General features: G+C 72.3%; 99 protein-coding genes, 1 tRNA gene and 1 pseudogene (1 of these 101 only partly in view). 56 read left to right on the top strand and 45 right to left on the bottom strand.

Annotated elements, in window-relative coordinates:
* The 3 genes from GA0070622_RS31665 to paaE all read left to right on the top strand — a co-directional run.
* Window positions 1-317 (top strand): 1,2-phenylacetyl-CoA epoxidase subunit PaaC (locus tag GA0070622_RS31665; RefSeq protein WP_176710598.1); only part of this gene is annotated, 317 nt, incomplete at its 5' end.
* Window positions 314-790, top strand: a complete 477-nt coding sequence (gene paaD, locus GA0070622_RS31660; protein WP_091565162.1) for a 1,2-phenylacetyl-CoA epoxidase subunit PaaD — start codon at window positions 314-316, stop codon at window positions 788-790. The genes GA0070622_RS31665 and paaD, both read left to right, overlap by 4 nt.
* On the top strand, window positions 787-1,908 hold the full coding sequence (gene paaE / locus GA0070622_RS31655; protein WP_091565151.1) for a 1,2-phenylacetyl-CoA epoxidase subunit PaaE: 1,122 nt from the start codon (window positions 787-789) through the stop codon (window positions 1,906-1,908). The genes paaD and paaE overlap by 4 nt, the downstream gene beginning before the upstream one ends.
* A 186-nt stretch (window positions 1,909-2,094) precedes the next feature.
* Here paaE and GA0070622_RS31650 read toward each other — a convergent pair whose 3' ends face one another.
* Both GA0070622_RS31650 and GA0070622_RS31645 read right to left on the bottom strand, forming a co-directional pair.
* Window positions 2,095-2,622, bottom strand: coding sequence for a hypothetical protein (locus GA0070622_RS31650; protein WP_091565150.1), 528 nt, complete (start codon window positions 2,620-2,622; stop codon window positions 2,095-2,097).
* A 37-nt stretch (window positions 2,623-2,659) separates the two neighbouring features.
* A complete protein-coding gene (locus tag GA0070622_RS31645) occupies window positions 2,660-3,055 on the bottom strand; it encodes a hypothetical protein (RefSeq protein ID WP_091565149.1) in 396 nt (131 codons plus the stop codon).
* Between the two features lie 176 nt (window positions 3,056-3,231).
* Between GA0070622_RS31645 and mqnC the strand changes: the two genes are divergently transcribed.
* From mqnC to GA0070622_RS31545, 20 genes and pseudogenes are all read left to right on the top strand, one after another.
* On the top strand, window positions 3,232-4,422 hold the full coding sequence (gene mqnC / locus GA0070622_RS31640) for a cyclic dehypoxanthinyl futalosine synthase (protein ID WP_091565148.1): 1,191 nt from the start codon (window positions 3,232-3,234) through the stop codon (window positions 4,420-4,422).
* A 403-nt stretch (window positions 4,423-4,825) separates the two neighbouring features.
* Window positions 4,826-6,085, top strand: a complete 1,260-nt coding sequence (locus tag GA0070622_RS31635; RefSeq protein ID WP_091565147.1) for a COG1361 family protein — start codon at window positions 4,826-4,828, stop codon at window positions 6,083-6,085.
* A gap of 99 nt (window positions 6,086-6,184) precedes the next feature.
* Complete coding sequence (locus GA0070622_RS31630) at window positions 6,185-6,895, top strand: demethylmenaquinone methyltransferase (protein ID WP_091565145.1); 711 nt, start codon at window positions 6,185-6,187, stop codon at window positions 6,893-6,895.
* 74 nt (window positions 6,896-6,969) lie between these two features.
* Entirely contained in the window at window positions 6,970-7,188 is a 219-nt protein-coding gene (locus GA0070622_RS31625; protein ID WP_091565146.1) for a hypothetical protein, read from the top strand.
* Between the two features lie 134 nt (window positions 7,189-7,322).
* Complete coding sequence (locus GA0070622_RS31620; protein ID WP_091584347.1) at window positions 7,323-8,597, top strand: geranylgeranyl reductase family protein; 1,275 nt, start codon at window positions 7,323-7,325, stop codon at window positions 8,595-8,597.
* A 132-nt stretch (window positions 8,598-8,729) separates the two neighbouring features.
* The gene (locus tag GA0070622_RS31615; protein ID WP_073834101.1) at window positions 8,730-9,095 is read left to right on the top strand and encodes an NADH-quinone oxidoreductase subunit A; all 366 of its coding nucleotides are present in this window, start codon (window positions 8,730-8,732) and stop codon (window positions 9,093-9,095) included.
* Between the two features lie 11 nt (window positions 9,096-9,106).
* Entirely contained in the window at window positions 9,107-9,784 is a 678-nt protein-coding gene (locus GA0070622_RS31610; protein WP_091062855.1) for a NuoB/complex I 20 kDa subunit family protein, read from the top strand.
* A 55-nt stretch (window positions 9,785-9,839) separates the two neighbouring features.
* Window positions 9,840-10,577 (top strand): NADH-quinone oxidoreductase subunit C, encoded by a 738-nt coding sequence (locus GA0070622_RS31605; protein WP_091583704.1) that lies wholly within the window; start codon window positions 9,840-9,842, stop codon window positions 10,575-10,577.
* A 55-nt stretch (window positions 10,578-10,632) separates the two neighbouring features.
* Window positions 10,633-11,958, top strand: a complete 1,326-nt coding sequence (locus GA0070622_RS31600) for an NADH-quinone oxidoreductase subunit D (protein ID WP_091583700.1) — start codon at window positions 10,633-10,635, stop codon at window positions 11,956-11,958.
* Window positions 11,955-12,818: pseudogene (gene nuoE, locus GA0070622_RS31595) on the top strand (NADH-quinone oxidoreductase subunit NuoE); the annotation flags it as partial. The gene GA0070622_RS31600 and the pseudogene nuoE, both read left to right, overlap by 4 nt.
* 344 nt (window positions 12,819-13,162) lie before the next feature.
* A complete protein-coding gene (gene nuoF, locus GA0070622_RS31590) occupies window positions 13,163-14,479 on the top strand; it encodes an NADH-quinone oxidoreductase subunit NuoF (RefSeq protein WP_091583693.1) in 1,317 nt (438 codons plus the stop codon).
* Complete coding sequence (locus tag GA0070622_RS31585; protein WP_091583689.1) at window positions 14,479-16,962, top strand: NADH-quinone oxidoreductase subunit G; 2,484 nt, start codon at window positions 14,479-14,481, stop codon at window positions 16,960-16,962. The genes nuoF and GA0070622_RS31585 overlap by 1 nt, the downstream gene beginning before the upstream one ends.
* The gene (nuoH, locus tag GA0070622_RS31580) at window positions 16,959-18,314 is read left to right on the top strand and encodes an NADH-quinone oxidoreductase subunit NuoH (RefSeq protein ID WP_091583686.1); all 1,356 of its coding nucleotides are present in this window, start codon (window positions 16,959-16,961) and stop codon (window positions 18,312-18,314) included. The genes GA0070622_RS31585 and nuoH overlap by 4 nt, the downstream gene beginning before the upstream one ends.
* A gap of 1 nt (window position 18,315) precedes the next feature.
* Window positions 18,316-18,957 carry an NADH-quinone oxidoreductase subunit NuoI gene (nuoI, locus tag GA0070622_RS31575; protein ID WP_091583682.1) on the top strand — a complete coding sequence of 214 codons (642 nt, stop codon included), beginning with the start codon at window positions 18,316-18,318 and terminating at the stop codon, window positions 18,955-18,957.
* On the top strand, window positions 18,954-19,724 hold the full coding sequence (locus GA0070622_RS31570; RefSeq protein ID WP_091583679.1) for an NADH-quinone oxidoreductase subunit J: 771 nt from the start codon (window positions 18,954-18,956) through the stop codon (window positions 19,722-19,724). Before nuoI ends, GA0070622_RS31570 begins: the two co-directional genes overlap by 4 nt.
* Window positions 19,721-20,020, top strand: a complete 300-nt coding sequence (nuoK, locus tag GA0070622_RS31565) for an NADH-quinone oxidoreductase subunit NuoK (RefSeq protein WP_089154544.1) — start codon at window positions 19,721-19,723, stop codon at window positions 20,018-20,020. The genes GA0070622_RS31570 and nuoK overlap by 4 nt, the downstream gene beginning before the upstream one ends.
* 10 nt (window positions 20,021-20,030) lie before the next feature.
* Entirely contained in the window at window positions 20,031-21,959 is a 1,929-nt protein-coding gene (gene nuoL, locus GA0070622_RS31560; protein WP_091583674.1) for an NADH-quinone oxidoreductase subunit L, read from the top strand.
* Between the two features lie 64 nt (window positions 21,960-22,023).
* The gene (locus tag GA0070622_RS31555; RefSeq protein WP_091583670.1) at window positions 22,024-23,556 is read left to right on the top strand and encodes an NADH-quinone oxidoreductase subunit M; all 1,533 of its coding nucleotides are present in this window, start codon (window positions 22,024-22,026) and stop codon (window positions 23,554-23,556) included.
* A gap of 61 nt (window positions 23,557-23,617) precedes the next feature.
* Entirely contained in the window at window positions 23,618-25,171 is a 1,554-nt protein-coding gene (gene nuoN / locus GA0070622_RS31550; RefSeq protein ID WP_091583667.1) for an NADH-quinone oxidoreductase subunit NuoN, read from the top strand.
* An 88-nt stretch (window positions 25,172-25,259) separates the two neighbouring features.
* Complete coding sequence (locus tag GA0070622_RS31545) at window positions 25,260-26,300, top strand: polyprenyl synthetase family protein (RefSeq protein WP_091583663.1); 1,041 nt, start codon at window positions 25,260-25,262, stop codon at window positions 26,298-26,300.
* A gap of 675 nt (window positions 26,301-26,975) precedes the next feature.
* Here the strand turns inward: GA0070622_RS31545 and GA0070622_RS31540 are convergent.
* On the bottom strand, window positions 26,976-28,157 hold the full coding sequence (locus tag GA0070622_RS31540) for an MFS transporter (protein WP_091583660.1): 1,182 nt from the start codon (window positions 28,155-28,157) through the stop codon (window positions 26,976-26,978).
* 152 nt (window positions 28,158-28,309) lie between these two features.
* Here GA0070622_RS31540 and GA0070622_RS31535 point away from each other — a divergent pair, with 152 nt between their 5' ends.
* Window positions 28,310-29,092, top strand: a complete 783-nt coding sequence (locus tag GA0070622_RS31535; protein WP_091583655.1) for an IclR family transcriptional regulator — start codon at window positions 28,310-28,312, stop codon at window positions 29,090-29,092.
* 75 nt (window positions 29,093-29,167) lie between these two features.
* Here GA0070622_RS31535 and GA0070622_RS31530 read toward each other — a convergent pair whose 3' ends face one another.
* Window positions 29,168-31,288 (bottom strand): PhoX family protein, encoded by a 2,121-nt coding sequence (locus GA0070622_RS31530; protein WP_091583652.1) that lies wholly within the window; start codon window positions 31,286-31,288, stop codon window positions 29,168-29,170.
* Between the two features lie 246 nt (window positions 31,289-31,534).
* Here GA0070622_RS31530 and GA0070622_RS31525 point away from each other — a divergent pair, with 246 nt between their 5' ends.
* Window positions 31,535-32,050 carry a sigma-70 family RNA polymerase sigma factor gene (locus tag GA0070622_RS31525; RefSeq protein ID WP_091583649.1) on the top strand — a complete coding sequence of 172 codons (516 nt, stop codon included), beginning with the start codon at window positions 31,535-31,537 and terminating at the stop codon, window positions 32,048-32,050.
* Window positions 32,047-32,736: an anti-sigma factor family protein gene (locus GA0070622_RS31520; RefSeq protein ID WP_091583646.1), complete on the top strand. Its 690-nt coding sequence runs from the start codon at window positions 32,047-32,049 to the stop codon at window positions 32,734-32,736. Before GA0070622_RS31525 ends, GA0070622_RS31520 begins: the two co-directional genes overlap by 4 nt.
* A 91-nt stretch (window positions 32,737-32,827) precedes the next feature.
* On the opposite strand, the gene rarD is transcribed toward GA0070622_RS31520, so the two are convergent.
* From rarD to eccE, 4 genes are all read right to left on the bottom strand, one after another.
* Window positions 32,828-33,748, bottom strand: coding sequence for an EamA family transporter RarD (gene rarD, locus GA0070622_RS31515; protein WP_091583642.1), 921 nt, complete (start codon window positions 33,746-33,748; stop codon window positions 32,828-32,830).
* Complete coding sequence (locus GA0070622_RS31510) at window positions 33,745-34,233, bottom strand: GNAT family N-acetyltransferase (protein WP_091583638.1); 489 nt, start codon at window positions 34,231-34,233, stop codon at window positions 33,745-33,747. The genes rarD and GA0070622_RS31510 overlap by 4 nt, the downstream gene beginning before the upstream one ends.
* A 97-nt stretch (window positions 34,234-34,330) precedes the next feature.
* On the bottom strand, window positions 34,331-34,717 hold the full coding sequence (locus tag GA0070622_RS31505; protein ID WP_091583634.1) for a phage holin family protein: 387 nt from the start codon (window positions 34,715-34,717) through the stop codon (window positions 34,331-34,333).
* A gap of 50 nt (window positions 34,718-34,767) precedes the next feature.
* A complete protein-coding gene (gene eccE / locus GA0070622_RS31500) occupies window positions 34,768-36,567 on the bottom strand; it encodes a type VII secretion protein EccE (RefSeq protein ID WP_091583631.1) in 1,800 nt (599 codons plus the stop codon).
* 243 nt (window positions 36,568-36,810) lie between these two features.
* Between eccE and GA0070622_RS31495 the strand changes: the two genes are divergently transcribed.
* Together GA0070622_RS31495 and GA0070622_RS31490 are read left to right on the top strand one after the other, a co-directional pair.
* Window positions 36,811-37,128 (top strand): WXG100 family type VII secretion target, encoded by a 318-nt coding sequence (locus GA0070622_RS31495; RefSeq protein ID WP_091584343.1) that lies wholly within the window; start codon window positions 36,811-36,813, stop codon window positions 37,126-37,128.
* 20 nt (window positions 37,129-37,148) lie between these two features.
* A complete protein-coding gene (locus GA0070622_RS31490; RefSeq protein WP_091583628.1) occupies window positions 37,149-37,442 on the top strand; it encodes a WXG100 family type VII secretion target in 294 nt (97 codons plus the stop codon).
* A 44-nt stretch (window positions 37,443-37,486) separates the two neighbouring features.
* Here the strand turns inward: GA0070622_RS31490 and mycP are convergent, their stop codons facing one another.
* On the bottom strand, window positions 37,487-38,692 hold the full coding sequence (mycP, locus tag GA0070622_RS31485; protein ID WP_091583624.1) for a type VII secretion-associated serine protease mycosin: 1,206 nt from the start codon (window positions 38,690-38,692) through the stop codon (window positions 37,487-37,489).
* A 152-nt stretch (window positions 38,693-38,844) separates the two neighbouring features.
* Here mycP and GA0070622_RS31480 point away from each other — a divergent pair, with 152 nt between their 5' ends.
* Window positions 38,845-42,135, top strand: coding sequence for an SseB family protein (locus tag GA0070622_RS31480; protein WP_425412788.1), 3,291 nt, complete (start codon window positions 38,845-38,847; stop codon window positions 42,133-42,135).
* Window positions 42,132-42,497 (top strand): hypothetical protein, encoded by a 366-nt coding sequence (locus tag GA0070622_RS31475; protein WP_091583621.1) that lies wholly within the window; start codon window positions 42,132-42,134, stop codon window positions 42,495-42,497. The genes GA0070622_RS31480 and GA0070622_RS31475 overlap by 4 nt, the downstream gene beginning before the upstream one ends.
* 1 nt (window position 42,498) lies before the next feature.
* Here GA0070622_RS31475 and GA0070622_RS31470 read toward each other — a convergent pair whose 3' ends face one another.
* The 7 genes from GA0070622_RS31470 to acs form a co-directional block, all read right to left on the bottom strand.
* Entirely contained in the window at window positions 42,499-43,431 is a 933-nt protein-coding gene (locus GA0070622_RS31470) for an alpha/beta fold hydrolase (protein ID WP_091583618.1), read from the bottom strand.
* Between the two features lie 119 nt (window positions 43,432-43,550).
* The gene (locus GA0070622_RS31465) at window positions 43,551-44,879 is read right to left on the bottom strand and encodes a vanadium-dependent haloperoxidase (RefSeq protein ID WP_091583613.1); all 1,329 of its coding nucleotides are present in this window, start codon (window positions 44,877-44,879) and stop codon (window positions 43,551-43,553) included.
* 110 nt (window positions 44,880-44,989) lie between these two features.
* Window positions 44,990-45,826, bottom strand: a complete 837-nt coding sequence (locus GA0070622_RS31460; protein ID WP_141684653.1) for a helix-turn-helix transcriptional regulator — start codon at window positions 45,824-45,826, stop codon at window positions 44,990-44,992.
* Between the two features lie 189 nt (window positions 45,827-46,015).
* Window positions 46,016-46,498 carry a hypothetical protein gene (locus tag GA0070622_RS31455; RefSeq protein WP_245666937.1) on the bottom strand — a complete coding sequence of 161 codons (483 nt, stop codon included), beginning with the start codon at window positions 46,496-46,498 and terminating at the stop codon, window positions 46,016-46,018.
* A 101-nt stretch (window positions 46,499-46,599) separates the two neighbouring features.
* Complete coding sequence (locus GA0070622_RS31450) at window positions 46,600-49,026, bottom strand: immune inhibitor A domain-containing protein (RefSeq protein WP_091583607.1); 2,427 nt, start codon at window positions 49,024-49,026, stop codon at window positions 46,600-46,602.
* 346 nt (window positions 49,027-49,372) lie between these two features.
* A complete protein-coding gene (locus GA0070622_RS31445; RefSeq protein WP_091583605.1) occupies window positions 49,373-52,165 on the bottom strand; it encodes an immune inhibitor A domain-containing protein in 2,793 nt (930 codons plus the stop codon).
* 223 nt (window positions 52,166-52,388) lie between these two features.
* The gene (acs, locus tag GA0070622_RS31440; protein ID WP_091583601.1) at window positions 52,389-54,377 is read right to left on the bottom strand and encodes an acetate--CoA ligase; all 1,989 of its coding nucleotides are present in this window, start codon (window positions 54,375-54,377) and stop codon (window positions 52,389-52,391) included.
* A gap of 220 nt (window positions 54,378-54,597) precedes the next feature.
* On the opposite strand from acs, the gene GA0070622_RS31435 reads away from it, so the two are divergent.
* Window positions 54,598-55,344, top strand: coding sequence for a Fic family protein (locus GA0070622_RS31435; RefSeq protein WP_091583597.1), 747 nt, complete (start codon window positions 54,598-54,600; stop codon window positions 55,342-55,344).
* 18 nt (window positions 55,345-55,362) lie between these two features.
* On the opposite strand, the gene GA0070622_RS31430 is transcribed toward GA0070622_RS31435, so the two are convergent.
* Entirely contained in the window at window positions 55,363-56,169 is an 807-nt protein-coding gene (locus tag GA0070622_RS31430; RefSeq protein WP_091583594.1) for an HAD family hydrolase, read from the bottom strand.
* A gap of 406 nt (window positions 56,170-56,575) precedes the next feature.
* Window positions 56,576-56,902, bottom strand: a complete 327-nt coding sequence (locus GA0070622_RS32265) for a hypothetical protein (RefSeq protein ID WP_141561857.1) — start codon at window positions 56,900-56,902, stop codon at window positions 56,576-56,578.
* A gap of 226 nt (window positions 56,903-57,128) precedes the next feature.
* On the opposite strand from GA0070622_RS32265, the gene GA0070622_RS31425 reads away from it, so the two are divergent.
* Window positions 57,129-57,485, top strand: a complete 357-nt coding sequence (locus tag GA0070622_RS31425; RefSeq protein ID WP_091583591.1) for a DoxX family protein — start codon at window positions 57,129-57,131, stop codon at window positions 57,483-57,485.
* 56 nt (window positions 57,486-57,541) lie between these two features.
* Here GA0070622_RS31425 and GA0070622_RS31420 read toward each other — a convergent pair whose 3' ends face one another.
* Window positions 57,542-58,237: a VHL beta domain-containing protein gene (locus GA0070622_RS31420; RefSeq protein WP_091583588.1), complete on the bottom strand. Its 696-nt coding sequence runs from the start codon at window positions 58,235-58,237 to the stop codon at window positions 57,542-57,544.
* Window positions 58,238-58,557: 320 nt separating this feature from the next.
* Between GA0070622_RS31420 and ssd the strand changes: the two genes are divergently transcribed.
* The 7 genes from ssd to GA0070622_RS31385 all read left to right on the top strand — a co-directional run bounded on the left by ssd (window position 58,558) and on the right by GA0070622_RS31385 (window position 63,456).
* Window positions 58,558-59,661, top strand: a complete 1,104-nt coding sequence (gene ssd, locus GA0070622_RS31415) for a septum site-determining protein Ssd (protein WP_091584334.1) — start codon at window positions 58,558-58,560, stop codon at window positions 59,659-59,661.
* Window positions 59,658-60,869: a TadA family conjugal transfer-associated ATPase gene (locus tag GA0070622_RS31410; protein WP_091583585.1), complete on the top strand. Its 1,212-nt coding sequence runs from the start codon at window positions 59,658-59,660 to the stop codon at window positions 60,867-60,869. The genes ssd and GA0070622_RS31410 overlap by 4 nt, the downstream gene beginning before the upstream one ends.
* Entirely contained in the window at window positions 60,866-61,693 is an 828-nt protein-coding gene (locus GA0070622_RS31405; RefSeq protein WP_245666935.1) for a type II secretion system F family protein, read from the top strand. The genes GA0070622_RS31410 and GA0070622_RS31405 overlap by 4 nt, the downstream gene beginning before the upstream one ends.
* Window positions 61,693-62,421: a type II secretion system F family protein gene (locus GA0070622_RS31400; RefSeq protein WP_091583582.1), complete on the top strand. Its 729-nt coding sequence runs from the start codon at window positions 61,693-61,695 to the stop codon at window positions 62,419-62,421. Before GA0070622_RS31405 ends, GA0070622_RS31400 begins: the two co-directional genes overlap by 1 nt.
* Window positions 62,422-62,444: 23 nt before the next feature.
* Complete coding sequence (locus GA0070622_RS31395) at window positions 62,445-62,612, top strand: DUF4244 domain-containing protein (protein ID WP_076470820.1); 168 nt, start codon at window positions 62,445-62,447, stop codon at window positions 62,610-62,612.
* Between the two features lie 74 nt (window positions 62,613-62,686).
* Entirely contained in the window at window positions 62,687-63,067 is a 381-nt protein-coding gene (locus GA0070622_RS31390; RefSeq protein ID WP_091583579.1) for a TadE family type IV pilus minor pilin, read from the top strand.
* Window positions 63,064-63,456 carry an Rv3654c family TadE-like protein gene (locus GA0070622_RS31385; RefSeq protein ID WP_091583576.1) on the top strand — a complete coding sequence of 131 codons (393 nt, stop codon included), beginning with the start codon at window positions 63,064-63,066 and terminating at the stop codon, window positions 63,454-63,456. Before GA0070622_RS31390 ends, GA0070622_RS31385 begins: the two co-directional genes overlap by 4 nt.
* Before the next feature lie 56 nt (window positions 63,457-63,512).
* On the opposite strand, the gene GA0070622_RS31380 is transcribed toward GA0070622_RS31385, so the two are convergent.
* From GA0070622_RS31380 to GA0070622_RS31370, 3 genes are all read right to left on the bottom strand, one after another.
* Window positions 63,513-64,091: an LURP-one-related family protein gene (locus tag GA0070622_RS31380; protein ID WP_091583573.1), complete on the bottom strand. Its 579-nt coding sequence runs from the start codon at window positions 64,089-64,091 to the stop codon at window positions 63,513-63,515.
* A 258-nt stretch (window positions 64,092-64,349) separates the two neighbouring features.
* Window positions 64,350-64,553, bottom strand: a complete 204-nt coding sequence (locus GA0070622_RS31375; RefSeq protein WP_091583570.1) for a hypothetical protein — start codon at window positions 64,551-64,553, stop codon at window positions 64,350-64,352.
* A 233-nt stretch (window positions 64,554-64,786) separates the two neighbouring features.
* Complete coding sequence (locus GA0070622_RS31370) at window positions 64,787-67,333, bottom strand: DEAD/DEAH box helicase (RefSeq protein ID WP_245666933.1); 2,547 nt, start codon at window positions 67,331-67,333, stop codon at window positions 64,787-64,789.
* 135 nt (window positions 67,334-67,468) lie between these two features.
* Here GA0070622_RS31370 and GA0070622_RS31365 point away from each other — a divergent pair, with 135 nt between their 5' ends.
* The 7 genes from GA0070622_RS31365 (at window position 67,469) to GA0070622_RS31335 (ending at window position 76,341) form a co-directional block, all read left to right on the top strand.
* The gene (locus GA0070622_RS31365; protein WP_091583567.1) at window positions 67,469-67,819 is read left to right on the top strand and encodes an STAS domain-containing protein; all 351 of its coding nucleotides are present in this window, start codon (window positions 67,469-67,471) and stop codon (window positions 67,817-67,819) included.
* Window positions 67,819-68,256 carry an ATP-binding protein gene (locus tag GA0070622_RS31360; protein WP_091583564.1) on the top strand — a complete coding sequence of 146 codons (438 nt, stop codon included), beginning with the start codon at window positions 67,819-67,821 and terminating at the stop codon, window positions 68,254-68,256. The genes GA0070622_RS31365 and GA0070622_RS31360 overlap by 1 nt, the downstream gene beginning before the upstream one ends.
* A gap of 293 nt (window positions 68,257-68,549) precedes the next feature.
* Complete coding sequence (locus GA0070622_RS31355) at window positions 68,550-70,898, top strand: sodium-translocating pyrophosphatase (RefSeq protein WP_091583561.1); 2,349 nt, start codon at window positions 68,550-68,552, stop codon at window positions 70,896-70,898.
* Between the two features lie 114 nt (window positions 70,899-71,012).
* Window positions 71,013-71,552: a hypothetical protein gene (locus tag GA0070622_RS31350; protein WP_091583558.1), complete on the top strand. Its 540-nt coding sequence runs from the start codon at window positions 71,013-71,015 to the stop codon at window positions 71,550-71,552.
* Window positions 71,543-72,151 carry a hypothetical protein gene (locus GA0070622_RS31345; RefSeq protein WP_091583554.1) on the top strand — a complete coding sequence of 203 codons (609 nt, stop codon included), beginning with the start codon at window positions 71,543-71,545 and terminating at the stop codon, window positions 72,149-72,151. The genes GA0070622_RS31350 and GA0070622_RS31345 overlap by 10 nt, the downstream gene beginning before the upstream one ends.
* A 312-nt stretch (window positions 72,152-72,463) precedes the next feature.
* Entirely contained in the window at window positions 72,464-75,277 is a 2,814-nt protein-coding gene (gene topA, locus GA0070622_RS31340) for a type I DNA topoisomerase (RefSeq protein WP_091583550.1), read from the top strand.
* A gap of 110 nt (window positions 75,278-75,387) precedes the next feature.
* Complete coding sequence (locus tag GA0070622_RS31335; protein WP_245666932.1) at window positions 75,388-76,341, top strand: DUF559 domain-containing protein; 954 nt, start codon at window positions 75,388-75,390, stop codon at window positions 76,339-76,341.
* Between the two features lie 62 nt (window positions 76,342-76,403).
* On the opposite strand, the gene GA0070622_RS31330 is transcribed toward GA0070622_RS31335, so the two are convergent.
* On the bottom strand, window positions 76,404-77,720 hold the full coding sequence (locus tag GA0070622_RS31330) for a D-arabinono-1,4-lactone oxidase (protein ID WP_425412787.1): 1,317 nt from the start codon (window positions 77,718-77,720) through the stop codon (window positions 76,404-76,406).
* 219 nt (window positions 77,721-77,939) lie between these two features.
* On the opposite strand from GA0070622_RS31330, the gene GA0070622_RS31325 reads away from it, so the two are divergent.
* Complete coding sequence (locus GA0070622_RS31325) at window positions 77,940-78,515, top strand: TetR/AcrR family transcriptional regulator (protein ID WP_091583544.1); 576 nt, start codon at window positions 77,940-77,942, stop codon at window positions 78,513-78,515.
* A gap of 65 nt (window positions 78,516-78,580) precedes the next feature.
* Here the strand turns inward: GA0070622_RS31325 and GA0070622_RS31320 are convergent, their stop codons facing one another.
* The gene (locus GA0070622_RS31320) at window positions 78,581-79,789 is read right to left on the bottom strand and encodes an amino acid deaminase/aldolase (RefSeq protein ID WP_091583541.1); all 1,209 of its coding nucleotides are present in this window, start codon (window positions 79,787-79,789) and stop codon (window positions 78,581-78,583) included.
* 307 nt (window positions 79,790-80,096) lie between these two features.
* On the opposite strand from GA0070622_RS31320, the gene tmk reads away from it, so the two are divergent.
* The 6 genes from tmk (at window position 80,097) to GA0070622_RS31290 (ending at window position 86,030) form a co-directional block, all read left to right on the top strand.
* A complete protein-coding gene (gene tmk, locus GA0070622_RS31315) occupies window positions 80,097-82,163 on the top strand; it encodes a dTMP kinase (protein WP_245667013.1) in 2,067 nt (688 codons plus the stop codon).
* The gene (locus tag GA0070622_RS31310; protein ID WP_091583537.1) at window positions 82,160-83,476 is read left to right on the top strand and encodes a DNA polymerase III subunit delta'; all 1,317 of its coding nucleotides are present in this window, start codon (window positions 82,160-82,162) and stop codon (window positions 83,474-83,476) included. The genes tmk and GA0070622_RS31310 overlap by 4 nt, the downstream gene beginning before the upstream one ends.
* 150 nt (window positions 83,477-83,626) lie before the next feature.
* On the top strand, window positions 83,627-83,956 hold the full coding sequence (locus tag GA0070622_RS31305; protein WP_091583532.1) for a YbaB/EbfC family nucleoid-associated protein: 330 nt from the start codon (window positions 83,627-83,629) through the stop codon (window positions 83,954-83,956).
* A 1-nt stretch (window position 83,957) separates the two neighbouring features.
* The gene (locus GA0070622_RS31300; protein WP_091583528.1) at window positions 83,958-84,263 is read left to right on the top strand and encodes a hypothetical protein; all 306 of its coding nucleotides are present in this window, start codon (window positions 83,958-83,960) and stop codon (window positions 84,261-84,263) included.
* The gene (locus GA0070622_RS31295) at window positions 84,263-84,931 is read left to right on the top strand and encodes a hypothetical protein (RefSeq protein WP_091583524.1); all 669 of its coding nucleotides are present in this window, start codon (window positions 84,263-84,265) and stop codon (window positions 84,929-84,931) included. Before GA0070622_RS31300 ends, GA0070622_RS31295 begins: the two co-directional genes overlap by 1 nt.
* Window positions 84,932-85,181: 250 nt before the next feature.
* Window positions 85,182-86,030, top strand: coding sequence for a PSP1 domain-containing protein (locus GA0070622_RS31290; protein WP_091583521.1), 849 nt, complete (start codon window positions 85,182-85,184; stop codon window positions 86,028-86,030).
* A 71-nt stretch (window positions 86,031-86,101) separates the two neighbouring features.
* Here GA0070622_RS31290 and GA0070622_RS31285 read toward each other — a convergent pair whose 3' ends face one another.
* Window positions 86,102-87,835 carry a metallophosphoesterase family protein gene (locus GA0070622_RS31285; protein ID WP_091583518.1) on the bottom strand — a complete coding sequence of 578 codons (1,734 nt, stop codon included), beginning with the start codon at window positions 87,833-87,835 and terminating at the stop codon, window positions 86,102-86,104.
* A gap of 131 nt (window positions 87,836-87,966) precedes the next feature.
* Here GA0070622_RS31285 and GA0070622_RS31280 point away from each other — a divergent pair.
* Window positions 87,967-88,043: transfer RNA gene (locus GA0070622_RS31280), tRNA-Thr, on the top strand.
* 92 nt (window positions 88,044-88,135) lie between these two features.
* Here GA0070622_RS31280 and GA0070622_RS31275 read toward each other — a convergent pair.
* From GA0070622_RS31275 to GA0070622_RS31210, 14 genes are all read right to left on the bottom strand, one after another.
* The gene (locus GA0070622_RS31275; protein WP_091583515.1) at window positions 88,136-89,278 is read right to left on the bottom strand and encodes a tyrosine-type recombinase/integrase; all 1,143 of its coding nucleotides are present in this window, start codon (window positions 89,276-89,278) and stop codon (window positions 88,136-88,138) included.
* Window positions 89,275-89,454 (bottom strand): helix-turn-helix domain-containing protein, encoded by a 180-nt coding sequence (locus tag GA0070622_RS31270; RefSeq protein ID WP_091583511.1) that lies wholly within the window; start codon window positions 89,452-89,454, stop codon window positions 89,275-89,277. The genes GA0070622_RS31275 and GA0070622_RS31270 overlap by 4 nt, the downstream gene beginning before the upstream one ends.
* Window positions 89,455-89,476: 22 nt before the next feature.
* A complete protein-coding gene (locus GA0070622_RS31265; protein ID WP_091583507.1) occupies window positions 89,477-91,267 on the bottom strand; it encodes a replication initiator in 1,791 nt (596 codons plus the stop codon).
* On the bottom strand, window positions 91,267-91,563 hold the full coding sequence (locus tag GA0070622_RS31260; protein ID WP_091583504.1) for a hypothetical protein: 297 nt from the start codon (window positions 91,561-91,563) through the stop codon (window positions 91,267-91,269). The genes GA0070622_RS31265 and GA0070622_RS31260 overlap by 1 nt, the downstream gene beginning before the upstream one ends.
* Window positions 91,560-92,267, bottom strand: coding sequence for a hypothetical protein (locus tag GA0070622_RS31255; protein ID WP_091583501.1), 708 nt, complete (start codon window positions 92,265-92,267; stop codon window positions 91,560-91,562). The genes GA0070622_RS31260 and GA0070622_RS31255 overlap by 4 nt, the downstream gene beginning before the upstream one ends.
* On the bottom strand, window positions 92,257-92,550 hold the full coding sequence (locus GA0070622_RS31250; protein WP_091583498.1) for a hypothetical protein: 294 nt from the start codon (window positions 92,548-92,550) through the stop codon (window positions 92,257-92,259). The genes GA0070622_RS31255 and GA0070622_RS31250 overlap by 11 nt, the downstream gene beginning before the upstream one ends.
* Entirely contained in the window at window positions 92,550-92,897 is a 348-nt protein-coding gene (locus tag GA0070622_RS31245) for an RRQRL motif-containing zinc-binding protein (RefSeq protein ID WP_091583494.1), read from the bottom strand. Before GA0070622_RS31245 ends, GA0070622_RS31250 begins: the two co-directional genes overlap by 1 nt.
* The gene (locus GA0070622_RS31240; protein ID WP_091583491.1) at window positions 92,894-93,193 is read right to left on the bottom strand and encodes a hypothetical protein; all 300 of its coding nucleotides are present in this window, start codon (window positions 93,191-93,193) and stop codon (window positions 92,894-92,896) included. The genes GA0070622_RS31245 and GA0070622_RS31240 overlap by 4 nt, the downstream gene beginning before the upstream one ends.
* A complete protein-coding gene (locus GA0070622_RS31235; RefSeq protein ID WP_091583487.1) occupies window positions 93,190-93,627 on the bottom strand; it encodes a DUF6197 family protein in 438 nt (145 codons plus the stop codon). Before GA0070622_RS31235 ends, GA0070622_RS31240 begins: the two co-directional genes overlap by 4 nt.
* Window positions 93,628-93,710: 83 nt before the next feature.
* Complete coding sequence (locus GA0070622_RS31230; RefSeq protein WP_091583484.1) at window positions 93,711-93,920, bottom strand: hypothetical protein; 210 nt, start codon at window positions 93,918-93,920, stop codon at window positions 93,711-93,713.
* A complete protein-coding gene (locus GA0070622_RS31225; protein ID WP_091583481.1) occupies window positions 93,917-94,789 on the bottom strand; it encodes an FtsK/SpoIIIE domain-containing protein in 873 nt (290 codons plus the stop codon). Before GA0070622_RS31225 ends, GA0070622_RS31230 begins: the two co-directional genes overlap by 4 nt.
* Before the next feature lie 84 nt (window positions 94,790-94,873).
* Window positions 94,874-95,815 (bottom strand): hypothetical protein, encoded by a 942-nt coding sequence (locus tag GA0070622_RS31220; protein WP_091583478.1) that lies wholly within the window; start codon window positions 95,813-95,815, stop codon window positions 94,874-94,876.
* On the bottom strand, window positions 95,808-96,038 hold the full coding sequence (locus tag GA0070622_RS31215; RefSeq protein ID WP_091583475.1) for a hypothetical protein: 231 nt from the start codon (window positions 96,036-96,038) through the stop codon (window positions 95,808-95,810). Before GA0070622_RS31215 ends, GA0070622_RS31220 begins: the two co-directional genes overlap by 8 nt.
* A 257-nt stretch (window positions 96,039-96,295) precedes the next feature.
* Window positions 96,296-96,616, bottom strand: coding sequence for a hypothetical protein (locus tag GA0070622_RS31210; RefSeq protein ID WP_091583472.1), 321 nt, complete (start codon window positions 96,614-96,616; stop codon window positions 96,296-96,298).
* A gap of 172 nt (window positions 96,617-96,788) precedes the next feature.
* On the opposite strand from GA0070622_RS31210, the gene GA0070622_RS31205 reads away from it, so the two are divergent.
* Together GA0070622_RS31205 and GA0070622_RS31200 are read left to right on the top strand one after the other, a co-directional pair.
* Window positions 96,789-97,547, top strand: coding sequence for an XRE family transcriptional regulator (locus GA0070622_RS31205; RefSeq protein WP_091583469.1), 759 nt, complete (start codon window positions 96,789-96,791; stop codon window positions 97,545-97,547).
* A gap of 4 nt (window positions 97,548-97,551) precedes the next feature.
* Window positions 97,552-98,022 carry an NUDIX domain-containing protein gene (locus GA0070622_RS31200; protein WP_091583465.1) on the top strand — a complete coding sequence of 157 codons (471 nt, stop codon included), beginning with the start codon at window positions 97,552-97,554 and terminating at the stop codon, window positions 98,020-98,022.
* Here the strand turns inward: GA0070622_RS31200 and GA0070622_RS31195 are convergent.
* The 6 genes from GA0070622_RS31195 to GA0070622_RS31170 form a co-directional block, all read right to left on the bottom strand.
* On the bottom strand, window positions 98,010-98,576 hold the full coding sequence (locus GA0070622_RS31195; protein WP_091584320.1) for an HD domain-containing protein: 567 nt from the start codon (window positions 98,574-98,576) through the stop codon (window positions 98,010-98,012). The two genes, GA0070622_RS31200 and GA0070622_RS31195, sit on opposite strands and share 13 nt — an antisense overlap.
* A 171-nt stretch (window positions 98,577-98,747) precedes the next feature.
* Window positions 98,748-99,152: a hypothetical protein gene (locus GA0070622_RS31190; protein ID WP_091583462.1), complete on the bottom strand. Its 405-nt coding sequence runs from the start codon at window positions 99,150-99,152 to the stop codon at window positions 98,748-98,750.
* Between the two features lie 117 nt (window positions 99,153-99,269).
* Window positions 99,270-99,611, bottom strand: a complete 342-nt coding sequence (locus GA0070622_RS31185) for a hypothetical protein (RefSeq protein ID WP_091583458.1) — start codon at window positions 99,609-99,611, stop codon at window positions 99,270-99,272.
* A complete protein-coding gene (locus GA0070622_RS31180; RefSeq protein ID WP_091583454.1) occupies window positions 99,599-100,663 on the bottom strand; it encodes an IS110 family RNA-guided transposase in 1,065 nt (354 codons plus the stop codon). Before GA0070622_RS31180 ends, GA0070622_RS31185 begins: the two co-directional genes overlap by 13 nt.
* A 383-nt stretch (window positions 100,664-101,046) precedes the next feature.
* Window positions 101,047-101,508 (bottom strand): WapI family immunity protein, encoded by a 462-nt coding sequence (locus tag GA0070622_RS31175; RefSeq protein ID WP_091568513.1) that lies wholly within the window; start codon window positions 101,506-101,508, stop codon window positions 101,047-101,049.
* A protein-coding gene (locus GA0070622_RS31170) for an IS481 family transposase (RefSeq protein ID WP_245666118.1) crosses the window boundary here: on the bottom strand, window positions 101,505-102,376 show its end. It continues 949 nt past the right edge of the window; the window shows 872 of its 1,821 coding nt (coding positions 950-1,821); the start codon falls outside the window, past its right edge; its stop codon occupies window positions 101,505-101,507. Before GA0070622_RS31170 ends, GA0070622_RS31175 begins: the two co-directional genes overlap by 4 nt.

Below are 102,376 nucleotides of genomic sequence, written 5' to 3'. Positions count from 1 at the left end.
CCTCGCTCTGGGTGAAGCGCCTCGGCGACGGCACCGACGAGTCGCACCGTCGCATGCAGGACGCGGTGGACGAGGTCTGGCCGTACGTGCACGAGCTGTTCGTCCCGGACCCGGCGGCGCCGGTCGACCCGGCCACCCTGCGGGCCGACTTCGACGCCACCGTGGCCGCCGTGCTGGACGAGGCCACGCTGACCCGCCCGGAGACGAGCTGGACGCCGGGTGGCGGGCCGGGGACGGCGGTGCACACCGAACACCTCTCCTACCTGCTGGCCGAGATGCAGGTGCTGCACCGCGCCCACCCCGGAGCGCGCTGGTGAGCGATGTCAGGGCGGCCGTGGCGGCGGTGGTGGATCCGGAGATCCGGGTGATCACCATCGACGAGCTGGGCATCCTGCGCGCGGTCGAGGAGGAGCCCGGCACCGGTCGGGTCCTGGTCACCATCACCCCCACCTACACCGGCTGCCCGGCCATGGACGTGATCCGCGCGGACATCCGGCGGGCGCTCGCCGCGGCCGGGCATCCGGACGCCGAGGTCCGCACGGTCTACAGCCCGGCCTGGAGCACCGACTGGATCTCCGACACCGGCCGGGCCAAGCTCGCCGCCGCCGGCATCGCGCCGCCCGCCCCGCGCGGCGACGACACCGTGGTGCCGCTGACCCTGGCCGTCCGCTGCCCGCGGTGCGGATCGCCGGACACCACGCAGGTCAGCCGGTTCGGCTCCACCGCGTGCAAGGCGTTGTGGCGCTGCCGTTCCTGCTCCGAACCCTTCGACCACCTGAAGGCGCTGTGACTGTCACCATCACCCGGCCGGTCCGTCGCCGGCCGGTCTTCCACCCGTTGTCCGTCGCCGCCGTCGACCGGCTCACCGACGACTCGGTGTCGATCACGTTCGCGGTGCCCGAGGAGCTGCGGGAGACGTTCGCGTTCTCCGCCGGGCAGCACCTCACGGTCCGGCGTCCGGCGGGCGCCGCCGACCCGGAGGCCGGGGAGGCGCGGCGGTCGTACTCGATCTGCTCCACCCCGGACGAGCTGGCCCGGCACGGCCGGTTGCGGATCGGGGTGCGCGAGGTCCCGGGCGGGGCCTTCTCCGCGTACGCCTGCGGCGCGCTGCGCGGCGGCGACACCGTCGACGTGCTGCCCCCGCTGGGGCACTTCACCTCCGCGTTCGCCCCGGACCGGGTCCGCCGGTACGGCGCGGTGGTGGCCGGCTCCGGCATCACCCCGGTGCTCGGCCTGGCCGCGACCGCGCTGGCCGTCGAGCCGGGGAGCACCTTCACCCTGGTGTACGGCAACCGCACGGCGAACACGGTGATGTTCGCCGAGGAGCTGGCCGACCTGAAGGACCGCTACCCGACCCGGCTGCACCTGGTGCACGTGCTGTCCCGGGAGATGGGGGAGTCGGCGCTGCTGTCCGGGCGGATCGACGCCGACCGGCTGACCCGGCTGCTGGACTCGGTCGTGCCCGGCGACGAGATCGAGGAGTGGTTCCTCTGCGGCCCGTACGGGATGGTGGTGGACGCCAAGGCGGTGCTGGCCGGTCGCGGGGTGCCCGACTCGGCGGTGCACACCGAGCTGTTCCACGTGGACGCCCCGCCGGAGCCGGTCCGCCGGGAGACCGACCGGCCCGGCGCCGGCGCCGAGGTGACGATCCTGCTGGACGGCCGCTCGTCGAGCTTCACCATGGGTCGGGACGAGCGGGTGCTGGACGCGGCGCTGCGGGTGCGTGGTGAGCTGCCGTACGCCTGCAAGGGTGGGGTCTGCTCGACCTGCCGGGCCAAGGTGACCGAGGGTGAGGTGACCATGGCGCGCAACTACGCCCTGGAGCCGGACGAGGTCGCCGCCGGCTACGTGCTGACCTGCCAGTCCAGCCCGGTCACCGACAAGCTGACCGTCGACTACGACGCCTAGCGGCAACACCACAAGGTGCCGTGGCGGCGCGACCCCCGAAGCCGACGCGGCGCGCCACGTCCATTTCTTGTCCGAACGGTTCGGACAGCGGTAACCTTCAACTGCCAGGGGCACTAGCCCCGTGGAAGTGGACCCGGCAGCCTTCCGGACGGTGGGTGGGCCGGGTCTCGCGCTGTCTGCGCCTCGTCAGACCTGTCGCGACTCACTGACCATGCGACGGATGGAGTTCCTCCAGCGCCCGCCTTTGGCCCAGCACCACGCCAGCGCGTCGGGAATGGCCAGCAGGCACTCCTCGTGAGCACGCAGCTGGTCGTAACGCAGCCTCCCGTCCACCCCGCACTTCCTGACCTGCTCGAAGAGCAGGCGCTGATCGGCTTGGAAGGTCGAGTCGTCGCGTTCCAGGACGAGGCGGGCAGCCCCGATCTTTGCCGCGTGCTCCACCAGAGAGACGAGGCATGCCTCGCGAGCGACCCTGGCGTTGCGATGGTGCTTCGCGTCGAAGATGACGGCGTGCGCGGAGAGCGCGAGAAGCCCGTCGACGATCTGACGGCGCCGGTCGTCCCTCTCCTTGTGGAAGTGGATACGGCGTTGGCCGGGCAGGATGAGATCACGAATCGACCGGCGCGCAGCGGTCAGATCGGCCGGGTGCATGACCACGGCGGCGACAAGAAGCCCTCGCTCCTTGGTCTCGTCGACGAAGACGTGCGCGGTCATGGGACGAGGCCGCCTTCCTGTCGCTGCTCAGACCTGGTCAGGCGTTGACGATTTCCCTGATGCGGTCGAGCTTCTGGCGGGCGGTCAGGCCGGCGGGGTTCTTGGTGCCGATGACGTCCAGCTCTGCCCGGACGTCACAGTCGTCCGGCTGTAGGACGGCATCGATCACACGCGCTCGAGGGCCGCCGTCCCGGACGTAGATCCAGACCGTCTGCGACTGCCGTGGCTCGGCGTTGAGCGCCGCGTCGAGCCGGTGGGAGGGGAAGAAGCCGAGGCCGGTCGCCCTGAGCGTGTCGGCGATCTCGGCCAGGACCCAGCGGCCGAGCTTGCGGTAGCCCAATTCGGTCCGCAACTCGCCGAGGGTCGCTTCCGTTAGTCCTCCGTCCGCTCGGCAACGGGCGGCGATGCCTTGAGCGTTTTCCGTCTCGCTCACATCCCACTCCAGTGCGTCGATGGATCTCGACAAGATGATGCGAGATGCTAAACATCTTGTCAACAACCGCCGAACATTTTATATCGATCTTGGCGATATGATTGAGCAGGTGGGTTCGGCTCACACCGGAGGCCCGGTACGGCGGCTTCCATCGGTGGCGACGTACGCTCGGGGATGTGACGGCGAACCGGGAGATCGACGACATCCTGCAACGCGGCGCGGACGGCGGGCGGATCACGCCCGAGGAGGCCCTGCTGCTCTACACCGACGCGCCCTTCCACGCGCTGGGCGAGGCGGCCGACGCGGTCCGGCGCCGCCGCTACCCGGACAACATCGTCACGTACCTGATCGACCGCAACATCAACTACACGAACGTCTGCGTGACGGCGTGCAAGTTCTGCGCGTTCTACCGGGCGCCCAAGCACTCCGAGGGCTGGACCCACCCGACCGAGGAGATCCTGCGCCGCTGCGGCGAGGCGGTCGAGCTGGGCGCCACCCAGGTCATGCTCCAGGGCGGGCACCACCCGGACTACGGCGTGGAGTACTACGAGGAGCTGTTCTCCTCGGTCAAGAAGGCCTACCCGCAGCTCGCCATCCACTCGATCGGGCCGAGCGAGATCCTGCACATGGCGAAGGTCTCCGGCGTGAGCCTGGACGAGGCGATCGCCCGGATCAAGGCCGCGGGCCTGGACTCGATCGCCGGCGCCGGCGCCGAGATGCTGCCGGACCGGCCGCGCAAGGCGATCGCGCCGCTGAAGGAGTCCGGCGCCCGCTGGCTGGAGGTCATGGAGCTGGCCCACCGGCAGGGCCTGGAGTCGACCGCGACCATGATGATGGGCACCGGCGAGACCAACGCCGAGCGGATCGAGCACCTGCGGATGATCCGCGACGTGCAGGACCGCACCGGCGGCTTCCGGGCCTTCATCCCGTGGACCTACCAGCCGGAGAACAACCACCTGAAGGGCCGCACCCAGGCGACCGCGCTGGAATACCTGCGGCTGATCGCGGTGGCCCGGCTCTTCTTCGAGACGGTGCCGCACCTCCAGGCGTCCTGGCTCACCACCGGTAAGGACGTGGGCCAGCTCGCGCTGCACATGGGCGTGGACGATCTCGGTTCGATCATGCTGGAGGAGAACGTCATCTCCTCGGCCGGCGCCCGGCACCGGTCCAACCTGCACGAGCTGATCGGCATGATCCGCTCGGCGGACCGGATCCCCGCCCAGCGCGACACGCTCTACCGCCGGCTCGCGGTGCACCACACGCCCGCCGACGACCCGAGCGACGACCGGGTGGTGTCGCACTTCTCGTCGATCGCGCTGCCCGGCGGCGGCGCCGGGAAGTCACTGCCCCTGGTCGAGGTGAACTGACGCGGCTCCACCGTTCGGCTGGACGGCCCGTCGATTCCGGTGAAGCTTCGGCGTGGATCTCGACGGGCCCGTCGGCGGGCCGCTAACGTGCCCGCTCGGCACCGTCCATCAGGGCCGCGAGCTGCCAGGTAACAGGTCGGCGGCGACCCGGTCGAGGGCGGTACCGCGCGCCGTCGCGGCGACTACGCTGGCGGCGTCCGGCGGACCGTCGTCCTCCATCGGCCCATGAGGGCCGTTCACATAACGCACCGCGGCAAGGGCGGGATGGGTGACCATCCCGCCCTTGCTGTCGGTGGCGGTCAGTGGGAATTGCAACCGTACGGCGCTGGCGCGTCGATGCGTCGCTCCGGTACCGTCCGTTCGTTCCGTGCCCGATCGGCACGTCCCTACCCCCGGGGGAACCATGACCTTCCGATACCGCTCCACGCTGGCCCGCGCCGGCGTGGTGGCCCTGCTCTCCACCGCCGCGCCGGTCGCGTTCGGCGTGCCGGCGCAGGCGGCCGACCTGGCCGACCTCGTCCTCGCCCCGATCAGCACCGGGCTGGCCAGGGGCGTCGAGGCGGCCCAGGCAAAGCCGGTCAAGTTCACCGTCACCAACGTCGGCACCGCCACCGCCAAGGACGTCAGCGTCCGGGTCAAGGTGGACGATCTCAACCCGAAGCGGGTGGGCTACCTGCGCCCGGCCGGCTGCCGGGTGGTCTCCCCGCAGCTCTTCGACTGCCTCCTGGGCGACGTGCCGGCCGGCACCAGCGAGGACTTCGGCATCCCGCTGTTCAGCACCGGCGGCAAGGGGGACGGCGGCGTGCTGACCGTCGGCGTCTCCACCACCACCCCGCAGCCGAACACCGCCGACGACATCGTCGAGCTGCCGATCCGGGTGACCAAGCCGGGTTACGACCTCACCGCCTGGGTGCAGGACATCCAGGACAACGTCGTGGTCAACGGCGCGGTGCGGGACGAGCCGGACCTGAAGCCGGTGCGTCGGGGCAGGACGGTCCCGCTGGACTGGGCGGCCTACAACCACGGCAGCCAGTCGGCCACCGGTGTCGTCTACGGCCTCACGCTGCCCGCCGGGGTCGCCTTCGTCGACCTGCCGGAGGGCTGCGTGCGCCAGGAGGTGCTGGGCAAGCAGCAGGCCGTCTGCGAGGACGCGGGCGCGGTGATCCGGCCCGGCCAGTACTACACCGCCGGGGTCACCGTGCGCGTCGGCGACGACGTGACCGAGACCGTGCTGCACGAGGGCGACTTCTTCGCCTACGGACTGGACCGCGCCGAGGGCACGCCGGACGAGGCGCCCAAGGCGGCCAGCCAGGCGCAACGACGCACCTTCGCCGAGGTCGACGAGCTGGACAACCACACCATCTTCGAGGCCTTCGTCGACCTGTCCGCCGAGCCCACGCCCGGCCCCAGCGGCACCCCGCAGCCGACGCCGACCGCCGAGCCGACCCCGAGCGGCGGCGCGACCGCGGTCCCGACCCCGACGGCGGGTGGCGGCAACGGCGGTGGCTCCGGTGACGGCGGCCTGCCGGTGACCGGTGTGCAGGTGGGCCTGATCGGCGGTGTCGGCGCGGTCGTCCTCGCCGCCGGTGCGGCGCTGATGATGCTGTCCCGGCGCCGCAAGGTGGTCCTGGTCGCCCCGACCGAGGAGCGCACCGAGGACTGACCGGAGACGGTTATTGGACGAGGGTGGGGTGGGCGACCACCCCGCCCTCGTCGCGTACCCGGGGGGAGCCGGGGCCGGCGTGGCTGGCAGAGTGGAGGGGTGAGCCGTACCCCGCAGGGCCAGCGCGCCAGCCTGGACAAGCAGCCGCACGAGGTCGCCGCCATGTTCGACGGTGTGGCGGCCCGCTACGACCTGACCAACACCGTGCTCTCCTTCGGGCAGGACCGGTCCTGGCGGCGGGCCACCCGGGCGGCGCTCGGCCTGCGCCCCGGCGAGCGGGTGCTGGACGTGGGCGCCGGCACCGGGGTGTCGACCGAGGAACTGGCCCACTCCGGGGCGTACGCGGTCGGCGCCGACCTGTCGCTGGGCATGCTGCACGCCGGCAAGCGCACCCGCCCGGCGGTGCCGCTGCTGGCCGGGGACGCGCTGCGGCTGCCGTTCGCCGACGCCAGCTTCGACGCGGTGACCATCTCCTTCGCGCTGCGCAACGTGAGTGACACCGACGCCGCGCTGCGCGAGCTGGCCCGGGTGACCCGGCCGGGCGGACGGCTGGTGGTCTGCGAGTTCAGCACGCCGGTGAACCCGGCGTTCCGCACGGTCTACCTGTCGTACCTGATGCGGTCGCTGCCGGCGGTGGCCCGCGCGGTGTCCAGCAACCCCGACGCCTACGTCTACCTCGCGGAGTCGATCCGGGCCTGGCCGGACCAGGCCGCGCTGGCCGCGCGGATCGGTGCGGCCGGGTGGGGCCGGGTGGCCTGGCGCAACCTGACCGGCGGCGTCGTCGCGCTGCACCGCGCCGTCCGGGACTGATCCCTCGGTCGACTCAAACCGACCATTTCGTGAATATCCGGTTCTGGTCTACTTTGTCCCGTAGGCTCGCCCCCATGACGGGATCGGACCAGGTCGCCACCGACGACGACGCCGCCGAGCTGATCGCCCAGCTCAGGGAGTTGGCCGGGGCGGATCCCGCGGACGTCCGTCAGGTCGTCGCCGAGGTGCTGGCGGCGTTGGACCGCGCGGCCGGGGGCGCGCTGCGCGACCATCTGCCCGAGGCGATCCGCCTCGACGCCGGCCTGGGGCCGGCCACGCCGGCCCGCCCGTGACCGATATCCACATCCTTACCGGCGGGTTTCCGTGAAGTTAGGCACCCCTGGTCGCATACAGGTGTAACGCCGGTCATAGACTCCAACCCGATCGGCTTGTGAAGCATTTCACGAGCATGCGGGAGGAGGCGCGGATGACCGCGGTGGAGAACGACGCCGACGTCATCGTCGTGGGCGCCGGTCCCGGAGGATCGGCCACGGCGTACCACCTGGCGCGGCACGGCGTACGCGTGCTGCTGCTGGAGAAGACGGAGTTTCCCCGGGAGAAGGTCTGCGGCGACGGGCTCACGCCCCGCGCCGTGCGGCAGCTGATCCGGATGGGCGTGGACACCTCGCCCGAGGCCGGCTGGCTGCACAACAAGGGCCTGCGGGTGATCGGCGGTGGGGTACGCCTGGAGCTGGACTGGCCCGACCTGGCCAGCTTCCCCAACTACGGCCTGGTCCGGACCCGGCTCGACTTCGACGACCTGCTCGCCCAGCGTGCCGTCGCCGCCGGCGCGAAGCTGCGCACCGGGGTGAACGTCCTGACCCCGGTGCTGGACGCGGACGACCGGGTGATCGGCGTGCAGGCCGAGGTCGGCCCGGACAAGGAGCCGGCCACCTTCCACGCGCCGCTGGTGGTCGCCGCCGACGGGGTCTCCGGCCGCTTCCCGCTCGCGCTCGGGCTGACCAAGCGGGAGGACCGGCCGATCGGCGTCGCGGTCCGCCGCTACTACCGCTCGCCCGCCAAGCACGACGACGACTACCTGGAGTCCTGGCTGGAGCTGCGGGCCAAGGGCAACGACGCGCTGCTGCCCGGCTACGGCTGGATCTTCGGCCTCGGCGACGGCCGGGTGAACGTCGGCCTGGGCGTGCTCAACTCCTCCTCCGCGTTCGGCAAGACGAACTACCGGCGACTGCTCACCGACTGGCTGGCCAACACCCCGGAGGACTGGGGGATGGCCGACGAGGCCAACGCGGAGGGCCCGATCCTCGGCGCCGCGCTGCCGATGGGCTTCAACCGGGTCCCGCACTACACCCGCGGCGTGCTGCTCGTCGGCGACTCCGGCGGCATGGTCAACCCGTTCAACGGCGAGGGCATCGCGTACGCGATGGAGTCCGGCGAGCTGGCCGCGGAGGTCGCGGTGCAGGCGCTCGCCCGCCCGGCCGGCGCGGAGCGGGAGCGGGCGCTGATGGCCTACCCGCAGGAGCTGAAGGCCCGCTTCGGCGGCTACTACCGGCTCGGCGGCATCTTCGTGAAGCTGATCGGCCGGCCCGAGGTGATGCGGCTGGCCACCAAGCACGGCATGCCGCACCCGATGCTGATGCGCTTCGTGCTCAAGCTGCTGGCGAACCTGACCGACCCGCGCGGCGGGGACGCGATGGACCGGGTCATCAACGCGATGACGAAGGCGGCCCCGGCCGTGTAGGAGACCACCGGCCCGGGGGCGTGCCCACGGGACGGACGGAGATCGACCCCCGCCGACCGAGGTCGTGAGGGACGTGAATAGTGTGATTTTGGCCAACCACCGAGGTCAGGGAAGGACGAGCAGGGGACAACGATGACGCTCTCTCCTTACGCACCCATCATCGGGCTGTTCGCCCTCGCCGCGGGGTTCGCGCTGTTCTCCGTGGCCGCCGCCCGATTCGCCGGCCCCCGGCGTCTGAACAAGGCCAAGCTCGAGGCGTACGAGTGTGGCATCGAGCCGAGCCCGCAGCCGGTCGGCGGCGGCCGGTTCCCGATCAAGTTCTACCTGACGGCGATGCTCTTCATCGTCTTCGACATCGAGATCATCTTCCTCTACCCCTGGGCGGTCTCCTTCGACGCCCTGCCGATCTTCGGCTTCGTGGAGATGGTCCTGTTCATCGTCGCGGTCTTCGTCGCCTACGCCTACGTCTGGCGGCGCGGCGGCCTGGACTGGGACTGAGGAGGTAGCAGATGGGCATCGAGGAGAAGCTTCCCTCCGGCGTCCTGCTCACCAGCGTCGAGAAGCTGGTCAACTGGTCGCGGAAGTCGTCCGTCTGGGGCGCCACGTTCGGCCTGGCCTGCTGTGCCATCGAGATGATGGCGGCCGGCGGCCCGCACTACGACATGGGCCGCTGGGGCATGGAGGTCTTCCGCGCCTCGCCCCGGCAGGCCGACCTGATGATCGTCGCCGGCCGGGTGAGCCAGAAGATGGCCCCGGTGCTGCGGCAGATCTACGACCAGATGGCCGAGCCCCGCTGGGTCATCTCGATGGGCGTCTGCGCCAGCAGCGGCGGCATGTTCAACAACTACGCGATCGTGCAGGGTGTCGACCACGTCGTGCCGGTCGACATGTACCTGCCCGGCTGCCCGCCCCGGCCGGAGATGCTCATCGACGCGGTGCTCAAGCTCCGCGAGAAGATCATGTACGAGCCGCTGGGCCCGAACGGTCGCAAGATGCTGGAGGCCCGCAAGGAGCGCGGTGACGTCCCCGTCGTGCCGTACGGCTCGATGCCGTCGTCGTACCGCAACGACAAGGCCCGGCGCGCCGAGTGGACGAAGGCGGTCCGCGAGGGGCGCGAGGAGCAGTTGCGGATCGAGAACTGGATGAAGGCGCAGAACCACCTCCAGACGCAGGGGGGACCCAAGTGAGCGCGAGGAGTGCAGCGAAGCGGAGCCCCGCAGTCGCGATCGGAGGGCAGGCCCAGTGACCTCGCCGAACGACCGGAACAACGACGGCGGGGTGCCGGTACCGACCACCCCCGCCGGGGCCAGTTCCACCGCGCCGGCCGAGTACCCGCCGGCCTCTCCGGCCGGCAGGGGCATGTTCGGCAACCAGGGCACCGGAGACGTCTCCGGCTACGGCGGCCTGGTCCGCCAGCGCAAGCCCATCGAGGAGGCCGCCCGGCCGTACGGGAGCTACTTCGACGAGGTGCGGGACGCGCTGGAGGAGGCGTACCCGGCCTTCAGCGACGCGATCGAGAAGGTCGTGGTCGACCGGGGTGAGCTGACCCTGCACGTACGGCCGGAGCGGATCGCCGAGGTCTGCCAGGTGATGCGCGACGACCTGTCGCTGCGCTTCGAGCTCTGCTCCTCGGTGTCCGGTGTGGACTACCTGGGCGCCGACGAGCGCCGGCTGCACGTGGTCTACCAGCTGACCTCGATGACCTACCGCCGGCAGGTCCGGCTGGAGGCCGCGGTCTCCGCCGAGGACCCGCACCTGCCGAGCGTCACGGCCGTCTACCCGACCGCCGACTGGCAGGAGCGGGAGGCGTACGACATGTTCGGCATCGTCTTCGACGGCCACCCCAACCTGACCCGGATCCTCATGCCGGACGACTGGGAGGGGCACCCCCAGCGCAAGGACTACCCGCTCGGCGGCGTACCCGTCGAGTACAAGGGTGCGGAAATTCCCCCGCCGGACCGTAGGAGGTCCTACCAGTGAGCGCGAGGAGTGCAGCGAAGCGGAGCCCCGCAGTCGCGATCGGAGGGCTGACACTGTGACCACGTCGAACTACGCGACCGAGCGCGAGACCACCGAGGGCAAGGTCTTCACCGTCACCGGTGGCGACTGGGACCAGGTCGTCTCCGGCACCGACCCGATCAACGACGAGCGGATCGTCGTCAACATGGGTCCGCAGCACCCGTCCACCCACGGCGTGCTCCGGCTGATCCTGGAGCTGGAGGGCGAGACGGTCCGCGAGGCCCGCTCGGTCGTCGGCTACCTGCACACCGGCATCGAGAAGAACCTGGAGTACCGCAACTGGGTCCAGGGCTCGACGTTCGTGACCCGGATGGACTACCTCTCCCCGATCTTCAACGAGACGGCGTACGCGCTCGCGGTGGAGAAGCTGCTCGGCGTCACCGACGAGGTGACCGAGCGGGCCACCACGATCCGGGTGCTGATGATGGAGCTGAACCGGATCTCCTCGCACCTGGTCTGGCTGGCCACCACCGGCATGGAGCTGGGCGCGATCAACATGATGTTGTACGGCTTCCGCGAGCGGGAGTACATCCTCGACATCTTCGAGACCATCACCGGCCTGCGGATGAACCACGCGTACGTGCGGCCGGGCGGCGTGGCGCAGGACGTGCCGGACGACGCGATCCGCAAGATCCGCGACTTCCTGGCGCTGATGCCGAAGAAGCTCAAGGAGTACGAGAACCTGCTCTCCGGCCAGCCGATCTGGATCGAGCGCACCACGAACGTCGCGGTGCTCGACGTGACCGCCTGCCTGGCGCTCGGCGTGACCGGCCCGGTGCTCCGCTCCGCGGGGCTCGCCTGGGACCTGCGCAAGACCATGCCGTACTGCGGCTACGAGACGTACGAGTTCGACGTGCCGACCCACACCGACGGTGACGTGTGGGGCCGCTACCTGGTCCGACTGGCGGAGATCCGCGAGTCGCTGAAGCTGGTCGAGCAGGCGCTCGACCGGTTGAAGCCGGGCCCGGTGATGGTGTCCGACAAGAAGATCGCCTGGCCGGCGCAGCTCGCCATCGGCGTCGACGGCATGGGCAACTCGCTGGAGCACGTCGCGAAGATCATGGGCCAGTCGATGGAGTCGCTGATCCACCACTTCAAGCTCGTCACCGAGGGTTTCCGGGTTCCGCCGGGCCAGGTGTACGTCGGCATCGAGTCGCCCCGCGGCGAGCTGGGCGTGCACGCGGTGTCCGACGGCGGCACCCGGCCCTACCGGGTGCACTACCGGGAACCGAGCTTCATCAACCTCCAGGCCCTCCCGGCCATGGCCGAGGGTGGCCTGATCGCCGACGTGATCGCCGGCGGCGCCTCGCTGGACCCCGTGATGGGTGGTTGTGACCGATGAGTGTGTTCACTGAGGAGACCCGACTGCGGGCGCGGGAGATCATCGCCCGCTACCCGGCGGACCGGTCGCGCTCGGCGCTGCTGCCGCTGCTGCACCTGGTCCAGTCCGAGGAGGGTTACGTCTCCCCGGCCGGGGTCGAGTTCTGCGCCGAGGTGCTCGGGCTGAACAAGGCCCAGGTCGGCGCGGTCGCCACCTTCTACACCATGTACAAGCGCAAGCCGAGCGGTGACTACCTGGTCAGCGTCTGCACCAACACCATGTGCGACGTGCTGGGCGGCCAGGCGGTCTACGACGCGCTCGCCGAGCACCTGGGCGTCGGGCACGAGGAGACCACCGCCGACGGGAAGATCACTCTGGAGCACGCCGAGTGCCTGGCGGCGTGCGACTACGGCCCGGTGATGACCGTCAACTACGACTTCTTCGACAACGTGGAGCCGCAGGGCGCGCTCGGCGTGGTGCAGGAGTTGCAGGCCGGTGGCCGGCCGATGCCGACCCGGGGCGCGCGGCTCTGCACGCTGAAGGAGATGGCGGTCCAGCTCGCCGGCTTCGCCGACGAGCGGGACGGCGCGGTGGCCGACGGCGGGCCGGGCGCGCCGACGCTGCGCGGCCTGCGCCTGGCCGAGGAGCACGGCATCGCGGTGCCGGGCTTCGACCCGAAGACGCCGATCCGCAGCAAGGCCGAGGCCGACCGGGCCGCCGCCGAGGCCAAGGCGAAGGCCGAGGCCGAGAAGCCGGCCCCCGCGCCGGAGCCGGCCAAGGCCGCCGAGCCGGCGAAGGCCGACGGCGCGGACAAGACGGCCGAGCCGGCCAGGGCGGGCACGACGGCCACGACCGGCACCGCCGGCAACGCGGGCGCGGCCGAGCCGGCGACGCCCGCGGCGGCCAGCGGCAGCACCGCGCCGGACGTGAAGGCGCCGGACGACAAGTCGCCGCAGGTGCGTACCGCCGAGACCCGGCAGCCGGACGCGAGCACCCCGGTGCCCGACGCGCCGGGCACCAAGGTCCCGGTGGACGGCCCGGCACCGGCGCCGCGTGACGCGCGGGCGGCCGAGGCGGCCGGCGCGGCGGCGAACCCGCCGGCCGGCGACGGCAAGCCCGCCGGCGACGCGGCCGGCGCGCAGGAGCGCAACCTCAAGGAGGCGGAGGCCGGTACGGACGCCGACGGCGCCGACCCGGCGGACGCGAGCGGAACGGGGGTCCGGAAGTGACCACTCCTCGGCCGGAGACGTTGGCCAAGCTCACGCCGGTGCTCACCAAGCGCTGGCTGTCGCCGGACGCTTGGCGGCTCGGCACCTACGAGAAGCTGGACGGCTACGCCGCCCTGCGCAAGGCGCTCAAGGCGCACCCGGACGACCTGATCCAGCTGATCAAGGACTCCGGGCTGCGCGGCCGGGGCGGCGCGGGCTTCCCGACCGGTCTCAAGTGGGGGTTCATCCCGCAGGGTGACGGCAAGCCGCACTACCTGGTGGTGAACGCCGACGAGGGCGAGCCGGGCACCTGCAAGGACCTGCCGCTGATGACGCACGACCCGCACGCGCTGGTCGAGGGCGTGATCATCGCGTCGTACGCGATCCGGGCCAGCCGGGCGTACATCTACATCCGCGGCGAGGCCGTGCACGCCGCCCGGCGGCTGCGCAGCGCGGTGGCCGAGGCGTACGCCAAGGGCTACCTCGGCCGGAACATCCTCGGTTCGAAGTTCGACCTGGAGCTGGTGGTGCACTCCGGCGCCGGGGCGTACATCTGCGGCGAGGAGACCGCGCTGCTGGACTCGCTGGAGGGCTTCCGGGGCCAGCCCCGGCTGCGCCCGCCGTTCCCGGCGACCCACGGCCTGTACGCCAGCCCGACCGTGGTCAACAACGTCGGCACCATCGCCAGCGTGCCCTACATCGTGCTGGGCGGCGCGGACTGGTGGAAGACCATGGGCACGGAGAAGTCGTCCGGCCCGATGATCTACTCGCTCTCCGGCCGGATCGCCAACCCCGGTCAGTACGAGTGCTCGATGGGCATCACGTTGCGCGAGCTGATCGAGCTGGCCGGCGGGATGAAGCCCGGACACGAACTGAAGTTCTGGACCCCGGGCGGCTCCTCGACACCGCTGCTCACCGCCGAGCACCTGGACGTGCCGCTGGACTTCGAGGGGGTGGCGGCGGCCGGCTCGATCCTGGGCACCACGGCCACGCAGATCTTCTCCGACCAGGACTGCCCGGTCTACGCGACCTACCGGTGGCTGGAGTTCTACCACCACGAGTCGTGCGGCAAGTGCACCCCGTGCCGCGAGGGCAACTACTGGATGGTCCGGGTCTACCGGCGGATCCTGTCCGGCCAGGGCACCCACGAGGACCTGGACACCCTGCTCGACACCTGCGACAACATCCTCGGCCGCTCGTTCTGCGGTCTGGGTGACGGTGCGACCAGCTCGGTGACCTCGTCGCTGAAGTACTTCAAGCAGGACTACCTCGACTACATCGAGGGACGTACCGCTCCGAAGCTCTCCGACAAGCAGCTGGTTGGAGCCCACTGATGACGGACGTAGCCAAGCAGACCGAGACCGTCACGCTGACCATCGACGGCGTCGAGGTCACCGCGCCCAAGGGAGCGCTGCTGATCCGGGTCGCCGAGCAGTTGGGCACCGAGATCCCCCGCTTCTGCGACCACCCGCTGCTGGCCCCGGCCGGCGCCTGCCGGCAGTGCCTGGTGGAGGTGGAGGGCCAGCGCAAGCCGGTCGCCTCCTGCACCCAGACCGTCGCCGACGGCATGGTCGTGCGGACCCAGCTCACCTCCCCGGTCGCCAAGAAGGCCCAGGAGGGGGTGATGGAGCTGCTGCTCCTCAACCACCCGCTGGACTGCCCGATGTGCGACAAGGGCGGCGAGTGCCCGCTGCAGAACCAGGCCATGTCCACCGGCCGCACCGACTCCCGCTTCCACGAGCACAAGCGGGAGTACCCGAAGCCGCTGCCGATCAGCACGCAGGTGCTGCTCGACCGCGAGCGCTGCGTGCTCTGCCAGCGGTGCACCCGGTTCTCCGAGGAGATCGCCGGTGACAAGTTCATCGACCTGATGGGACGCTCCTCGCACGAGGAGATCAACATCTACCGGGACGAGGAGTACGGCGAGGAGGGCGACGAGGGGGATGTTCCCTTCAACTCGTACTTCTCCGGCAACACCGTGCAGATCTGCCCGGTGGGCGCGCTGACCGGCGCGCAGTACCGCTTCCGCTCCCGCCCGTTCGACCTGGTCTCCTCGCCCAGCGTCTGCGAGCACTGCTCGGCCGGGTGCGCCCAGCGCACCGACTGGCGGCGGGGCAAGGTGCTGCGCCGGCTGGCCGGCGACGACCCGGCGGTGAACGAGGAGTGGAACTGCGACAAGGGGCGCTGGGGCTTCCAGTACACCCGCGCGTTCGACCGGCTCACCACCCCGCTGGTGCGGGACGAGAAGACCGGTGAGCTGCGCGAGGCGTCCTGGAGCGAGGCGTTCGCCCGCGCCGCGGAGGGGCTGCGCGCGGCCCGCGACGGCGGCACCGGCACGGCGGTGCTGACCGGCGGCCGGCTCACCGTCGAGGACGCCTACGCGTACGCGAAGTTCGCCCGGGTGGCGCTGCACACCAACGACATCGACTTCCGGGCCCGCCCGGTCTCCCGCGAGGAGGCCGACTTCCTGGCCAGCAACGTCGCCGGGGTCACCGACGTGACCTACGCGGACGTGGAGAACGCGCCCGCGGTGGTGCTGGTCGGCCTGGAGCCGGAGGAGGAGTGCCCGATCCTCTTCCTGCGGCTGCGCAAGGCGTACCTGAAGAAGAAGCTCACCGTGTACGCGATCGCGCCGTTCGCGACCCGCGGCTTGGAGAAGCTCGGGGCGAAGCTCGCCCGGGTGGTGCCGGGCGAGGAGGCCAGCGTGCTGGCCGAGCACGCCACGGTGGCCGAGGCGCTGGGGCAGCCGGGCGCGATCCTGATCGTCGGCGAGCGGCTGGGGGCGGTGCCCGGCGGACTCTCCGCGGCGGCGGACGTGGCCCGGCGTACCGGAGCCCGTCTGGCCTGGGTGCCGCGGCGCGCGGGTGACCGCGGCGCGGTCGACGCGGGCTGCCTGCCCAACCTGCTCCCCGGCGGTCGCGTGGTCACCGAGCCGGCCGCCCGCGCGGAGCTGGGCGAGGCGTGGGACATCCCGGCCGGGGTCATCCCGAGCCAGGCCGGCCGCGACACCGACGGCATCCTGGGCGCGGCGGCCGACGGCCGCCTCGGCGCCCTGGTGGTGGCCGGGGTCGACCCCGCCGACCTGGCCGACCCGCGCCTGGCCGAGACGGCCCTGGACGCGGTGCCGTTCCTGGTCAGCCTGGAACTGCGGATGAGCGCGGTGTCCCGGCGGGCCGACGTGGTCTTCCCGGTCGCCCCGGTGGTCGAGAAGGCCGGCAGCTTCCTCGACTGGGAGGGCCGGCTGCGCACCTTCGAGAAGGTGCTGGACACCGGCGCGATGACCGACGGTCGGGTGCTCGACGCCATCGCGGCGCAGCTCGACGTGCGGCTCGGCGCCGGCGACGTGCCGAGCGTGCGCCGCGAGCTGGGCGCGCTGCCCCGGACCCGGGTCGAGCGGCCGTCCGCGCCCTCGGTCGAGCCGGCCACCGTGCCGCAGCCCGGGCCGGGCCAGGCCGTGCTGGCCACCTGGCACCAGCTCGTCGACCTGGGCAGCCTCACCGACGGCGACGAGCACCTCGCCGGCACCGCCCGCCCGCCGGTGGTCCGGCTGGGCAAGGGCACCGCCGAGGCGCTCGGCGTGGCCGACGGGGACCCGGTCACGGTCGGCACCGACCGCGGCGCGGTCACCCTGCCGGCGGCCATCACCGAGATGCCGGACGGCGTCGTCTGGCTGCCGACCAACTCACCCGGCTCGACCGTACGACGCAGCCTCGGCGCGACGTCCGGTCACGTCGTCACGGTGACTGCGGCGCCCGTCGCCGCGGACGCCGCCGCGCGCCCGGGTCCGCTCCTCAACACCGGGGGTGTATCCCAGTGAACGCCGTCATCCTCGCGGCGCAGGACCCGACGCTCGCCGACTTCGGCAAGGACCCGTGGTGGCTGGTCCTCGGGAAGATCGTCTTCGCGTTCGCCTTCGGCCTGCTGGCCACGCTGCTCGGCGTCTGGTTCGAGCGGCGGGTCGTCGGCCGGATGGCGGTGCGGCCCGGCCCCAACCAGGTCGGCCCGTTCGGCCTGCTCCAGACGCTCGCCGACGGCCTGAAGATGGCGTTCAAGGAGGACATCCTCCCGCGCGCCGCCGACAAGGTGGTCTTCTTCTTCGCCCCGACCATCTCGGTGATCTCCGCGGTCACCGCGCTGTCGGTGATCCCGTTCGGCCCGAAGGTGAGCATCTTCGGCCACTGGACGCCGCTGCAGGTCACCGACGTGTCGGTGGCGGTGCTGGTGATCCTGGCCTGCTCCTCGATGGGCGTCTACGGCATCGTGCTCGGCGGGTGGGCCTCCGGCTCGACGTACCCGCTGCTCGGCGGTCTCCGGTCCAGCGCCCAGATGATCTCCTACGAGGTCGCGATGGGGCTGAGCATCGTGGCGGTGTTCATGACCGCCGGCACGATGTCGACCAGCGGGATCGTCGCCGCGCAGGGCGACGCCACCCAACTGAGCATCGGCGGGTTCGACCTGCCCGCCCCCGGCTGGTACGCGATCCTGCTGCTGCCCAGCTTCATCATCTTCTTCATCGCCATGGTCGGTGAGACCAACCGGGCGCCGTTCGACCTGCCGGAGGCGGAGTCGGAGCTGGTCGCGGGCTTCATGACGGAGTACAGCTCGCTGAAGTTCGCGCTCTTCATGCTCTCCGAGTACGTGGCGATGGTGACCATGTCGGCGGTCACCACCACGCTGTTCCTCGGCGGCTGGCGGGCCCCCTGGCCGATCACGCTCTGGTCGGGCGCCAACGAGGGTTGGTGGCCGATGCTGTGGTTCTTCGGCAAGGTGATCCTGCTGGTCTTCGTGTTCGTCTGGCTGCGCGGCACGCTGCCCCGGCTCCGCTACGACCAGTTCATGCGGTTCGGCTGGAAGGTGCTGCTGCCGATCAACCTGGTCTGGATCCTGGTGCTCGCCGGGCTGCGCTCGATCGAGGACTGGCAGACCAACGACCGGCTGCTCGCCACCGCCATCGGCGCGGGCGTGCTGCTGCTGGCCACGCTCTTCTGGCCCGGCAAGAAGAAGCAGCCGAAGCCGTCCCCGCAGGAACAGGTGGACAGCCGGCCGTACGGCAGCTTCCCGCTGCCCCCGATGGATCTTCAGGTTCCGCCGAGCCCCCGTACCCGGCGCGTGGTCGCCGAGCGGGAGCCGGCCAACGTCGTCGCCGGCTCGGACTCCAGGGAGGTGTGACGTGGGCGCGATCACCGGAACGTTCAAGGGCTTCGGGGTCACCTTCTCGCACATGTTCAAGAAGGTCGTCACCACCGACTACCCGTTCAAGCCGCCGGTCTCGGCGCCGCGCTACCACGGGCGGCACATCCTCAACCGGCACCCGGACGGGCTGGAGAAGTGCATCGGCTGCGAGCTGTGCGCCTGGGCCTGCCCGGCCGACGCGATCTACGTGGAGGGTGGCGACAACACCGAGGAGCAGCGCTTCTCCCCGGGTGAGCGGTACGCCAGCACCTACCAGATCAACTACGCCCGGTGCATCTTCTGCGGGCTCTGCATCGAGGCCTGCCCGACCCGTTCGCTCACCATGAGCAACGAGTACGAGCTGGCCCGGGACAACCGGCAGGACCTGATCTTCACCAAGGAGCAGCTGCTCGCGCCGCTGCTCGAAGGCATGGAGCAGCCGCCGCACCCGATGCGGCTGGGCGACAGCGAGAAGGACTACTACGTCGGCGCGTTGACCAACCCGGGCACCTCGGCCGGCGCCGAGCACTCGCCGATGGGCCCGGGCCGGTACCAGGTGGAGGAGCACCCCGGCGTGACCTTCCCCGGCGCCGAGCAGGCCGCGCAGCGGTCCGAGGCGGGCAAGGGAGCAGGGGCATGACCACACAGACGGTGCTCGCCGCGGCGGGCGACGTGACCGGGGGTGAGGAGGTCACCTTCTGGATCCTCGCCCCGCTGGCCCTGATCGGGGCGCTCGGCATGGTGTGGGCCCGCAACGCGGTGCACTCCGCGCTCTGGCTGGTGTTGACCATGCTCTGCCTGGGCGTGTTCTACGTGCTCCAGGCCGGGCCGTTCATCGGCATGGTGCAGATCATCGTCTACACCGGCGCGATCATGATGCTCTTCCTGTTCGTGCTGATGCTGGTCGGCCGGGACGCGTCCGACTCGCTGATCGAGACGCTGCGTGGCCAGCGGGTCGCCGCGGTGGTGCTCGGGCTCGGCTTCGCCGGCCTGGTCGGCACCGGCCTCTACCGCGCGCTCGACGGCGTGCGGGCGGCCGGGCTCGACCAGGCCAACGCCGAGGGCAACGTGCAGGGCATCGCCCGGCTGCTCTTCACCAAGTACGTCTTCGCCTTCGAGCTGACCTCGGCTCTGCTGATCACGGCCGCGGTGGGCGCGATGGTGCTGGCGCACGTGGAGCGGCGCAAGGAGGACCGGATGGACCAGGTCGCCACCATGAAGGCGCGGTTCCGGCCCGGCAACTACCCCGGCCCGAAGCCCGGTCCGGGTGTCTTCGCCACCTCCTCCTCGGTGGCCACGCCGGCCCGCCTGCCGGACGGCCGGCTCACCGACCGCGGCATCCCGGAGATCATGCCGGTGCGCGACATGACGGCCGAGGAGACCGCACTGAAGGGGACCGACAAATGACCCCGGACTACTACCTGATCCTCGCGGCGGTGCTGTTCACCATCGGCGCCGTCGGCGTGCTGGTCCGGCGCAACGCCATCGTGCTGTTCATGTGCGTCGAGCTGATGCTCAACGCGGCCAACCTGACGCTCGTCACGTTCAGCCGGATCAACGGTGACCTGAACGGCCAGATCATGGCGTTCTTCGTGATGGTGGTGGCGGCGGCCGAGGTCGTGGTCGGGCTCGCGATCATCATGGCGATCTTCCGGACCCGGCGCTCGGCCAGCGTCGACGACGCCAACCTGCTGAAGTACTGAGGGGTCTGCGGTGGAACAGACTGTGGAATTCGCTACTGCGGATGGCCTGCTGGGCAGCGTCTGGCTGCTGGTGGCGATCCCGCTGGTCAGCGCGGCGGTCCTGCTGCTGCTCGGCCGGCGGGCGGACCGCTGGGGCCACTGGCTCGGCGTGGCGGCCATCGGCGCCGCGTTCGTGCTCGGCCTGACCTACTTCTTCCAGCTGCGCGGTCTGGAGAACAAGCAGGTCGAACAGAGCCTCTGGCAGTTCATCACGGTCGGCGACCTGAAGGTGGACTTCGGCCTGCTCTTCGACCCGCTGGCCGCGGTGTTCGTGCTGCTGATCACCGGGGTGGGTTTCCTCATCCACCTCTACGCCGTGGAGTACATGGCGCACGACGAGGGCCGGCGCCGGTTCTTCGGGTACTTCAACCTGTTCGTCGCCGCGATGCTGCTGCTGGTGCTCGGCAACAACTACGTGATGCTCTACTTCGGCTGGGAGGGCGTCGGCCTGGCGTCGTACCTGCTGATCTCCTTCTGGTACGGCCGGCCCAGCGCGGCCACCGCCGGCAAGAAGGCGTTCCTGATGAACCGGGTCGGCGACGCCGGCCTGGCCATCGGCATCTTCGTCATGTTCGCCATGCTCGGCACCACCCAGTACGACGAGGTGTTCAACGGGGTCGGCTCGCTGACCTCCACCACGGTGCTGGTGCTCGGCCTGCTGCTGCTCCTCGGCGCGGCCGGCAAGTCCGGCCAGTTCCCGCTCCAGGCCTGGCTGCCGGACGCGATGGAGGGCCCGACCCCGGTGTCCGCGCTCATCCACGCGGCCACCATGGTCACCGCGGGCGTCTACCTGATCGCCCGCTCCAACCCGATCTTCTCCGCCAACGAGACGCTCCAGCTCGTGGTGGTCAGCGTCGGCGCGCTCACCCTGCTGATGGGCTGCGTCATCGGCGCGGCGAAGGACGACATCAAGCGGGTGCTGGCCTGGTCCACGGTGAGCCAGATCGGCTACATGTTCCTCGGCGTCGGTCTCGGCGGCGGCGCGTACGCGCTGGCCATCATCCACCTGCTGGCGCACGGCTTCTTCAAGGCCAACATGTTCCTCGGCGCCGGCTCGGTCATGCACGGCATGAACGACCAGGTGGACATCCGCCGCTTCGGCGGACTGTCGAAGTACATGAAGATCACCTGGCTGACGTTCATGATGGGCTGGCTGGCCATCATCGGCATCCCGCCGCTCTCCGGCTACTTCTCCAAGGAGCCGATCATCGCGTCCGCGTTCGAGCGGGAGGGCTGGACCGCCTGGCTGTTCGGCGGGGCGGCGCTCCTCGGCGCCGGGCTCACCGCGTTCTACATGACCCGGCTGTTCGTGCTCACGTTCCACGGCCCGAAGCGGTGGACCGAGGACATCGAGCACCCGCACGAGTCGCCCAAGCTCATGACGATCCCGCTGATCCTGCTCGCCGCCGGCTCGGTGGTGGCCGGTGGTCTGATGACGCTGAACGACGGCGTGGTGTCGTGGCTGACCCCGGTGCTCGGCGAGGAGGCGGGTGGCGAGGCGCACGGCGTGCTCTCGCACACCGTGATCACCATCCTCTCGATCCTGATCACCGTGCTCGGGGCCGGGCTGGCCTGGTTCCTGTTCCGCAACGGCACGGCCACCGAGCCGCAGCCGGCCGGTGTGGTGGTCACCGCCGCCCGCCGCAACCTCTACACGGACGCCTTCAACGAGGCGGTCTTCGAGAAGCCGGGCATCTTCCTCACCCGGGCGCTGGTGTTCCTCGACAACCGGGGCGTCGACGGGCTGGTCAACGGCCTCGCCGCCGCGGTGGGTGGGGGCTCGGGCCGGCTCCGGCGGCTGCAGACCGGCTTCGTGCGGTCGTACGCGACCTCGATCCTGACCGGCGCGCTGCTCGTGGTGGCGGCGTTCCTGGCGGTGCAGGCGGGGTGGCTGGCGTGATCGACAGCAACGCGGCCGCCCCCGCCGGCGGGCCACGCAGTCACGACGGAGGTAAGGCCGAATAATGTCCAACTTCCCGTTCCTCTCGGTGCTGACCGTGGCGCCGCTGGTCGGCGCCCTGGTGGTGGCGTTGCTGCCGCGCAGCCGGCCGGACCTGGCCAAGCTGGTGGCGTTCGGCTGGTCGCTGCTGGTGCTGGTGCTCTCGGTGGTGATGTGGTTCGCCTTCTCCGCCGGCGGTGACCGGTTCCAGTTCCGCGAGTCGTACCCGTGGATCCCGAACTGGAGCGTGCGGTTCACCTTCGAGGTGGACGGCATCGCGCTGGTCATGCTGATGCTGATCGCGATCCTGGTGCCGCTGGTGATCCTGGCGTCCTGGCACGACGCCGAGTCGTCCAAGCGCTCGGTGCCGGTCTACTTCGCGCTGCTGCTCGTCCTCGAGTGCACGATGATCGGCGTCTTCGCCGCCGCCGACGTCTTCCTGTTCTACGTGTTCTTCGAGGTCATGCTGGTGCCGATGTACTTCCTGATCGGCAGCTACGGCGGCCACCAGCGGCAGTACGCGGCGGTGAAGTTCTTCCTCTACTCGCTGGTCGGCGGTCTGTTCATGCTGGCCGCGGTGATCGGACTCTGGGTGGTCGGCGGGAAGACCTTCGACTGGCAGGCGCTGAGCCAGGCGGAGTTCGCCACGAACACGGCCCGCTGGCTGTTCCTCGGCTTCTTCATCGCCTTCGCGATCAAGGCGCCGTTCTTCCCGTTCCACACCTGGCTGCCGGACGCCGGTGGCGCCGCCCCGGCCGGCGCGGCCGCGCTGCTGGTCGGCGTGCTGGACAAGGTCGGCACGTTCGGCATCCTGCGCTACTGCCTCCCGCTGTTCCCGGAGGCGTCGCGCTGGTTCGCGCCGTGGGCGCTGGCGCTGGGGGTCATCGGCATCATCTACGCCGCGCTGCTGGCGGTCGGCCAGAACGACCTGAAGCGGCTGGTGTCGTACACCTCGATCGCGCACTTCGGGTTCATCGGTGTGGGTATCTTCGCCTTCACCACCCAGGCCGGCACCGGCGCGGTGCTCTACATGCTCAACCACGGGCTCGCCACCGGCCTGCTCTTCCTGGTGGTCGGCATGCTGATCGCCCGGCGCGGCTCGGCGCTGATCAGCGACTTCGGCGGCGCGGGCAAGCTGGTGCCGGTGCTGGCCGGCGTGCTCTTCTTCGCCGGTCTGGCCTCGCTGGCGCTGCCCGGCACCGCGCCGTTCGTCTCCGAGTTCCTGGTGCTGATCGGCACGTTCACGGTCAACAAGCCGGTCGCGGTGATCGCCACGCTCGGCATCATCCTGGCCGCCGCGTACGTGCTGTGGATGGTGCAGCGCACCACCCAGGGCACGCTCAACCCGGCGCTGACCGAGGTCGAGGGCATGCGCCGGGACCTCACGCTGCGCGAGAAGGTCGTCGTCGCGCCGCTGATCGCGCTGATCGTGCTGCTCGGCTTCTATCCGAAGCCGGTCACCGATGTCATCAACCCCGCCGTCCAGGCGACCATGCAGGACGTCGGCAAGTCCGATCCCGCCCCTGAGGTCGGCAGCGTCCAGGAGGCTTCCCGGTGAGCGCGAGGAGTGAACGAGCGGAGCGAGTGAGCCCCGCAGTCGCGAACGAAAGGCCAGCACTGTGAGTGAACTGAAGCTGCCGTCGATCGACTACGCGGCGCTCGCTCCCATCCTGATCATGTTGGGCGCGGCTCTGGTCGGCGTTCTGGTCGAGGCGTTCGTGCCGCGCCGTCTGCGCAACGGGGTGCAGCTCGGTCTCGCCCTGCTGGCGGTGCTGGCCGCGATCGCCATGGTGATCCTGAACTCCGACGACCGGCTGATCACCGCCGGTGGCGCGATCGCGGTGGACGGGCCGACGCTGTTCCTCCAGGGCGCCATCCTGGTCCTGGCCGCCATGGCGCTGCTGCTCGTCGGCGAGCGCACGGTGGAGCGGGGCGGCGCCTTCGTGGCGCACGCCGCGGTCACCGCCGAGTCGCCCGAGGACCGCAAGCAGGCCGAGGGCGTCGGCGGCGCCACCGAGGTCTACCCGCTGATGACGTTCGCCATCGGCGGCATGCTGATCTTCGTGGCGGCGAACGACCTGCTGACCATGTTCATCTCGCTCGAGGTCTTCTCGCTGCCGCTCTACCTGCTCTGCGCGCTGGCCCGCCGCCGGCGACTGCTGAGCCAGGAGGCGGCGATGAAGTACTTCCTGCTCGGCGCGTACGCCTCGGCGTTCTTCCTGTTCGGTGTCGCCCTGATCTACGGCTTCACCTCCGGGATCCCGGGTCGCGGGGCCGGCGTGGACTTCGCCACCGTGCACGCGGCGGTCGGCCAGTCCTCGTCCAGCCAGGTGCTGCTCTTCGCCGGCATGGCGCTGCTCGCCATCGGTCTGCTGTTCAAGGCCGCCGCCGCGCCGTTCCACGTCTGGACGCCCGACGTCTACCAGGGCGCGCCGACGCCGGTGACCGGCTTCATGGCCGCCTGCACCAAGGTCGCCGCGTTCGGCGCGCTGCTGCGGGTCTTCCACGTCGCCTTCGCCGGCGCCGCCTGGGACTTCACCCCGGTGCTCGGCGTGGTGGCGGTGCTGACCATGCTGGTCGGCGCCGTGCTCGCGGTCACCCAGACGGACATCAAGCGCCTGCTGGCGTACTCGTCGATCGCGAACGCCGGCTACCTGCTGGTGGGTGTCCTGGCGCCGACCAAGTCGGGGCTCTCCGGCACGATGTTCTACCTGGCCGCGTACGGCTTCTCGGTGCTCGCCGCGTTCGCCGTGGTGACGCTGGTGCGGGACGCCGACGGCGAGGCCACCCACCTGTCCCGCTGGGCCGGGCTGGGTCGACGCTCGCCGTTCTTCGCGGCGGTCTTCACGTTCATCCTGCTGGCCTTCGCCGGCATCCCGCTCACCAGCGGCTTCACCAGCAAGTTCGCGGTGTTCGGGCCGGCGCTGGAGGCGAACCAGGCGTGGCTGGTGATCGCCGGCGTGCTGACCAGCATGGTGCTGGCGTTCCCGTACCTGCGGGTCGTGGTGATGATGTGGCTCTCCGAGCCGGGCGAGGCGACCCCGACGGTGGCCGTGCCGGGCGCGCTCACCTCCGCGGCCCTGGTCATCGGCGTGCTGGCCACGCTGGTCCTCGGCGTGGTCCCCGGGCCGCTGCTCGACCTGACCACCGGTGCCGCCGAATTCGTCCGATGATCGAACGCATCCTCCGGGGGCCGGTACGCCGTGGCGTGCCGGCCCTCGGCCTCCATCCCCCTCGCCGAGCAGGTCGAACGGGTGTGGCATGGTTGAAGACGTGGTGAACCCGGCTGGCGAGCATTCAGGTCAGTTCGGCGCGCTCGGCCTGCACCTCGCCGACCCGCGCGTCGAAGCGTCCGTGCTGGGCGTGCTCGACCGGGTCGAGGCGCACCTGCGGGCCAGCGTGGCCAGCGCGGACCCACTCGTCACCGAGGCGGCCCGGCACCTGCTCCAGGCCGGCGGCAAGCGGTTCCGTCCGCTGCTGGTGGCGCTGGGCGCCCAGTTCGGCGACCCGGAGGCCGCGCAGGTCGTCCCGGCCGCCGTGGTGATGGAACTCACTCACCTGGCGACGCTCTACCACGACGACGTGATGGACGAGGCGGCCGTGCGGCGGGGCGCCCCGAGCGCCAACTCCCGCTGGACCAACTCGGTGGCCATCCTGGTCGGCGACTACCTCTTCGCCCGGGCCGCGGACATCGCGGCCGACCTGGGCCCGGAGGCGGTCCGGTTGCAGGCGCGCACGTTCGCCCGGCTGGTGCACGGCCAGATCGCCGAGACGGTCGGGCCGCGGGACACCGACCCGGTCGCCCACTACCTGCACGTGATCGCCGAGAAGACCGGTTCGCTGATCGCCACCTCGGCCCGCTTCGGCGGCATGTTCGGCGGCGCGTCCCCCGAGCACATCGAGGCCCTGGCCGGATACGGCGAGATCATCGGGGTGGCGTTCCAGCTCTCCGACGACCTGCTGGACATCGCCAGCGAGTCGGTGGAGTCCGGCAAGACGCCCGGCACCGACCTGCGCGAGGGCGTGCCCACCCTGCCGGTGCTCTACGCGCTCGCCGCCGACGACTCGGACGCGGCCAGCGTGCGGCTGCGGGAGATCCTGGCCACCGGGCCGCTGGTCGACGACGCGCTGCACGCCGAGGCGCTGACCCTGCTCCGCGAGTCCCCGGCGCTCAAGCGCGCCCGGGAGACGGTGCGCAGCTACGCCGAGGACGCCCGCGCCCGCCTCGCCCCGCTCCCCGAGGGCCCGGCCCGCCGCGCGCTGGAATCTCTCTGCGACTACATCGCCGACCGCACCAGCTGACCGTTCGGGCCGCTCCGGAGCCGCCCAACCCGATCCGTCGCTCCCGAGCGGGCCGGACCGGAACAGCGAGCTGACGCCGCGGCACGCGTTCGCCACCACGGCCCGCTCCGCGGGGGATGAGGGCTGCCGGGGTCACCGGGACCAGCGCCCGCGTCGGCTCCTCCACCGTCACGGAACGTAGTCGCCGCTGAGAAGAGATCGCGTTTTGCGCGATATACCGCTGGGTCATAAATATGACCAGGCGGTATATCGCTCGAATGTGGCGTCTTCCTTGTTGCGGCGGCCGGTCACCGGCACCCCGCCCCTTGCGGCGCCAGGGCATCCCAGGGATCACGCCGCTGGCCCGGTCCGCCCGGTGCAGGCCGCCCGCCCGGGCACGCGCCCGCTCGAAACCGACGCCCACCCGCGCTACGCCGACCCCGGCACCCGCCCCCGCGCTACGCCCATCCCGGCGCTACGCCGACCCCGCGCTACGCCCACCCCGCGCCCCGCCCCCGCGGTGCCACGCCCTTCCGGCCCTCGGCCACGTTGCCGGCGCACCGCCCGAGAAGCCGGTTCCGACGACAAGCGAGCCGAGGGCGCCACGGCGGCCCCGGGCGCGGCGGGCCGCGGCGCGACACCCCGGGTGGCCCGTGGCAGGTCTCGCCGAATGCGCCGCACTCCCGGAGGGGTCGGTCAGGCGGTGCGGGACAGGCGGCGGGCGCCGAGGAGCATGAGCAGAGCGGCCAGGAGCATGGCCACGGCGGCGGTCAGCCACATCGCGGGGTAGCCGGCGGCGCCGGCCACCGTGCCGAGGCCGAGCGGGCCGAGGCTGCCGCCCGCGTACACCCCGGTCTGGGTGATCGAGGTGGCGGCGGCCGGGGCCTGCGGGTGGAGGCGGACCACCGCGAAGTTCATCAGCCCGGGCCAGGCCCAGCCGAGACCGAACCCGAGCACCACGCCGGCGACCAGCGGCACCGGGCCGGCCACCGCCAGCAGGACCAGCCCCACGGCGCCGGCCACCAGCAGGCCGGCGATCAACCCGACATGCCCGCGCGCCCGCCGGTCGGCGAACCAACCCACCCCGATCCGCGCGACCACGCACACCGCGCTGCCGAGCGTCAGGGTCAGGCCGGCCAGGGCGGGGGAGAGCCCGCGCGCGGCCGACGAGTCGACCAGGAACGTGCCCAACGCGTTCGCCGCGGCCGCCGCCAGTGTGGCGGCCAGCCCCACCACCACGAGCGGCCCCCGCCCGCCTCCGCCGCGCCCGGAGGCGGCGCGGCCGTCCCGGTTCCGCTCGGACCGGGGTACGGCCGGGAGCGCGGCCAACGCCGCCGCGGCAGCCGCGACGAAGGCCCAGCGCCACCCCGCGGTCAGCGCGACCGTGGGCACCGCCACGCCCGCGAGCAGGGTGGAGACCGGGATGGCGGCCTGCTTCACGCCGAAGGAGAGGCCCTGCCGCCGCGCCGGCACGTGCGCGGCCAGCGCGGCGTTGCTGGCGAGCTGGCCGAGGGCGTTGGCGGCGGCGCCGATCGCGAGCAGCGCCACCAGCACCGGGTACGACCGGGCCAGCGCCGCCACGGCCAGCATCGAGCCGGCGGAGAGCAGGACGCCGGCCCGGGCGACCGGGGCCGGCCCGTACCGCTCGACCAGCGCCCCGGAGGGCACCGACGCCAGGGCGCTCACGCCGAAGTAGACCGAGACCGCCAGGCCCAGCCCGGCGGGGCTGAAGCCCAGCTCGTCGCCGAGTTGCACGGCCAGGCCACCGACCAGGAAGACCGGCAGGACGCAGGCGACGGTGGTGATGGTGGCGCCGGCGCCGACCCGGACCGCTCCGCCGGCCGACGCCGGAGCGGTTCGCGAAATTGTTTCGGTCATCGTCGCCAACCTACGCCTGCCGCGTTTTGGCTGCTGATCGTGTCTGTCGGTGCACGGTGGGTGTCCGGTGATCTGGCATCCTCGATCCGAACAGGCATTTCGCACTCGGCCTGTTTTTCATATGGTGTAAGTCCCCGGCGGCGGAGGTGGTTGTGCGCGACCCCCTGGCGGAACCTTCGGACCTGATCCGCAGCGTCTCCCGCGCGCTTCGAGTGCTCGAGTCGGTCGGCCGTGCGCCGAGAGGGCTCACCGTGAAGCAGATCGCCCGCCGCTGCGAGTTGACCGTCGCCACCACCTACCACCTGGTGCGCACGCTGGCCTACGAGGGCTACGTGATCCGGCGCGAGGACGGGACGTACATCGTCGGGCTGGAGGTGGCCGACCGCTACCGCGAGCTGGTCACCGCGTTCCGGGGGCCGCCCGCGGTGGGCGAGGCGCTGCGGCGCGCCGCCGTGGACACCGGCTGGAGCCACTACCTGGGCCGCTTCGTGGGTGGGCAGGTGGCGGTGACCGCGTCCGCCGAGGGGCCGCGCTCACCGTTCATGGAGGACCTGGTCCCGGGCTTCGACGAGGGCGCACACGCCACCGCCCTCGGCAAGAGCCTGCTCGCCACGCTCACCGCCGAGCAGCGCTTCCGCTACCTGCGCGAATACGGCATGCGCCCGTTCACCACCGCCACCCTGACCACAGTCGAGGCGTTCGAGGCCGACCTGGCCGCCGGCGACCGGCGCGGCATGCAGTTGGAGCTGGGGCAGTTCCGGCAGGGCGTGGCCTGCGCCGCGGTGCTGGTCACCCCGGACAAGGACATCGAGCGGCGGGTGGTGCTGGCCTGCGCCCTGCCGGCCGGCGAGATGATGACCTCCGCCCGGGTGGTCCGCGCGAAGCTGCTCACCGCCGCGCGCTCCATCGCCGACGGGATCGCCACCGAGAACTGATCGGGCCGCCGCCGGTGGGTCCGACGACGGCCCGTCAGCGGGTGGGTCCAGCGCCGGACCCACCCCGGGGATGGCTCAGCTGCCGACCGGGCCCCCGTCGAGGCGCCAGGTGACCACCACGCCGGGCTTGGCGAAGTCGCCGTCCGGCCAGGTGGAGGCCGGGTTCTCCACCGAGGCGCCGGAGATCTCGCCCGGGTGCTGCACGGCCACGAAGACCGACCGGTTGTCCTTGGTGATGAACGGACCACAGGTCTCCGCGCCGAGCGGCACCGTGAGGAACTGCTTCAGGTGCCCCCGCTCCGGGCCCTCGACGGCGGTGGCGAAGAGCCCGTCGTTGCTGCCCAGGGCGTTGCCGTCGGTCGAGATCCAGAGGTTGCCGGTGGCGTCGAAGGCGACGTTGTCCGGGCAGGAGATCGGGGAGACCCTGGTCTTGTCGTACCCGGCGAAGTAGGTCGAGGCGTCCGCCGGGTCGCCGCAGACGATCGGCAGCGACCAGGCGAAGGTCTCGGCGGTGTTGTCGCCCCGGTCCTCGACCAGCTCCAGGATCTGCCCGTGCTTGTTGGCGTTGCGCGGGTTCGCCTCGTCGGCCGGCGCCTTGCCGGCCTTGCCCCGGTCGGTGTTGTTGGTCAGCGCCACGTAGACCTTGCCGGTGAGCAGGCTCGGCTCGACGTCCTCAGGACGGTCCATCTTGGTCGCGCCGACCTTGTCGCCGGCCAGCCGGGTGAAGGTGAGCACGTCGGCGGCGGTCATGCCGTCGACGTACGAGCGGTTGCCGCTGACCAGCTTGATCCAGCGGCCCCGGCCGCCGAAGCCGCCGTCCGCGGGGAGCGTGCCGCTGCCGTCGATCTCACCCGGGCTGTCGCCGGTCAGCGCCGCGACATAGAGCGTGCCCGACTCCAGCAGCGTCAGGTTGTGCTTGCGGGCCACCCAGGAGTTGCCCGACATGAACTTCTTGTCCGAGACGAACTTGTAGAGGTAGTCGAAACGCTCGTCGTCGCCCATGTACGCGACCACGTGCCCGCTGCGGGCCACGATGACGTTCGCGCCCTCGTGCTTCACCCGGCCCAGCGCGGTGTGCTTGCGCGGCCGGGCCTGCGGGTCGAACGGGTCGATCTCGACCACCCAGCCGAACCGGTGCGCCTCGTTCGGGTGCTTCGCCAGGTCGAACCGCTCGTCGGCCCGGTCCCACTTGCGGCTGCCGCTCGGGTAGCGCACGTCGGTGGGAATGCCGTAGCGGGCCAGCTTCGGCTTCAGCTCCTCCGGCGCGCCGTCGCCGCCGACGAAGTACTGGTTGAAGTTCTCCTCGCCGGAGAGCACGGTGCCCCACGGCGTGACGCCGCCGGCGCAGTTGTTCAACGTGCCGACCACCGTGCGGCCCTTCGGGTCGGCGGCGGTCCGCAGCCAGGCCGAGCCGGCGGCCGGGCCGGTCAGCTCGAACTTCGTGGCCAGCGCGGTGACCCGGCGGTTGTACTCCCGCCGGCCGCGCCGTGCCGGCCGCCACTGCCCGGTGTTCTCCACCCGCTCCAGCTCGACCACGGACATGCCGTGGGCGGCCATCGCCACCCGCAGCTGCTCCACGGTCAGCGCGTCCTGGCCGGTGAAGCCGGGGAACATCAGGTCCTCGTTGGTGTACTCGTGGTTGACCACGAGCAGCGCGCGCTTGCGGTCGATGGGCAGCACGCCGACGAAGTCGTTGTTGTAGCCGAACTGCTTGGCCTGCGCGGCGGCGCTCTGGTGGCGCACGTCGAACGCGGGCGCGCCGGGGACGACCTCGTCGCCCCACTTGATGACCACGGCGTGGTCGTAGCCGTTCGGCACGACCAGCGTGTCCAGCTTGTTCGGCGGGATGGGCTTGAAGGTCAGCGCGCCGCTGCCCGGGCGTGCGGTCGCGGCGAGGGCCTCGTCCGTGCCCGGTGCGGTCGGGGTGGCGGGCGCGGCGGCGGCGGGGGCGGCGCCGGCGAGTGCGCCGGCGGCGGCGCCGCCGAAGCCGAGCACCAGCGCGCCGACCGCGCCGGCCCGGACCACGCCGCGCCGGGTGACCTCGGCGTCGACCAGGTCGCCGAGGTACGGGTTGTCGGTGGGGTTGGGCACCGGGTGGTCGCAGGCGTTGCCGCACCGGTACAGACAGGTCATCGCGTCGCGGCTGCCGTGGCGGGTGCCACCCAGCAGCGGGAGCAGGCGAGGACGGTCGCTCATGAGGTGGAGCCTCCTGATCGGACGTCGGAAGGCGCACACGGGCGATCGGCCCGCGCGCGTACCTGCCGGACGGTGCCAGGGCGCGGTGAGCGGGTGTCGGCCCGAATGTGAACCGGACGTGAACAGCTCCGGCCTGACCTGCGGCTGAACCGTTCGGCGTCACGGCACGTATGGAAGAGCGGACGCACCGCCCGCCACGGGCGGACGCATCGTCGGTCTCCCCGCCGCCGGAAGCGAGGTACCGCCATCAGTGACCACGACGCCCAGCTGCTGCGCGCGCTGCACGACGAGCATGCCGACGCGCTGTTCGCGCACGCCCTGCGACTGGTCAACGGCGATCGGCCGCGCGCCGAGGACCTGGTGCAGGAGACGCTGCTGCGGGCCTGGCGGCACCCGGAGTCGCTGGATCCGCGGCGGGGTTCGGTCCGCGCCTGGCTCTTCACCACGGCGCGGAACCTGGCCATCGACGCGTGGCGTCGCCGCTCGGCCCGGGTCGGCGAGGTCTACACCGACGAGCTGCCCGAAACCGCCGAGACGGTCGACGAGACGGAGCGCGCGGTGGAGGCGTGGACGGTGGCCGAGGCGCTCAACCGGCTGAGCCCGACCCACCGCGAGGTGCTGGTCGAGTGCTTCTACCAGGGGCGGTCGGTGGCGGAGGCGGCCGCCCGGCTGGGCGTGCCGCCGGGCACGGTGAAGTCGCGCACCCACTATGCGCTGCGCTCACTACGGTTGGTGCTGGCCGAGATGGGGGTGACCGGATGACCCGCTGCGAGTTCGCGCACGACGACGGGGCGTACGTGCTGGGCGCCCTCGCCCCGGCCGAGCGCGCCGCCTACGAACGGCACCTGGCCGGCTGCGCCGCGTGCCGGGAGGCGGTCGCCGAGATCGCCGTGCTGCCCGGCCTGCTGGGCCGGCTCGACCCGGCCGGGCTGGAGCAGTTCCTGGAGGTCGGACCGGAGACCAACCGGGTGCCCGCGCTGCTCGACGCCGCGCGGGAGCGGCGGCGCCGCGAGCGGTCCCGCTCCCGCCGGCGGTACGCGGCGACCGCGCTCGCCGCCGCGGTGCTGGCGGTGCTCGCGGGTGTGGGCGTGACGCTGGTCCGGCCGCCGGCCGAGCCGGCCACCCGGCAGGTGGCGCTGACCGCCATGCGACCGGTGGCCGGGACCGCGCCGGTGCACGCCGAGGTGGGGCTGACCGAGACGCCCTGGGGCACCGAGGTCACCATGCACTGCGGCTACGACCGGCGCGCCGGGCACCGTGAGGCGTACACGTTCCGGCTGGTGGCGCACGGCCCGGACGGCGCGACGGAGCAGATCGGCTCCTGGCTGGCCGCCCCCGGTGACGACCTGCGCTTCTCCGGCGTCACCCGTTTCACCAAGGGGGAACTGGTCCGCCTGGAGCTGCAACGAGGCACCGAAACCCCCGTCCTCGCCTACGACCTCCGCTGACCCGCCCCCCCCGCCCCCACTGCGGCGATCTTGCACTTTGGGCCCTCGTTTCGGGCGCATCGCCCCTTTCGTCCGGGCCGGAAGTGCAAGATCAACGCAGGGGGGTGGGGGCGGGGGTGGGTTGGGGGGTGGGGCGGGTGCGGCGGGTGTTCCGGAGGGCGTCGGCGGTGAAGAGCAGGAGGGCCAGCCAGACCAGGGCGAAGCCGGCGAGCCGGGCCGGGGGCATCGGCTCGTGGAAGATCAGCACGCCGCAGCCGAGCTGGAGGATCGGGGCCAGGTACTGCAGCATGCCGACGGTGGACAGCGGCAGCCGGTTCGCCGCGCCGGCGAAGAGCAGCAGCGGAATCGCGGTGGCGGCGCCGGCCAGCACCAGCAGCGCGGTGTGCCCGGCCGAGACATGCCCGAACGTCGAGTCGCCCCGGCCCGACAACCACGCCAGGTACGCCAGGGCCGGCAGCGCCAGCACCGCCGACTCGACGAAGAGCCCCTCCACCGCGGGCAACCCGAGCCGCTTCTTGACCAGGCCGTAGCCGGCGAAGCTGAACGCGAGCGTGAGCGCCAGCCAGGGCAGCCGGCCGTAGTCGACGGTGAGGACCGCCACGGCGAGCGCGCCGACGCCCAACGCCGCCCACTGCCCGGGGCGCAGCCGCTCCCGCAGCGCGACCACGCCGAACAGCACCGACACCAGCGGGTTGATGAAGTAGCCGAGCGCGGTCTCCACCACCCGGTCGGAGTTCACGCCATAGATGTAGGTGCCCCAGTTGACCGCGATCAACGCGGCCGCGAGCGCGATGCCGGCCAACGCGCGCGGTCGCCGGGCCAGCGTGCGCAGGAAGCCGACGTGGCGCATCGCGGCCAGCAGCAGCGCCACGAACGCCACCGACCAGACGATCCGGTGCGCCAGGATCTCCACCGGCCCGGCCGGTCGGAGCAGCTTCAGGTAGATCGGGAAGAAACCCCAGAGCAGGTACGCGCCGACGCCGTACAGATAACCGAGGCGGAGCTGGTTCACCCGTCCACCGTAAGGTGCGGATCGGGTCCCTGATCCTTTCCGGTGACGGGCGTCACCCGCTGGTCCAGCTCCATGTAGCGGTCCGCCGCCACCGGCTGGAACCCGAGCTTCCCGTACACCCCGTGCGCGTCCAGCGTGGCCAGCAGGATCCGGCGTACGCCCAGCTCGGCCAGGTGGTCGCGGACGCCGCCGGCCAGCCACGTGCCCAGCCCGCGACCGCGTTCGGCCCGGTCCACGTAGACGTCACAGAGCCAGGCGAAGGTGGCCCGGTCGGTCACCACCCGGGCGACCGCGACCTGCTGGCCGTCACCGGGACGGTAGACGCCGAAGCCGATCGAACCGGCGAACGCGCGGGCCACCGTCTCCCGCTCCCGTCCGAGCGCCCAGTAGGCGTCCGTGGCGAGCCAGGCGTGCACCCGGTCCAGGTCGAGCCGGTCCGGGTCGGTGCTGAGCTGGTAGCCGTCGGCGCGGGTCACTGTGAACACCCGGCCGACGTTAGTACCGCCGCCCGGGTCGCTCGCCAGCCAATTCCCGCTCGCTGGCCCGGCCGGCGCCGTGGGTGCCGGCCGGGCTCGCCGGGCCTCAGTCGCGGTCGAGGACGGCGCCGAGGATCCAGGTGACGATGCCGACGAAGAGCGCGCCCAGCACCGCCGCCGGCCAGAACCCGTCCACGTGGAAGGGCAGCCCGGCCTCACCGGCGATCCAGCTCGTGAGCAGGAAGAGCAGCCCGTTCACCACCAGCGCGATCAGGCCGAGGGTGAGCAGGTAGAAACCGCAACCCACGGTCTTGATGATCGGCTGGAGCACCGCGTTGACCACCCCGAAGATCACCGCGACGAGGACCAGCGTGGTCACCGTCTCGGTGGCCGAATCGGAGTCGAGCGTGATGCCCGGGATCAGCAACGTGGCGAGCCAGAAGGCCACCGCCGTCGTCGCGACCCGGATCAGTAGACCCTTCAGGAAATCCATGGCGGGGATCGTGCCACGCCCGTTCCCCGGGCGGAACCCGTGCGACCGGCTCAGCGGCGGGTCGGACGACCGACCAGTTGCGACTCGACCGGCGTCGGTGAGAGCAGCGCCCAGCGCAGTGCCCGCCGGTTGACCACCGCCACCATGTCGTCGCGGATCCGGGTGAGCCAGTCTGCGGAGCCGCCGAGGCCGAGCGCGGTGCCGGCCAGGGCGGCCTCGGCCGGGTCGAGGGGTTGCAGGACGGCGAGGTCGGCACGGGCCAGCGTCGGGGCGTCCGCCGGGGTCAGCTCGTCGCGGACCACGAGCACGGACTGCCAGGCCGCCGCCGGGCCGACCTCCGGCGGCACCGGGCCGGCGTCGACCACCAGCAGCAGCGGGCGCAGCGGCGACCCGGGCGCGCCGCCGGCCGGCCGCCCCGGCGGGAGCAGCGGCACCCCGCCGGCCGGCGCCCCGAGCCCGCGCACGAACCCCTCCCAGGCGCGCGGCCGTGCGGTCTGCACCGCCACCCGGGCGCCGAGGGCCAGCGCCCGCAGCACCAGCAACTGTGCGGCGGGCACCCCGCCGACCAGCACCATCCGGGTCGTCGCGGGCCGGAACAGACGTACGGTGAGCGGGCCGCCGCGCCGGTTCGCGCCCACCACCAGCCCGCACCCGCCGACCGGCAGGTCCAGACCCGTCGGCGGCGAACCGGTCGCGGGCGCGCCGGCACCGCCGACCGCCAGTGGCAGGGTCGCGGCCAGCCCGGCCAGGTGCTCGCCGTCCAGTCGCCGCAACTCCGCGCCCGCGTCGCCGGCCACCCGGCGCAGCGCCCGCTCGGCCAGCGTCAACGCCGACGCGTCGTCAGTGGCGACCCGCACGGTCAACCCGACCGGCGTCGGTGCGGAGCCGGTGTGCGGGCCGACGCAGAGCGCGATGGTGGTGGCGGTGCCCGGAGTGGCCAGCAACCGGGACAGCAGGCCCCGGGCGGCCTCGCCGCGTGGATCGGGCCACCGGCGCAACCGCCAGGTGGCCTGCGGCAGCCCGCCCACGGTGAGCAGCGGCCACGTCTCCCGGACCGGTGCGCCGGCCTCGTGGTGGGCCATCTCGGCGATCACCCGCAGCGCCGCCGGCGCCCCGAGGGGATGTCCACCGAGCGGGCCGAGCCGGCGGGCCGTGCGTCGGACGGTGCCGGCGAGCGCCCGCAGCAACTCGTCGTCCGACCAACCGTCGGCCCGGAGCACCCGGATCGCCAGCACGACCCGGGTCCGCCCGGCGGTCCGGCCGTCGGTGAGCTGCCGGTAGGACGTGCCGGCCGGACCGGCCGCGACGGCGGGCGTCGGTGCGGGCGACGCCGAGAGGACCAGTTGCAGCCGGACCGGCGGACTCTCCGGACCCGTCGGGGGAAGCAGGTCGAACGGGGACGGCAGTGCCTCCGGGCGGTCGCCGAGCAGATCGTCCGGATCGCCGAGTTCCAGCAGCGCGGTCAGCCCGGCCGCGTCGTGCAGCACGGCGGCGGGCCCGCCGGCCGGTTCCGCGGCCTGCACCACCGTGCCGGGAGCGACCAGGTCGAGCAGCGCCGCCGGATCGGCGGCCGGCGGCAGCGCACGCCGACGGCTCAGGTGGGCGGCGCCGACGCGGAGCCACTCGTGCAGCCAGCGGCCCCGGACCCGGACCCAGGCGGCGGGCAGCAGCAGCGTGGCCAGGAGCAGCGCGACGGCGGTCACCACCACGCCGCGCCCGATCGCGGCCACCAGCACGGCCGCCGCGACCTGGGTCGTCACGACCTGACCGGCGCGCACCACGGGTGCGCTCACCCGGGTCCACTGAGGAGGAGCGCCCGGCGCGGGTCGCTCGGTCGTGCTCGCGGTCACCGTACCTCCCCGCCCGGTCCGCCCTGTGACGCCGCCGTGGCTCATCGTAGTGGGAGCGTTGTCCACAGGGGAGGCCCGGGGGGTAGCAGAACTGAAGTGAGACGGCTACCTTCAGCGACGAAATCGTCGTTCGCGCGCCCCGCCGTCCCTCTTCCCCCTCCGGGGACGGCGGGCGCGCACCGGCGAGTCCACGGTGGTCACACGGTGACCGACCACGACCGAGGAGACGAGGTGACGTCCGGGATGTCCCAGACCCAGGCAGAAGCCGCGGTGATGCAGCAGACCGCCGGGAGGTTCGAGCAGGTCGACCAGTCGCTGCAGACCATGTTGAGCGGCCTGATGGCCGAGCTGGAGGTGCTGCAGCAGGCCTGGCGGGGCGCCGGCGGGCGCTCGTTCGAGCAGGTCAAGCAGCAGTGGGCGCAGGACCAGGCGACCCTGCAGCGGGCCTTGCGCGAGACCGCCACGGCGATCCGCACCGCGGGCCGGCACTACGACGTCTCCGACACCGAGGCCGCCGGCCGGGTGGCGGGCACCAACCGCGGCATCCAGCTGCCGCTCTGACCACCGGAAGGATCGAACCCATGGAGCACGGTGTGCTGGTCGTCAACTTCGCCGCCCTGCAACAGGCCGGCGCGGACATCCAACGGGCGCTGACCACTCTGGAGAGCCAGCTCGGGCAGCTCGAACGGGACGCGGCGCCGTTGGTGTCGAGCTGGAACGGCGCGGCGCGGGAGGCGTACGAGCAGCGGCAGGCCCGGTGGCGGGCCGCCTCGCAGGACCTGCAGGCGATGCTGCGTGACATCAAGCTCGCCGTGGAGGACTCCGCGGCTGACTACCTCGACACCGAGAAGCGCAACGCCAACCTGTTCCAGTGAGCCCCGGGCGCGGCCCGGGTGCGGTCCCGGGCCGCGTCCGGTGATCAGGCCGGGCCGGCCGGGTTCCAACGCCGCCGCGCCCCCCGGGGCAGCACCACCGCCAGCAGCGCCACCAGCGCCGCCGCCCCGCCGGTCACGCCGGCCACCAGCAGTGCCCGGTCCCGGGCCGTGGCGCGACGGGACCGGCGGTCGAGCGCGGCCGGATCCGGCCGCTCGGCCGGCAACGCCACGCCGGCACGAGGGCGGGCGGATGCCTCGCCGGGCGACTCGGTCACCGCGCGGTACGGGTTGAGCACCCCGGCGCCGTAGCCCTCGCCCCGCCCCGGCGCCGGATCGGTGCCGGCCACGATCCGCCCTGCCACCCCGGCCGCGCTCAAGCCGGGGCGATACTGCCGCAGCAACGCCGCGGTGCCGGACACGAAGGGCGTGGCATAGCTGGTCCCCTCCGCCCGGTGGTGGCCCTGCCGGGGCGCCGCCATCAGCACCTCGCTGCCCGGGGCGACCAGGTCGACGTAGGGGCCGGTCTGGGAGAAGGCCGCGCGTGCGCCGTCCCGGCCGATCGCGCCCACGCCGAGCACCCCGTCGTACGCCGCCGGGTACGGTCGGGGGTCGCCGCTGTCGTGCAGGTTGCCGGCGGCGGCCACCACCACCACGTCCCGCCGCACCGCGTAGGCGATCGCGGCCCGGACGGCCGGGTCGTCCGCGTACAGCACGACCGACAGGTTGAGCACGTCGGCGTCGTGGTCCACCGCCCACCGGATCGCCCGGGCGAAGTCGGCCGCGTCGACCGTACGCCCCGACTCCCGCCCCTCGACCACCTGCTGCTCGCTCACCCGTACCGGGAGGACGCGCGCGTCCGGCGCGAGGCCGCGGAAGGCGACGCCGGGGCGCGGCGCGGCGGCGATGATGCTCGCCACGCCGGTGCCGTGCCCGGCGCAGTCCCGGGTGCCGTCGCCCCCCGGGTCGAGGAAGTCGGCGCCGTCGAGCACCCGGCCGGCGAGCTGCGGATGCGACCGGTCGACCCCGGAGTCGACCACCGCGACCACCACGCCGGCGCCGGTCGCGAGCGGGGCGAGCCGGTCCGGCGCGTACCGTTGCTGGGGCCACGGCTGCTCGGCCACCGGTCGGGCGGGCGCCGGCGGCGCCGCGCATCCGGACGGGGCGCGGGCCGCCGCCGGAGCGGCCGGCAGGCCGGCGACGAGGAGGGTCGCCAGGGCGGCCAGGGCCGGGCGGATGAGGGGCCGGGACATCGACGACCTCCGTAACGTGTCGACTCCGGAACGGGATGTTAGCGCCTCGCCGAGGTCACGGCCGAGCGTCGATGGCCAGGCATTGTGATCTTGTTACCACCTTGTAGGTTGTAGGCGATGCCTGTGGCCTGTTCGCGGAAGGAGAGGTGGCCGTGACCGGATGGGAGCCGGCCACCGAGGCCGAGGTGGCGATGCGGGACGCGCTGCGCGCGCAGGACCAGCAGCAGTACTTCCGCGTACTGACCCGCGTCGATCTGGTGCTGCCGGTCGCCGGCGGCTCGACCGCCGGGTGGGGCACCTGGACCTCCGGGGGCCGCACCCACGTGTTGGCCTTCACCTCCGTCGCCGCGCTACGGGCCAGTCTGGGTGAGAACGCCGGGGCGACGCGCGTCGTGGCATACCCCGACCTGGCCGCCGGCTGGCCCAATCAGGAGTGGTGGTTGGCGGTCGATCCGGGGCTGCCGATCGAGGGCTACCTGCCCGCCTGGTATGTCGCGCAGCTCGCCCGGGGAGACGTCCGGCTGCCCGGGCGGACCATGGGCGCCCGAGCCCGCCTGGACCGGGTGGAGAGCGCGGCCCGGGCCGCCCGCAACGGGGTTCCGGAGACCGCACGGGAGGCGCCGCTCCCCCGGGTGCCGGCCGCTCCCGCGCCGCCGCCCCCGGTTCCGCCGACCCGCGCTGGCCGGGTGGCGGAGGCCGAGGAGCCCTCCACCGTGCCGATGCGGACCGTGCCGGTCCTCGGTCGGCGCGTACCCACCGTGCCGCCCCGCCGGAGAACGCCGGAGGCGCCCGAGGCGGGCCGGCCCGCCTCGGGCGACGAGCCCGGCTCCGACGCCCTCGACGGTTGGCTCACGGACCTGCGTCGACGGCCGGACGAGCCGGACCCCTTCGCCGCCGGACGGGACGCGTCGGTGGACGATCCGCCCCCGGCTCCCGCGCCGCCCCCGGCCCGCTCCTTCTTCGAACCCTCCTCCGGGCGCTCCAGCCGGCGGCCCTCGCCGTTGGACGCGCCCCGCCGGTCCGCCGAACGGGCGACGCCGCCCTCCCGGTTCGCCGGTGGCCAGCCGTTTCCCCGCCGCCGCCCGCTGAACGAGCCGGTGCGGGAGGATCCGACCCGCGCCTTCCCGATCGGGGCGGACCAGCCACCCCCGGCATCGCGTCCGGACGACCCGACCCGGCCGTTCCGGCCGGCCCGCCCGGCCGAGGACGCCACCGGCACGCTGCCCCGGCGGCATGCCGGCCCCGCCACGCCCGCGCCGGACCAGTGGGCCGGGGAGAACCCGGTCGCCGACCTCGCGGAGGCGGAGGAGTTGCCGCCGTCGGTCGCCGAGCCGGTGTCCGCGCCGCCGACGCCACGGCGTGACTTCACACCGATCGTCATCGAGGGCACCGTCATCGAGGCCCGCGACCTGACTGAGCCCACGCCGGCCTGGTCCCCACCGCGCGCCGATCCCGTGGTCCCGGTTCCGGGCGGCGACGCGGCGGCGGCCTGGGCGGGCGCCACGGACCCGACCGTGCCGCTCCCCGTCGACCCGGTGGTCGACGACACCGCCGATCTCGCCGCCCACCTCGGCGCCACCGGCACGGGCGAGCCGGTCGACGGCAGGTCGCCGTTCGACCGGTCCGGCGTCGGGGACGAGCCGACGACGCCGCTCTCGCCGGCGGCCGCGCCTCCGGTGTCGCTCTTCGAGCCGTCGTCGGGAGCCTCACCGTCGTTCGCGTCGACGGCCCCGTTCGGGTCCACCGCTTCCGAGCCGACGACGGCGTTCGAGACCGCGTCGGCCTTCGAGCCCACGACGGCGCAGCCCACGACGTCCTTCGAGACTGCGTCGGCGCAGCCCACGACGTCCTTCGAGACTGCGTCGGCGCAGCCCACGACGTCCTTCGAGACTGCGTCGGCGCAGCCCACGACGTCCTTCGAGACTGCGTCGGCGCAGCCCACGACGTCCTTCGAGACTGCGTCGGCGCAGCCCGCGTCGGCGTTCGAGCCCGCGTCGGCGTTCGAGCCCGCGTCGGCGTTCGAGCCCGCGTCGGCGTTCGAGCCCGCGTCGGCGTTCGAGCCGACGACGCCGTACGGGGCCGCGTCGGCGTTCGGGCCGGAGTCGACGACGGCGTTCGAGTCGCCGGGATCGGGTGAACCGACGGTGTCGCTGTTCGAGCCGCCGTCATCGTCGGCCGAGCCGACGGTGTCGTTGTTCGAGTCCACGGCACCGCTCTCCGAGTCGTCGAACGGCGCCCCGGCCTCGCTGTTCGAGCCGCCGACCGAGCCGCTGTTCCCACCCGACCCGTCCCCCGCCGAACCGGACACCACACCGCTGCTCGGGACGCCGACACCCGGGTCGACGTCGGTGCCGGCCGAGTCTCCGGTGTCGTGGTCCGCCCGCTCCGATGTGGAGGACGGCTCGCCGCGCTCCACCGCCTCCGAGCGGCCGGTCGACGAGCCGACGTCGGCCGGTGCGACGACGCCCTCCGCCGGGCGGCCGGAGTTCGTGCCGGCGAACGAGGTGGAGGAGGAACTGCTCTCCGCCGCCGGCAGCGGAAACACGGACGGCTTCCTCACCACCCTGCTGCTGGCCCGGGTGCTGCTGCCGGTCGCGCCCGACTCGGTCCCCGGCAGTCGGCCGGGCGACCCCGGCTTCGTCTGGCACACCCGGTCGATCGACGGTGGCGCGTACGTCGTGGCCTACACCTCGCCGGAGCGGCTCGCCGAGCACGCCGACGGGCCGGTCGACACCGTACGGGTCAAGTTCGTCCAGCTCATCCGCCGGTGGCCGGACGCCGCCTGGTCGTTCCTGGTCAACCCGGGCAGTCCGGTCGGTGCGGCGTACCCGGGGGAGCAGGTTCTCGCGCTCGCCAACTGGGCCGCCGAGGTGGGCCTCGGCGACGAACCGGAGCCCTCCGCCGCCGCGCCGGCCCCGGCGGCCGAGCCCCGACCGGCGGCGCCGCCGACGGACCCGAGTTTGCCGGTGACCATGCAGAAGGCGATCGCGGCGAGCCAGCTCGCCTACTACCTGGAGCGGGGCTTCGACCGGGTGTCCGGGTTCGTGCACCGGGCCGGTGAACTGGCCCACCTGCGGACCCCGGCGGAGCTGTACGACGCGCTCGGCCTCGGCCATCCCGGCTCGCCGTTCTCCCGGGACGACGAGGAGGTCTACCTGCTGCGCTGGCCGGCCCACCGGCCCAGCCTCTACCGGATCCCGTACGGCGGGCAGAACGAGGCCGCCATGCGGGCGATGGAGGGCTGGGTGATCGAACGGCCCCCGTTCCGCGGCAACGGCTTCGCGCCGGGGGAGAGCACCGACGTGGTGGCGGAGTTCAAGGTGGACAGTGCCCGGCTGCCGCACGGGGCCGAGCTGTGGCGCATCGGCGCCGACGCCGCCGCCCGGCTGGTCGCGGTCCTCGACACGGACGCGCTGGTGTGGCGGAAGGCGGACGAGGCGTGACCCGCGACGGGTATGTGGCCCGCTGGCGGGGCCGGGAGTACCAGGCCAGCCCGGACGGGACCGACGTCCGCCTCTACCAGCCCGAACCGGAGGACGGCTTCGCCGAGGTACGCCCCGGCCGGTACGTCCGGGTGGTGCCGGCCGCCGAGGTGGAGGACCTGGCGTACGTCCGGACCACCTGCACCTGGCAGGGGCAGCCGTTCATCGTGCTGGCCGAGCACGAGGGCTGGCTGCGTGTGGAGTACACCGGTGGACGCTGGCCGGTGGCCGAGGCGATGGGGTTGGAGGCGTTCGACTTCGGCGTCTACCAGGGGTGGGCGCCCGCGACCGAGGTGGCCGACCTGGGCGAGCAGCGGGTCTGAGTCAGGACTTCGCCCAGCGCAGGATCTCGCCGAGCACCACGTCGCGGGCCTCCACGTGCGGGAAGTGGCCCACGTCGTCGAGCAGCCGCCACTCGTACGGGGCGGTGACGTAGCGGCCCGAGCCCTGCGCGGTGCGGGGCAGCGAGGCCCGGTCCAACGCGCCGTGCAGTTGCAGGGTCGGTGTGACCAGTGGCTTCTGCATCAGCTTCACGAACCGGTAGCCGTGCAGCCGCAGCACCGAGCGGAACGCCCAGCGGTAGCCCTCCATGGCGCAGAACGCGGCCTGCGGGATCTGCATGGCCACCCGGCAGCAGCGGGCGTAGTCGGCGAAGTCGGGTCCGTCGACCCAGCGCGGCCCGCCCCACCGGCGCAGCATGTCCTCCACCTCGGCGGCGCCGTCCCGGGTCAGCACGTGCTCGTAGCGGGGGAGCTGGAACTTCAGCGTGGCGGTGGCCGAGGTGAACTGGCCGCGCGGGTCGGCGAAGATGGCGGCCCGCAGCCGGAGCGGGTGCGGTGCGCCGAGCACCACGAGCCGCCGGACCAGGGTGGGGTGGAACGAGGCGGCGGTCCAGCCGATGAGCCCGCCCGCGCCGGTGCCGACCACGGTGGCCGACCGTTCGCCGAGTGCGCGGATCAGGCCGGCGACGTCGGCGGCCAGCGTGTAGCCGTCGTACCCCCGGGGTGGCTTGTCGCTCGCGCCGTAGCCGCGCAGGTCGACGGCGACCGCGCGGAAGCCGGCGTCGGCGACCGCCGGGAGCATCTCGCGCCAGGCGTACCAGTATTCCGGGAAGCCGTGCAGGAAGAGCACCATCGGGCCGGTGCCGGCCTCGACGACGTGGAACCGGCTGCCGTTGGCGCCGACGAACCGGTGCGTCCACGGCCCCTCGGGCAGGACGCAGGACTCGTCGGCGAACCCGCCGCGCTGGTCGGTCATGGGGCACAGCCTAGGGCCGGCAGTCGCCCGCCGGCCCCGCAGGTGCCCAGGATCAGGGGATTCTCCGGGAGAACCCGCCGGAGGGCGGGCCGGCGACGGTCGTCGCCGGCCCGCGACGGTCAACGGAGGTAGGTGCCGAACACCCGGTTCGCCACCGCGTCGCCGGTGGCCAGGCCGGCGTCGGCGTCCCAGCGGTAGTGCACGCCCAGCCAGAGCCGGCTCAGGGCGTTCTCGTTGGCGGCGGCGGAGAAGGAGGTGAAGGTGCGCTGCACCCCGACCGCCTTGGGGTCCTCGGTGGTCGCGGTGAAGGTCACCGCGTCGGTGCCGTAGAACCGCTTCATGATGCCCGCCCAGGCCCCGGCGAAGGTGGCGTGGCCGGAGATGTACGCCGGGAAGTTCGGCGAGAAGTGCGAGCCGTCAGCCGCCGTGGAGAGCGGCTGCCAGGCGGCGTTCGGCGTGGTCGCGGCGTTGCCGTCGCTCTGCGGCTCCTCGATCGCGGTGTCCGGGCGCCACAGGTCGATGGTGGTCTCGTACTTGGCGTCCCAGGCGGCGATGGCCGCGTCGGCCATGGCCATGGCGACCAGCGCGAAGAGCTTGATCGTCGGGGTGCCCTTCGCCTTGGCGATGATCTGGGTGTGGGCGAAGAGCTGGCCCGGGGGCTTGTAGGTGCCGTCCAGGTCGTTGGCCCAGAAGAAGGCCGCCTGGGTCTGGTCCGTGGTGCGGGTCGACCCGGTGGCCGCGCCCAGTTCGCGGACGTCCCTGACCTGTGCCGCGTACTCGCTGCTGGTCAGCATCCTGGTGATGTCGGTGAAGCCGCCGGGCAGCGAGGGCCGGAACTGCGAGCCGGAGGTCAGTGCGAACGGCGTGACCCGGCCCCAGTTCGGGCTGGCCGCGACGGTGTTCGGCTCGGTGGGACGCCACTGCCCGGCGGTGGTGCCAGGGGTGTAGCCGGTGTTGACCGTCGAGCGGTCGTTCGCCCTGGCGTTGATCATGTTCTGTGCCGCGCCCTCACCGACGCTGGTGCTCCAGCCCTCGGGTCCCGGGGAACCGACCGGGGGGTAGACCCGCGAGCCCTGGTAGTCGGCGGTGAAGTCTCGGCTGGGGAAGACCGACTGCAGCACCTTGAACGCCGCCATGTCGACGTTCATGTCCACGTCGTAGCTGAAGTTGGGGACCGGGGCGACCCGGGCCAGGTAGGTCGGTCCGCTGGACAGCGAGGCCGAGGCGTCGTACATGGCGAGGTGCATCATGGCGCCGGCCCGGGACAGGACGGTGGGCGGGCCGCCCACGGCCCGGTAGGTCTTGAGCAGGACGTTGTTCCAGTAGATCGTGTGGTCGAATCCGGCCGGTACGGCGGCGGCCGGGGCCTGGACGGCCACCAGCCCTCCGACCAGGGTGACGGCGCTGAGCGCGAGCGCGGCGAGCCGCCGCAGAGACGTCCTTCGCAAGGTGATCCTTCCCCGATGACCGATGGAACTTCCATCGATGTCTATCGATCATGCAGGGTGCTGGTGGCGCGGCGGCAGGGCAGAGTTGCCCGCGTCCGCAAGCTGCAAGATCAGATCCAGCCGCGGCGGACGGCGGCGATGCCGAGGGTCATCCGGTTGGTGGCCCCGAGCTGTTCCTCCAGCAGCTCGAAGTGGCGCCGGACCCACCGGGTGCTGCGTCCGAGGCTGCGGGCGATCGTGTCGTCCTTCGCCCCGACCGCCGCCAACCGCAGGATCTGGAGCTGAACCTCCGACGGGCGGTCGGCGCCGGTCGAGCGGCGCGCCCCCAGTGGGAGGGCGTCCGCCCAGGCCGCCTCGAAGAGCTGGGTTCCCAGCGCGACCAGCTCCGGGTGGCGCATCAGCAGTCCCGCCGGCCCGGCGGGCTGCTGGAGGGAGAACAACGCGACCCCGTCGGCGAGCTGCATGGTGGTGCCGAGGCGGGGCAGCACCCGGACCCGGTGCGCCGACCGTACCGCTTCCTCGACCGCCTGTCGGTAGGTGGGATCCTCCAGCCGGGCCTGGCCGACCACGCTGCGATGGCCGGCGTCGCCGGGGCTCGGGAGGGGGTGCGCGTGCGGTTCCCGATCGGCCGGGTCCCCGTGCAGGAGGCGGCAGCCCTCCGTGTCCCGGGCGCACAGCCGCGCGGAGAGCCGGCGGAACTCCCCGGCGTCCGGCACGCCGTCGACCAGGAGCGTGGTGCCCGCCTCCCGGGACGCGCGGTCGGTCCACCGGGCCAGCTCGGCACCGGCCTCGGTGAGCTGGCGTTGGGCCCGGTCCAGATCGTGCTGACTGGCGGCGATGGCCTGGCGCAGCTCGTTCAGGAGTGGCACGTTCCGGGCCGCCGCGGCGTCGCGACCACGGTCGCCCGATGGGTTCTCGGTGTCGTCGGACAACACTTCCGTGGACATGGCCGCCACCCCCCGTGGATGACGGGGGCCGGTGGCCGACGTCCTCGTGAGACGGCGGCGTGCCTGGCCCCCGAACCAGACATCCACGAGCATGGTTTCCTGTGCCGGCCGGGTCAATGGGCCGTTCCGCCCTTGCCCGCACCTGCCGGGTGTGCTTTCGGTGATCGTGCCCGCACCCGGGGTGAGGGGCTACGGGCCGACGACCCGCATCGGTACGCCGGGACCGCAGTCGACCGACCGGTCCCGCGAGGTGAGTCGCAGCGTGACGAAGTCGCCCTCGCGCAGCTCACCGGCCTCCGGGCCGTGCACGGCGTACTCCCGTCCGTTCTCGTCGACCAGGCCGTAGCACGGGCCGGACCCGCCGCGCGTGATCCACCCGGCGACGACGCCGGTGGGGCGGTTGTCGGTGGGCTTCTTCGGTGGCCCGGCGGGGCGCCGCAGAGTCGGCAGTTCGGTGGCGGAGAGCGGGGTGGGACGGTCGGCGGGGGCGCCGCTGGCGGCCGGCGCGTCCGCCGCCGGGGTGGTCGGCGCGGCCGGTGCGGCAGAGGTGGGCGGCGCGGTCGGGCTGGACGGCCGGGTCTCGTCGGGCACGGATCCTCCGTTCCCGGCGCAGCCGGCGGTGGCGAGCAGTGCCACCGCGAGGGCGGCCGGTAGGGCGGTGCGAGGTGTCACCCGGATGGGACGCGGGCGGGGGTCGGCCGGTTCCCCGCCGGAAAGGGCGATGCCCGGGCGGTCAACCGCCCGGGCATCGCTGTGGTGCGTCGATCCGTTGATCAGGAGATGCGGATCTTCATCGAGGTGCCGTTCTGCTCCACCACGCGGATCTTGACCCCGTTGTTCGGGACCTTGACGCCGTGGTTCGGCAGCTCCGGGAACCAGTACTGCTTGCTGTCGTCGAACACCGGAGCAGCGGCCTGACCGCGGATGTACTGCGGCTGGCTGTTGATGTGCAGGGTGAACGAGTCGGCCTTCTTCAGGCTGAACGGCGCGTCGTAGACCTGGACGCGGGCCCGCCAGGGCTGCCCGGTCAGGTTGTAGAGCGGCCGCGGACGCGAGTCGATGTACAGGTTCCGACCCTCACCGGGGTGACCACCCGGGTTGGTCGCCGACGCCGGAGCGGTGTTGTTGTCCGCCCAACGCAGGTTCCAGTACGAGATCAGCAGACCCTCCTGGTACGCGTAGTGGTCCACGTAGTCCGGGCGGGTGTTCGCGTAGCCGAAGTAGTACGGGCCGGTCTTCAGGTACTTGTCGTACGAGACGTACGACCGGTTGCCGGCGATGTAGTAGTTGTCGAACATGCGGGTGTAGCTCTCCTCGACGATGCTCCAGCCGGCGAGGGCCCAGTCGCCCGCACCCGCCTCGGCGCCGTCGCTGAGCAGCGTCTGCCCGTCGGCGGTCACGGTGATCGCGTCACCGAAGAAGCCGCCCTCGGAGACACCGCCGTCCGTCTGGTAGCGGAGCCGGAACTGCACGACCTTGCCGGCGACCGCGTCCATCGGGATGTTGATGTCGACCCACTGGTTGTCACTGGAGCCGTCCAGGGCGAAGCGCCCGGGCGAGATCTCCTTGAGCGCGTTGCCGTTGGCCGTACCGGGGAGCGTGGCCCAGGTCTGGCCACCGTCGGTGGACGCCTCGAAGAAGAGGTAGTCGTAGTCCTCTTCGATGCTGTAGCGACCCTTCATCGACAGCGCGGCACTGCTCTTCCCGGTGAGGTCGAGGGTGCGCGTCATCGTGGTGTTCAGGTCGTCCGCGTTGCCCGAGAAGAACTGCTTGGTGCCCTCGAACGGCTTGCCGTTGTCGAAGGTGTACTCGCGCTGCGGAAGCACGACCACGGCGGCCTGCGCCTTGGCCGAGTTGTACTCCTGCGGCCCCAGGTTCAGGGTCCGCTTCTGACCGGCGACGACCGTCTCGTAGTCGAGCCAGCCGAGCTGGAGCTTGTTCCAGGCGCCCAGGTCGCCACCGCGCTCGCCGATGCCACCGTCGTTCTTCGCGCCGAGCCGGCTCTGGGCCATCAGGGTCCAGTGCTCGTTGTTGTTGTCGGCGCTGGTGCCCACGTTGTAGTCGTCCGGCAGACCGAGGTCGTGGCCGTACTCGTGGTAGAAGACGCTGCGTCCACCGTTCTCCGGCTGGATCGTGTAGTCACCGATCCAGACGCCGGTGTTGCCGATCTGGGTGCCGCCGGCCGGGAAGTTCTCCGGGCCGGTGCTGCCCTGGTCGCTGGCGAACGCGTACCACCGGTGGCTCCAGATGGCGTCCTCACCCTGGTAGGGGTCACCGTCGGCCTGGTCGCCGCCGGCGTGGACGATCTGGAAGTGGTCGATGTAGCCGTCCGACTCGTTGAAGTTGCCGTCGGCGTCGTAGTCGTAACGGTCCCACTGGTCCATCGACTTGACGTCGGCCGCGATCTCCTCGTCGGAGCGACCCTGCGCCTTCTGGTCCTCGACCCACTGGTTGGCGGCGTCGCGGACCAGGGCCCAGGTGTTGGTGCAGACGTTCGAGGCGCACGGGTAGCCGTCGGAACGGCCGTAGCGAGCCTCGTTGTACTTCACCTTCACCCAGTTGGTGACCTCGCCGTCGACGCTGTACCGACCCGACGACTGGGCCTCGTAGTACTGCTTCAGCGACTCGTCACCCGGCTTGGTGCCGAAGTACAGCTGCCGGTAGTGATCGGCGCTGAAGTCCGGCTGCCAGACCGTGGAGTTGTCCACCGCCCGGTTGGGCTGGGGGATCTCGTTGACGCGCGGACCGTCGAACCGGGACGGGCCCGGGGTGTCCGGGTCGGTGTCCTGGTCCGGGTAGTTCGGGTGCCGCTCGTCGCCGAACTCCGCAAGGATGACGAAGATCTTGTCAGTCTGCTTGCGGGAGAGCTCGACGTACTGGTCCTTCACGGGACCCTTGCCGGCCTTGGTGCTCTTGGCGGACCTGCCCGCCGCGGCACCCTCGGCAGCCTGCTCGCCGACCTTGACGACCGTGCTGCCGTTGATCTTCTGGGCCTTCGCCCTGCCGGAAAGGACCTCGCTCAGGCCCTCCTGGCGCAGCGCGCGCCGCTTCTCTTCGAGCGGGTTGGGCAGGTCGTGCTCAGCCTGCGCAGGCTCGGCCACCGACGGGGCGGCGGCCGGGAGCTTCGGCGTCGGCGCGGCGCTGGCGGACGTGCCCGCCATCAGCCCCGTCGCGGTCAGCGAAAGCCCGAGCAGACCCACTGCGACTTTGCGCACGTGGTACCTCCGGTGTGAGGGAACCGGCCCAACTGGGGGTACGGGCCGGCGGAACGTCCCACAAGTGGGACCCACGGTGAACATAGACACTGCTGGGACTGGTGGGAAGATGTGTGCGTCGATTTGTAGCAACTTTTTGTTGGTGACGCCGTTGCCCGTCACACGTCGATCTGTTGCCGACGCGCTGACCAGCGCCGATGTCCGCCGAGTCGAAGGCAACGACATCGATGGATACAGAAGGGCCGGGAGCGCTTCCGCTCCCGGCCCTTCGGTCGTCCGGCCCGTTCAGCTCATTTTTCGGTCATTCCGGTTCCGGTTTGGCGTCTCCGATTCAGCCCTTCGGCGGGACCACCATCACGGTGGCGTACGCGTTGTCCTTGGCGGCCCGCACGAGCACGATCGAGGTGCCGTACGCGACACCCGCGTCACGCGGGTTGCCGGTGCCGAGCACGATCGCGCCGCCACCCAGCTCCTCGCCGTACCAGTCGGTCGCCGGGGAGCCGTCCGGGTTCACCACCCGGGTCGTGTACTGCTGGTTGCCCCGCGACGGGACGACCACCGAGGCGTCGTTGTCCCGGGCGTACGGCGAGCCGTCCCGGATCTCGATGCCCGGGTACCAGCCCTTGGCGTCGGTGAAGGCCCGCACCGGGGACTGCGCCGGGAACTTCGTGCAGTACGCGCTGTACGGCTCGTCCGCCGCCTCCAGGCACTCCTTGAACGGGTACGTCGGCTGGAGCGAGAAGGCCGCGTTGGACGACTGCGGACGGCTGGGCAGGTTGTCCAGCACCGACGGGTCCTTCTCGGCCGCGGTCCACTTGCGGCGCAGCGGGTCGTTGTGCGAGTCGACGATCAGCAGCCCGCCCTTGGCGCCGTAGCTGGGCAGCGCGGTCATCTGCCCGGTGACGTGGTTGACGTCGCCGAGCTGGGTGTCCCGGTACCAGACCAGCATGCCCGGGGCGTTGTAGGCGATCCGGTCGACCTTCCACGCCTCGTGCGAGTAGACGGTGTCGTAGGCGTACTTCAGGCCCTTGTCGAAGCCGTCGAAGTTGCGCCACTCGGCCAGGTAGTAGTGCGACTTGACCTGGGTGCCCGAGTCGACGTGCCAACCCGCGCCGCTGGTGTCGGTGAAGGTGCCACCGGTCTGGGTCCAGCCGGCGGTGCCGCCCTCGACGTCGTCGCTCCAGGTGGTGGCGCCGCCGCCGGTCACCGAGAAGTCGTCGGCGAACCAGCCGCGCTCCACGAACGCCTCGTCGGTCGCGTACCGCAGGCGCACCTGCACGGTCTGCCCGGCGTACGACGACAGGTCGACGTAGTCGTGCCGCCAGCCGTCGGTGGCGCCGGTCAGGCCGTACTTCTTGTTGCCGAAGTCGACCATCCGCCCGTTCGGGTCGGCGTAGCCGTCGTCGGTGGTGACCAGCGCGCCGGAGGCGTCGTACACCTTGCGTTCGGTCCAGGTGGCGCCGCCGTCGGTCGAGACCTCGACGAAGCCGTAGTCCCAGTCCTCCTCGATGACGTAGTTGTTCCACATCCAGAACTTCGCGTCGGCGGCGTTCGGGACGGTCACCGTCCGGCTCAGCTTGACGTCCGCCCAGTTCTGGTCGGCGCCGGAGTACCACATGTTCCCGCCGCTGTGCGGCTCGGCCAGCGTGATCACCTTGTCCGGCAGGTCGATCTTGATGCCGTCCTCGGTGCCGACCGGCGTACGCGAGGTCTGCCCGAGCTTGACCAGCTTGGCCCGGTCGCCCGGCCCGAACGTCTTCGGCTCGGCCCAGCCGAGCACCCACTTGTCCCAGAGACCCATGTGGGTGGGGAGCGCCTGGAAGATCTCGCCGGAGTGCGAGCCGGACGCCATCAGGTCCCAGAAGTCGACGTCCGAGTCGGCGTTGCCCGAGGTGTCGTAGAGGTCCGGCAGGCCGAGGTCGTGCCCGAACTCGTGGGCGAAGACGCCGACGCCGGCGTCCTCCGGCTGCACGATGTAGTTCGACACCTTCAGGTTCGTGCCGGGGATGGTGTAGCCACCGGCCACGGTGGAGGAGTGCGCCCACACCGAGTAGATGCCGACGTCGCCGCCACCCCGGGACTTGCCCTGGTTGGCGTGCACCAGCACCAGGTGGTCGATCACGCCGTCCGGCTCGTGGTAGTTGCCGTCGCCGTCGCGGTCGCTCTGGTCCTCGATGTCGTAGTCGGCCCACGGGAAGTTCGGGTCGGCGGCGGCCAGCGCGTCGATCGCGTCGGTGGCGAGGCGGCCGGCGCCCTGCGGGTTGTCCGGGTGGCCGTTCATCGACTGCTCACGCCCGGCGACCCAGTTGCCGTTCTCGTCCTGGAAGCAGCGCGAGGCCGCGTACCAGCCCTCCGAGTGCGGCACCGTGATCCACGGGCTGGCCTGCCCGTCCACGGTGTACGCGCCCTTGGACATCTCCAGGTACATGTTGTGCATGGTCCGCCCGGCGAGGCTGATGCCCGGCTTGCCGTCCGGCCCCTTGAGGTCCTTGCGGACCCGCTCGGTGATGCCCTTCTTGGTGTAGAGCATCTTGTCGTAGTGGGCCGGCGAGAAGTCCGGCACCCACATCGAGTTGTTGTCCTTGTGCGGCAGGGTGGCCGGGTTCGGGATGGTGTTGTGCCGCGGCCCGTTCTGCACCGTGCCGGGCACGCAGGTGCGGTCCTCGAAGACCGTCTTCGGGACCATCACGTCGGTGAAGTCGTCGTTGGCCTTGTCGTTGAACTCGACCAGCAGCGTCAGCAGCTTGGCGGTCTGGGTGCTCTTGGCCTGCTTGATCTTCCGCGGGCTCTGCCCGGTCCGGATCGACTTGGCCTCCAGCTTCGCCAGCTCCCGCGCGGTCATCGGGTTGCCGCCGGCGTACTTCCGGTCGTAGGCGCGGGCCTCGTCGGCCGGGGAGGAGAAGACCCCGTCCCGACCCTTGGTCTCCTTGCCGCCGGTGTCCGGCTGCACCTCGGGCTCGGCGTAGTTGATGTAGTACTCGTCCGCCCCGATGGTGGCCGGGGCGGACCGGGACGGCTGGGCCGCCGCGCTGCCCGTCACGGTCAGCGACGTGGCCGCGAGGGCGATGGCGGGCAGCGCGACGAGTAGGCGTCTGCGTGCCCTGGACTGCGAAATGAGGAGCATGCCACTCCGTTCGTAGGGAATGGTGAGGGACCGGCCGTCTCAGTGACAGATGTCGAATTGCGCCGGTGCGGCTGAACGTAGTCGACCGAGCGCGGCATAGACAGGGGTGAACAGGCCCTCTGCCCGTTCAGGTCAGTGCCTCCTCCGCCGATCGACCAACCCGGTCCCGGGTACGACGAGGGGCGGGCCGCCGTGGCGACCCGCCCCTGGTGTTCCGCGTCGATCAGTCCTCGTCGGACTTGCCCCCACCCATCCCCGAGGAGATCATCTCCATCACCGAGGAGTCCTGGAGCGTGGTCACGTCACCGAGCGACCGGTTCTCCGCCACGTCCCGCAGCAACCGGCGCATGATCTTCCCGGAGCGGGTCTTCGGCAGCTCCGGCACCAGCATGATCTGCCGCGGCTTGGCGATCGGACCCAGCGTCTTCGCCACGTGGTTGCGCAGCTCGGCGATGAGCTGCTCGCCCGCGTCACCCGAGATCTCCGCGCTGCCGCGCGGAATGGCGAACGCGACGATCGCCTGCCCGGTGGTCGGGTCGGTCGCGCCGACCACCGCCGCCTCCGCCACCGACGGGTGGCTCACCAGGGCCGACTCCACCTCCGTGGTGGAGATGTTGTGGCCGGACACCAGCATCACGTCGTCCACCCGGCCGAGCAGCCAGATGTGCCCGTCGTCGTCCTTCTTCGCGCCGTCACCGGCGAAGTAGACCCACTCGTCGCCGGTGTTGGCGCCCGCGCCGAACCGGGACCAGTACGTCTCCAGGAACCGGTTGTCGTCGCCCCAGATGGTCCGCAGCATCGACGGCCACGGCTCCTTGAGCACCAGGTAGCCGCCACCGCCGTTGGGCACCGACTGGCCCTGGTCGTCGACCACGTCGGCGACGATGCCGGGCAGCGGACTCATCGCCGAGCCGGGCTTCGCCTCGGTCACGCCGGGCAGCGGCGAGATCATGATGGCCCCGGTCTCGGTCTGCCACCAGGTGTCCACGACCGGCAGCTCACCCCGGCCGACGTGCTGCCGGTACCAGATCCACGCCTCCGGGTTGATCGGCTCACCGACGCTGCCGAGCAGACGCAGCGACGACAGGTCGTAGCCGGCCGGGATGTCCTCGCCCCACTTCATCATGGTGCGGATCAACGTCGGCGCGGTGTACAGGATGGTCACCTTGTACTTGTCGACGACCTCCCAGAACCGGCCCTTGTGCGGGGTGTCCGGCGTGCCCTCGTACATGACCTGGGTGGCGCCGTTGGAGAGCGGGCCGTACACGATGTAGGAGTGCCCGGTCACCCAGCCGATGTCGGCGGTGCACCAGTAGACGTCCGTCTCTGGCTTCAGGTCAAACACCGCGTGCGTGGTGTACGACGCCTGGGTCAGGTAGCCGCCGGTGGTGTGCAGGATGCCCTTCGGCCGGGCGGTGGTGCCGCTGGTGTAGAGGATGAACAGCGGGTGCTCGGCGTCGAACGCCTGCGCCTCGTGCTCCGGCGACGCCGTCTCCACCGTCTCGTGCCACCAGTGGTCCTTCGCCGACCAGGCGACCTCCTCGCCGGTGCGGCGGACCACCAGCACGTGCTCCACCGACGGGCAGTTCGCCACCGCCTCGTCCACCGTCGGCTTGAGCGCCGACGGCTTGCCCCGGCGGAAGCCGCCGTCCGCGGTGATCACCACCTTGGCGCTGGCGTCCTGGATCCGGTTGGTCAACGCGTCGGCCGAGAAGCCGCCGAACACCACGCTGTGGGTGGCGCCGATCCGGGCGCAGGCGAGCATCGCCACCGCGGCCTCCGGGATCATCGGCAGGTAGATCGCCACCCGGTCGCCGGCGGTCACGCCCAGCTCGGTCAGCGCGTTGGCCGCCTGACAGGTGAGCTTGTGCAGGTCGGCGTAGGTGACGGTACGGGTGTCGCCCGGCTCACCCTCCCAGTGGATCGCCACCTTGTCGCCGAGACCCGCCTCGACGTGCCGGTCCAGGCAGTTGTACGCCACGTTGAGCCGGCCACCGGTGAACCACTTCGCGAAGGGCGCGTTCGACCAGTCGAGCACCTGCTCCCACGGCTGGGCCCAGGCCAGCCGGCCGGCCTGGCGCTCCCAGAAGGCGAGCCGGTCGGCGGCCGCCTCGTCGTACGCCTCCGCGGTCACGTTGGCGTTCGCGGCGAGCTCGGCCGGTGGCGGGAACTGGCGCGTCTCGTTCAGCAAGTTGGCCAATGCCTCGCTCATGCGGTGACTCCTTCGTCGCGTGACCTGCGTCTCCTACTCCGGGGAAGGTTAGCCCCGGCCCCGCCGGGCCGCGACCGCCCGCCCCGCTCCGCGCGCTCAGCGGCGCCCCCTCCGCGCTGAGGTGTAAGGAAGGGCCCCCTATTAACGCTTCCGGTAGAGGAAGGGTCCCCTCTTAACACCCCGGGCGTACGAGGGGCCCGGCGGTCGCTAGCGTGACGATGTGACCGCCGATCCGCTCGCCCCGCTGCTCGCCCTCGCCGACGTCGCGCCCGCCGTCGAGCGGGCCCGCGACCTGGTCGACCAGGCCCACCGGCACCGGGCGCTGCGCCGCCAGGGCGGGCAGGTCGCCGCCGAGGTCAGCCTCCGTTCGGCAGTGGCCAGCGCCGCGCTGGAGGGCCGCGACCACGACCGCGAGGAGGTACGCGCCGGCACGGTCACCGACCCGGTGCTCCAGGGCGCGCTGCGGGTGGCCGGCGCGCTGCCCGGGCTGAGCGACCTCTGGACCAGGGCGCCCCGGCAGGTGCTGGCCCGGCTGCACGTGCTCGCCGCCCGGGACGTGCTGACCGAGGAGGAACTGGGCCGCCCGGTCGCCGACCCCGTGGTGGCGGCCCGGCTCGACGGCCTCTCCGGCCTGGTGGCCGGGGGCACGAAGGTGCCGCCGCTGGTGCTCGCCGCAGTGGTGCACGGCGAGCTGCTCAACCTGCGCCCGTTCCCGGGCCCGTCCGGCGTGGTGGCCCGGGCCGCCGCCCGGCTGGTGCTGATCTCCACCGGGTTCGACCCGCGTGGGCTGGTCGCGGTGGACGTCGGGCACCGCGAGCGGGAACCGGAATACGTCGGTGCGGCCGGCGCGTTCGCCACCGGCACCCCCGACGGCCTGCGCTCCTGGCTGCGCCACTACATGGCGGCGGTGGAGGTCGGGGCGGACCAGATCACGCTCATCGGCGACGAGATCCTCGCCGCGTCCTGACCGCCGGCCCGGCGACCCTCAGGCCGTGGGCGCGGCGGCGCGGGTGCGGCGGTGCCGGCCGTACCAGGCGATGCCGATGGCCACCCCGACGCCCACGCCGAGCGCCGCCGCCGCAACCGGCACCGCCGGCCGCTCGCGCAGCCGGCGCCCCAGCGGGATCGGGTGCCGGAACTCCAGCACCGGCCAGGCGTTCTCCACCGCCAGCTTGCGCAGCGCCCGGTCCGGGTTGACCACCGTCGGATGCCCCACGCACTCCAGCAAGGGCCGATCGCTGTACGAGTCGGAGTACGCGTACGAGTCGCTCAGGTCGTAGTCACGCTCCAGGGCCAGCTCGCTGACGCCCTCGACCTTGCTCGGCCCGGCCGCGTAGAACTCGACCTCGCCGCTGTAGCGGCCGTCGACCACGGCCATCCGGGTGGCGATCACGTCGGTGATCCCGAGCAGCTCGCCGATCGGCCGGACCATCTCCTCGCCCGAGGCGGAGACCAGCACCACGTCCCGCCCGGCCGCCTGGTGCTCCTCGATCAGGGCGGCGGCCTCGGCGTACACGTAGGGGTTGATCAGCTCGTGCAGCGTCTCCGCGACGATCTGGCGGACCTGTTCCACCGGCCAGCCCTTGCAGAGCGTGGCCAGGTAGTCCCGGGTCCGGGCCATGGTCTGCTCGTCGGTGCCGCCCAGCCGGAACATCAGCTGCGCGTACGCCGACTTGACCACGTCACGCCGAGTGATCAGCCCGTCCCGGTAGAACGGCCGACCGAACGCCAGGGCGCTCGACTTGGCGATGACGGTCTTGTCGAGATCGAAGAAAGCGGCACTGCGGCCCACGGCGCGAAAGTCTAGCCGGACAGGCCCGGTGGAGCCGCCCGCCCGGGGTCAGGAAGACCGAGGTGCACCCGGCGGAGTGACGGCGGTCACATCCGTTGCGGTGGGAATTAGCTTTGCGTGGAGTGAACACCACTCGACGTATAAGGGTCCGCTGCGGCATGCTTGTCCTCACGACAGGAGTTCACGTCCCGTCGCCGCAGGCCCTCGGCGGTTGCACCCCCCGTGACCGCTGAGTCGGTTCGGCTCGACCCCCCCGGAGCCGAACCACAGACGACCCCCGTCTCCCCCCGACGGGGGTCGTCCCTTTCCGGGCTGCGCGTTGCGCCGCCGAGTGGCGGACGAACTGGTCACCCGCTCAGGGAACGGCACCTGGGTGCGGCTGCCCCCCGGACGAAGCGCCCAGAACTTACGAGCGAGCGGTGCGATGGCCGCTGTCATCGGTCGACGCCGGAGCGTTGAGCCAGGTAGCGAGGCGGGCGGGCCAGTCCTCGTCACCGAAGTCGGCGCCGACCAGGAGATCACGCCAATCGTCTCGGGCCAGACGTGAAGCATGATCGAGTTTGTCGAGTCGGCCGTGGGCGAGGCGCACCACCGCTGCGAACATCCGTTCTGGATCCTGACGAGAATCGGTGATCAGCCGATCGAGGCTGTGCAGCCTGGCCACGACCACGTCGGCGTGGCGGGGGAAGTCGCTGTCGATGCGGCGTCGTAGTCGAGGCGAGATGTCCGGCATCGATGGAGCCTACGTAGCCGCCAGGTCGAGCCGGTACCGCCAGAAGGCGACCGTACGACCCGCCGCACCGGTCTGGCTGTCAGGTGAGACGTCACCGACGATCCACGACCGGCCTCCGACGCCGCGCAGTGGTGGTTCCCTGTGATCCCGGTCGGGGTCTGTCACATCGTGGCGTGCTGTCTCGACCTGTGGGTGCACGGTCCGCCGACACCAGGGAGAGGCACCCATGTTCGCCGCGTACGTCACGGTCACCGTCGTCGCCGCCGTCCTCACCGGGTCCGCGGCCGTGACCTACCTGGTCGGTCACCCGTACCCGAAGGCCCAGTTGGACATGAAGCGCCTGCCCCACTCGTGGGCGCCGGTGCTGGGCACGCTGCTCGCGGCGGGTTCGTCGGGGTTGCTGGCCGGGTTCGCCGTGCCGCTGCTGGGCACGCTCGCCGCCGTCGGCCTGGTGCTCTACTTCGTCGGCGCGTTCGTCGCCCACCTGCGGGTGGGCTCCCGCCAACTCGTCGGACCGGCCGTGTTCCTCGCCGTCTCGGTGGCTGCCCTGGCCCTGGGCCTCGGTCACCGCGGCCCGTGGTGATCCGCCGCGCCAGGTGGCAACGGTGGTGGAGCGCGACCGGATGACCCGGCCGGTCGTCAGCGGACCACGGCGCGCAGCGTCTCCCGCGCGGGTTCGAAGCAGACCAGGGCCCGCCCGCGCTCGTCGGTCACCACCCACGGATGCCCCACGTACGTCTGCTGCCGGTGGGTCTGCCCCGCCTGGAGCACCGCGTACCGGCGGCGTTGGCCGTCGTAGTCGAGCCAGTACACGACGACGGGCGCCGTCCGGGCGTTGACGAAGTCGACGAAGGTCTCCGGCCCGCCGCCGCTGGAGCGGAGGGTGGACTCGCGGGACGCCGGGAGCGGGGTGAGTTCACCGGGCCGGGGCGCGGGCGGCCGGGCGCTGGTGACCGACGGCCTCGGCGTCGGCGGGCGGCCGGTCGGGGTGGTGCGGCGGGGTGGTGCCGGCGGCCGGGTCGGCAGCGCGGCGCGGGTGGAGAGCGACACCGGCGCCGGCGAGTACGAGTCGGTCGGCAGCTCGGCCGCCGACGTGGGGTGCTCCGGGGACGCCAGGATCGCCTCGCCGCCGATCGGCGGGGGCAGGTCGGGGCGGCGGGGCATGGCGAAGAAGGTGAGCGCCCCGGCCAGCACCACGACCACGATGCCGACCGCCACGGAGGCGCGCGTGGCCGGCGACAGGTCCCGCAGCCAGGCATCCCTGTCGGCCGGCCGCGCTGCCCGGGCGTGACGCCGGGTGGGCGGGGTTCCGGTGCCGTGCGGTGGATCGGTCATGGCCTCGATTCCACGAGCCGGTGCCGTCCGTGTCGCGGCAGGGGGATCCGATTATGCGCGACGGGCGAGGGCGGACGTCAATGGCTGGCGGTGCCACCCGCCCTGTCCGGTGGGTCCGGGTGGACCGACCGCCCGGCCAGCGCTTTCGGACGATCGCCGCCGTCGGGTCGCGCGCCCGTCCTTAACAGATCCACTCGTTCGGCGCGGTCTGTCCACAACCACTTTCGTCATCCACAGGGGAGCGCCGGCGGGAGGCGCCGGCCCGTCCGGGTGGGCAGGCTCCTGCACGGCACGTCCGAGTCCGACCGATGGAGGCCGCCATGCCGCCCCGCACCCCGCTCCCGCCGTACCGTCGCCTGCCCCTGCTCGTGACGGCCGACGGTGACCTGCTCGACGAACTGCTGCGGCTCGCGGCCGCCGGCGGCACCGAGGTCGAGCTGGCGGCCGACCCGGCCGCCGCGCGGGCCCGCTGGGCGCCGGCCCCGCTGGTGCTGGTCGGCGCCGACCAGGCGGCGGCCTGCCTGCGGGCGCGCCTCCCGCGCCGCCCCCGCACGGTCCTGGTCGGTCGCGCGGGGCAGCTCGACCCGGGTACGGAGCTGGCCGAGCTGCTCGGCGCCGAACACGTGGCGACCCTGCCCGCGGCGGAGCCGTGGCTGGTCGACCGGCTCGCCGAGTGTGCGGTCGGGCCGGTCGGAGCGGCTCCGGGACGGGTGGTGGCGGTGCTGGGCGGGCGTGGCGGTGCCGGGGCGAGTGTGCTCGCCGGCGGGCTGGCCGTCAGCGCCGCCCGGGCTCGGCTGCGCACCCTCCTGGTCGACGCCGACCCGTTGGGCGGCGGGCTCGACCTGGTGCTCGGGTGGGAGCAGCTCGACGGGCTGCGTTGGCCCGAGCTGGCCGGCGCCGACGGTCGGGTCGACCCACCGTCACTGGTCCGCGCCCTACCGAGCCGGGGCGACCTGGTGGTGCTCTCGTGGGATCGGGGCGATCTGCGGCACCTGCCGGCCGAGGCGATGGCCGCCACGGTCGACGCCGGCCGGCGCGGGCGCGACATGGTGGTGCTCGACCTGCCCCGGCACCTGGACGACGCGGCCGTGATCGCCCTCCAGGCCGCCGACCGCGCGTTCCTGGTGGTCCCGGCGGAGCTGCGGGCCACCGCCGCCGCGGCCCGGGTGGCCGCCGCGGCGGCCCCGCACTGCGCCGACCTGGCGGTGATCGTGCGCGGTCCGGCGCCGGGCCGGCTACGCGCGGCCGAGGTGTCCCGCGCACTCGGTCTGCCCCTGGCCGGCACGCTGCGGCCCGAGCCCGGTCTCTGCCGGGGGCTGGAACGGGGCGAGGCCCCGGGCGCCACCGGCAAGGGCCCGCTCGCCGCGCTGTGCCAGCGGCTCGTCGACGAGCTGACCGGCCGGTCCGAGGCGGGTGCGGCGTGACCGGGCCTGCCCGCCCGGCGGAGCTGGCGGTCCGTGTCCGGCACCGGTTCGTCGCCGAGGACGCCCCGGTCACCGCCGCCGCGGTCGTCTCGGCCGTACGCGCCGAGCCGTCCGCCGGTGTGCTCGGCGACACCAGCCTGCTGCGGATCGCCGACCGGGTGCACGACGACCTCGTCGGCGCCGGCCCGCTGGCGCCGCTGCTGGCCGACCCGGAGGTCACCGACGTGCTGGTGAACGGCGTCCGGGTCTGGGTCGACCGCGGGCGAGGGCTGCACCAGGTGGCCGTGCCGCTCGGCACCGTCGACGACGTACGCCGACTGGCGCAGCGGCTGACCTCGGCCGCCGGTCGCCGGCTGGACGACGCCTCGCCCTTCGCCGACGCGCGGCTGCCCGACGGCACCCGGCTGCACGCGGTGCTGCCGCCGGTGGCGACCGACGGTCCCTACCTCTCGCTGCGGACCTTCCGTCAGCGACCGTTCACCCTGGACGAACTGGTCGCCCGGGGCACCGTGCCGCGTCCGGTCGCCCCGCTGCTCGACGCCGTGGTCGCCGCCCGGCTGGCCTACCTGGTCACCGGCGGCACCGGCTCGGGCAAGACCACGCTGCTCAACACGCTGCTCGGGCTGGTGCCCGGCACCGAACGGATCGTGCTGGTGGAGGACGCCGCCGAGCTCCGGCCGGTGCATCCGCACGTGATCGGCCTCCAGGCGCGCACCACCAACGTGGAGGGCGTCGGGGCGGTCGGGCTGGGCGACCTGGTCCGGCAGGCGCTCCGGATGCGACCGGACCGGCTGGTGGTCGGCGAGTGCCGAGGCGCCGAGGTGGTCGACCTGCTGGCCGCGTTGAACACCGGCCACGACGGCGGGGCGGGAACGCTGCACGCCAACGCCCCGGCGGACGTGCCGGCGCGGCTGGAGGCGCTGGGCATGCTCGGCGGGCTGCCCCGGGTGGCGTTGCACGCCCAGGTCGCGGCCGCCCTCCAGGTCGTCCTCCAGGTACGCCGGACCGCCGAGGGTCGGGTGCTCGACTCGATCGGCCTGCTCCTGCCCGAGGGGCCCGACCGGGTGGTCACCGTCGTACCGGCCTGGATCCGGGGGCGGGGCCTCGGTCTGGCCGCCCGGTCCCTCGGCAACCTGTTGCGCGAGCGGGGTGTGTCCGTGCCGCCGGTCCTCCGCGTCGCGTGGCCCGGCTCGGCGGGTCCGTCGTGACCGGCCAGCCCTGGCTGGTGGTCGTACTGCTGGCCGGCGCCGCGGCGACCGTCGCCTGGCCGGCCCGTACCGGCCGGATCCGGCGACGGGCGCTCCTCGGGCCGCGGGCCGGCGGCCGCACCTCACCGGTGGCCGACCGGGCTGCGGATGCGCGTGGCCGCCGCCCGGCCACCGACCCGCGCGGGTCGGGCTCCCGACCCGGCCCGAGCCCCGTCAAGTGGCCGCTCCAGCGGGCGATCCCCGCCCGACACGCGTTGCCGCTGGCGGCGCTGCTCGGCGGCGGGGCCGGGATCCTGCTCGGTGGTCCGGTGGCCGGGGTGGTGCTGGCCGCCTACGGCACGCTCGGAGCCCGGGCGGTGCTGCGCCGACGTGCCCGCCGGGCGGCCGACCTCGTGCACCGCCGCGATCTCGACCGGCTCGGCGCGGCCGCCGCCGACCTGCGGGCCGGCCTGCCCGTCGACGGGGTGCTCGACGACGGTGCCGGGCGCACCGCCCGTCTCGCCCGGGCCGCCGTGCGGCTGGCCGACCGCACCGGAGCGCCTCTGGCCGACCTGCTCGAACGCGTCGAGGCCGACGCCCGCGCGGCCGACCGGGGCCTGGCGTCGGCGGCGGCACAGGCGGCCGGCGCCCGGGCGACGGCGTGGCTGCTCGCCGCGCTGCCGCTCGGCGGGATCGGTCTCGGCTACGCGATCGGCGTCGACCCGGTGGCGGTGCTCCTGCACACCCCGGTGGGCGGTGGCAGCGCCGTGGCGGCGGTCGTGCTCCAGATCGGTGGGCTCCTCTGGGCGGAGCGGCTCGGTGCGGGGCCCGGGCGGGCGGCCTGATGGCCCGCCAGGCGGTCGCCGCTCTCTGTCTCGTGGGCGCCGCGTCGTTCCTCGTCGTGGCCGGGCCGGTCGTCCGGCCGGTCCGGCGGCTGCGCCGGCTCGCACCCGCTCCGGTGCGGGCCCGCCCGGCCTGGTGGCCGGACCGGGTCCGCTGGGCCGCGATCCTGGCCGGGGTGGCGATGTCCGTCGTCGTCGGCGGCGTGGCGGGCCTGGCCGCCGGGTCCCTGGCCGGCGTCGCCGCCGACCGCCTGCTGCACCGGATCGAGCCGCGCGCGGCGCGGGAGCGGCGCCTGCGCGAGGTCGCCGACCTGCCGCTCGCCGCCGACCTGCTGGCCGCCGCGCTTCGCGCCGGCGCACCCGTCGACCGTTCGGCGCTCGCGGTGGCGGAGGCGCTCGGCGGGCCGCTCGCCGACCGGCTGGGCCGGGTGGGCCGCACGATCGGCCTGGGCGGTACGGCGATCGAGGCCTGGGCACACCTGCGCACGGTCGTCGGCGCGGAGGGCCTGGTCCAGGCGGCGATCCGCTCCTCGAACAGCGGCGCCGCGCTGGCCGGCGCGCTCACCCGCCTCGCCGACGACCTGCGGGCCGAGCGGTCCACCGCCGCCGAGGCGGCGGCCCGCCGCGCGGGTGTGCTCATCGTGCTGCCGCTCGGGCTGTGCTTCCTGCCCGCCTTCATTCTCGCCGGTCTGGTGCCGGTGATCGTCGCCGTCCTCGGCGACGTGCTCTGAACCATCGAGAAAGGACGTACGAGATGCGCAAGCTCCTCGCCCGACTGCGGGGCGACGCCGGCATGAACACCGCGGAGTACGCCGTGGGGACGCTCGCCGCGGTCGCCTTCGCCGGGATCCTGTTGAAGGTGCTCACTTCGGGGAACGTGCAGTCCGCGTTGACCGCCGTCATCGACCGGGCCCTGAAGTGACCGGACGCCGGTGGGCCGGCCGGCGGCGCGGTCGGCGTGCGGCTGCTCCGACGTCCCCGTCGGGCGACGTCGCGGTGCCGGGCCCCGGCCCGGCCGGTCGACGACGCTCGCGCGAGCGCGGATCGTTCACCGCCGAGCTGGCGGCCGGCCTGCCGGCGTTGATGCTCCTCCTCCTCGCCGGGCTCACCGCGGTCGACGCGGTCACCACCCGGGCGGCATGTCTCGATGCGGCCCGGGAGGCGGCGCTCGCCGCCGCGCGCGGCGGGTCCGGGTCGGCCGCCGGCGCCCGGTACGCCCCCGCCGGTGCGGAGGTGGCGGTGAGCGTGGCCGACGACCGGGTGACCGCGTCCGTCCGGGTACCGGTGCGGACGTTCGGGGCGCGGCTGCCCGGGTTGACGGTGTCCGGTGTCGCGGTGGCCGCCGTGGAGCCCGGGCTTCCCGGGCCCGTGCCGTGAGATCGCGGAGGCGGTCGTCGGCGTCCCGGCGGGCGTCGGACGAGCGGGGCGGCGCGACGGTGTGCCTGCTCGCGATCGGCCTGGTGTTCGTGCTCGTCGGGCTGTTCGGGGCCGGGCTCGGCGCCGCCCGGTGCGCCCGCCACCAGGCCCGCGTCGCGGCCGACTTCGGCGCACTCGCGGGGGCCGTCCGGGTGCTCGACGGTGTCGACTCCGCCTGTGCGCGGGCTGCCGCGCTGGTCTCGGCCAACGGCGGTCGGCTGGCCGGGTGCCGGGTCGACGGCCTCGACCTTGTCGTCACGGCCCAGGTGCGGGTGGCGCCGCTGCCGGGGCTGGCCCGCGTCGCCACCGCCACGTCGCGGGCGGGCCCGGTCCAGGCCGACGGGGGGTGAGACCAGCTCGGCCGGCGGCGCGGGTGACGGCCTCGCGCCGCCGGCCGGTGGAGGGGTCAGCGGGACTGGAGCGCGTCCAGGCCGATCGCCATGGCGATGACCAGACGACGGTCGATCTGCGGGTGCTGGATGTCGACGACGTACCGGTCGCGCAGGCCCCACTTCTTGTCGACCGAGAACACCGGCTGACCGCCGGCCACGAAGTCGAAGTGGTAGGGCAGCCAGGAGAGCGAGTCGACGAAGCGGCGCAGCAGCGCCACCGGCAGGCTGCGCTCCTGACCGGTCGCGGGCGGCAGGCCGGGCTGCTCGACGTGCCAGGTGGACCGCAGCAGCGACTGGGCGAAGTCCTTGCGGAACAGGCCGATCGGGGTGCCGGCGTGATCGGTCACGTCGTAGGTGGCGCCGAGGTCGAGCCGCTGGCGGGCCTTGAAGCCGAGGAGGGGGTACTGCTTGGTGTCGTCGGTGTAGATGGTCACCTGCTCCTTGAAGGCGAGCCGCTTCTGCTGCGCGAACGCGAGCAGCCCACCCTCGGAGCCGTCCGGTGCCACAGCGTGCACCTCGTACTGGTTGACCATCATCCGGATCCGCTGACGGACGATGAACCGGTGCTGGGCCTGCAGGTTGTCGAGCGACATCTGATCTCCTTCGAGGGGTCGCCGGAGTTTCGCACAGCACGGCGACCACCGCCCGCCCGCACGTCGTCACGCCCGCCCGCACGTCGTCACGCCCGCCCGCACGTCGACGCGTCCGCCCGCCCGTACGTCGACGCGTCCGTGCGCCCGCCCGTACGTCGACGCGCCCGTCCGCGCGGTCGTCCCGGGCTGTGCGCTCCGGCGGGTCGGCGCTGCCGACCGTGCCGGGGGCCGCCGGTTCGGCGAGCGGGCGGACGCGGGTCAGCGCCCGTCGACCGTGGCCTTCATGGCCCAGCTGTTCAGCACCTGGTGGATGCCGCGCAGGCGTTCGTTGATCTGTTCCAGCCGCTCCGCCTGGGCCAGGTTCGCCAGCGCCGTGCCCAGCGCGATCTGCTGGTCCGGGGTGAGGTTCTCCTGGTCGATGGTGTAGAGCAGCTCGACGGTCTCGGCGATCGTGTCGGCCACGGCGGCACCTCCGGCGGGACGGGTCTGGTTTCTCGGCGCTACCGGAATGATGTATGGAAGCGCTCCCATGCATCAATGCCCCGACGCTGCCACGCTCATGCACGCGTCCCACCCACCAGACACGGACGAGCCCCGTCCCTCATGATCGACACCGGTACGGGGATCCGGCGGGATCAGCGGCCTGTCGATACCGCCATCTCCCCGAGATGGCGGCCGGAGGTCAGGCGAACCGGTCAGTCCGGCGAGCCGGGCCCGGTGGGAGCGGGGTGGACCGTCCGTTCGCCCTGGCGAGGCAGTGAGTCGGCCCGCCCTGGGCATGGACCGTCGGACCGCTCACCCGCACCGCCGGCGGCAGCGCCGGTCGCACCGCCGGCGGCAACCCCGGTCGCACCGCCGTCCGTCGCCGTGCCGGCCGCCTCGCCGTCTGCCGCATCGCCGGCACCGGGCCCGTCCCCGCCGGCCGTGGCGAGGTTGGCGAGCACCACGTCGAGGGCCTTGACCGCCTCCGGCTTGGCCAGCGGGTTGTTGCCGTTGCCGCACTTCGGGGACTGGACGCAGGACGGGCAGCCGGTCTCGCACCCGCACTCGACGATCGCGTCCCGGGTGGCGCGCAGCCAGGCGGCGGCCGTCCCGTAGGCCCGCTCGGCGAACCCCGCCCCGCCCGGGTGGCCGTCGTAGACGAAGACGGTCGGCGCCTCGGTGTCCGGGTGCAGCGCCGTGGAGAGGCCGCCGATGTCCCACCGGTCGCAGGTCGCCATCAGTGGCAGCAGGCCGATCGCGGCGTGCTCGGCGGCGTGCAGCGCGCCCGGTACGTCCGCCGCCTCCACACCGGCTGCCGCCAGCGACCCGGGGGAGAGCGTGAACCAGACCGCGACGGTGCGCAGCTCCCGCGCGGGCAGGTCCAGCGGGCGGGTGTCGATGACCTCGCCGGTGGTGATGCGTCGCCGCTGGTAGGACACCACCTGGCTGGTCACGTCCACCTCGCCGAGGAACAGCCCGACCGGGCCGGCGTCGACGTACGAGCGGACCGAGACCACGGACAGTGAGGTGACGTCGCGGGCGTGGGTGGACCAGTCCGGCTCCTCGGCGTGCACGAGCGCGCACCCGTCGGCCAGGTCGAGGGAGTCGACCACGTAGGAGACGCCCTGGTGCAGGTAGACGGCGCCGGTGTGCAGCAGGAAGTGCGCGGACCCGCCGTCGACGGTGCCGAGCAGCCGGCCGGTGGACTCCTCCACCACGCAGACCGGGGCGCCGCCCTCGCCGCGCAGGTCGACCTCGGGGCGCTCCCGGTGCCGCCAGTACCAGCCGGTGGGCCGCTGCCGCAGCGCCCCCGCCTCGACCAGCGAGTCCACCGCCTCCTTCGCGCCCTCGCCGAACAGGTCCAGGTCGGCCGGGGTGAGCGGGGCCTCGTGCGCGGCGCAGGCGAGCTGCGGCGCGAGCACGTACGGGTTGGCCGGGTCGAGCACGGTGGCCTCGACGGGACGCCCGAACAACGCCTCCGGGTGGTGCACCAGGTAGGTGTCCAGCGGGTCGTCCCGGGCCACCAGCACCGCCAGGGCCTCGTCCCCGGAACGCCCGGCCCGGCCGGCCTGCTGCCAGAGCGACGCCCGGGTGCCCGGCCAGCCGCAGATCAGCACCGCGTCCAGCCCGACCAGGTCGACGCCGAGTTCGAGCGCGTTGGTGGAGGCGAGGCCGAGCAGGTCGCCGTGCAGCAGCGCCCGTTCCAGCTCGCGGCGTTCCTCGCGCAGGTAGCCGGCCCGGTAGGCGGCCACCCGGCCACCCAGCCCGGGCACCGCCTCGTCGAGCGACCGCCGGGCGTTCGCGGCGACCACCTCGGCGCCCCGGCGGGACCGGACGAATGCGAGCGTGCGTACCCCCTCGACGACGCTGTCGGCGAGCAGGTCGGCGGTTTCCCGCAACGCGGAGCGGCGGACCTGGACGAGGTCGGCGTCGACGGACGGGTCGGTGGGCGGCAGCAGCGGCGGTTCCCAGAGCGCGAACGTCACCCCGCCGCGCGGCGACGTGTCCTCGGTGACAGCGGTGACGGGCAGACCGGTGAGCCGCCCGGCCGCCGTCGCCGGGTCACCCGACGTCGCCGAGGCCAGGAGAAAGACGGGGGTACGCCCGAAGCGGGCGCACTGCCGCCGCAGCCGCCGCAGCACATGGGCGACGTGGGAGCCGAAGACGCCCCGGTAGGTGTGGCACTCGTCGACCACCACGTACGCGAGGCGGCGCAGGAAGCCGGACCAGTGCGCGTGCCCGGGCAGGATGCCGTGGTGCAGCATGTCCGGGTTGGTCAGCACGAACCGGGAGTGCCGGCGGATCCACTCCCGTTCGGCGCGTGGCGTGTCCCCGTCGTAGGTGGCGGGGCGTACCCCGTCCAGCTCCAGGCCGGCGACGGCGCGCAGCTGGTCGGCGGCGAGCGCCTTGGTGGGGGCCAGGTAGAGCACGGTGGCGCGCGGGTCGGCGAGCAGGGTGCCGAGCGCCGGCAACTGGTAGGCCAGGGACTTGCCGGACGCCGTGCCGGTGGCGACCACGACGTGCTGGCCCGCGTACGCCAGCTCGGCGGCCTCGGCCTGGTGCCGCCACGGGGCGGCGACGCCGCGGCGCGCGAACGCCGCCCGCAGCTCCTCGGGCGCCCAGCCGGGCCACCCGACCGGCTCGCCCGCGCGGGCCGGCACCCGCTCGACGTGGGTGACCGGGTCGGTGGCGTGCCGCAGCCGCAACCGGTGCAGCAGCTCGGCCGGCGCGCGCCGGGGGCCGGGCCTGTCGTCGGTCACGTCCTGCACTCTCGCACTGGTGTTCGGAATTGGGAACCGCAGGGTGGGGGTATGGGGAGGGCCTCGACCGGTGACCCGAGAGGTCGCACGGCGGGGATGGTTAGATGCCCAGGAGAGTTTACCGAGGAGGGGCCGATGGAGCTGTCGCTGGCGACCCGCACCGTGGGGGAGCACACGGTGCTCGAGGTCGGCGGTGAGGTGGATGTCTACACCGCCCCCCGCCTGCGGGAACGACTCCTGGAGCTGATCGACGGCGGGGCCCACCGCGTCGTCGTGGACCTGGGTCGGGTCGACTTCCTCGACTCGACCGGGCTCGGCGTGCTGGTCGGCGCGTTGAAGCGGCTGCGCGCGGCCGGCGGCTCGTTCGCCCTGGTCTGCGACAAGGAGCCGCTGCTCAAGATTTTCCGGATCACCGCCCTGGACCAGGTCTTCCCGTTGCACCCGACGGTCGACGCGGCCATCGCCGCCGACACCACCGGCGCGTGATGGCGACCGTCAAGCTGTCCTTCTCCCCGGCCCCGGTGCACGTGCGCACCGCCCGTCTGGTCGGCGTCGCGGTGGCCCGGCGGGCCGGCGTGCGCGAGGACCTGCTCGACGAGGTGCGCCTGGCCATCGGTGAGGCGTGCACCCGGGCGGTGGCGCTGCACCGGCAGTACGGGCTGGCCGAGCCGGTCTACGTGGAGATGTCCGACGGTGGCGGCTACTCGGTGCGGGTGGTGGACCGGGCCCCGATCGAGGCGGGCCTCGGGCTGGCCGCGCTCGGCCCGGACGAGCTGGCGAAGGAGTCGCTCAGCGAGGACGCGCTCACCACCGGGGTGGGCTTCGCCCTGCTCGCCGGTTTCGTGGAGGACCTCCAGGTCCGCCCGGTCGACGACGGTGTCGGCACCGAGGTCCGGATGTCCTGGCCGGCCGGCCGCGCCTGACCCGTTCCACTCGCAGGCCGCGTTCCCCGACGGGGAGCGCGGCCTCGTCGTGTCGACCGCCCTATATATCAGATTTCCTCGCATAACACAGTTACGAAGATCATCGAGACACGGTGCCCCCTCGGTGTGACCCTCACCACGCCGGAGGGCTACAGTACCCGGGTTGTCAGCAAGTGATCGCTGCCCGCAGCCAGCGGAAACGGGTGGATGGCGCGCGCTGGCGAGTTCGCATCCAGGCGTCGGCCCGTGCGTCTCCACGAGCCGGCGCGAGTGTTCGGTACAGGAGGACATAGATGTCCGGGACCTTGGCCGCCGACGGCGGCGCCCTGTCCCTTACCGGAGCCAACGTGACGTACGTCGTCATCGCCGCGGTCATCGCGCTGGTGGCGCTCGTCTTCGCGGCCGCCCTCACCAGGGCGGTCCTGGCGGCCGGTACGGGAACCACCAACATGCAGGAGATCTCCGGGGCGGTGCAGGAGGGCGCGTCCGCGTACCTGCTGCGGCAGTTCCGCACCCTGGCGATCTTCGTGGTGATCGCCGTCGTGCTGCTCTTCCTGCTGCCGGTGCACGACACCGACGGCAACGAGACCCTGGTGAAGATCGGCCGGTCGGCGTTCTTCGTGGTGGGTGCGCTGTTCAGCGCGTTCATCGGCGGCGCCGGCATGTGGCTGGCCACCCGGGCCAACCTGCGGGTCGCCGCGGCCGCCCGGGAGCGCGAAGGCGGGCGCGAGGGCGCCATGAAGATCGCGTTCCGCACCGGCGGCGTGGTCGGCTTCCTCACCGTCGGCCTCGGCCTGTTCGGCGCGGCGCTGGTCGTCATCCTGTTCCGTGGTGACGCCCCCACCGTGCTGGAGGGCTTCGGCTTCGGCGCCGCGCTGCTGGCCATGTTCATGCGGGTCGGCGGCGGCATCTTCACCAAGGCCGCCGACGTCGGCGCCGACCTGGTCGGCAAGGTCGAGCAGGGCATCCCGGAGGACGACCCGCGCAACGCCGCCACCATCGCCGACAACGTGGGCGACAACGTCGGCGACTGCGCCGGCATGGCCGCCGACCTGTTCGAGTCGTACGCGGTCACGCTGGTCGCCGCGCTGATCCTGGGCCGCGCCGCGTTCGGCGAGGACGGCCTGGTCTTCCCGCTGATCATCTCCACCATCGGCGTGCTGGTCGCGATCGTCGGCGTCTTCATCACCCGGCTGCGCACCAGCGACCGCAACGGCCTGACCGCGATCAACCGGGCCTTCTACCTCTCCGCGGTGATCTCCGCGGTGCTGGTGGCGATCGCCGCGTTCGCGTACCTGCCGGCGACGTTCGGCGAGCTGGAGGGCGGGCTGACCGACGTCGACCGCAACCCGCGGCTGGTGGCCATCGGCGCGGTCGTGATCGGCATCGTGCTGGCCGCCGCGATCCAGGCGCTGACCGGCTACTTCACCGAGACCAACCGGCGCCCGGTGCAGGACATCGGCAAGAGCTCGCAGACCGGCGCGGCCACCGTCATCCTCGCCGGCATCAGCATCGGCCTGGAGTCGGCGGTCTACTCCGCGCTGCTCATCGGCGCCGGCGTGTTCGGCGCGTTCCTGCTCGGCGGCAGCTCCATCACGCTCTCGCTGTTCGCGGTCGCGCTGGCCGGCACCGGCCTGCTCACCACCGTCGGCGTCATCGTCGCCATGGACACGTTCGGCCCGATCTCCGACAACGCGCAGGGCGTGGCCGAGATGTCCGGCGACATCGACGAGCACGGCGCGCGGACGCTGACCGAGCTGGACGCGGTCGGCAACACCACCAAGGCGATCACCAAGGGCATCGCGATCGCCACCGCGGTGCTGGCCGCGACCGCGCTGTTCGGCTCCTACACCGACACCCTGCGGACCTCGTACGCCGACGCGGGTGTGGGCGACGTCGGCACCGAGATCCTCAACGCGCTGAACGTGGCCAACCCGCGCAACCTGGTCGGCCTCATCATCGGCGCCGCGGTGGTCTTCCTCTTCTCCGGCCTGGCCATCAACGCGGTGTCCCGCTCGGCCGGCGCCGTGGTGATGGAGGTACGGCGGCAGTTCCGCGAGCTGCCCGGCATCATGGACCGCACCCAGCGGCCCGAGTACGGCAAGGTCGTGGACATCTGCACCCGGGACGCGCAGCGCGAGCTGATGACCCCCGGCCTGCTGGCCATCCTGGCCCCGATCGCGGTCGGCTTCGGCCTCGGCCCGGGCGCGCTGGCCTCCTACCTGGCCGGCGCGATCGGCGCGGGCACGCTGATGGCGGTGTTCCTGGCCAACTCCGGTGGCGCCTGGGACAACGGCAAGAAGCTGGTCGAGGACGGCGCGTACGGCGGCAAGGGCTCCGAGGCGCACGCCGCCACGGTCATCGGCGACACCGTCGGCGACCCGTTCAAGGACACCGCCGGCCCGGCGATCAACCCGCTGATCAAGGTGATGAACCTGGTCTCGCTGCTGATCGCCCCGGCCGTGGTGGCCTGGAGCGTGGGCGAGGACAAGAACCCCGCGCTGCGCATCACGATCGCCGTGGTGGCCGCGCTGATCATCGCCGCGGCGGTGGTGTTCAGCAAGCGCAAGGGCGTCGCCATGGACAACTCCGACAGCGGTGCGGGCACCCCGGACCAGCGCCCGGAGACGGTCAACGCCTGAGTGACGCGACGGTTCCCGGTCGGCCCCGGCCGGCCGGGAACCTCGTCGTCCGGTGGTCCCGTGCACGAAACCTGACCGGTGGCGGTTCCTCCCGGAGGTCGTACGCTGCAACGCATGCGTACGCGCCGGGCGGCAACCGCCGGAAAGCTCACGGTGGTCCTGGCCACGCTGGTCCTCGTCGTCGCCGGGTGCGGTGGTCCCAGCCCGCGCGCCTGGGCGGCGTCGGTCTGCCAGGCGCTCACCCCCTGGCGGGCGGAGATCTCCAAGCTCACCAGCAGCACCCAGCAGCAGATGACCGCGCAGACCACGCCGGCGCAGGCCAGGGAGAACCTGGTCCGGCTGTTCGCCGGCGCCGAACAGGCCAGCGAGACGGCCCGGCGCAAGGTCGAGGAGGCGGGCGTGCCGGAGGTCGAGCGCGGCGACGAGGTGTCGGCCGGGTTCCGCGGCTCGCTGAGCAAGATGCGGGACGCGTACGGGCGGGCCCGGGACACCATCGACGGGCTCGACACCGCCCAGGCCGGTCCGTTCTACGACGGCGTGCGCGCCGCCGTGGACACGCTGAACAAGGAGTACGACGCGAGCGCGCTGGACACCAGCAAGCTCAACTCGCCCGAACTGAAAGAGGCCTTCGACGAGGTCCCGGAGTGTCGCTGACCCCTCCCACCCCGAACCCGGCCCGCCAGCCCTCGCTCTTCTCCACCGAGGCGGCCGACCCCGCGCTGGCGGATCTCGCCGGCCTGCTCGCCGGGCCGGGCGAGGTGGTGCGGATGGGCGGCACCGCCCGGATCTCCGTGGTGGTGGACGCCGCCTGGCGGGTGCACGTGCTGGTGGCCGAGCTGGGCGCGCGGGGCGTGCCGGCGAGCTGGGAGCCGACCGGGGACGGCCGGCACCGGGTGCGCACCGCGTACTCGACCACGCTGGCGCCGCTCGCGCGGGCCTGGCTGCGCGGTGCGGCGAAGCGGCCGCCGGCCCGGTTCCACCTGGACGGGCGGCGGCTGCGGCTCTGGGCGGCGGCGGCCGGGACGGCCGAACCGGCCGGGTTCCGGCTCCGGCTCGGCCCGGACGACGAGCCCTGCTGGCCGCCGGTGCGGGCGGCGCTGGCGGCGGTCGGGCTGCCGGCCGCGTTCGTCGAACCGGGCGAGGGCGGGCCCGCGTACCGGATCGGGGGACGCCGGGTGAACCGGCTCGCGGAGCTGGTCGGGGAGCGTCCGCCGGCCGCGCCGGCGACCGAGTGGCCGGGCCCGCACGCCTGATCCACCGGCGCAACCCCACCGGCTGTCCGATCCCGGACACGCCCGGCGGTGGTTTGGGCCGGAAAACGACCGGTGCCCCTCCGCCGAGGGTGCGCGATCGTCACAGTGACCCGCCCGGCGCCCTACCCACGGTGTACGGTGGCGCCGTCCGGCAGGGTGCGGCCGGGGCGCCGGGGGAGGCGGCCCGTTTGCCGCCCACGAAACCCGGGACGCGGACGGCGCGTTACGTTGGACATCCGGACCGCCGGCGGTCCGGAGGGGCGAAACACGGCCCGAAGCGGGCATGGCGTAGGAGTGAGGTCGGGGAGAGACGTGCCGAGCAACGCTGGAACCACCCGTCTGGTCATCGTCGAGTCACCGGCGAAGGCCAAGACGATCTCGGGCTACCTCGGCCCGGGGTACGTCGTGGAGGCCAGCTTCGGCCACGTCCGGGACCTGCCCCGCAACGCCGCCGACGTGCCGGCCAAGTACAAGGGTGAGCCCTGGGCCCGGCTCGGCGTCGACGTCGACAACGGCTTCCACGCGCTCTACGTGGTCTCCGCCGACCGGAAGCAGCAGATCAGCAAGCTGGTGAAGCTGGCCAAGGAGGTCGACGAGATCTTCCTGGCCACGGATGAGGACCGCGAGGGCGAGGCGATCGCCTGGCACCTGGTGGAGACGCTCAAGCCCAAGGTGCCGGTCAAGCGGATGGTCTTCCACGAGATCACCAAGCCGGCCATCCAGGCCGCGGTGGCGAACCCCCGGGAGATCGACCGCGACCTGGTGGACGCCCAGGAGGCGCGGCGGATCCTGGACCGGCTCTACGGCTACGAGGTCTCCCCCGTGCTGTGGAAGAAGGTCATGCCGAAGCTCTCGGCGGGCCGGGTGCAGTCCGTGGCGACCCGGATCGTGGTCGAGCGGGAACGCCAGCGGATGGCGTTCCGCACCGCCGAATACTGGGACATCCTGGCCACCCTGGCGGTGGCGAAGCCGGGCGAAGGGCCGCGTACCTTCAACGCCACCCTGGTCGCGCTGAACGGCGACCGGATCGCCACCGGCAAGGACTTCGAGCCGACCACGGGCCGCGTCCGCGCCGGCGCCGGCGTGGTGCACCTCGACGAGAGCGGGGCCCGGGGGCTGGCCGCCCGCCTCGCGGACCGGCCGTTCACGGTCACCCGGGTCGAGGAGAAGCCCTACCGTCGCCGCCCGTACGCGCCGTTCATCACCTCCACGCTCCAGCAGGAGGCGGCCCGCAAGCTGCGGTTCTCGTCGCAGCAGACGATGCGCACCGCGCAGCGGCTCTACGAGAACGGCTACATCACCTACATGCGTACCGACTCGGTGAACCTGTCGGAGACCGCCATCACGGCGGCCCGCCGGCAGATCGTCGAGCTGTACGGCGAGCGCAGCGTGCCGCCGGAGCCGCGCCGGTACACCGGCAAGGTGAAGAACGCCCAGGAGGCGCACGAGGCGATCCGCCCGGCGGGGGACAACTTCCGCACCCCGGGCGACGTGGCCAAGGAGCTGTCCGCCGAGGAGTTCAAGCTCTACGAGCTGATCTGGCGGCGCACCATCGCCTCGCAGATGACCGACGCGGTCGGCTCCAGCGTCTCGGTGCGCATCCGGGCCGTCTCCTCCGCCCAGGAGGAGGCCGACTTCGGCGCCACCGGCAAGACCATCACCGACCCGGGCTTCCTGCGCGCGTACGTCGAGTCGAGCGACGACGAGAACGCCGAGGCGGAGGACGCCGAGCGGCGGCTGCCCACGCTGGTCAAGGACCAGCCGCTGACCGCCGACGAGCTGGCCGCGCAGGGCCACCACACCCAGCCGCCCTCGCGCTACACCGAGGCGTCGCTGGTCAAGGCGCTGGAGGAGCTGGGCATCGGCCGCCCGTCCACGTACGCGTCGATCATGCAGACCATCCAGGACCGTGGATACGTGGTCAAGCGCGGTCAGGCCATGATCCCGTCGTTCCTGGCGTTCGCGGTGATCGGGCTGATGGAGCGGCACTACCCGCGCCTGATCGACTACGACTTCACCGCCAGCATGGAGAACGAGCTGGACGAGATCGCCGGCGGCGACCACGCCGCCGTCGACTTCCTCACCTCCTTCTACTTCGGCAGCGCCAACGGCACCGGCGACCAGGCCATCGCGCACGCCGGCGGGCTGAAGAAGCTGGTCACCGAGAACCTCAGCGAGATCGACGCGCGCAGCGTCAACTCCATCCCGCTGTTCACCGACGACGAGGGCCGCGAGGTCGTCGTCCGGGTCGGTCGGTACGGGCCGTACCTCCAGCGCGCGCTCCCCGGCGAACAGCAGGTTTCGACGCCGGCACCCTCGGGCGAGGGCGAGGAGGGCGGCTCGCAGGGTGACCGGGCGCCGATCCCGGAGGGCCTGGCGCCCGACGAGCTGACCCCGGAGAAGGTGCACGAGCTGTTCCTCGGCGGCGGCGGCGAGCGCAAGCTCGGCGACGACCCGTCGACCGGCGAGCCGATCCTGCTCAAGTCCGGCCGGTTCGGCCCGTACGTGGCCAGCGGCGAGCGCAAGTCGTCGCTGCTGCGCTCGCAGTCGCCGGACAGCCTCACCCTCGACCAGGCGTTGCAGCTGCTCAGCCTGCCCCGGCTGGTCGGCGTGGCCCCGGACGGCGTGGAGGTCTTCGCCAACAACGGTCGCTACGGCCCGTACGTGAAGCGGGGCGAGGAGTTCCGTTCGCTGGAGTCCGAGGACAAGATGTTCACGGTCACCCTCGACGAGGCGCTGGCCCTGCTCGCCGCCCCGAAGACGCGTGGTCGTCGCGCCGCCGCGCCGCCGCTGCGGGAGATGGGTGCCGACCCGCTGACCGAGAAGCCGCTGGTGATCAAGGACGGGCGCTTCGGGCCGTACGTGACCGACGGCGAGTTCAACGCGTCGTTGCGGCGCGGGCAGACGCCGGAGGAGCTGACGCTGGAGCAGGCGTCGGAGATGCTCGCCGAGAAGCGGGCGAAGGGTCCGGCCCCGAAGAAGAAGGCCGCGAAGAAGGCCGCCCCCGCCAAGAAGACCACAGCGGCCAAGAAGACCACAGCGGCGGCCAAGAAGACCACAGCCGCCAAGAAAACCCCAGCGAAAAAGGCCGCCCCCAAGAAGGCGACCTCCACCCCGAAGGAGTGACTTTCGAGATCTTGGAAGGAAACGGCCCCTATGAGGGCCCTTTGCTTCCAAGATCTCGTGACTGTCCACAGGGGCGGCGAGGGAGTGGCGTCGGGGGGCACCGTGGGTAGGTGGGGAACTCCTGGGCGGGGATGCGGCGGGCGCTGCCGTCGGATGACGCGGACGAATTGACCTGGCTGCTCTTCCGGCAGGAGGACGTGCTCAGCCTCCAGCAGGCACGGGCGCACTTCACCCGTAGGGCGATCCGTCACCGGGTGACGACCGGCCGGTGGCGGCAGGCGCATCGCGCGGTTCTCGTCGCGCACAACGGTCCGGTCGGTCCCGCCCAGCTCCGGTGGATCGCGGTGCTGGCGGCCGGCCCCGCAGCGCTCCTGGGCGGCATGACGGCTGCTCAGGCGGGCGGGCTGCGTGGGTTCCCGGACCGGGTGGTCCATCTGCTCCTGCCCGCCACGACCCGTCGATCCCCGCTGCCGACCGGTGTCCTGGCGCACCGGACGACCCATCTGCCCGACACCGATGTGGTGCCGGTCGCGGCGCCGCCCCGAACGGCGGCGGCCCGATCGGTGGTCGACGCGGCGCAGTGGGCGTCGACCGACACGCAGGCCCGCACGATCGTCGCGGCCGCCTTTCAACAGCGGCTGGTGGGTGGTGACGACCTGCACGAGGTGGTGGAGCGGATGCCCAGGATCCGTCGCCGGCGTCTGATCCTGTCCACCGCCACCGATGCGGCCGGCGGTGCACACTCCTTCGGCGAACTGGACCTGCTCGGTCTCGTACGCGACGCCGGCCTGCCCGAACCGACGCGCCAGGTGATCCGTCGCGACTCCTCCGGCCGCCGGCGCTACCTCGACGCATACTTCGAGCAGCGGCGGGTGCACGTCGAGGTGGACGGCGGGCAGCATCTCGATCCGGCGCACGCCTGGGCGGACATGCGGCGGCAGAACGATCTGTGGGTCGAGGGCGACCGCGTGCTCCGCTTCCCCTCGTGGGTCCTGCGCGCCGATCCGACAACAGTTGTCGCCCAACTCCGCGCCGCCCTACGGGCCGCCGGGTGGCCGGGATGACGACCGGAGCAGATCTTGGAAGATGAAGGCCCTCGGGAGGGCCCTCCGCTTCCAAGATCTGATCAGGAGCCGAGGACCTGGCGCAGGTAGGGGTTCGTGAAGAGGTTGTGGGGGTCCAGGCGGGTGCGGAGGGACTGGAACGCGGCGAACTTCGGGTAGGCGGTGGCGAGGGACTCCGCGTCCCGCCAGTGCAGCTTGCCCCAGTGCGGTCGTCCGCCCAACTCGGTCGCCACCTGCTCGAACGCGCGGAAGTACGGCTCGTACGGCATCCCCACGTACTGGTGCACGGCGATGTACGCGGAGTCCCGGCCGTAGGAGTGGGACAGCCAGATGTCGTCGGCGGCGGTGAACCGCACCTCGACCGGGAACAGCACCTTGAACGGCATCCGGTCCACGATCCGGCGCAGCTCGGTCAGCGCGGTGGGCAGCGCGTCGCGGGGTAGCCCGTACTCCATCTCCACGAAGCGGACCCGGCGCGGGGTGCAGAAGACGTGGTCGGAGCGGCCGGTGTAGATGCGTTCGGTGAGCGCGCGGGCGGAGACGGCGCTGATCCGGGGCGCGAGAGCGGGCACGGCGCGGCCGAGCCGGCAGGCGCCGGCGAAGACGGTGTTGGACAGGAACTCGTCGTCCAGCCAGCCGCGCCAGCGGGGCAGCGGCCGGTCGTCGGCGGGTACCCGGTCGTTGGCCTTGACCTGCACCCGGTCGGTGTAGGGGAACCAGTAGAACTCGGCGTGGTCGTGCCGCTCGTGCAGGCCCGGGAGGTCGGCGAGCACCTCGGCGAGCGGGGCCGGCCGCTCGTGCGCGCGCAGCACGAAGGCGTCCACGCAGCGCAGCGTGACCTCGACCAGCACGCCGACCGCGCCGAGCCCGACCCGGGCGGCGTCGAACACGTCGCGGTGCTCGTCGGCCGAGCAGCGCAGCACCTCACCGGTGCCGGTGACCAGCGTCAGCGCGGTCACGAAGGTGGAGAGGCAACCGAGCCTGCCGCCGGTGCCGTGGGTGCCGGTGGAGAGCGCGCCGGCGATGGTCTGGGCGTCGATGTCGCCGAGGTTGGGCATGGCCAGCCCGTGCCCGGCGAGCAGGTCGTTGAGGGTGTGCAGCGTCATCCCGGCCGGTACGGTGACCAGGCGGCGCGCCACGTCGACGGTGACGTCGGTCTCCAGGTCGGCGAGGTCGAGCCGGTGACCGTCGGCCACGGCGGTGGCGGTGAAGGAGTGGCCGCTGCCGATCGCCCGGACCGTCCGGCCGGCGGCGCCGGCCTGGCGGACCGCCTCGGCGACGTCGTCGACCGTCCGCGGACGCGTGGTGAGGAGCGCCGTGCTGTGCTGGTTGCCGGCCCAGTTGGACCAGGCGACGGGGGTACCGGTCATGACGGCCACTCCTCGACATGAATATGAACTGAATTCATATCAGGAACGTTGTGCCTGGTAAATACCGCAATCGAGCCCGGCTCGTTGTACCGGTAGTCACAGACTCGTGACGTGCAGATATGTTCATCCGTCGAAGGGGGGTGGCGCCGAGTGTCCACACCAGCCGCCACGACCGGGCCGCTGCGTCGGGTACCGGTGCAGGGTCGAAGTGTCGCGCGGGTCCAGCGGATGCTGGACGCCTGCGCCGAGCTCGTCGACGAGGTGGGGTACGAGGGGCTGACCACGACCCTGCTCGCCGAGCGTGCCGAGGTGGCGATCGGGTCGGTCTACCAGTTCTTTCCGGACAAGCGGGCGATCGTGCAGGCGTTGACGCTGCGCACCATGGAGTCCTACCTCCAGCGGCTCGACGAGCGGTTCGCCTCCGACGACCTGACCCACTGGTGGGACGGCGTCGACGCGGCGATCGACGAGTACATCTCGATGCACCGCACCGTCCCCGGTTTCCGTACCCTGCACTTCGGCGACGTGGTCGACCTGCACCTGCTGGACGACCAGCGGGACAACAACGGCGTCATCGCGGAGCAGCTCGCCCGCGTGCTCACCGAACGGTTCGGTCTGGCCGGCGTGCCCGACCTGCGGTTCCACCTGGAGGTCGCGGTGGAGGCCGCGGACGCCCTGATCAAGCTGGCGTTCCGCCGGCGCACCGACGGCGACGAGCGGGTGCTGGTCGAGGCGAAGGCGCTCATCCGGGAATACCTGCACCGGCAGGTCGACGCTCCGACGGGGGTCGTCCACCAGGGTTGAGCGGCACGCCGAGCGGCGGGTTCTGCGAGTGCGCCGGGACCCGCCGTCGTCACGTCCCGGCCCGGTCAGAGGAAGGCCCGCCCCTCACCCCGGTAGGTGGGCACGGTCGCGACCACCGCGTCGCCCTCGACCAGGTGCACCTCGTTGACGTGCTCGCACACCTCGCCGGCCTTCGCGTGCCGGAACCACACCCGGTCGCCGACCCGCAGGTCGCTCGCGGCGTCCCCGGCCAGCGGGGTCTGCACCTCGCCCGCACCCTCGGCGCCGAGCAGCGTCAACCCGGCCGGCAGCCAGGGCCGGGGCAGCCGGCTGTCCGCCGCCGGGCCGGAGGCGATCCAACCGCCGCCGAGCACGGTGGCGATCCCCGGCGTCGGCCGGCGGACCACCGCGCAGGCGAAGAACGCCGCGGGGGTCGGCCGCCAGGCACGGTACGCGTCGAACAGCGTCGGCCCGTACAGGCCCGAGCCGGCGGTGACCTCGGTGACCGCCGGGTCCGCGCTGGTGGCGGCCACGCTGCCGGTGCCGCCGCCGTTGACGAACTCCAGGTCGGCGTGCTCGCGGACCGCGGCGACCGCCGCCGACCGGCGGGCCAGCAGTTCCCGGTACGACCCGCGCTGGGCGACCCGGATCGCCGAGCCGAGCACCGCCTTCCCGGGCGGGGCGTCGCCGAGGCCGGCGATCTGCGCCTCGTACGACATCAGGCCGACCAGCCGGAAGCCCGGCCGGCCGGCGACGGCGGCGGCGAGCGTGCCGGCCGCCCCGGCGCTGTGCACCGGGGAGCGGCGCACGCCGACGTGGACCCGACCCCGCAGCGGTCGCCAGGAGGCGTCGAGGTCGAGGCAGATCCGCAGGGCGGGGCGGCGCCCGGGCGGGCAGACCCGGTCGATCAGGTCGAGCTGCCCGGCGTCGTCGACCATCAGCGTCACCGCGTCGGCGAGGGCCGGGTCGGCGGCCAGCTCCGCGAGCGCCGCCCGGTGGGCGGTCGGGTACGCCACCAGCACGTCGTCGCTGACGCCGGTCCGGGCGAGCCAGACCGCCTCGGGCAGGGTGAAGGCCATCACACCGTGCCAGCCGGGGCGTGCGAGCGCCCGGGTCAGCAGCTCGCGGACCCGCACGGACTTGCTTGCCACCCGCAGCGGCTTGCCGCCGGCCCGGCCGACCAGCGCGTCGGCGTTGGCATCGAACGCGGAGAGATCGACCACCGCGTACGGCGGGTCGAGGTGGGCGGTCGCCCGGTCGAGACGATCGCGAAGTTCGGCACGGTCGATGGCCACGTCTGCACGCTAACTGTCTGGACGGCAATGCGAAATACCCTCGCGTCTGTCCGGGCTGCGGGCGGTGGTCCCGGCGGCCTAGGCTCGGCGAGCAGGTGAATGTCGCGGGGGGCGACGCCCTCTGCGCGACTAGAGTGTTCCACCGGGGATGCCCACATCTGGGCCGGCACGTGGAGGTACGGCCATCGAAAGCCAGAAGAACGGCGAGTCGCCCGGCGTGTCGTCGCCCGGCACACAGGCCGACCGCTCCGGGATCGCCGCCATCCGCTCGGTGCTGCGCATCCGGCCGTTCCGCCGGCTGTGGATCGTGCTCAGCGCGGCCTCCTTCGGCGACTGGCTCGGCCTGCTCGCCACCGCGCTCTTCGCCGCCTCGCAGGTGTCCGGCAGCACCGCCCAGGGCGCGGCCTTCGGCGGCGTGACCGCCATCCGGCTGCTGCCGGCGCTGGTGCTCGGCCCGGTGGCGGGCGTCTTCGCCGACCGGTTCGACCGGCGGTGGACGATGGTCATCTGCGATCTGCTGCGCTTCGTGCTCTTCGCCTCGATCCCGCTCTACGCGCTCACCGGCGCGGCCGGCGGCCTGGTGGTCGGCTGGGCGCTGATCGCCACCTTCCTGATCGAGTCGATCACCCTGATGTGGATCCCGGCCAAGGAGGCGGCGGTCCCCAACCTGATCCCGCGTACCCGGCTGGAGGCGGCCAACCAGCTCACGCTGATCACCACGTACGGGCTGACCCCGGTGGCCGCCGCCGTCGCGCTGGCCGTGCTCGACCGGGGCGTACGCGGGGCGGTCGGTGGTGACCTGCCCGACTGGGCCGAGCCGGCCCAGCTCGCGCTCTGGTTCAACGCCTTCTCCCGGCTGGCCACCGCGCTCGTGGTGGCGTTCGGGATCAAGGAGATCAGCGAGGCCCAGCGCGGCGAGGGGGAGCGCGCCGAGCAGAGCATGTTCCGCCAGTTCGCCGAGGGCTGGAAGTTCATCGGCCAGACGCCGCTGGTGCGGGGCCTGGTGCTCGGCATCTTCGGCGCCTTCGCCGGCGGCGGCATCGTGGTCGGCACGGCCAAGTTCTTCGCCAACTCGCTCGGCGCCGGCGACGCCGCGTTCTCGCTGCTCTTCGGCGCGATCTTCGTCGGTCTGGCGCTCGGCATCGGGCTCGGCCCGATGATCGTGCGGGACATGTCCCGCCGCCGCTGGTTCGGCATGAGCATCGTGCTGGCCAGCGCGTCCGTGCTGGTGCTCGCGTTCGCCATCCACCTGTCCATGGCGATCGTCGGCGCGATCCTGGTCGGCGCCGGCGCCGGCATGGCGTTCCTGGCCGGCACGACGCTGCTCGGCGGCGAGGTCGCCGACGAGGTGCGCGGCCGGGTCTTCGCGGTGGTGCAGATCGGCACCCGGCTGGTGCTGATCCTGGCCATCGCGCTGAGCAGCCTCCTGGTGGGCGTCGGCGGCTCCCGCCAGCTCACCATCGCCGACCTGGGCATCTCCATCTCGTCGACCCGGCTGCTGCTGCTCGCCGCCGGCGCGGCCGGCATCTTCGCCGGGATCAGCGCGTTCGGGCAGATGGACGACAAGAAGGGCGTACCGGTCCTCGCCGACCTCTGGGGCTCGATCCGGGGCCGCCCGCTGATGCCGGCCGAGCCGTTCGTCTCCAGCGGCCTGTTCGTGGTCTTCGAGGGTGGCGAGGGTGCCGGCAAGTCGACCCAGCTCGCGGCGCTCGCCGAGCGGCTGCGCGGCCAGGGCCGGGACGTGGTGGTCACCCGCGAGCCGGGCGCCACCGGGGTCGGCGAACGGATCCGTTCGCTGGTGCTGGGCACCACCCACGACGACGCGCCGTCGCCGCGCGCCGAGGCGCTGCTCTACGCCGCCGACCGCGCCCACCACGTGGCCACCGTGGTCCGCCCGGCGCTGGTCCGCGGCGCGGTGGTGGTCAGCGACCGCTACGTCGACTCGTCCCTCGCCTACCAGGGCGCCGGCCGGACGCTGCCGGTCGACGAGGTCTCCTGGCTCTCCTCCTGGGCCACCGGCGGCCTCAAGCCCGACCTGGTGGTCCTGCTCGACGTCGACCCGCGCACCGGTCTGGGCCGGGTGGAGTCCCGCAACGAGGGCGCCGACCGGCTGGAGGCCGAGTCGCTGGCGTTCCACGAGCGCGTCCGCTACGCCTTCCTCGACCTGGCCGCCGGCGACCCGAAGCGCTACCTGGTGCTGGACGCCTCCCGGCCGGTCGAGGAGATCGCCGACGCGGTCGCCCGGCGGGTGGACGAGTTCCTGGTCGATCCGGCCGCGATCGTGCACCCGCGCCCGGCGCAGGGCCCGGACACCTCGGTCCAGCCCGAGTTATCCGACGCGGAGCTGGTGACGATGGAGCAGACCCGCCGATGACGGACGTCTTCGGCGACCTGGTCGGGCAGGACGAGGCGGTGGCGACGCTCCGGCGGGCCGCCGCCTCGGCCGCCGCGCTGCTGCGTGCCGCCGCGCCCGTCGCGGCCCACGCGGGCGCACCGGCCGGCGCCGGGGACCCCGAGGGGCACGACGACCTCGACGCGCTCGCCGAGGAGTTCGACGAGCCCGGCGCGGACGGCCCGGTGGCTCCCCCCGCCGCCGACCCGGGCGCCGGGATGACCCACGCCTGGATCTTCACCGGGCCGCCCGGGTCCGGCCGGTCGGTGGCCGCCCGCGCCTTCGCCGCCGCCCTCCAGTGCGTCCACGGCACCGGATGCGGTCGCTGCCCGGGCTGCCACACCACGTTGGCCGGCACGCACGCCGACGTCCGGCTGGTGGTGCCCGAGGGGCTCTCCATCGGCGTCGGCGAGATGCGCGCGCTGGTGCTGCGGGCGGCGAGCACGCCGTCCGGCGGCCGGTGGCAGGTCGTCATCATCGAGGACGCCGACCGGCTGACCGAGGCCGCCGGCAACGCGCTGCTCAAGGCGGTCGAGGAGCCGCCACCGCGTACCGTCTTCCTGCTCTGCGCCCCCTCGACCCACCCGGACGACGTCTCCGTGACCATCCGCTCCCGGTGCCGGGTCGTGCCGCTGCGCCAGCCGCACGCCGGCGCGGTGGCCGAGGTGCTGGTCCGCCGGGACGGCATCGCGCCGGACGTCGCCGAGTGGGCCGCGGCGGCGGCGCAGGGGCACGTGGGCCGGGCCCGGCGGTTGGCCCGCGACCCGGAGGCGCGGCAGCGGCGGGACGCCGTGCTCGCGGTGCCGCGCCGGCTCACCGGCGTGGGCGCCGCGTTCGACGCGGCCTCGGCGCTGATCGAGGCCGCCGAGGCGGAGGCCGCCGCCTCGGTCGCGGAGGCCGACGAGGCGGAGCGGGCGGCGTTGCAGACCGCGCTCGGCGCGGGCGGCACCGGCCGGGGCGCCGCCGGCGCCATGCGGGGGGCCGCCGGCCAGCTCAAGGACCTGGAGAAGCGGCAGAAGTCGCGGGCCACCCGGGCCCAGCGGGACGCGCTGGACCGGGCGCTCGTCGACCTCGCCGGGTTCTACCGGGACGCGCTCACCATGGCGCTGCGGGCGCCGGTCGCCCCGGTGCACACCGACACCGCGGCGCTGGCCGGGGCCGGTGCGCAGAAGTGGGAGGCCGAGGGCGCGCTGCGCCGCCTGGAGGCGGTGCTCGAGTGCCGGGCGGCGATCGAGGCGAACGTCAAGCCGCGGATCGCGGTGGAGGCGATGATGCTGTCCCTCTGGCGGGGCTGACCCCACCCCACCCCGGGCCTGTCCACAGGGCATCGACAGGCGCGATTGACGTGCGGTACGGTCCGGTGATGCCGTGGTGACGAAGGCGGCACGCTCAGTAAGGGCGACGCCGGGGGCCGGCGCCGCCGACCGGCCGGGAGGAGTCCGCCGATGCCGCGGGGGGAGATCGACGAGGCCTGGGTCGAGGAGGCGGTGCGGCGCTACCGCCGCATCGAGACCCTGCAGGCCGAGTTCGACCAGGCGGTGGCCACGGTCGAGGTCACCGTCCGCTCACCCGACGGGCTCGTCGAGGTGGTGGTGACCGCTGGGGGGCGGATCACCGACGTGCGCTTCCTCGGCCCGCTGCACCAGCGCAGCCCGCGCGACGTGGCCGGCTCGGTGCAGGCCGCGGTGACCGCCGCCGCCGACGCGGCGCAGTGGGCCCGGGAGAAGCTGCACAACGAGACCTTCGCGGCCTACCGGCCGCTGGCGGGAGCCTGACATGGAGACGCTGCGCGCGCTCGCCGCCCGCCTCGACGAGGCCGGCGCGACCCTCGCCACGCTGGCCCGCACGGTGACCGCCACCGACCCGCCACACCCCGCGTTCGGCGCCCACGCCGCCGGCCGGCCCGGTGAGGTGGGGCGCGCGCTGCACCGGCAGTGGACCGCCGCCACCGCCGACCGGGCGCGCGAGGCCCAGGCCGCCGCCAACCGGCTGGCCGCCGCCGCGGCCGCCCTGCGCAGTGCCGCCGACCGTTACGCGGCGGCCGACGACGCGGTGGCCCGCCGGCTGGCCCGGGAGGCCTGATGGACGCGCTCGACCGCCTGGCAGAGCCGGGCCTCGACCTGCTCGCCCGGGTCGACGCGCTGCTCGCCGCCGGCGCGCCCGAGGGGCACCGGCTCTGGCCGTTGCTGCGCCGGATGCAGGTCCTCCCCGGTGCGGCCGTGCGCGAGTTCCTCGACCTGCACCCCGCGCCGCTGACCGGCGCCGGCCACGCCGTGCGCCGGCTCGTCCGGGGCTACGACGACACCTGCGCCCTGCTCACCGACCAGGTCGCCTGGTCCGGGTCGGCCGCCGCGGCCTACGACGAGGCCCGTGGCGCACTGCTGCGGCACCTCGACGAGGGGCCGGAGAGCCTGGTCGGGCGGCTGGAGTCCACCGCGGGCTACGCCGACGCGCTGGCCGGCTGGGTGGAGAGCAGCCGGGCCGCCCTGGCCCGGGTGCTCGCCGAGGTGCTGGGTTCGGCCGAGGCGGTCACCGTGCACGCGGCCGGTCGGCCGGGCGGCGAGGCGGGCCGGGTCGGGGCGTCGGCGGCGGCGGAGATCGCCACCCGTGTGCTCTCGGTGCTCGGGGTGGCCTACGACGGCGCCGAGACGCTGCTGCGCCAGTGGGGGCCGAGCCTGGCCGAGACGACCTGGCGGGACCGGTCCGCCACCGCGCCGCGCTACGGCGGCACCACCCGGATCGGCTACTGACGGTCCACGGCGTCGCGCGCCGATCCGGCCGTGGCCGGGCACCGGCGGCGACGCCGTGGCCTTCCCCTGCACCCCCCGCAGGTATGCCTTCACTCAACGCGGTCGGCCGGGGTTTGTCCCGCACCCGGCCCAGGATTCAGCCGTCCGGGCGAGGCGCGGGAGGCGTTTCGGTCGGGTCGATCGGGATGGATCGCTGCGCCGGGTGACCGGACGGCGACCGGTCGGCGTACCTCCGCGTAGGGTGGGGCGCATGGGCATGCTCTGCGCGGTCAGCTTCAACCGGTACGGGCGCCTCTACTACCTGGACCCGGGCGAGCTGCGTCCGCAGGTGGGCGACCGGGTGCTGGTGCCCACCGACGAGGGGCCCGAGGTGGCCGAGTGCGTCTGGGCCGCGCAGTGGGTCACCGAGGACACCGAGGGTTTCCCCAAGCTGGCCGGGCTGGCCGGCGACGACGACATGCGCCGCGACGAGCTGCTGCGCCGGCGCAAGGCCGAGGCGAAGGTGGCCGCCAAGCGGCTGATCCGTGAGCACGGCCTGCCGATGAAGGTGGTCGCCGTCGACCACGTGCTCGCCACGCCGGAGAACGGCAGCGACCGCACCACGATCTACTTCACCGCGCCGCACCGGGTGGACTTCCGCTCGCTGGTGCGCGACCTGGGCGCGACGCTGCACTGCCGGGTCGAGCTGCGGCAGCTCTCCGCCCGCGACTCCGCGCGGGTGCAGGGCGGCATCGGCTCCTGCGGGCGCGACCTGTGCTGCGCCACCTTCCTCACCGACTTCGAGCCGGTGACGATCCGGATGGCGAAGGACCAGGACCTGCCGCTCAACCCGCTACGGATCTCCGGCGCGTGCGGGCGGCTGATGTGCTGCCTGAAGTACGAGCACCCGCTCTACCAGCGGTTCCAGGAGTCCGCCCCGGCGGTCGGCAGCCGCGTCTCCACCCCCGAGGGCGAGGGCAAGGTGGTCGGCCACAGCGTCCCGCGGGACGCGGTGACGGTCCGGCTGGACGCCGACGGCTCCCGCTGCCAGTGCAGCCGCGCCTCCGTCTGCGCCCCCCGCCAGGCCCACGACCAGCACTACAACACCCCCTCCTCCTAGGTGTTGACCATGAAGTTGGCGGCAAAGTTGATCGCTTTCCGTGCCGCCAACCTCATGATCAAGGCGCTTGGTCAGCGGAGGGTGACGGGGGGTTCGGCCAGGCGAGGGGTCAGGGGGGTCTTCGGGGTCAGCCAGGGGGCGGTGGGGGAGTCGTCCGGGTTGAGCTGCCAGGCGTGGGCCACCCGGTCCAGGGCGATCGGGTAGATGGTCAAGGTGCCGTCCGGGTCGATCCGGAACCGGAGGAACGCCTTCGAGTCCTCAATGCCCTGGGCGGCGAACAACTCGTTCAGGTTGACCCCGAACGCGCCCGCCACCAGCAGGTAGAGCGCCACGACCTGGCTGGCGACCAGCCCACTCGCCGGACCGTAGAGGACGACTGCGGCGACCGCCGGCCACGGCCACGGCCAGTCGTAGAACGGCAGGTGCAGCCAGACCCAGGTGCCACCGGCCGCCAGCGCCACCTGCGCCACCCCGTGTGTCACGCCGAGGATCCAGTGCCGGGCGTGCCGTTTCCCGCCCGCGCTGGGTGGCTTGGCGAAGAACGCCGCACCCAGCAACGTCACCACCAGCATCGCCACCAACGGCACGCTGAACAGCCGCTGCGCGGTGGAGTCGGCCCGCTGCGCGGCCACCCCGGCCATCGCCAGCATGAGCAGCGTGTGCACCGTGCCGAGCAGCGTGGTGAAGCCCGGGTTCCGGAACGGCAACCGGCCGAAGATGCCCCAGCCGTACCGCCGGGAACGGGCCCGGTCCGGGTAGCGGGCGGCCAGGTCGTACTCGCGGGTGCGGCTGGCGCGCCGGGTGAGCGTGTCGCGCGGCGGCACCTCCAACCGCTCCGGCAGGTGGTGGGTGGGGTAGAGGTAGGCGCCGCCGCCACCGCAGGTGATGAGCTGCCGCTCCGGGCCGGCGTAGCGGGCGTAGTGGTGCAGGTCGCCGGAGACCAGCACCCGTACCTGCGCCCCGGTGGGCGCGACGATGGTCCGGATGAAGTAGTCGATCGAGTCGTACGCGTTGGGGTGGTCGACGGCCTTGACCCACGTCGGCGCCGGCACCGCCAGGATCACCTTGGACCGCGGGGTGAGCTTGCGGGCGACCTGGTCGAAGTAGGTGAGCTGCGGATCGTCCAGGTACGACCCGGACTGGTCGTCCAGGCCGAGCAGCCACCAGTCCGCCGGCAGTTCGACAGCGAAGTACGAGCGGGACTGGCCGGTGCCCCAGCCGGCGAAGTGCCGGTCCCGGGAGCGCACGAACAGCCGCAGGAACGCGGTGAGTCCGTCGTACCAGTCGTGGTTGCCCGGCACCGCGAAGAGCGTCGGCCGCTCCGGTGGGGCGACCGGCAACGCGGCCTGGTAGGGACCCTTGCACCGGTCCTCGTACGCCTCGTAGCCCGCCGACGGGTAGACCTGGTCGCCGCCCATCACCAGCGTCTGCGCGCGGGGCAGCCGGTGCCCGTCCACCGTCAGCTCCGGCTGGGCCAGCAGGTACGCGATCGAGTAGGTGGCGTCGAAGCCGTCCCCCAGGTCGGCCACGTAGTCGAGCCAGAGCCCGCCGTCCGGCCCGACCTGCCGGAACGTGTCGTCGCCGAAGGCGTTCTGCAGCTCACGCTTGTCCAGGTACGCGCCGAACAGCATGGCGAGCAGCGTCCGCAGGCCGGTGCTGATCAGCAGCAGCGGCGCGAGCCAGGGGACCGGTGGGCGCGGGGTGAAGCCCAGCTCCCGGGGGTCCATGCTCAGCGGGCGGCGGGAGGCCCGCTCGCCCGGGTGCGCCGCGGGGGACGGTCGGGGTGGTTCGTGGTCCTCGCTCACCCGCCGCAGGGTAGTCCGGTCCGGACGGGAAGTCTCTCCCGTACTCGGGCAGATGTGCCCGATGTCCGGTTCTGGTGTGGGGGTATCCCGTTCGGCTTCCGGCGGGGCGTGCCGTACACTTGACGATCGTTGCCGCCTTAGCTCAGTCGGCTAGAGCGACGCACTCGTAATGCGTAGGTCGACGGTTCGATTCCGTCAGGCGGCTCCACGGAAAGGCCCAGGTCACCGGCTTGATTGCCGATCATGACCTGGGCCTTTTGCCTTCCGTCGGAAGGCTGAGCAGCCAAGCGAGCAGCCAACCTACTCACCCGACCACAGCGCCCCCTCCAACCGCGAGGCCGCTTCTCGGGCGATCTCCGGGGCCACGTGGGCGTAGATGTTGAGGGTGACGCTGATCTGCGAATGGCCGAGGATCTCCATGACCACGCGGGCGGGTACGCCCTGGGCGAGTAGGACGCTTGCCGCTGTGTGCCGCAGGTCGTGAAGACGGACCTGCCGTAAGCCCGCCCGCCGGATGATCTCTCGGAACGACCGGTAGTCGTTACGCGGGTGGATGGGCGTGCCAACAGCGGTGGCGAAGACCAGAGCCGGATCAGCCCAGCTGCCGCCGTTGAACCGTTCCTCTGTTTGGCGTGCCTGGTGGCGACGGAGTGCATCCAGCACAGTGGGCGGCAGCGGGAGAGTTCGACGAGACCGGGCAGTCTTCGTCTCCACGAAGACCAGGCCACCCGTGTCGGGGTTGCGCTGCAACTGCCCCCGCACGCGCAGCGTCCCGGAGGCCATGTCGACGTCATCCCACCGCAGTCCAAGGACTTCGCCTTGACGGAGCCCGAGGGCGATCCCGATGAGCCACCGCGCTTCCAGCCGGAGACCTTCAACGGCCTTGAGGAAGCGTCGCGCTTCGGCGAGTGAGTAGGGCCGCACCTCAACGTGGGGCAGCGAGGGCGGCTCCACCAGAGCAGCCGGGTTGACGTGGATCAGCTGCCAACGCACCGCCACATTGAGCGCCCGGCGGAGGTTGGCGTGCATGCGCCGGACGCTGCCGACGGACAGCACCGTGGTCCGGTCTCGATAGAAGGAGGTCAGGTGCGCCGGGGTCAGCTTGTCGAGACGGTGTCGGCCCAGCATCGGCCCGATGTGATGCTCAACCTCCTCCCGGTACCTGTGCAGGGTGGATGGCCGTACCTTGGCCGAGGCGACCTCCGATAGATAGGCGTCCATCCACTGTGCAAGGGTGGGCACCCGCTGGGTGGAGAGCCGACCAGTCTCAGCGAGAACGGTCATTTCCTTGAGCGCTTTGACCACGTCGGCGCGAGTGCGCCGCGTGACGTACTTGCGACGACGCTTGCCGTTGCTCCATCCGAGGTCGATGGCTGCTCGGAAGCGTCCGTCCGGCAGTTGGTAGATGGAACCTTCACCGTGGCCACGCCGTTTGCCGGTCATGCAGCCTCCTGCTGGCAGGCCTCGACGAACGCCCGTAGTGCCTTGGCGGGGATGCGGCGGGACCGACCGATTCGTATCGAGACGATCTGGCCGCTGGCAATGAGTTCGTAGACCTTGGTGCGGCCTACGCCGAGCAAGGCGGCTGCCTCGGTCGGCGTGTAGCAGAGCTTCTCCATCCGGATCCTTTCGTTTGAGGGGTCAGGCAGCGGCCGGCACCGGGCCGGCCGGGGTGGTGGCGAGTTCGTGCGCGAGTTCTTCGCGGCCGGTGGTTCGTCGCTCGCGGGCCATGGCGGCTGCGGTGTTGGCGAGCAGGGCGTCTCCGGTGGTGTGCCAGCCGACGCCGGCGAAGGTGAGGGTGCCGACGATGAGCATGGTTTCCTCTGCGCCGTCGTCGACCGGCGGACCGCCGGCGGTGGGGTGGTCGTGGTCCTGGTGCTCGTGGCGCCGGAACTGCACGCGGGTGTCGCGCAGGAGTCGGAAGGTCACGGAGTAGCGGCGGGCTTTGGTGAGGAAGTGGCCGCCGTAGCCGAGCATGTGCGCCCATCGCCGCAGCCGGGCGTAGGGGTTAGACGTCGCCGGTTTCATCGGTTCGGTGTCAAGGGCGGCTTGACGCGCGGCGACGCAGACGGGGCAGGCGGCGTATCGGGTGTGGGTGCCGCAGTCGGGGCACTCCCAACGCTCGACGAAGCCGGGCCGGGGCCGGGAGTCCCGGGACCGCTGCGAGAGCGGGACTGGTGTGCCCGTGGGTCGGCCGATGCGCCAGCAGGCGTCGATGAGGCGGGCGGTGTGGTCGCCGTCGGGGTCGGCGTAGTCCCCGATCGAATCGGCGGTTAGGCGGGTGGAGGTGTGTCCGGTTGCCTCGGTGCTTTTGGTGGCGTACTTGGCAAGGTAACCCGCGACCATTCCATCGGTGACCTCCCCGGTGCCGTCGGTGGTGATCGGTTCCAGGTCGACTTGTTCGCCCCAGGTGATCGGCCAGCCGTCGGGCTGGTCGGGGTGGCTGGGGGTGTGGAAGGCGATCTGGCGGGCGGCGTGGCGCAGCGCGTCGACGAGGTCGTTGGTGGTGAAGTCGGCGGGTGGGGGGACGATGGCGTCGAGGTCGTCGGGTTCGACGCCGTCGAGGCGGGCGATGGCGTGGAAGTGCACTGCTCCGCGGGCTTGGAGTTCGGCGACCTTGCCGGGAGAGAGGCGGACCGGGGGCAGGGTGCGGAGTTTGCCGGAGGCGGTGCGGATCTCGACGCGGGGGACGCCTCGTTTGTGGGCGAGTTTGGCGAGGTACCGCTGGGCGGCTTGCTTGGTGCGGTGCCAGAGTTCGCCGGAGAACAGGTTCCACACGACCTGGTGGTCGTGGTCGTAGCAGTCCAGGCACAACGGCCGGCCCAGTACGGTGTCGCCGGTTTCGTGGCGTGCCCAGCAGACCGAGGGCCGGCCGTGGGGGCAGAGGCCAGCGGTCGGGTCGGTGGCGCGGCGGGCGTGGCAGGGCTCGGCGCGGCAGTCGCAGCGGCGGCGGTTGCGGCAGGTGTGCCGCTTCACGACCCGGGCGTGGACGGTGCCGAACGAGGGGGCGGTGAAGGTGGCGAACACCGCTGGATGCCGGGCGACGCTTTCGGGGATGCCTTTGCCGCCGACGAGGCCGGCGCGCAGGAGTTGGAAGGCATCACGCTGGTAGGTGTGGGCGCAGGCCGGGCAGACGGTGGCGCGGCGGTTGCCGCAGGCGGTGTAGATCGCCGCATCAGGCATGGCGTCGGTGTGCCGGGAGTCCAGGATCCGCCCGGTGGTGGGGTCGACGGTGTGGAGGCTGCCGGACAGGCGGATGGGGCGGGTGCAGCCGGCGGCGGCGCGGACGTGTTCCAGCCAGCCGAAGTAGTCGGGTCGGGTGGCGCGTTGGAACGCTGCTCCGGCGGCGGTGTAGCCGTAGACGATGGTGTCGGCGTTCGAGCCCACCCCCCGGGCCGTAGCGCGGGGGGTGAGGTCCAGCGTCGAGGCCATCAGGCGGCGTCCTTGACGGGACGCATCTGCTCGGGGCCTTGGTAGCCGACGAAGGTGTCGGTGATGATCCGTTCCACGACGGTGATGCGGCAGGCGCTGCACTGGCGGTGGGTCGGCTCGTGCCGGCCGCAACGGATCTGGGTGATGGTGTCGCCGCAGCGGATGGTGACCGGGTTGCGGCAGGGGCCGCCGTCGATGACGTCGATGACGCTGCGGCGGATGTCGTAGGGGTGGGGCTCCGGCTCGGCCGGGCAGGTGTGCACGAGCTGGGCGACGTCGACGGTGTGGATGCTCATCGGGCACCACCGCCGATGGTGGCCAGGAGTTGCCCGGCGACGGGTGGGGTGACGTCGAGTCGGTCGGCCAGCTCGGCCGGGGTGATGGGGCGGCCGTTGGTCTGTTCGTGCTGCACGGCGGCGAAGCGAGCCATGGGCAGCAGGTGGGTAGGAACGTCGACCGGCTCCGGTGCCGGCGCGGTGACGGGTTCCGGCTCGACGGCCGGGGTCGGGGTGATGGCAGCCGGCGGTTCGGTGGTGACCTGCTCGGCCACCTGGACGCGGATGGGTTTGGCCGGCGTAGCCGGCGGTGTGGTGGGTTGCTCGGACGCAGGTGCCGGGGCGAGGACGAGTTTGACCAGGGCCATGAACGCCAGGGCGGGGACGGCGGACAGGAGCCAGCCGGAGATGCCGGGTTTGGCGACCGCGAGTTGGGCGGCCAGGGAGAGGCCGGCGGCGGCGATGAGCAGGAACAGTGGGTAGCCGATGGATGCGCCGGTGCGTCGGCGTCGGCGGATGGTCAGTAGGCAGGCGATGGGGACGAGTTCGGAGATGACGGCGTTGGCCCAGCCGAACCATGCCCCGGTCCCGGCCGGGGAGTTGGCGAGGGTCCAGTCTTTGACGTGGGTGAAGGAGGCGGCGCCGGCGAAGCCGGCGACGGCGATGAGGATGAGGACCAGGACCAGGCCCTCGATGCGGGGGCCGGTGTGACGGTCAGTGGCCATGGGTCACCTGCCCGGAGGTGACGGCGCGTTGCTCGGCGGCGAGGCCGGCGAGTCCGACGCGGATGCCGTTGCAGGTCGGGCAGTGCTGGTCGGGGCCGGCGGTGCACTGGGTCAGGTGCGCGTCGTGGATGAGGCGCAGGCTTTCGGCGTAGTAGCCGGACAGGAACCGTTCGAAGGACAGCTCACCGCGAGCGGCGAAGTCCTCGGCGATGACGGTGACGACGTAGTCGTCGGGAGTCATCCGCTCCTGAGCGGCGAAGTTGATGACAGCGGTGGTGGGCATCAGTGGCCTCCGTGGCAGTCGAGACAGCAGCCGTAACGGCGGGGGATGTAGTAGGGCTGCACGAGGCCGCAGACGCGGCAGGTGCGGCGGGCGCGAAGCGCCTTGGCGATGGCCTCCCGCTGGGCGGGGGTGGCGACCCGCTTGGGCTTGGCCCAGTCGAGGCGGTAGAGGTAGGCGACGCGCTTACCGCGACGCCAGAGGATTTGCGCGACGGCGTGGTGTCCTCCGGGTCGGAGGCCGGCGGCGCGCAATTGTCGACGGGTGGCCAGCCCGTCGGGGGCGAGCCGGAACGGGTAGGTGGGGAAGTCCTCGGCGGGGTTGGCCGGGTCGTAGGTGAAGGTGGTCATGGCCGGTCTCCCCAGCGCTGCTGGGCGGCCTGCCGGGAGATCCCAAGGCGCTGGCCGATCTCGGCCCAGGAGTAGCCGAAGGCCCGCAGGCCGACGACGGCGTCGGTGATGGCCTTATCGATGTCGCCGGAAAGGGCGACGAGGTCGCGCAGGGCTTCGACGTCGCCGTCAGCGACGCGGCGGCCGTGGGCGCGGATGATGCGCCGGGCGAACGCGGCGAAGGCGTCGTTCTCGACGACGTCCCGACGACGCTGCGACGGGATGCGCGGCGTCAAGGGCTTCTTGACGATGTTCATCGGTTCCCGCCTTCCTGGGTGTGCAGGCGGTCCCACTCGTCAGCCGCGCTCTCAAGCGCGGTGATGACCTGCTCGGCGGTGCGGCCGGGGTCGTCGTTCCAGGAGTAGGGGGAGGTGTGCTCGTCGAGGAGGTAGCCGTCTTCGTCGATGTGGAAGACCGGGGCGTGGTCGTCGAGGTAGACGGTGAGGACACCGACGGTCTGCCGGAAGGTGACTTGGGTATCGGGGTCGAGGCCGTAGAAGTGTTCGGCGCGGTAGCCGGCGCAGGCCATGCCGATGGCTCCGACGGCGCAGGCCGGCGGGGTGAGGCTGTCGGTGGGTGCGTAGTAGGTGCCCTGGTGCCAGCCGTGCCGGCGCAGGTAGAGGGCAGCCATCCGGAGCAGGTCAGCGGGTGTGACCTGGACTCCGGTGGGCGGGTTGTGGGTAGCCTTCATGGCAGCCACGTCCTTTCGGGGCTGTTGGTGGAGGTCGGCGGAACCGGATCGCTTTCCAGGGCTGAGGCCGGTTCCGTCGACTGCTATCGGGTGCGCAGCCGCAGGTAGCGGCGCTGTCGGGTGTCATCGCCGCCCACCGCTTGGGGTGGGCCGAGGTAGACGAGTCGGCCGCTGGCCGAGGCGACCTGAACCATCGAGGCGATCTCGCTCGGCTGGGCGATGACCCAGATCTCGACGTACTGGGCGGCCCGCTGGCTGTTGGCGCGGGCGTGGGCCTGTTCGCGGGTGGTCATGCCACCACCTCGAAGTCCGCCCGGGTCAGGTCCGGGATCAGGGTCGGTAACGGTCGGGGCCGGCGGATCCAGGCGGCGTAGTCGGCGATGCCGGCGATCTGGGTGTCGGTGAGGTAGGCGACCTTGATGCGCTTGGGGGTGCCGCCTTCGGCGATGAGGTAGGCCGCGCCCTGGTTGGTGGGGGCGATGTCGGTGGCGGTGTAGCCCTGCTCGGCCCAGCCGTGTCCGAGCACAATGTTGGAGGTGTTGGGTGTGGTGCAGCGGAACGCGGCGCGGTAGCCGAACAGGTCCCGCAGGCTGGTGGGGATGATGTCGAAGCTGGGCCGCTGGGTCGCGGCGACCACGGGGATGCCGGCGGCGCGGCCGCGTGCGACCAGGTCGCGCAGGAGAGCGACGAACTCTTCTTGTTCCTGCTTGGTGCCGACGGTGGCGGAGTAGTAGGCGATCTCGTCGACGAGGACGGTGATGACCGACAGCCCGTCGGCGGCGGTCACCTTGCGGCGCCCGTGAGCGCGGAGCCAGGCGTAGCGGTTGTTCATCACCAGCTGGAGGCGTCGGAGGATGTCGAGGGCGGCGGTGATGTCGGGGCCGATGAACGCGTCGGCGCAGTCCTCCCACTGCCCGAGTTCGACGAGCTTGCCGTCGAGCAGCACCAGGCGGGAGTCGACGGACAGGGCGGCGTGGGCGGCGAGGGTGTTCAGGAGCCCGCTCTTGCCTCCGCCGGGTTCTCCGCCGGCGAGGAGGTTGCGGTAGGCGAGGGTGATGTAGACGGGGTGACCGAACTCGTCGATGCCGACGAAGATGGGGTCGAACATCGACAGGCCAGGCCCCACCGGGATCTCCGACGTCGGGGCGGTTGTGGTGGTCATGGGTGCCCTCCTTGGGCGGTTGGTGGGCGCGGAGAGCCACACGAACGAGCCCGAGGGCTCTCCGCGACCGGTTGGGTAGGGCGGTTAGATCCAGTCGGAGACGTCGTCGACGTCGCTGGCGGGGGAAGCCGCGGGCTTGCTGCCGTTGGCGGTGGTGGCCGGCTTCTTGACCGCCGGCTTGCCCTGCTGGGTGGGCAGGGTGACGGTCGGGGCGTCGATGTCGGGCAGGTCCAGGGCGGTGGGCACGGTGGCCGGGATCCGCTCGGTTGCCGGGGTGTCGGGGTCGATGACGTCGACGAGCGGGGAACTCACCTGGGCGGTGAGGACATCGCGGCGCTTGATGTCGAAGCGCAGGTAGGCGGCGTTGCCGTCCGAGGCCCGCTCGATCAGAGCGGTCGAGGCGTGGCAGGCGACCGCGATGCGGTCGAGACGGCCTTCCAGGTCGGCCAACGAGAGGCCGGGGCGCAGGTAGACCCAGACCCGCTCACCGACCGGCGTGGGCTTGGCCCACAGGATCAGTGGCAGGCTGCCGGACTGGTTGGCGATGATGAACTGCGCGAAGCACACGCGCAGCCGGTGGCGCACGATCAGGCACCACGTCCAGGCGACCACCGTCCGGCGGGATGCCGGCAGGGCGGCGGGGACGCCGACGACCAGGGCGACGACCGTCAGGGTGATGGGCATCGGGGTGTGGTTGGCGAGCTGCACCCAGCAGATGCCAAGGAACGTGGTGATCCCGATTTCCGGGGTCCACCACCACAGCAGCCGCAGGACCGGCCAGATGCGGACGAGGACCCAGGCGAGGCCGCCGAGGGGAACCCCGATGAGCGCGCCGACGATGACGGCGAGGATGGGGTGGATGTAGGAAGCGGCCACCACGGCCGACAGAAGGCCGACGATGACCGCCGTGAGGATGAACGCCAACCGGGCGTTGCGTGCCGAGGACCGGTGAACCTTGGCCTCGATCACCGTGATCGTGTTGTTCGACTTGCCGCCGAACGGGCGGCGGGCGGCGGGCTTACTCATGACGACCTCCCGTGTCGCCGCAGGCGGGGCACCAGCAGTAGCCGTTGGAGTCGATGAGGGCGAGAGCGCCGGCCATGGTCATTTCGCAGCCGGTGCAGGCCACGACCATGGGAACACCGGCCTTCTCGTGGTCGGCCCAGGTGTATTCGGACTTGTAGCCTGCGCGGGCCTGCAGGAAGTGCAGTCCTGTGGGCAGGCCGCTCGGGCGGGTAGGCTTGGACACGACGAGTCCTCCCAATCGCGAGTTGGGTCGGATGAGTTGGAGGGCACGGGGTCGGCAGATGTAGGAGTCGGACCGACCCCGCGCCAGCTCTTGCGGGGTTGCCACCACCACGACGTGGTGACCGGGCCGGGAGCATAGGAGTCGGAACCACTCCCGGACCGTTTCTTCACTTGTCGTTGTCAGCGGACCTCAGGCCGCTTCACGCGCGGGTGCGCGTCAGACACCAGAAGCTCACGCAGCACAGGTGGATCGAGGGACTACTTCGCCGCCGAGGTGCCAGCCTTCGGCTTCAGCGTGATCGCACGGAACGCGACGCCGTTGCGCCCGTTGGTCGCCCACGGGATGGCCTCCAACTGCTCGACCGCGACGAGCTGCCCCACCGTCACGTTCGGCTTCTCTCCCGCCGTGGTGATGGTGATGATCTCGCCGCCGGTCTCGTCGAGCACGAAGACCTGGGTCGACCACATGAGCCGGCCGGTGTTCTTCTCCGACCGCTGGTTGCCGTTCTGGTCGTTCTTCGGCTCCGGGTCCTTCGTCACCTGGACCTGCTTGCTCGCGGTGTCCACGTACAGCTTCACAACAAACCTCCTGGGTCTTGGGCCAGCTTGAGCGAGTCCCCTTCGGACTCTTGCTCGTGACCTCTGCCAATAAGGCTCGTCTAGAAAGCGGGACGAGCCACCCGACCACATGGACAACTCGGGACGTCTTTGCTAACTTAAATGCGTCCTAGTCGTCCCTTGGAGGCGCTTGATGCCGAACGATCGACTGCGCGACGCCATGCTCCGCAACGGCATGACCCCTGCTTCGCTTGCTGAGAAGATCGACGTAGACCCAAAGACGGTCGAGCGTTGGATCACGCAAGACAGGACCCCCTACCCCCGCCACCGGCACGCGATCGCCGCGCTCATCCGTGAGAGCGAGTCATACCTCTGGCCGAAGGCGGTGACCGCCGAGAAGGCATCCCGGCTGGGGCAGAACGAGATCATTCAGGTCTACTCGCGGCGGTCGTCCGTGCCATATGAGGTCTGGCGCCGGCTCATCGAAAGGGCAGAAGAGCGAATTGACGTTCTCGCGTACGCGGGACTCTTCCTGGTTGAGCAAGACCCTGGACTGATCGACACCCTCCGGCAGAAGGCGCTCAACGGTGTCTCCATCCGCGTTCTGCTCGGCGACCCAGACCGCCCGACGATCGAGCGGAGAAGCATCGAGGAGGGTGCGCCCGGCGTCATGGCAGCCAAGATCCGACAGGTCAGGCAGTATTACGACCGCCTGAGAGAGACCCCAGGCGTCGAGGTCAGGTACCACGAGACAACCCTCTACAACTCGATCTACCGGTTCGACGACGAGATGCTGGTCAATACACACGTCCTCGGAATCCCGGCGCCGCACGCTCCCGTCATGCACCTGCGCCGGATCTCCGGCGGGGACATGTTCAGGACCTACGCCGACAGCTTCGACCGGGCACTCTTGTCGTCGTACCCTCTCGGCGACTCGGAGATGGCACCCTAGTTCCGTGGCGAGAACCGAGCACTACCACGACCCGAACGCACCGAAGGCCAACAGCATCGTCGTGGCTGTCTCGGTCTTCGTCTGCGACGAGCATGAGCGAGTGCTGCTGATCCAACGCACCGACAACGGCTTGTGGTCGCTTCCCGGCGGTGGCCAAGAGATTGGCGAATCAGTCGCGGAGACGGCAGCACGAGAGACGCAGGAGGAAACCGGAATCAGCATCGAAGTCACCGGGATAGTCGGGGTGTACTCCGACCCGGCCCACGTGATCGCATACACGAACGGTGAAGTGCGACAACAGTTCTCGCTCTGCTTCCGTGCCACACCCGTAGGTGGCGGCCTGACACCCAGCGACGAGTCGAGCCAGGTTCGATGGGTCGCCCGCGACGAGCTGGCCGCGCTCGAAATCCACCCGTCGACCCTGCTTCGAGTCAATCACGGCTACGAGAACCGCCCGCAGCCCTACATCGGCTGAGAAACACTGCCCGCGAGCCGGCGTTGGGTCCGCTGGACGGCGGCAACCATCTCCGGCTCCGCCCGCTTGATGAACCTGGTGACGAGGTGCTCCGGCCCATACCTGGACCGAATTTCAGCCAACCGGTCGAGAACCGCGAAGTCCTGCCCATCCGGTCCGGTTGTCATGTCCGAGAAGCAGAGCGCGTCGGTCACCGCGGTTTCCTCCCTCGGAAACTCAGCCGCCAGCACCTGCCCGAGCCCTCGTTCCTCTGCTTCGAGCCAGGCGCACGAGTGGTGCGCCACCAGCGCCGCAATTCGCCCGTCGAACCGTTCCCGGCGCAACCAACGGCCCCCATCGAGAGCGTGAAAGCCCGTGTCCACGAGGGTCGGGCTGTAGCCGACATCGTGAAGCCACGCGGACGCCACTAGAACCGACCGATCCTCCACCGGCACCGCCGCGCTGATCCGATCGGCCTTGGCAGCGACCGCTTGGACATGAGTCCATCGACGGGGCAACGGTGCCTCCAGCAAGAGCCGTGCCATGTCTCGCGCGGTTTCGATGAGGGCGGTCATGCCGCCAGCGTACGAAGCGCACCGGACCCACGCCATCCCGTCCTGGGTCTCACCAACGCCTGGAGCCGGCCAGCCGCCGGCTGCCGGCTGCCGGCTGCCGGCGATGTCGGGCTCCACTTGATGCGTGACGGATCGGTGTCAGATGTTGGGTGACACGTCCGGCTAGACGATTCAGCGGACGGCGATGCGAGTGTCGATGCGAATGCACTCATCGACTACGTGGGCAAGCTGCTTCAGCCTCACGGTGAGGTACTGCCGCCAGCCGTCGAACCTCGGCGAGTCGCCGGCGAAGGTCCCTGTCGACCATCGCCCGTGTATCTCCCGAAGGCGCGTTGCGACGGCGGGGTAGCTAGACGTGGGGTGGTCGCCATTGATGTAGTCCAGGTCGAAGAGCAGGCGCATCGGTGTCTCGACGGAGTCCCACGGTCGATAGCCGCCGAAGTCGTGCATCTGTGACAGGTCGATGCCCTCCTCGGCCGCGAGGAGGTAGTGGAAGGCGGCGAGGGGACCCCAGCCGAACGCAGCGTCAGGGGCGGCGGTTTCGGTCGGAACTCGGGGGGTGTACGTCCAAGCCACCGAAAGAACCTACATGGCAGCCAGCGTCTGGCCCGCCGAGTGTCACCCATCAAGTGGAGCCAGGGTGTCACGAATCAAGCCGAGTCGGACAGCCGGCTGCCGGCGATGTTGACGCTCCTATTGTTCGTCAAGCGGTGTCGTGGGCGGCTGATTGAGCCCGTATAGCTCGTTGAGGTCGAGCAGGTGGTGGCCGAGTACTGATGCTGTTCGGAGGTTGAGCACGAGTGCCATGAACACGTTCGGGGTTCCGGACGCGATGAGGACGTGCTGGTGGATACCGTCGGGCATCTGCCAGACGTTCGTCACCTCCTCACGGCTGAAGTCGTGGCCAGCGAAGTGGTCATGGGGGATGGCGTCGTAGTAGGGCCAGAAGTCGAACGGAGGAGGCCCCTCGACGTCGACCGCTGTTGGCGGTGTCCCGATCGTGGCGGTGAACTCATCTGCCGTCAGTGGTCGCACCGGGTCATGGTGCCTGCTGTGTTGGGCAGAGGCGCGAGGTGGGTGAAGGCTTCCCGAGCGATGTAGCGCTTGAGGCATCGCATGATCTCGGTCTTGGTCTTGCCCTCTGCGGTTCGGCGGGTGACGTAGTCCTTGGTGGGCTGGTGGCAGCGCATGCGGACGAGGGTGATGCGCCAGAGGGCGCGGTTGGCTTCGCGGTCGCCGCCACGGTGTAGGCGGTGGCGGTCGGTCCGTCCGGAGCTGGCTGGGATGGGGGCGACGCCGCAGAGCCGGGCGAAAGCCGCTTCGGAGTGCAGGCGGTGCGGGTTGTCGCCGGCGGTGACGAGGAGTTGGCCGGCGGTGTCGACGCCGATGCCAGGTAGTGCGACCAGGTCCGGGGCGGTGGCGGTGACGAGGGCGGTCAGGTGGCTGTCGAGGTCGTCGATCTCGGCCTGAAGGGCGAGCCAGCGTCGGGCGAGGCTGCGCAGCGCGACTTTGGTGGCGGTCGCCGGATCGGACACCGTGCCGGGTCTGAGAGCGGCGCAGGCGCGGATGCGTTTCTTGCCGGCCAGCCCGCGTACCAGTTGTCTCACGGGTTCGGGGGCCGAGACGATGAGAGCTTCGATCTGGCCTCCGGCCTGAATCCGAGCCTTCATCGCTCCGCGGCGGGCGACGCGCAGAGCCCGGATCATCTCGACCTGGGCGTGACGGGTCTTCGGGGTGCCGCTGGCGCGGCCGGAGATAACCGCCCTGGCGGCGGACTCGGCGTCGATGGTGTCGGTCTTGCCGACTCGGCGGCGGGTGGAGCGGTCCGGGCGGTCGACCTCGATCACGGTCAGGCCGTAGTCGGTCAGGAACCGCAGCAACCCGGCGCCGTAGCTGCCGCTGCCTTCCAGGCCGACCTTGGCAACCGTGCCGAAGGACTCAGCCCATGCGGCGAGCTGCGCGTAGCCGCGTGTCGTCGTCGGAAAGCTGCTGTTGGCCAACATCCGGCCGGTCTGGTCCAACACCGCCGCGACGTGTACGTCCTTGTGCGTGTCGACCCCGACGGTCACGTGCTGGTCCTCGCTCACGCTGCCTCCTACCTACTGCGTTGACGGCAAGGCTCGACCACCGCGCACGAGAAGAACGCTGGACAGAACGGGGATGAGGGACGAACCCGAGCCCCTAATCAGGTCACCACGCCGGCCCGTGCAGGTGCCGAGAGAGGTGCCCCGCCAACCGGGTCGACGGGTCCACATGAGGGCACGGGGCCAGTTCAAAGTCGGGTCAGGCCCGGCCGGCGGGAGCACCCTCCCAGAATTGTCGAGTCTCGGGACCTGCGTGACAGGTCAGTCTCGGGACGTGGGTGACACGTCCGGCTAGACGACTGCTAACTCTGGTGAGGGTAGCTGGCGATCAGTTGAGGGAGGTTTTCCTGCGACTGGCCGTCTGACGGGTTCTTCAGACGGGGGGGTCAGGGCTGCCCGAGGAGTGGGTAGGCACTTTCGAGTGCCGACAGGGCTGTGAGCATCGCTGGGATGTTGGTCTGGTCGAGGCCGGTGATGGCGAACGTCAGGCGGTTCCCGATGCCGGGATTGTCGGCAAGCTCTCCGGTGACGGACAGCGAGCCGTTCGGGCGGCAGGTCACGGTCAGTGAGATCCATTGTTCAAGTGAGGTGAGCACTGCTTCGCCGCGTAGTTGTTGGTTGATCAGCTCTAGCCCGTGTCGGAAGGTCTGTAGTTCATCGACACGTAGCCCGGCGGCGAGCTGTGCTGAGAAGCCGCCCACGTGGGCCGAGATCGGGCTGATCAGCCAGTTGCCGTCCCAGTAGTCGGTGCTGCCGGGGTGCATTCTTCCCATGACGCGGACCGTTAGATGGTCGTCGTTGGGGAGTCCGATGACCAGTTCGGGGGGTTCGGTCACGCCGGTGATCATGCCATCCCTTCCCGGGTGGACGTCTTCTGTCTGGGTGGTTCGGGTTTGCGGACCTTGAACCGGGCGATGGGCTTGGTGGTGGTGCGGGGCACTTCGCTGAGGAGCTGGTCGCCGTCGTGGACGCGGAAGGTGGTGTCGGCGGCTTCGACGGTGAGGGTGGTTCCGGCGTGGGCGATGCCGACGTGGATGCGTTGACCAGCGATGACCAGGGATCCTCGGCAGCTGACGCGGCGTTCGACCCGCAGGGGTTCGGGTGCCGGTGTTGGTGGTGGTCCGGCGGGGCGGGCGTCGCGGATGCGGGCGACTTCGGCCGGTGTCAGCGGGTTGGGCAGGCTGCGCAGCAGGACGCCGTCGGCGGTGATCTGCATGAGGCCGCGGTCGAGGCGGACGGTGACGCGCCTGCCGGCGAAGTGGTAGCCGACGGGGTGTTGCCGGCCGGCGAGGCCGATCAGGCCGGTGGCGTTGACGAGCCGTTCGACCTCGATCGGGGCGCCGGCCTGGATGGTGCCGGTGGTGATCGGTGGTGGCCCGGCCGGTTGGCCGTCGTCGGCGAGGATCTGGCGCAGGTGCGCAGGGGTAAGTCGGGACGGGACGGTCTTGAGTCGGACGCCGTCGACGAGCAGGTGAACGACGGTGGTGTCGGCCCAGAGGGTCACCGGAAGTCCGGCGCGGGTGGGGCTGAGCCAGAACTGCTGTCCGCAGACGGTGAGGTTGCCCGAGGCGGGAACGAGGCGGGTGACCTCTACGGCCAGGCCAACGTCCCCGCTGGCGGCCACCGGCACTGGCGGGGCGACGGCATGCCCGGCGGGTGCTGGAGGCGTCGGTGCCGGTGTTGCTGGCAGTGGCCGGCGGGGTGCAGGGATGGTGG

Source organism: Micromonospora sediminicola (assembly GCF_900089585.1).
Classification (GTDB): Bacteria; Actinomycetota; Actinomycetes; order Mycobacteriales; family Micromonosporaceae; genus Micromonospora; species Micromonospora sediminicola.
This window is presented reverse-complemented; position numbering and strand designations above follow the sequence as displayed.

Bases quoted from the DNA above. Each gene is read 5' to 3' on its own strand.
- GA0070622_RS31530 (WP_091583652.1), bottom strand. From the start codon at position 31,288: ATGAGCGACCGTCCTCGCCTGCTCCCGCTGCTGGGTGGCACCCGCCAC.
- GA0070622_RS31260 (WP_091583504.1), bottom strand. From the start codon at position 91,563: ATGAGCATCCACACCGTCGACGTCGCCCAGCTCGTGCACACCTGCCCG.
- GA0070622_RS31310 (WP_091583537.1), top strand. From the start codon at position 82,160: ATGACGGACGTCTTCGGCGACCTGGTCGGGCAGGACGAGGCGGTGGCG.
- GA0070622_RS31420 (WP_091583588.1), bottom strand. From the start codon at position 58,237: ATGACCGATCCACCGCACGGCACCGGAACCCCGCCCACCCGGCGTCAC.
- GA0070622_RS31585 (WP_091583689.1), top strand. From the start codon at position 14,479: ATGACGGACGTAGCCAAGCAGACCGAGACCGTCACGCTGACCATCGAC.
- GA0070622_RS31570 (WP_091583679.1), top strand. From the start codon at position 18,954: ATGACCACACAGACGGTGCTCGCCGCGGCGGGCGACGTGACCGGGGGT.
- GA0070622_RS31235 (WP_091583487.1), bottom strand. From the start codon at position 93,627: ATGAAGGCTACCCACAACCCGCCCACCGGAGTCCAGGTCACACCCGCT.
- GA0070622_RS31325 (WP_091583544.1), top strand. From the start codon at position 77,940: ATGCTGGACGCCTGCGCCGAGCTCGTCGACGAGGTGGGGTACGAGGGG.
- GA0070622_RS31400 (WP_091583582.1), top strand. From the start codon at position 61,693: ATGGCCCGCCAGGCGGTCGCCGCTCTCTGTCTCGTGGGCGCCGCGTCG.
- GA0070622_RS31225 (WP_091583481.1), bottom strand. From the start codon at position 94,789: ATGACCACCACAACCGCCCCGACGTCGGAGATCCCGGTGGGGCCTGGC.
- GA0070622_RS31555 (WP_091583670.1), top strand. From the start codon at position 22,024: ATGTCCAACTTCCCGTTCCTCTCGGTGCTGACCGTGGCGCCGCTGGTC.
- GA0070622_RS31650 (WP_091565150.1), bottom strand. From the start codon at position 2,622: ATGACCGCGCACGTCTTCGTCGACGAGACCAAGGAGCGAGGGCTTCTT.
- GA0070622_RS31505 (WP_091583634.1), bottom strand. From the start codon at position 34,717: ATGGATTTCCTGAAGGGTCTACTGATCCGGGTCGCGACGACGGCGGTG.
- GA0070622_RS31220 (WP_091583478.1), bottom strand. From the start codon at position 95,815: ATGAGTAAGCCCGCCGCCCGCCGCCCGTTCGGCGGCAAGTCGAACAAC.
- GA0070622_RS31205 (WP_091583469.1), top strand. From the start codon at position 96,789: ATGCCGAACGATCGACTGCGCGACGCCATGCTCCGCAACGGCATGACC.
- acs (WP_091583601.1), bottom strand. From the start codon at position 54,377: ATGAGCGAGGCATTGGCCAACTTGCTGAACGAGACGCGCCAGTTCCCG.
- GA0070622_RS31350 (WP_091583558.1), top strand. From the start codon at position 71,013: ATGCGTACGCGCCGGGCGGCAACCGCCGGAAAGCTCACGGTGGTCCTG.
- GA0070622_RS31305 (WP_091583532.1), top strand. From the start codon at position 83,627: ATGCCGCGGGGGGAGATCGACGAGGCCTGGGTCGAGGAGGCGGTGCGG.
- GA0070622_RS31545 (WP_091583663.1), top strand. From the start codon at position 25,260: ATGGTTGAAGACGTGGTGAACCCGGCTGGCGAGCATTCAGGTCAGTTC.
- GA0070622_RS31620 (WP_091584347.1), top strand. From the start codon at position 7,323: ATGACCGCGGTGGAGAACGACGCCGACGTCATCGTCGTGGGCGCCGGT.
- GA0070622_RS31395 (WP_076470820.1), top strand. From the start codon at position 62,445: ATGCGCAAGCTCCTCGCCCGACTGCGGGGCGACGCCGGCATGAACACC.
- GA0070622_RS31490 (WP_091583628.1), top strand. From the start codon at position 37,149: ATGGAGCACGGTGTGCTGGTCGTCAACTTCGCCGCCCTGCAACAGGCC.
- GA0070622_RS31470 (WP_091583618.1), bottom strand. From the start codon at position 43,431: ATGACCGACCAGCGCGGCGGGTTCGCCGACGAGTCCTGCGTCCTGCCC.
- GA0070622_RS31300 (WP_091583528.1), top strand. From the start codon at position 83,958: ATGGAGACGCTGCGCGCGCTCGCCGCCCGCCTCGACGAGGCCGGCGCG.
- GA0070622_RS31275 (WP_091583515.1), bottom strand. From the start codon at position 89,278: ATGACCGGCAAACGGCGTGGCCACGGTGAAGGTTCCATCTACCAACTG.
- GA0070622_RS31355 (WP_091583561.1), top strand. From the start codon at position 68,550: ATGTCCGGGACCTTGGCCGCCGACGGCGGCGCCCTGTCCCTTACCGGA.
- GA0070622_RS31445 (WP_091583605.1), bottom strand. From the start codon at position 52,165: ATGCTCCTCATTTCGCAGTCCAGGGCACGCAGACGCCTACTCGTCGCG.
- mycP (WP_091583624.1), bottom strand. From the start codon at position 38,692: ATGTCCCGGCCCCTCATCCGCCCGGCCCTGGCCGCCCTGGCGACCCTC.
- GA0070622_RS31495 (WP_091584343.1), top strand. From the start codon at position 36,811: ATGTCCCAGACCCAGGCAGAAGCCGCGGTGATGCAGCAGACCGCCGGG.
- nuoK (WP_089154544.1), top strand. From the start codon at position 19,721: ATGACCCCGGACTACTACCTGATCCTCGCGGCGGTGCTGTTCACCATC.
- GA0070622_RS32265 (WP_141561857.1), bottom strand. From the start codon at position 56,902: ATGCCGGACATCTCGCCTCGACTACGACGCCGCATCGACAGCGACTTC.
- GA0070622_RS31230 (WP_091583484.1), bottom strand. From the start codon at position 93,920: ATGACCACCCGCGAACAGGCCCACGCCCGCGCCAACAGCCAGCGGGCC.
- GA0070622_RS31615 (WP_073834101.1), top strand. From the start codon at position 8,730: ATGACGCTCTCTCCTTACGCACCCATCATCGGGCTGTTCGCCCTCGCC.
- GA0070622_RS31625 (WP_091565146.1), top strand. From the start codon at position 6,970: ATGACGGGATCGGACCAGGTCGCCACCGACGACGACGCCGCCGAGCTG.
- GA0070622_RS31610 (WP_091062855.1), top strand. From the start codon at position 9,107: ATGGGCATCGAGGAGAAGCTTCCCTCCGGCGTCCTGCTCACCAGCGTC.
- GA0070622_RS31365 (WP_091583567.1), top strand. From the start codon at position 67,469: ATGGAGCTGTCGCTGGCGACCCGCACCGTGGGGGAGCACACGGTGCTC.
- GA0070622_RS31520 (WP_091583646.1), top strand. From the start codon at position 32,047: ATGACCCGCTGCGAGTTCGCGCACGACGACGGGGCGTACGTGCTGGGC.
- GA0070622_RS31250 (WP_091583498.1), bottom strand. From the start codon at position 92,550: ATGCCCACCACCGCTGTCATCAACTTCGCCGCTCAGGAGCGGATGACT.
- GA0070622_RS31255 (WP_091583501.1), bottom strand. From the start codon at position 92,267: ATGGCCACTGACCGTCACACCGGCCCCCGCATCGAGGGCCTGGTCCTG.
- GA0070622_RS31240 (WP_091583491.1), bottom strand. From the start codon at position 93,193: ATGAACATCGTCAAGAAGCCCTTGACGCCGCGCATCCCGTCGCAGCGT.
- ssd (WP_091584334.1), top strand. From the start codon at position 58,558: ATGCCGCCCCGCACCCCGCTCCCGCCGTACCGTCGCCTGCCCCTGCTC.
- GA0070622_RS31195 (WP_091584320.1), bottom strand. From the start codon at position 98,576: ATGACCGCCCTCATCGAAACCGCGCGAGACATGGCACGGCTCTTGCTG.
- GA0070622_RS31635 (WP_091565147.1), top strand. From the start codon at position 4,826: ATGACCTTCCGATACCGCTCCACGCTGGCCCGCGCCGGCGTGGTGGCC.
- GA0070622_RS31460 (WP_141684653.1), bottom strand. From the start codon at position 45,826: ATGTCCACGGAAGTGTTGTCCGACGACACCGAGAACCCATCGGGCGAC.
- GA0070622_RS31290 (WP_091583521.1), top strand. From the start codon at position 85,182: ATGGGCATGCTCTGCGCGGTCAGCTTCAACCGGTACGGGCGCCTCTAC.
- GA0070622_RS31270 (WP_091583511.1), bottom strand. From the start codon at position 89,454: ATGGAGAAGCTCTGCTACACGCCGACCGAGGCAGCCGCCTTGCTCGGC.
- GA0070622_RS31175 (WP_091568513.1), bottom strand. From the start codon at position 101,508: ATGATCACCGGCGTGACCGAACCCCCCGAACTGGTCATCGGACTCCCC.
- GA0070622_RS31425 (WP_091583591.1), top strand. From the start codon at position 57,129: ATGTTCGCCGCGTACGTCACGGTCACCGTCGTCGCCGCCGTCCTCACC.
- GA0070622_RS31245 (WP_091583494.1), bottom strand. From the start codon at position 92,897: ATGACCACCTTCACCTACGACCCGGCCAACCCCGCCGAGGACTTCCCC.
- GA0070622_RS31265 (WP_091583507.1), bottom strand. From the start codon at position 91,267: ATGGCCTCGACGCTGGACCTCACCCCCCGCGCTACGGCCCGGGGGGTG.
- GA0070622_RS31380 (WP_091583573.1), bottom strand. From the start codon at position 64,091: ATGTCGCTCGACAACCTGCAGGCCCAGCACCGGTTCATCGTCCGTCAG.
- GA0070622_RS31540 (WP_091583660.1), bottom strand. From the start codon at position 28,157: ATGACCGAAACAATTTCGCGAACCGCTCCGGCGTCGGCCGGCGGAGCG.
- GA0070622_RS31360 (WP_091583564.1), top strand. From the start codon at position 67,819: ATGGCGACCGTCAAGCTGTCCTTCTCCCCGGCCCCGGTGCACGTGCGC.
- GA0070622_RS31295 (WP_091583524.1), top strand. From the start codon at position 84,263: ATGGACGCGCTCGACCGCCTGGCAGAGCCGGGCCTCGACCTGCTCGCC.